The 115343-nt window shown below is 41.2% G+C and carries 100 protein-coding genes and 4 tRNA genes (1 of these 104 only partly in view); 14 read left to right on the top strand and 90 right to left on the bottom strand.

All coding sequences use genetic code 11. The annotated features are described in order from the left end of the window. On the bottom strand, positions 1 to 86 hold the 5' portion of the coding sequence (locus tag G610_RS0102370; protein WP_026523501.1) for a ribbon-helix-helix protein, CopG family. Its footprint begins 103 nt before the window's first position; 86 of the gene's 189 nt are visible here — the first part of the coding sequence; the start codon lies at positions 84 to 86; the stop codon falls past the left edge of the window. Positions 87 to 311: 225 nt separating this feature from the next. Between G610_RS0102370 and G610_RS0102365 the strand changes: the two genes are divergently transcribed. Further along, entirely contained in the window at positions 312 to 1922 is a 1611-nt protein-coding gene (locus G610_RS0102365) for a leucine-rich repeat protein (RefSeq protein ID WP_026523500.1), read from the top strand. A gap of 580 nt (positions 1923 to 2502) precedes the next feature. Here the strand turns inward: G610_RS0102365 and G610_RS0102360 are convergent. The 6 genes from G610_RS0102360 to G610_RS0102335 all read right to left on the bottom strand — a co-directional run bounded on the left by G610_RS0102360 (position 2503) and on the right by G610_RS0102335 (position 6163). After that, a tRNA-Gly gene (locus G610_RS0102360) sits at positions 2503 to 2573 on the bottom strand. A 25-nt stretch (positions 2574 to 2598) separates the two neighbouring features. Next, a tRNA-Pro gene (locus tag G610_RS0102355) sits at positions 2599 to 2672 on the bottom strand. Positions 2673 to 2838: 166 nt separating this feature from the next. Beyond that, entirely contained in the window at positions 2839 to 3330 is a 492-nt protein-coding gene (locus G610_RS0102350; RefSeq protein WP_026523499.1) for a metallophosphoesterase, read from the bottom strand. Then, positions 3323 to 3922 carry an XTP/dITP diphosphatase gene (locus tag G610_RS0102345; RefSeq protein WP_330367671.1) on the bottom strand — a complete coding sequence of 200 codons (600 nt, stop codon included), beginning with the start codon at positions 3920 to 3922 and terminating at the stop codon, positions 3323 to 3325. Before G610_RS0102345 ends, G610_RS0102350 begins: the two co-directional genes overlap by 8 nt. A 26-nt stretch (positions 3923 to 3948) precedes the next feature. Beyond that, the gene (locus tag G610_RS0102340) at positions 3949 to 5010 is read right to left on the bottom strand and encodes an N-acetylmuramoyl-L-alanine amidase (RefSeq protein WP_026523497.1); all 1062 of its coding nucleotides are present in this window, start codon (positions 5008 to 5010) and stop codon (positions 3949 to 3951) included. Then, on the bottom strand, positions 4994 to 6163 hold the full coding sequence (locus G610_RS0102335) for a THUMP domain-containing class I SAM-dependent RNA methyltransferase (protein ID WP_026523496.1): 1170 nt from the start codon (positions 6161 to 6163) through the stop codon (positions 4994 to 4996). Before G610_RS0102335 ends, G610_RS0102340 begins: the two co-directional genes overlap by 17 nt. 326 nt (positions 6164 to 6489) lie before the next feature. On the opposite strand from G610_RS0102335, the gene G610_RS0102330 reads away from it, so the two are divergent. Further along, positions 6490 to 6563: transfer RNA gene (locus G610_RS0102330), tRNA-Arg, on the top strand. A 288-nt stretch (positions 6564 to 6851) separates the two neighbouring features. Here G610_RS0102330 and G610_RS19420 read toward each other — a convergent pair. From G610_RS19420 to G610_RS0102270, 12 genes are all read right to left on the bottom strand, one after another. Then, a complete protein-coding gene (locus G610_RS19420; RefSeq protein ID WP_242829600.1) occupies positions 6852 to 8585 on the bottom strand; it encodes an ABC1 kinase family protein in 1734 nt (577 codons plus the stop codon). Between the two features lie 4 nt (positions 8586 to 8589). Continuing rightward, complete coding sequence (locus tag G610_RS0102320; protein WP_026523495.1) at positions 8590 to 8877, bottom strand: hypothetical protein; 288 nt, start codon at positions 8875 to 8877, stop codon at positions 8590 to 8592. 41 nt (positions 8878 to 8918) lie between these two features. Next, on the bottom strand, positions 8919 to 9299 hold the full coding sequence (locus G610_RS0102315) for a diacylglycerol kinase (protein ID WP_026523494.1): 381 nt from the start codon (positions 9297 to 9299) through the stop codon (positions 8919 to 8921). Between the two features lie 17 nt (positions 9300 to 9316). After that, entirely contained in the window at positions 9317 to 10459 is a 1143-nt protein-coding gene (locus G610_RS0102310; protein WP_026523493.1) for an HD domain-containing phosphohydrolase, read from the bottom strand. Positions 10460 to 10461: 2 nt separating this feature from the next. Continuing rightward, entirely contained in the window at positions 10462 to 12984 is a 2523-nt protein-coding gene (locus tag G610_RS0102305; RefSeq protein ID WP_026523492.1) for a DUF342 domain-containing protein, read from the bottom strand. Between the two features lie 225 nt (positions 12985 to 13209). Further along, the gene (gene mtnA / locus G610_RS0102300; protein ID WP_035793875.1) at positions 13210 to 14337 is read right to left on the bottom strand and encodes an S-methyl-5-thioribose-1-phosphate isomerase; all 1128 of its coding nucleotides are present in this window, start codon (positions 14335 to 14337) and stop codon (positions 13210 to 13212) included. A gap of 251 nt (positions 14338 to 14588) precedes the next feature. Then, entirely contained in the window at positions 14589 to 15635 is a 1047-nt protein-coding gene (locus tag G610_RS0102295) for an electron transfer flavoprotein subunit alpha/FixB family protein (protein ID WP_026523490.1), read from the bottom strand. Between the two features lie 43 nt (positions 15636 to 15678). Next, positions 15679 to 16470, bottom strand: coding sequence for an electron transfer flavoprotein subunit beta/FixA family protein (locus G610_RS0102290; RefSeq protein WP_022762769.1), 792 nt, complete (start codon positions 16468 to 16470; stop codon positions 15679 to 15681). Between the two features lie 113 nt (positions 16471 to 16583). Further along, positions 16584 to 17744, bottom strand: coding sequence for an acyl-CoA dehydrogenase (locus G610_RS0102285; RefSeq protein WP_026523489.1), 1161 nt, complete (start codon positions 17742 to 17744; stop codon positions 16584 to 16586). A 120-nt stretch (positions 17745 to 17864) separates the two neighbouring features. Continuing rightward, positions 17865 to 18740: a 3-hydroxyacyl-CoA dehydrogenase family protein gene (locus G610_RS0102280; RefSeq protein ID WP_026523488.1), complete on the bottom strand. Its 876-nt coding sequence runs from the start codon at positions 18738 to 18740 to the stop codon at positions 17865 to 17867. 58 nt (positions 18741 to 18798) lie between these two features. After that, a complete protein-coding gene (locus G610_RS0102275; RefSeq protein WP_026496733.1) occupies positions 18799 to 19593 on the bottom strand; it encodes an enoyl-CoA hydratase-related protein in 795 nt (264 codons plus the stop codon). A gap of 110 nt (positions 19594 to 19703) precedes the next feature. Continuing rightward, a complete protein-coding gene (locus G610_RS0102270) occupies positions 19704 to 20879 on the bottom strand; it encodes an acetyl-CoA C-acetyltransferase (RefSeq protein WP_026523487.1) in 1176 nt (391 codons plus the stop codon). A gap of 481 nt (positions 20880 to 21360) precedes the next feature. On the opposite strand from G610_RS0102270, the gene hpf reads away from it, so the two are divergent. Then, the gene (gene hpf / locus G610_RS0102265) at positions 21361 to 21891 is read left to right on the top strand and encodes a ribosome hibernation-promoting factor, HPF/YfiA family (RefSeq protein WP_026523486.1); all 531 of its coding nucleotides are present in this window, start codon (positions 21361 to 21363) and stop codon (positions 21889 to 21891) included. Positions 21892 to 22025: 134 nt separating this feature from the next. Here the strand turns inward: hpf and G610_RS0102260 are convergent, their stop codons facing one another. After that, positions 22026 to 23330 (bottom strand): NlpC/P60 family protein, encoded by a 1305-nt coding sequence (locus G610_RS0102260; RefSeq protein WP_026523485.1) that lies wholly within the window; start codon positions 23328 to 23330, stop codon positions 22026 to 22028. Positions 23331 to 23563: 233 nt separating this feature from the next. After that, positions 23564 to 24496 (bottom strand): thioredoxin-disulfide reductase, encoded by a 933-nt coding sequence (gene trxB / locus G610_RS0102255; RefSeq protein WP_026523484.1) that lies wholly within the window; start codon positions 24494 to 24496, stop codon positions 23564 to 23566. 146 nt (positions 24497 to 24642) lie between these two features. Between trxB and ymfI the strand changes: the two genes are divergently transcribed. After that, positions 24643 to 25392 carry an elongation factor P 5-aminopentanone reductase gene (ymfI, locus tag G610_RS0102250; RefSeq protein ID WP_026523483.1) on the top strand — a complete coding sequence of 250 codons (750 nt, stop codon included), beginning with the start codon at positions 24643 to 24645 and terminating at the stop codon, positions 25390 to 25392. 78 nt (positions 25393 to 25470) lie between these two features. Here ymfI and lgt read toward each other — a convergent pair whose 3' ends face one another. The 10 genes from lgt to G610_RS0102200 all read right to left on the bottom strand — a co-directional run bounded on the left by lgt (position 25471) and on the right by G610_RS0102200 (position 35269). Then, complete coding sequence (lgt, locus tag G610_RS19415) at positions 25471 to 26235, bottom strand: prolipoprotein diacylglyceryl transferase (RefSeq protein ID WP_035796653.1); 765 nt, start codon at positions 26233 to 26235, stop codon at positions 25471 to 25473. Between the two features lie 13 nt (positions 26236 to 26248). Then, positions 26249 to 26611 carry a response regulator gene (locus tag G610_RS0102240; RefSeq protein ID WP_026523482.1) on the bottom strand — a complete coding sequence of 121 codons (363 nt, stop codon included), beginning with the start codon at positions 26609 to 26611 and terminating at the stop codon, positions 26249 to 26251. Between the two features lie 11 nt (positions 26612 to 26622). Next, complete coding sequence (locus G610_RS21925) at positions 26623 to 27510, bottom strand: chemotaxis protein CheX (protein ID WP_051197488.1); 888 nt, start codon at positions 27508 to 27510, stop codon at positions 26623 to 26625. 94 nt (positions 27511 to 27604) lie between these two features. After that, entirely contained in the window at positions 27605 to 29026 is a 1422-nt protein-coding gene (locus G610_RS0102230; protein ID WP_026523481.1) for an SseB family protein, read from the bottom strand. An 85-nt stretch (positions 29027 to 29111) separates the two neighbouring features. Beyond that, positions 29112 to 30404 (bottom strand): M18 family aminopeptidase, encoded by a 1293-nt coding sequence (locus G610_RS0102225; protein WP_026523480.1) that lies wholly within the window; start codon positions 30402 to 30404, stop codon positions 29112 to 29114. Positions 30405 to 30408: 4 nt separating this feature from the next. Beyond that, a complete protein-coding gene (locus G610_RS0102220; protein ID WP_035796650.1) occupies positions 30409 to 31566 on the bottom strand; it encodes a GGDEF domain-containing protein in 1158 nt (385 codons plus the stop codon). 12 nt (positions 31567 to 31578) lie between these two features. Then, a complete protein-coding gene (locus G610_RS0102215) occupies positions 31579 to 32352 on the bottom strand; it encodes a putative ABC transporter permease (RefSeq protein WP_026523478.1) in 774 nt (257 codons plus the stop codon). A 24-nt stretch (positions 32353 to 32376) separates the two neighbouring features. Further along, on the bottom strand, positions 32377 to 33018 hold the full coding sequence (locus G610_RS0102210) for an endonuclease III domain-containing protein (protein ID WP_026523477.1): 642 nt from the start codon (positions 33016 to 33018) through the stop codon (positions 32377 to 32379). Positions 33019 to 33093: 75 nt separating this feature from the next. Continuing rightward, positions 33094 to 33564 (bottom strand): hypothetical protein, encoded by a 471-nt coding sequence (locus G610_RS22575; RefSeq protein ID WP_081667143.1) that lies wholly within the window; start codon positions 33562 to 33564, stop codon positions 33094 to 33096. After that, positions 33557 to 35269, bottom strand: a complete 1713-nt coding sequence (locus tag G610_RS0102200) for a hypothetical protein (protein WP_026523475.1) — start codon at positions 35267 to 35269, stop codon at positions 33557 to 33559. The genes G610_RS22575 and G610_RS0102200 overlap by 8 nt, the downstream gene beginning before the upstream one ends. Before the next feature lie 291 nt (positions 35270 to 35560). Between G610_RS0102200 and G610_RS21920 the strand changes: the two genes are divergently transcribed. Beyond that, positions 35561 to 36760 (top strand): alpha/beta hydrolase, encoded by a 1200-nt coding sequence (locus G610_RS21920; protein ID WP_026523474.1) that lies wholly within the window; start codon positions 35561 to 35563, stop codon positions 36758 to 36760. Here G610_RS21920 and G610_RS0102190 read toward each other — a convergent pair. From G610_RS0102190 to G610_RS21915, 12 genes are all read right to left on the bottom strand, one after another. Beyond that, positions 36757 to 38019, bottom strand: coding sequence for an MFS transporter (locus G610_RS0102190; protein ID WP_026523473.1), 1263 nt, complete (start codon positions 38017 to 38019; stop codon positions 36757 to 36759). The genes G610_RS21920 and G610_RS0102190 overlap by 4 nt on opposite strands. Before the next feature lie 416 nt (positions 38020 to 38435). After that, positions 38436 to 39665, bottom strand: a complete 1230-nt coding sequence (locus tag G610_RS0102185; RefSeq protein WP_026523472.1) for a hypothetical protein — start codon at positions 39663 to 39665, stop codon at positions 38436 to 38438. An 81-nt stretch (positions 39666 to 39746) separates the two neighbouring features. After that, positions 39747 to 40211: an RNA polymerase sigma factor gene (locus G610_RS0102180; RefSeq protein WP_026523471.1), complete on the bottom strand. Its 465-nt coding sequence runs from the start codon at positions 40209 to 40211 to the stop codon at positions 39747 to 39749. A gap of 188 nt (positions 40212 to 40399) precedes the next feature. After that, positions 40400 to 40888 carry a GNAT family N-acetyltransferase gene (locus G610_RS0102175; protein WP_196809795.1) on the bottom strand — a complete coding sequence of 163 codons (489 nt, stop codon included), beginning with the start codon at positions 40886 to 40888 and terminating at the stop codon, positions 40400 to 40402. A 33-nt stretch (positions 40889 to 40921) separates the two neighbouring features. After that, entirely contained in the window at positions 40922 to 42643 is a 1722-nt protein-coding gene (locus tag G610_RS0102170; protein WP_026523469.1) for an SPOR domain-containing protein, read from the bottom strand. Between the two features lie 397 nt (positions 42644 to 43040). Beyond that, positions 43041 to 43241 carry an acetolactate decarboxylase gene (locus tag G610_RS0102160; RefSeq protein ID WP_026523468.1) on the bottom strand — a complete coding sequence of 67 codons (201 nt, stop codon included), beginning with the start codon at positions 43239 to 43241 and terminating at the stop codon, positions 43041 to 43043. A gap of 176 nt (positions 43242 to 43417) precedes the next feature. Further along, positions 43418 to 44344, bottom strand: a complete 927-nt coding sequence (locus tag G610_RS23290) for a CPBP family intramembrane glutamic endopeptidase (protein WP_196809794.1) — start codon at positions 44342 to 44344, stop codon at positions 43418 to 43420. Positions 44345 to 44538: 194 nt separating this feature from the next. Next, a complete protein-coding gene (locus G610_RS22910; protein ID WP_155830935.1) occupies positions 44539 to 44853 on the bottom strand; it encodes a hypothetical protein in 315 nt (104 codons plus the stop codon). Continuing rightward, a complete protein-coding gene (locus G610_RS0102150) occupies positions 44834 to 45124 on the bottom strand; it encodes a nucleotidyltransferase domain-containing protein (RefSeq protein WP_026523466.1) in 291 nt (96 codons plus the stop codon). Before G610_RS0102150 ends, G610_RS22910 begins: the two co-directional genes overlap by 20 nt. Positions 45125 to 45288: 164 nt before the next feature. Continuing rightward, the gene (locus G610_RS0102145; RefSeq protein WP_026523465.1) at positions 45289 to 45543 is read right to left on the bottom strand and encodes a hypothetical protein; all 255 of its coding nucleotides are present in this window, start codon (positions 45541 to 45543) and stop codon (positions 45289 to 45291) included. A gap of 380 nt (positions 45544 to 45923) precedes the next feature. Next, positions 45924 to 46853: an Ig-like domain-containing protein gene (locus G610_RS0102140; protein ID WP_026523464.1), complete on the bottom strand. Its 930-nt coding sequence runs from the start codon at positions 46851 to 46853 to the stop codon at positions 45924 to 45926. A gap of 33 nt (positions 46854 to 46886) precedes the next feature. After that, positions 46887 to 47837: an Ig-like domain-containing protein gene (locus G610_RS21915; RefSeq protein ID WP_026523463.1), complete on the bottom strand. Its 951-nt coding sequence runs from the start codon at positions 47835 to 47837 to the stop codon at positions 46887 to 46889. 164 nt (positions 47838 to 48001) lie between these two features. Here G610_RS21915 and G610_RS0102130 point away from each other — a divergent pair, with 164 nt between their 5' ends. Then, complete coding sequence (locus G610_RS0102130; protein ID WP_022760911.1) at positions 48002 to 48343, top strand: helix-turn-helix domain-containing protein; 342 nt, start codon at positions 48002 to 48004, stop codon at positions 48341 to 48343. A gap of 417 nt (positions 48344 to 48760) precedes the next feature. Here the strand turns inward: G610_RS0102130 and G610_RS0102120 are convergent, their stop codons facing one another. From G610_RS0102120 to G610_RS0102105, 4 genes are all read right to left on the bottom strand, one after another. Next, positions 48761 to 49069, bottom strand: a complete 309-nt coding sequence (locus tag G610_RS0102120) for a hypothetical protein (RefSeq protein ID WP_026523462.1) — start codon at positions 49067 to 49069, stop codon at positions 48761 to 48763. Between the two features lie 4 nt (positions 49070 to 49073). After that, positions 49074 to 49643: a DUF3990 domain-containing protein gene (locus G610_RS0102115; protein ID WP_026523461.1), complete on the bottom strand. Its 570-nt coding sequence runs from the start codon at positions 49641 to 49643 to the stop codon at positions 49074 to 49076. Further along, complete coding sequence (locus tag G610_RS0102110; protein ID WP_026523460.1) at positions 49630 to 49866, bottom strand: hypothetical protein; 237 nt, start codon at positions 49864 to 49866, stop codon at positions 49630 to 49632. Before G610_RS0102110 ends, G610_RS0102115 begins: the two co-directional genes overlap by 14 nt. A 255-nt stretch (positions 49867 to 50121) precedes the next feature. Continuing rightward, a complete protein-coding gene (locus G610_RS0102105) occupies positions 50122 to 52842 on the bottom strand; it encodes an Ig-like domain-containing protein (protein WP_026523459.1) in 2721 nt (906 codons plus the stop codon). Between the two features lie 478 nt (positions 52843 to 53320). Here G610_RS0102105 and G610_RS0102095 point away from each other — a divergent pair, with 478 nt between their 5' ends. The 6 genes from G610_RS0102095 (at position 53321) to G610_RS0102065 (ending at position 60588) form a co-directional block, all read left to right on the top strand. After that, positions 53321 to 53758 carry an HTH domain-containing protein gene (locus G610_RS0102095; protein WP_035793641.1) on the top strand — a complete coding sequence of 146 codons (438 nt, stop codon included), beginning with the start codon at positions 53321 to 53323 and terminating at the stop codon, positions 53756 to 53758. Positions 53759 to 53760: 2 nt separating this feature from the next. Further along, positions 53761 to 54735, top strand: a complete 975-nt coding sequence (locus G610_RS19385; protein ID WP_051197486.1) for an IS3 family transposase — start codon at positions 53761 to 53763, stop codon at positions 54733 to 54735. 1067 nt (positions 54736 to 55802) lie between these two features. Continuing rightward, on the top strand, positions 55803 to 57203 hold the full coding sequence (locus G610_RS19380) for a hypothetical protein (RefSeq protein ID WP_051197484.1): 1401 nt from the start codon (positions 55803 to 55805) through the stop codon (positions 57201 to 57203). Positions 57204 to 57216: 13 nt separating this feature from the next. Further along, on the top strand, positions 57217 to 57828 hold the full coding sequence (locus G610_RS19375; protein WP_051197482.1) for a CHC2 zinc finger domain-containing protein: 612 nt from the start codon (positions 57217 to 57219) through the stop codon (positions 57826 to 57828). A gap of 61 nt (positions 57829 to 57889) precedes the next feature. Then, complete coding sequence (locus G610_RS0102070; RefSeq protein ID WP_051197504.1) at positions 57890 to 59185, top strand: VapE domain-containing protein; 1296 nt, start codon at positions 57890 to 57892, stop codon at positions 59183 to 59185. 137 nt (positions 59186 to 59322) lie between these two features. Beyond that, positions 59323 to 60588, top strand: a complete 1266-nt coding sequence (locus tag G610_RS0102065; protein ID WP_026523455.1) for a tyrosine-type recombinase/integrase — start codon at positions 59323 to 59325, stop codon at positions 60586 to 60588. A gap of 83 nt (positions 60589 to 60671) precedes the next feature. On the opposite strand, the gene G610_RS0102060 is transcribed toward G610_RS0102065, so the two are convergent. The 9 genes from G610_RS0102060 to G610_RS19365 all read right to left on the bottom strand — a co-directional run bounded on the left by G610_RS0102060 (position 60672) and on the right by G610_RS19365 (position 73909). Next, a tRNA-Thr gene (locus G610_RS0102060) sits at positions 60672 to 60744 on the bottom strand. A gap of 96 nt (positions 60745 to 60840) precedes the next feature. Next, entirely contained in the window at positions 60841 to 62460 is a 1620-nt protein-coding gene (locus G610_RS0102055; protein ID WP_026523454.1) for a sensor histidine kinase, read from the bottom strand. A gap of 33 nt (positions 62461 to 62493) precedes the next feature. Next, complete coding sequence (locus tag G610_RS0102050; RefSeq protein ID WP_026523453.1) at positions 62494 to 63009, bottom strand: DUF4364 family protein; 516 nt, start codon at positions 63007 to 63009, stop codon at positions 62494 to 62496. A 20-nt stretch (positions 63010 to 63029) separates the two neighbouring features. Then, positions 63030 to 64184: an NAD(P)-dependent malic enzyme gene (locus G610_RS0102045; RefSeq protein ID WP_026523452.1), complete on the bottom strand. Its 1155-nt coding sequence runs from the start codon at positions 64182 to 64184 to the stop codon at positions 63030 to 63032. Positions 64185 to 64237: 53 nt separating this feature from the next. Continuing rightward, positions 64238 to 66046 (bottom strand): DUF5722 domain-containing protein, encoded by a 1809-nt coding sequence (locus tag G610_RS19370; RefSeq protein ID WP_051197480.1) that lies wholly within the window; start codon positions 66044 to 66046, stop codon positions 64238 to 64240. 29 nt (positions 66047 to 66075) lie between these two features. After that, complete coding sequence (locus G610_RS0102035; RefSeq protein ID WP_026523451.1) at positions 66076 to 67413, bottom strand: replication-associated recombination protein A; 1338 nt, start codon at positions 67411 to 67413, stop codon at positions 66076 to 66078. Between the two features lie 43 nt (positions 67414 to 67456). Further along, entirely contained in the window at positions 67457 to 68326 is an 870-nt protein-coding gene (locus tag G610_RS0102030) for an ROK family protein (RefSeq protein WP_026523450.1), read from the bottom strand. A 227-nt stretch (positions 68327 to 68553) separates the two neighbouring features. Then, positions 68554 to 71703, bottom strand: a complete 3150-nt coding sequence (locus G610_RS0102025) for a hypothetical protein (protein WP_026523449.1) — start codon at positions 71701 to 71703, stop codon at positions 68554 to 68556. Between the two features lie 55 nt (positions 71704 to 71758). Beyond that, positions 71759 to 73909 carry an efflux RND transporter permease subunit gene (locus G610_RS19365; protein ID WP_051197479.1) on the bottom strand — a complete coding sequence of 717 codons (2151 nt, stop codon included), beginning with the start codon at positions 73907 to 73909 and terminating at the stop codon, positions 71759 to 71761. 181 nt (positions 73910 to 74090) lie between these two features. Here G610_RS19365 and G610_RS0102015 point away from each other — a divergent pair, with 181 nt between their 5' ends. Beyond that, on the top strand, positions 74091 to 74702 hold the full coding sequence (locus G610_RS0102015; RefSeq protein ID WP_026523448.1) for a TetR/AcrR family transcriptional regulator: 612 nt from the start codon (positions 74091 to 74093) through the stop codon (positions 74700 to 74702). Between the two features lie 292 nt (positions 74703 to 74994). On the opposite strand, the gene G610_RS23285 is transcribed toward G610_RS0102015, so the two are convergent. The 4 genes from G610_RS23285 to G610_RS0101995 form a co-directional block, all read right to left on the bottom strand. Next, positions 74995 to 75525, bottom strand: coding sequence for a hypothetical protein (locus G610_RS23285; RefSeq protein ID WP_051197476.1), 531 nt, complete (start codon positions 75523 to 75525; stop codon positions 74995 to 74997). A gap of 9 nt (positions 75526 to 75534) precedes the next feature. After that, positions 75535 to 76716 carry an acetyl-CoA C-acetyltransferase gene (locus tag G610_RS0102005; RefSeq protein ID WP_026523447.1) on the bottom strand — a complete coding sequence of 394 codons (1182 nt, stop codon included), beginning with the start codon at positions 76714 to 76716 and terminating at the stop codon, positions 75535 to 75537. Between the two features lie 62 nt (positions 76717 to 76778). Beyond that, the gene (locus G610_RS19355; RefSeq protein WP_051197474.1) at positions 76779 to 77477 is read right to left on the bottom strand and encodes an MgtC/SapB family protein; all 699 of its coding nucleotides are present in this window, start codon (positions 77475 to 77477) and stop codon (positions 76779 to 76781) included. A 167-nt stretch (positions 77478 to 77644) separates the two neighbouring features. Next, positions 77645 to 79954, bottom strand: coding sequence for a glycogen/starch/alpha-glucan phosphorylase (locus G610_RS0101995; RefSeq protein WP_196809793.1), 2310 nt, complete (start codon positions 79952 to 79954; stop codon positions 77645 to 77647). 234 nt (positions 79955 to 80188) lie between these two features. Here G610_RS0101995 and G610_RS0101990 point away from each other — a divergent pair, with 234 nt between their 5' ends. Continuing rightward, positions 80189 to 81061, top strand: coding sequence for a methyltransferase domain-containing protein (locus tag G610_RS0101990; protein ID WP_026523444.1), 873 nt, complete (start codon positions 80189 to 80191; stop codon positions 81059 to 81061). Between the two features lie 140 nt (positions 81062 to 81201). On the opposite strand, the gene G610_RS0101985 is transcribed toward G610_RS0101990, so the two are convergent. From G610_RS0101985 to G610_RS0101840, 30 genes are all read right to left on the bottom strand, one after another. Continuing rightward, positions 81202 to 81972 carry an SDR family NAD(P)-dependent oxidoreductase gene (locus tag G610_RS0101985; RefSeq protein ID WP_026523443.1) on the bottom strand — a complete coding sequence of 257 codons (771 nt, stop codon included), beginning with the start codon at positions 81970 to 81972 and terminating at the stop codon, positions 81202 to 81204. A gap of 74 nt (positions 81973 to 82046) precedes the next feature. Next, positions 82047 to 83330 (bottom strand): ATP-grasp domain-containing protein, encoded by a 1284-nt coding sequence (locus G610_RS19350; RefSeq protein WP_051197472.1) that lies wholly within the window; start codon positions 83328 to 83330, stop codon positions 82047 to 82049. Positions 83331 to 83398: 68 nt separating this feature from the next. Next, positions 83399 to 84397: an N-acetylneuraminate synthase gene (gene neuB / locus G610_RS0101975; protein WP_026523442.1), complete on the bottom strand. Its 999-nt coding sequence runs from the start codon at positions 84395 to 84397 to the stop codon at positions 83399 to 83401. Between the two features lie 52 nt (positions 84398 to 84449). Then, positions 84450 to 85295, bottom strand: coding sequence for a Uma2 family endonuclease (locus G610_RS0101970; protein WP_026523441.1), 846 nt, complete (start codon positions 85293 to 85295; stop codon positions 84450 to 84452). Positions 85296 to 85422: 127 nt separating this feature from the next. Continuing rightward, complete coding sequence (locus G610_RS0101965) at positions 85423 to 86067, bottom strand: acetyltransferase (protein WP_026523440.1); 645 nt, start codon at positions 86065 to 86067, stop codon at positions 85423 to 85425. A 152-nt stretch (positions 86068 to 86219) separates the two neighbouring features. Beyond that, positions 86220 to 87650: a flagellin N-terminal helical domain-containing protein gene (locus G610_RS0101960; protein WP_026523439.1), complete on the bottom strand. Its 1431-nt coding sequence runs from the start codon at positions 87648 to 87650 to the stop codon at positions 86220 to 86222. A gap of 284 nt (positions 87651 to 87934) precedes the next feature. Then, positions 87935 to 89686, bottom strand: a complete 1752-nt coding sequence (locus tag G610_RS0101955; RefSeq protein ID WP_026523438.1) for a glycosyltransferase — start codon at positions 89684 to 89686, stop codon at positions 87935 to 87937. Positions 89687 to 89706: 20 nt separating this feature from the next. Beyond that, a complete protein-coding gene (locus G610_RS0101950) occupies positions 89707 to 91485 on the bottom strand; it encodes a motility associated factor glycosyltransferase family protein (protein ID WP_026523437.1) in 1779 nt (592 codons plus the stop codon). Between the two features lie 18 nt (positions 91486 to 91503). Further along, positions 91504 to 93372 carry a motility associated factor glycosyltransferase family protein gene (locus G610_RS0101945; protein WP_026523436.1) on the bottom strand — a complete coding sequence of 623 codons (1869 nt, stop codon included), beginning with the start codon at positions 93370 to 93372 and terminating at the stop codon, positions 91504 to 91506. An 11-nt stretch (positions 93373 to 93383) separates the two neighbouring features. Further along, positions 93384 to 95210, bottom strand: a complete 1827-nt coding sequence (locus tag G610_RS0101940) for a motility associated factor glycosyltransferase family protein (RefSeq protein WP_026523435.1) — start codon at positions 95208 to 95210, stop codon at positions 93384 to 93386. Between the two features lie 18 nt (positions 95211 to 95228). Then, positions 95229 to 95534, bottom strand: coding sequence for a hypothetical protein (locus G610_RS0101935; RefSeq protein WP_026523434.1), 306 nt, complete (start codon positions 95532 to 95534; stop codon positions 95229 to 95231). A 151-nt stretch (positions 95535 to 95685) separates the two neighbouring features. After that, a complete protein-coding gene (locus G610_RS0101930) occupies positions 95686 to 97071 on the bottom strand; it encodes a flagellin N-terminal helical domain-containing protein (protein WP_026523433.1) in 1386 nt (461 codons plus the stop codon). 284 nt (positions 97072 to 97355) lie between these two features. After that, positions 97356 to 98039 carry an acylneuraminate cytidylyltransferase family protein gene (locus G610_RS0101925; protein ID WP_026523432.1) on the bottom strand — a complete coding sequence of 228 codons (684 nt, stop codon included), beginning with the start codon at positions 98037 to 98039 and terminating at the stop codon, positions 97356 to 97358. Positions 98040 to 98061: 22 nt separating this feature from the next. Beyond that, on the bottom strand, positions 98062 to 98724 hold the full coding sequence (locus tag G610_RS0101920) for a PIG-L deacetylase family protein (protein ID WP_026523431.1): 663 nt from the start codon (positions 98722 to 98724) through the stop codon (positions 98062 to 98064). Continuing rightward, positions 98721 to 99611, bottom strand: a complete 891-nt coding sequence (locus G610_RS0101915; RefSeq protein WP_026523430.1) for a formyltransferase family protein — start codon at positions 99609 to 99611, stop codon at positions 98721 to 98723. Before G610_RS0101915 ends, G610_RS0101920 begins: the two co-directional genes overlap by 4 nt. Continuing rightward, complete coding sequence (gene neuC, locus G610_RS0101910; RefSeq protein WP_330368083.1) at positions 99608 to 100789, bottom strand: UDP-N-acetylglucosamine 2-epimerase; 1182 nt, start codon at positions 100787 to 100789, stop codon at positions 99608 to 99610. The genes G610_RS0101915 and neuC overlap by 4 nt, the downstream gene beginning before the upstream one ends. Before the next feature lie 14 nt (positions 100790 to 100803). After that, positions 100804 to 102018, bottom strand: coding sequence for a polysaccharide biosynthesis protein (locus G610_RS0101905; RefSeq protein WP_026523428.1), 1215 nt, complete (start codon positions 102016 to 102018; stop codon positions 100804 to 100806). Next, complete coding sequence (locus G610_RS0101900) at positions 102018 to 103100, bottom strand: nucleotidyltransferase family protein (RefSeq protein WP_026523427.1); 1083 nt, start codon at positions 103098 to 103100, stop codon at positions 102018 to 102020. The genes G610_RS0101905 and G610_RS0101900 overlap by 1 nt, the downstream gene beginning before the upstream one ends. A gap of 14 nt (positions 103101 to 103114) precedes the next feature. Beyond that, positions 103115 to 103570 carry a flagellar assembly protein FliW gene (gene fliW, locus G610_RS0101895; RefSeq protein ID WP_026523426.1) on the bottom strand — a complete coding sequence of 152 codons (456 nt, stop codon included), beginning with the start codon at positions 103568 to 103570 and terminating at the stop codon, positions 103115 to 103117. 46 nt (positions 103571 to 103616) lie between these two features. After that, positions 103617 to 104615 (bottom strand): hypothetical protein, encoded by a 999-nt coding sequence (locus tag G610_RS0101890; protein ID WP_026523425.1) that lies wholly within the window; start codon positions 104613 to 104615, stop codon positions 103617 to 103619. A gap of 60 nt (positions 104616 to 104675) precedes the next feature. Further along, positions 104676 to 105155, bottom strand: a complete 480-nt coding sequence (locus tag G610_RS0101885; protein ID WP_026523424.1) for a hypothetical protein — start codon at positions 105153 to 105155, stop codon at positions 104676 to 104678. A gap of 38 nt (positions 105156 to 105193) precedes the next feature. Continuing rightward, positions 105194 to 105628: a flagellar export chaperone FliS gene (gene fliS, locus G610_RS19345; RefSeq protein WP_242829599.1), complete on the bottom strand. Its 435-nt coding sequence runs from the start codon at positions 105626 to 105628 to the stop codon at positions 105194 to 105196. Positions 105629 to 105681: 53 nt separating this feature from the next. Beyond that, complete coding sequence (gene fliD / locus G610_RS0101875) at positions 105682 to 107337, bottom strand: flagellar filament capping protein FliD (protein WP_026523423.1); 1656 nt, start codon at positions 107335 to 107337, stop codon at positions 105682 to 105684. 88 nt (positions 107338 to 107425) lie between these two features. Beyond that, entirely contained in the window at positions 107426 to 107890 is a 465-nt protein-coding gene (locus G610_RS0101870; protein WP_051197470.1) for a flagellar protein FlaG, read from the bottom strand. Positions 107891 to 108132: 242 nt separating this feature from the next. Continuing rightward, positions 108133 to 108351, bottom strand: coding sequence for a carbon storage regulator CsrA (gene csrA, locus G610_RS0101865; protein WP_026497347.1), 219 nt, complete (start codon positions 108349 to 108351; stop codon positions 108133 to 108135). Between the two features lie 53 nt (positions 108352 to 108404). Beyond that, on the bottom strand, positions 108405 to 108866 hold the full coding sequence (gene fliW, locus G610_RS0101860) for a flagellar assembly protein FliW (protein WP_026523421.1): 462 nt from the start codon (positions 108864 to 108866) through the stop codon (positions 108405 to 108407). An 82-nt stretch (positions 108867 to 108948) separates the two neighbouring features. Beyond that, positions 108949 to 111054 (bottom strand): flagellin N-terminal helical domain-containing protein, encoded by a 2106-nt coding sequence (locus tag G610_RS21905; RefSeq protein WP_051197468.1) that lies wholly within the window; start codon positions 111052 to 111054, stop codon positions 108949 to 108951. A 95-nt stretch (positions 111055 to 111149) separates the two neighbouring features. Next, positions 111150 to 113006, bottom strand: coding sequence for a flagellar hook-associated protein FlgK (gene flgK, locus G610_RS0101850; protein WP_026523420.1), 1857 nt, complete (start codon positions 113004 to 113006; stop codon positions 111150 to 111152). A 25-nt stretch (positions 113007 to 113031) separates the two neighbouring features. After that, the gene (gene flgK / locus G610_RS0101845; RefSeq protein ID WP_026523419.1) at positions 113032 to 114717 is read right to left on the bottom strand and encodes a flagellar hook-associated protein FlgK; all 1686 of its coding nucleotides are present in this window, start codon (positions 114715 to 114717) and stop codon (positions 113032 to 113034) included. A gap of 93 nt (positions 114718 to 114810) precedes the next feature. Further along, a complete protein-coding gene (locus G610_RS0101840; RefSeq protein ID WP_026523418.1) occupies positions 114811 to 115332 on the bottom strand; it encodes a flagellar protein FlgN in 522 nt (173 codons plus the stop codon). Between the last annotated feature and the right edge of the window lie 11 nt (positions 115333 to 115343).

The following is a 115343-nucleotide window of genomic DNA, read 5'->3' as shown; positions in this document are numbered from 1 at the left end:
ATCTCATTAGGAACTCTGATACTGAAATTCTTGAAGCCTTCTTCTCCGGCTCTTTTTCTTATTACTAATTTTGATTCTGAATTCATGCGATTATACCTATTTTCAACACCTTTCAAATATATTTTATGACCACATTTGAATATGTTGTATGATAGAAATATGCCATAAATGCAACTACGATATTGCATAGCCAGAAACGATAATATATTAGAATTATATTGCATATATAGCATCAATATGTTATTGTGATTTTGGTTTGAAGAAAGAGTTGGTGTAACTATCACTATTTTCATATCATGAGGGAATATAAAATGAACAAGAACAGCAAAAACAACAGAATAAGGAACAGGCTTTTAGCCTTTAGCCTTGCCTTTGCACTTTGCATGGGAGCATTCGCAGGGTTTTCTATTACATCCCATGCATCGGCAGACGCCTATAACCAGCTTAAGGCTGGACTTGAAACTATAAAAAGAAAAGACAGCTATGATACTGAAGATGTACAGTATGTATGGTTTGACAGCTACCTTGTTAACCATCCGTATGAATTATATTGTCTCCTGGAACAGCTTACCGAGGATGAGTACAACCAGCTTGCTAAGGATATGGAGTATAATGCACTATTTCATTACTCCAATGACACTTACAAATGGTCAGACAAACCGGAAGATAAGAAGAGCAACCTATATGAGGAGTATGGAACATACAGTGAATGCATGAAGTATGTTGGCGAGCAAAAAAAGAAGCTCGAAGAAGAGGAAAAGGCACGTCAAGATGCTATATCTAAGGCTATAAGTCAAACAGATGAGGCAATTCCTGGCTATCAAAATAATTCTAACAATAATTCTAATGCAGCTAATAATCAGTCAACATCCAGTTATCGCGAAGGTTCACCAAAATCTATACTCGGAACACCAAACTGGGCAGATGCGGACAGCAAGGAAGCTATGTTTGGAATGATACGTGGCGAAAGCTGGGATTGGACTGCAAAAGAACTTGAAGAAGATGGATGGCTTGCACCTGTCGGAACACAGTTTTGGGAAAAAGGAGATATGATCCATTATCGCGTGACCAAAGCCGGAACAGGAAGCACCTTCGGTGAAGTGCAAATTATCGGATATGAATCATGGGACATACCCAGTGATCTAGAATGGGAAGACGCGAGTGCTTTTAATCTTTGGGCGTTTTCAGGGCCACAAAGAGGTATTGCGTCTAACTCAACAGCGTTCAGCGTTTATGCAATCTCAGATTATATCGATGACAGACGTATGGATAATAGTCGGGCGGGCGGCGGAATGGTCTGGCTGAACGATCCCAGTAACAGATATACGTCTCTTGAAAATAACAAACTTGCAGAGTTTGATTTCAGAATGTTCGCATACTGCCGTTACAACCATGAATGGTTTATTGTAACCAGTATCGCACCCGGAGCTTTCAAGAACAGAAGCGATATACATTATGCGTATATTCCCGATTCTGTAAAGGAAATTCCTACTGACTGTTTCAAAAACTGTAAGAATCTTAAAGTCGTTGCATGGGGATCCAATGCGCTCAAAGCTTATGAAAAAGATGATATCTTCAAAAGAAGCTGCCCCATCACCTCAAAGACCAAGAAACGCATAAGTAAAGGTGCCTTCTCCGGATGTACAAAACTGAAAGAGTTCCAGCTTTACGGAGCTTATGCTGAAATCAAAATCGACAAGAACGCTTTTAAGAAAGACAAAAAGCAGATTACAGTAAAGACTTACGAACAAGGATCTTATGCCAAGAAATTCATCAAGAATATTTCAGCTAAAGGCAAAGCTAAAAAGAAAGCTAAGACCAAATGGGGTGTTCCGATTAGTGAAGGTTGGGATACGGCTACACATGCGGACCCCCTCAAAGGGAAATCTGATAAATCTAAGAAGTCTTCAAAGAAAAAGTAATTCTTACAGAGACAAGGAAACGCTCACCGTTTCCTTGTCTTTTTCTTTACTGAACGACTATTTTTAAGTAAACATGTGAAGCTACAAAAACCTTGAGTGTACTATAAATATAGGCTTTTTCGACTTTAAGTGTGATATAAGTACCCCCGGAGAGTATCACATGATTCGGAGTATTATATAATGATTATCTAAAGAAGGGCAGATAGTAGCTGATGCACCAGTTTCTATCTGCTTTTCTCTTTGAAGGTATCTGATATTAGAATGTAAGGGGAAACAGTATTTTCTTGATGTTTTATATTTTGCAATATTGAGTGTGATCAATTGATGTGAGACTTAATAACTACGATAATGGGAGACTAAAAGCAGGGTTCAGCCACCATTCACATTGGTCAACGCATAAAAAATGCCCTCAAATCCGCATGGATTCTGGGCAAACAAAAAGCGGGTGATGGGGCGCTAGAGGTCCGGGGGACCTCTGTTCAGCGCCGACCGGAGCGAAGCGGAGACTCGAACCTTGGGTTCGAGGTCTCCCCCGCTTACAAAAATACTCCTCAGGATAAATCCTGAGGAGTATTTTGTAAGCGGGTGATGGGAATCGAACCCACGTATCCAGCTTGGAAGGCTGGTGTTCTACCATTGAACTACACCCGCATGTATTTAATTCTGCGTTACTCAATCGGGGTGACAGGATTCGAACCTGCGACCTCCTGGTCCCAAACCAGGCGCTCTACCAAGCTAAGCCACACCCCGTCTTGGAAGCGTTCTGTTTACTACCGGACCCGCAACGCAAGAAGAATTATATAATGGATTTCCATACATTGTCAACACTATTTCCAAAAAAAATTTACATTTTTTTCAAATACTTCGAACATCCAGTAACCATGCGGCTTTCCGACTATGAAATCCTGTTGATTTTTCAGAACAGCTCCAAATATTTTATCTCGTAGGTAAGCTCTCCCTCATCATCAATAGTAAGAATCAGATAGGATGGCTTCCTGCCCTCCTGCCTGGGATAAGAAAGGCTTCCGGGATTAAATACATAGATTCCGTCAACCTCAGCCGCTACTGGCTTGTGCGTATGCCCGTAGATCACCACATCAGCGCCGCGGACCAAGGCCTCGCGTCTGATATCTGTACTGCCCATATTCACAAGATATCTGTGCCCATGGGTTACAAAAAATCTATGGGGCCATACTTCAAACTCCTGCTCATCGGGAAGGTTGCTGAAAAAGTCATTATTCCCTTTTACTATCCTCATAGGAGCCGTGCTTAGCTGCTGCATCTGGGTCTCAGAGCCTTCTGTATCGCCGCAGTGAATTATCAGATTAACATCTTTTTCTATATCTATTACTCTGTAAAAATTCTCGTCCTTGCGATGTGTATCGCTTACTACCAATATCTTATGCATTAAAAGTTTCCTTCAGCTTTTCTTCCATCATTCTAAGAGCCTTGCCTCTGTGGCTAACCGCATTTTTCTCCTCAGGAAGGAGCTGAGCAGATGTTTTGCCATATTCAGGCAGGAAAAAGATAGGATCATATCCAAATCCGTTCTCTCCAGCTATCTCATAACCGATTCTGCCCTCCATGGTACCTCTTACGATAATCTCCTTACCACCGGGAAGGCATGCAGCTATAGCGCACACGAATCTTGCTGAGCGCTTTTCATCGGGAACATCCTTAAGCTTTTCCAAAATGATGCCATTTTTCTCAGGATAAGGTGTCTCTCTTCCAAGATAGCGGGCAGAATAGATTCCCGGCTCTTTGTTAAGAAAATCAATCTCTAAGCCTGAATCATCGGCAAGAACAATTGCATCCTCACAATACTCATGCACAGCCCTTGCTTTTATCATGGCATTTTCTTCAAATGTGGTGCCATCCTCGACGATATCAATATCGATCCCCGCATCCTTCATGGATACGATATCCTCAGTGAATCCGCCAAGGATCTGGCGAATCTCACGCATTTTATCATTATTACCTGTAGCAAATACTATTCTCATAATCTCCTCCATACAAAGCCAGCGGCTTAATTACCGTTAATAATCCCCTGCAAAGCATCTGTAGACTCTTCTTCAGCCACGGGATTGATTATCTGGAAAGATGCTTTTATGCCGTTTACAATTCCGGCAGCACAATTCTCTATATAAAAATCCTGTCCAAATCTCTTGCTGTCTCCGGGGCTGTTAATATTGCCTATAGACACAAATGCCGATGGGATAACAGAATTCATGATTACCTCATTGTCACGGGACACTTCTTCAAGACCAAGAGCATTGGTTGAAGCAGCTTCCGCCGTACACCTCTCAAGCATGTCTGAGAACTTGATATTTCCAAACTCTCTTATAAAAAATACGCCGTTATAAAATGTACGAATACCCTCATCAGCTGCATCTGTATCCTGTGTACCTATCTGAACATACAGATCTGCCTCTGAATCTGCTATAAGAGCCTCCACTTTTTCAGTAGATGTCTCCTCTTTTGACTGCCTTGTGTAGAAAACCTTGATAGTATCATCATTGTCCATAATCTTCTTAATATATGGCACAAGCTTTAGTCCGATATCATCCACAGGATCGATTACTACAACATTCTCATATAATCCCTCTGGCACATTAAAAGAAACTGTTATCTCAGAATCACCAAGCTCTGTTTCGTTTTCATAAAGTCCGTCAAGACTGAACTCCAGGCAAACATTACCCTTGTCATTTAATGGTTTGCATGTAGCACCCGTTATCATTGCAAGATCAGAGAAAACCTTGTTCTGATGATAAAAATCAGGATTCCTTCCGTTTATAAAAAGAAGGAACTTATGCTCTGAATGCTTTTCTTCAAATGTTATAAGATCTGAGCTGACGCCTGCTTCAAGAGGAATAACAAGTGTTCCCTCTCCTTTTCCGCCCACAGGAGCACTGATATCCAAGTCGAAGGATTCAGTACTTACCGCTGACTGCGCCTGTTCCTGAGTGGCTTCAGCAATAAGAATGCTCTTGGTGGCCGCTCTGTAAAACATGATTCCAAATGATATGACTGCAAAAATAGCCGTATAAATAGCAGTCTTTTTTAATCTGTTCTCAATCAATTCTGTCACCCTTATTCTCGTTTCTTCTGGGAGGCTTAGGTCCCATGTATTGATAAAAATATGTCTTGATCATACCGTTATATATCTTACGGTTTTTATCTGCTTTTCTTCCGATATCGCGCTCTGCCTTCTCATAGGCTGTAATAAGATACATAGACCATGAATCCAAGGCCTTATAGCGCTCTCCAAGGGTCTTATAAAGCGCAGGAAGTTCAGCCTCCTCACCGATTCTCTCACCATAGGGCGGATTGGTAATGATGAAGCCGTACTTTTTCCTATGGCTAAGATCTGCAACATCCCTTGCCTGGAAATGGATAAGCTTGTCAACGCCTGCCTTTTGGGCATTTATCCTGGCTATTTCAATAACATCCGGATCTATATCGTAGCCCTGAATATCGGTCTCAATATCCATATTGATTTCTTCAGCGCACTCCTCGCGGACATCGCGCCAGTTATCAGGTGTTATTATATGTGTCCAATTTTCAGCTGTGAAATGTCTGTGCATACCGGGTGCTATTCCTGCAGCAATCATAGCAGCCTCTATAGGAAATGTTCCGCTTCCGCAAAAAGGATCAATCAGAATCCTGTCTGCTCTCCAGGGAGTCAGCATTAAAAGCGCCGCAGCAAGGTTCTCAGCAATAGGCGCCTTGGCTTCCAGCTTACGGTATCCTCTCTTATGAAGAGAATCGCCTGTGGTATCAAGTGCTACCGTAACCTCATCCTTAAGCAAAAACACTCTTACAGGAAAGCTTTCACCGCTTTCTTCAAAACGCCTGATATGATAAATGTCTGAAAGTCTGTCAACCATGGCTTTTTTCATAATTGACTGAATGTCGGAAGGGCTAAAAAGCTTACTCTTTACGCTGCTGGCTTTCTTTACCCAGAATTTTCCATCCTTTGGAATAAACTCTTCCCAGGGAAGTGCCTTGGTCCCCTGAAAAAGCTCTTCAAAAGTAGTAGCACGGAAAGAACCCACTTTAATAAGAACTCTCTCTGCGGTTCTAAGTCCGATGTTGGCTCTGACAACAGCATCGGGATCACCTGCGAAGGTTACTCTTCCGTCTGAAACCTCTACTATTTCATAACCAAGGTTTATAATTTCTTTTTTTAAGACTGCCTCCAAACCAAAATGGCATGGCGCAATAAGGTCAAATCTCTGCATTATTAATCTCTTTCATAAAAAACACATGGAAATATATACAATCCGTAATATGATACAATAAAAATCCTTTGCTTGTCCAATTTGAAAAAAAATTAAAATCTTGAAAATCTGCTCTAAAGTTTTTCAGGGTGCTGACGATATAAATAATGTAAAAAAGAAGGACAATCTCCTTTTCTTAATGACCGGTATGGCGTCCCCACCCATGCCGGTCTCCTCCCATTAATAGGGGATTTTTTATTAATTTTTGTGATATAATAATTTAGTGTTGACAATTCTTATTTTGATGTTATAATTATTTTCGTTGCACAGCTAATAAGTGCATATATGTGTGTGTAGCTCAGCTGGATAGAGCGTCTGGCTACGGACCAGAAGGTCGAGGGTTCGAATCCTTTCACACACGCTAATAAAAAAGCAGCTATGGCAAATGCCATGGCTGCTTTTTTGTTCGAGTCTATCGGACTCGAACGGGTTCGATCTCCACTTCGTTTCGGTCAGCGCAAAGCCGAGGTCCCCCGGACCTCGTGCGCCCTTTCACACACGTCGATTGGGGTTCGATCTCCGCTTCGCTACGGTCGTTGCTAAGCGTTCGTCCACTGGACGAACAGCAACCTTTCACACACGCTGTAAGGATGGCTGCTTTTTTGTTTGCGTGTGTGAAAGAAAACTTGATGATCTCCGCTTCGCGTTTTTATTTTCTCTTATGTCTGTGGCGACGTCTTGCCGCTATTTTCAAGGCTATATTCCTTATTACCAGGAAGCTGCTGACAGCCATGGCAAAGGAGAAGCCAAGGGCTCCAAGGAGAGGAATTCCGAATATCTGGGGCTTCATCTGCGTCAGGCACATTATGCTTGAGGAAATCAAAAGTGCCGCTACTCCAAGGCCTATTACCACGTTTCTAATGGATGAATATATGAGCTCGTCCAGTTCCCTGGAGGAATTCAGAGTGAGATTCACCTTACTTTGACCCGCCAGATATTCCTTCATGGCCTGGGCTGTGAGAGATGGAAGCTCGATGCTCTTATCGGCGGCGCGATATAACGCTCTGCCATACTTCATCAGTTCTTCCCTAAGATCCATATTCTCTATGAATTCATCTGTTATACGGGATGTGGCTATCTGCATCATATTTATGTCGGGGCTGATTGTAGCCAGAACGCCTTGCACATGAGCCAGTCCTCTGCACAGCATCGTCATTCCGTGAGGAAGTGATATGCCGTTTTCCTTCATTATATCCATCAGGCACTGAAGTGCTGCTGCCAAATCGAGACTTCCAAAGGATACTGAACCATACTGATCTATGAAAGCTTTTAAATCCTCATACAGCTTAGCTCTGTCAGGTGTCCCGCTTACTGCACCCAGATCCAGAACCGCATTTTCTACAGCCTGAATATCATGAAGAGCAATTCCTCTGACACCTCGTACCATAAGGCGTCTGTCCTTTTCAGATAGTCTGCCCATCATTCCCATATCAATCCAGATGATCTTTCCATCACGGATCTTGACATTTCCCGGATGTGGATCAGCATGGAAAAAGCCGTCATTCATGACCTGTTTTATAAAGTTATTAACAAACTTTTCACCTATCTCATTAAGGTCATAACCATGTGCCGTAAGGTATTCCACATCATCAATTGAGCATCCATGAACATATTCCATAACAAGGACTTTATCGGTGGAGTACTCGGGAAACATCTTAGGACATCCCACATAACGGATATCCTTGTTGTTACGGGCAAATTCTGCCATATTGCAGGCTTCACGGAAGAAATCCATCTCCTCTCTTGCAACTGCCCACATCTCATCAAGTACCATATCCAGGTCCACAATATTTTTCAGATCACCCACAGGCGGCATAAGCTTTACAAGACGATGAAGAAGACTGATGTCTCTTGACATTATTTCGTAGACACCTCGCCTTTGAACTTTGATTATTACATCATCTATGCCTTCTTTTTCGTCGCTGTTTCTTAGCTTTGCCCTGTGAACCTGAGCAATAGAAGCTGATCCAAGAGTTTCCTCTTCAATCCACTCATAGATGTCCGTATAAGGGCATCCGTAGGACTCCTCGATAACTTCGATCACTTCACTAAATGGCATTGGCTGAACATCAAAATTCAGCTTTGCCAGCTCATCACAATAGCGCTTCGGCAAAATGTCCGAATGCATCGACATTATCTGCCCAAGCTTAATATAAGTCGGCCCCAGCTCCTCAAGGATTATCCTTAATTTTTCCGGAGATATGCCCCTTGTTATTTTATTCCTTGCAAGAACAGCGCGGATTTCTTTGAACCTCGCGCTGTCTTCTGCATTTTTCTCTTTACTATTTTCTTCGGAATCTGCGTGTTTTAATGCCTCTGCTTTATCTGCCTGTGCATCGGCAATCTGTCGCATTTTTCCTACCAGATCCGTTAAGTCTGCCATCTGCTCACTCTTTATTCTCAGCAGCTGCTATAAGCTCTTTTAGCTTTGCAAGCTCATCTGCTGAAAGTCCCTCAACAACCTTGGAGAGGTCTTTTTTATCCTCTTCCTTTTTCTCTGTAGTCTCCTTTACCGTGCGCTTAAGCTCCTTATTAAGAGCCTTTCCCTGCTCAACGGTAATCTCTCCTTTTTCAACCATTTCACCAAGAATTTCACTTGCTTTTTCTGCTGAAAGAGCAACAGCTCCAACGCTTGCAAGCAGAATTTTCTTAAGTCCGTCTGTAAGAATGTCCATGTTCTTGTCCTCCTTTATATAGCTTCCCGAAAAAGTGGTAATTAAAAAATCAGCACCCACAATTTAGGAAAGAATATTATGCCGCCTATTATTGCGGCCATAATAGCACTCATCAAAACAGCTCCCGCCGCAGCATCCTTGGCTTTCTTGGCCAGTGGCTTGCGCTCCTGTGTCACAAGATCAACCACCGCTTCAAGGGCCGTATTTACAAGCTCAAGGCTCAATACCAATCCAAAAAGCACTATGCAGAAAAGCCATTCTACAAGGGAAATATGAAGAAAAAACCCAAATATCACCACAAGTACAGTGACTGTGCAGTGAATCTGCATGTTTCTCTCATGCAAAATGGTATTTCCGATGCCCTCAAATGCATACCCAAAGCTTTTATATAACTTATTTTTCTTTGATGTATTATTTTCCATGTCCATATTTTCAGTAATCACTGGCTCATCATACCTGCGCCGCCTGCTGCCGCATTGGCTTCTTCCTCAGCCTTGGTTCTTGCAACCATTGCTTCCATCTCAGGTCTTGCAATATCAAAGCAGGCCAGCATCTTAGTTGAAAAGATTCCACTTTCGCCGTTCTTTATCATTTCGTATGCTTTGCTGGGAGTAAATGCCGACTTGTAAACTCGGTCACTTACCAGCGCATCATAAACGTCCGCCAGGGATGTGAGCTGTGCTGCGATAGAGATTTCCTCTCCCTTAAGGCCGTCCGGATATCCCTTGCCGTCATATTTTTCATGATGATGCCTGCAGATATCGTAGCTGACTTCCAGGTATTCCTTGTCCTGAAGATCTGCCAGCATCTTAACAATCTCACAGCCTCTGGTGGTATGGGATTTCATGATATCAAACTCATCAGCCGTCAATCTTCCGGGCTTTAAAAGGATTGAATCAGGAACTGTGATCTTACCAATATCATGCATTGCACTGGCAGTTGTAATTACTTCTATCCTGTGAGGAGTAAGCCCAAACTCGGGATAATTCCTCATGGCCGTGTTCGCCAGTATCTGTACAAATCCTTTAATCCTCTTTAGATGATATCCTGATTCCAAATTACGGAATTCTACGATGGTACAGATAGTATCGATAATTCTGGCATTGGTCTCGCGAAGCCTTTCTTCCTGCTTCTTAAGAACCATGAACTGCTTTTTCAGGACTCTTGTCTGATCGTTTACCTTCTGCTCAAGCCCGCGTCTGCTCTCATAAAGCTCAATAGCTCTCAAAACTCTGTGCTTTACAACCATTGGATCGAAAGGTTTATGGATAACATCAGCGGCACCTTTTTCATAGCATTTTCTCTCAGCGTCAGTACTGCCGTCTGCCGTTATCATCAAAACCGGAATCCTTGCGGGAATCTTGTGTTCGGAAAGCTTCTCAAGGAGCCTGTAGCCGTCCATTTCAGGCATTACAATATCCAGAAGGATTGCAGATATCTTATCCTTCTTGGTTGCTATTATCTCAAGCGCTTTTCTACCGTTTTCGGCTTCAAGAACATCATACTCTTCCTTGAAGATCTCGCTGAGAATCCCTCTGTTTATTTCCGCATCATCTACAATAAGTATGCTCTTATCTGCCACTTTTAACTCCTTGCTACAACTTTCTCGCCATCAAGCATTAATACTGCACCTTCTGTAGCTTTGAAGGTAAATCCTTTTGTCGATTCATAAGTGTCATTTAGCTTCAGCATCCTGCTGCCCATCATGATCACTGTGCCGTCAAATACAAGCCTTGCCACAAGTACTTTGGAGTCCTTAACGGCCGCCATCTCATCTTCAATTTCTTTCTTACGCTTATTCAGCCTCTCAAGTTCCGCTTCTTTTATCGCCGATTCTGCATTTATCTTGATCTTTACCTGAAGTGCCTGTTTATTGGTCGTATCATTAAAGGATGCCAGCTTGGCTCTCTGACTCTCGTATACCTTTATCTCCTGATAGGTTCTGGAAAGGTTCCTCATGAGATTTTTATACTCATAATCAAGATCTTCAGTGATACCGGTTCTTATAACCGTTTCTTTAACAGTTTTGCTGCCAAGAACCGCAGTCTCAATTCCCTTAAGAGAAGTAACCTTACCACCGTTTACAAGTCCTCTGTCACCAAGCATCAGTACCTTGCCGCCTGCCGATACATTGCAGTTTCGGCAGTCATTGGATATAAGATCCTCTTTGCACTTAATATCTGCATTATCAAGATGTGCAGCTGCCACTATACCGTTTGCATTAATGCTTGTTCTCTCACTTAGATTCCCGACTATGCTCTTACGGACTACAATTCTTCCGCCTGCTGTAAGATCGGCGCAGGTCACACTTCCATCAACTACGATATCTCCCTTTGCCTGGACATAAGCGTTTTCTATATCACCTTTTACCCAGATCGTACCATCATAGTTTATCTTATCCCTTACATTTACAAGAGATTCATAGACCTTAGCCTTGTCTATCCATATTTCTCCGCTATGGATTCTTCCAACTCCTGCATAAGATGAAACATAGGTCTGCTTATCTGCAAGAAGCATGAAGCCGTGTCCCTTTAGGATAGGTTTTCCTCTGCCTGGTTTTGCCTTCAATATCTTGCCCGTAACGTCAAACCCATCAACCCCGGGCGTTGCGGGATGGTATATAGCCAGCTTGTCTCCAAGCTTAACCTCATCAAATATTTTTACCTTGGAAAAATCGGCGCCATCTGAACTTTCCATGTCGGGAAGTATACTCTCACCCAGCTGAAGGAGATATTCATAATAACCATCCTTGCCGTTTTCCGGCTCCCTTCCGGTGGCTACAAGAGTTTTTACACCGAACTTTTTATTTTCAATCATCTCCGTGAGAACCTTTTTGCTGATTCCCCGGCGAACCCTGGCCCTATACAGGAGCTTTGCAATATATTCAATTGTGAATTTCGCTGCCTTTGTTCCTACAGGTATCGTGAAATATACCTTCATCATATCTTCCGATATGTCTATGAGGCGGCCTTCCTCTGTCTGTAAAAACTGCCATGCCTTTACTTCTTCGTCGGCAGGCTTAGACATCTCTTCCTGAAGCTGGCCTGTGAAAAGCTTACTCAGGTTGCTTGGAAGGGCCTTGCCGTCTTCCATCCACTCACGCATGATTCGCATTTCCTGCGCGGGATGAACCATGCTGCTATATTTGCTGACATCCAGATTAGCTTCAAGACCAAGCCTTATCTCGCGCATCTGATCTGCACGGTAAAGAGGCTTAGCATAAACTGAAACATCCACCTGGTGTTCAAGTCCCAGCCTAAGCTCTTTCATCTGCTTCCAGCCATACTGTTCATCTGCATAAATGCTTACATCAAGATTCTGCTCAAGTCCAAGCAAAACCTCATGCATACATTCGCCACGCATGCCAAAAAGAAAATACCTGTCGATATCTTCAATTCCTGCCATTTTGGCTTTTCTTACCTGCTCAAGCTGTTCCGCATCAAAATTCTTTTTTATATATTCATCTATATCTATCTTATCTTTAAAGGCTATATGAATCTGTTCCAGCGTCGCTGCATCCTTGCGCCTTACAAGGCCTTCATCCAGCTCAAGGCCATCCTCAAGGCTCTCTCTTATAACGCGCATCTTCATATAAGGCATATCGACTCTTGCATAAGAAGATATGTCTGTGCCGTTCTCAAGACCTTTACGGATTTCTGCCATTTGAAGCCAGTTATAGCTGGCGTTTTGATAAAAAATAATGGGAATATTGGCTTCCAGTCCAAGCCTGATCTGACGCATCTGATCTGCGAAAAATTCCGTCCTTGCATACTCAGTTACATCAAGTCCCTTCTGAAGACCCTCACGAATCTCAGCAAGCTGCATGATGTCAAAACCGGCATCGCGATACATAGACATATCAATACCGGACTGCAGTTCAAGGCGGATTTCCTCCATTTCATTCCATGGAAGCTCAGGGTCCAGATACTCCAACACATCTGCCCCTGTTTCAAGACCTTTTCTAATCTCTGCAAGCTGATAGATATTAAAACGCTTACCTTCAAGCAGATTGATATCGAAACCATGCTTCTTTATAAGCAGCATCTCATTCGAAATCAGATCAGGTGCATATAAAGTTTTGTCCTCATCTGCAGCAACAACAGCCATTTACGAATCTCCATTACACCTTATCAGTGATAATATATTCCAACACGCAAAAGCCCATTAAAATCTACAATAACTCATATTTATTCTAACACTTTGAAATATCACCCTCAACGAAATAGCGAGAATTTATGGATATTTTATAAGTATATAGCTAAAATTCAGATAAGCTTAAACATAAAATTGCACATCCTGATATCTCTATCTTACAAGGGTGTGCACTGTGTTTTATTTATTTTCGTCGAATATCTTCTTTATACTCTCATCATACGGAGCTCGAAGAACTCCATATTCTGTAACTATACCTGTTATAAGTTCATGATCTGTAACATCAAAGGCTGGATTGTATACCTTAACTCCATCAGGAGCCATACGCTCACTGTACCACATCTCAGTCACTTCTTCAGGCTTTCTCTGCTCAATATTGATGTCATCACCTGTTTTGGTGTTCATATCGATAGTGGATGTAGGTGCGCATACATAGAAAGGAATTCCGTAATGCTTAGCTACAGTTGCCACAACGCTGGTACCGATCTTATTTGCAGCATCGCCGTTTGCCGCAACCCTGTCACAGCCTACGAATATTGCATCTATAGCCCCGGTCTTCATAAGGGAAGCTGACATGTTATCACAAAGAAGTGTTGTATCGATTCCTGCGCTGTGAAGCTCAAAGGCTGTAAGCCTTGCTCCTTGCAAAAGAGGTCTTGTCTCGTCACAATAAACTCTGATATTCATGCCCTTCTCGTGAGCCAGATACATGGGAGCTGTTGCCGTTCCGTACTTACAGGTTGCAAGCTGTCCCGCATTGCAGTGGGTAAGAAGTCCGTAGCCATCCTTTATAAGGGTAAGTCCGTTCTCACCGATTCGCCTGCAAACATCGATATCCTCAGCCTTTATCTTTTCTGATTCCTTTCGCATAGCTGTGATAAGGAGATCTCTGTCAAAAGCCTCTGCATTTGCTGTGGCTACCTCTCCGCTTTCGCTAAGCTCCATGGCTAATTCTTTTCTAGCAACGTCCTTCACATGCTCTTCCATACGTTTAAGTGCCCATGAAAGGTTAACTGCTGTAGGTCTTGAAGAGTTCAGGTAATCACTCTTTTCCTTAAGCTCCTTCATGAACTCATCATAGCTTTCAGCCTTAGAATGCTTCATGAGTACATAAAGCCCGAACCCTGCAGCCACGCCAATAGCCGGTGCGCCTCTTACCTGGAGAAGATAAATCGCATTCCAAATCTCCTCACCGGTGTGAAGTCTTATAATTTCAATTGTTCCCGGAAGCTTAGTCTGATCTATAATCTCTAAAGCGTCATCCTCATCTATAAGTGACACTGTTTCATAATCTAGTATGCTTTTCATTAGTTCCAAAATCTCCTTATAAATACACTCAAATTATATAGACTATATTTTATCATAGATTTCTGTCTTCTCGTAAAAAGCTTTATATGATCTTGATTTATGTAAATGCCATTTTCCTCTTCTGAATGTAACAGGGCAACCGCTAAAAATAAAAAGGTTGACTACATCAAATCGATGACGGTGCGTCAAAAAGCGTCACCCGAATGATTTGAAGTAGTCAACCCAATATTTTTAGCGGTTGCCCGTACTAATTATTTTGCTGCGAGAGCTGCCTCGAGCTTCTTTGTAAGTGCAGGAACGATCTTGTTAAGGTCGCCAACTACGCCGTAATCTGCTACGTCGAAGATAGGAGCGTTCTCATCCTTGTTGATAGCGATGATGAGATCTGACTCTTCCATACCTGCTACGTGCTGGATAGCTCCGCTGATACCGATTGCGAAGTAAACCTTAGGACGAACAGTCTTACCTGTCTGACCAACCTGGAGATCCTTCGGCTTCCAGCCTGAATCTACAACTGCACGTGAGCATGATACTGTTCCGTGAAGAACCTTTGCAAGGTCATCAAGAAGCTTGAAGTTCTCAGGGCTTCCAACACCACGTCCACCAGATACAAGAATCTTAGCTTCCTGGATATCCTCAACCTCTGAAACTGCCTTAACGATCTCAAGGATCTTTGTATAGCAAGCGTTCTCTTCGAATCCGGGGTTGAACTCAACAACCTCAGCCTTAGCGCCCTTTACAGGAGCGATCTTCTGCATAACGCCGGGACGAACTGTTGCCATCTGAGGACGGAAGTCAGGGCAAGCGATAGTAGCGATTGTGTTACCACCGAATGCAGGACGTGTCATAAGGAGCTGCTTATGCTTCTGCTCCTGGCCCTCAACTGCGTTAAGCGGGAAGTCACCGATATCAAGCTGTGTACAGTCAGCTGTAAGACCTGTGTGAACACGTGAAGATACGCGAGGACCAAGGTCACGGCCGATTGCTGTAGCACCAACCAGAAGGATTTCCGGCTTGTACTCATTGATAACTGATGCAAGTGCATGTGTGTAAGGCTCTGTACGATAATCCTTAAGCTCAGGATCATCAACAACGATTACACGGTCAGCGCCGTACTCAGCAAGTGTGTCTACCAGGTTACCAACCTTGTCACCAAGCAGAACTGCTGTAACTTTTTTCTCATCAAGATCATTTGCAAGATCTTTTGCTTTGCCCAGGAGCTCAAGTGCGATACCTGAGAGCTCATTGTCTACCTGCTGAGCAAATATAAATACACCCTTATATTCTTCTAAAGACATGTTTTGTTCTCCTTTATACTATATTGCTGCTTACGCAGGTTCATTAAATGACATGCTTCTCTTCAAGCTTACCGAACAGATAATCAACTGCCTCGTCAGCTGAATCAGCAACGATCTTCTCACCAGCGCCCTTCTTTACCTTATCAGAAGCCTTAGCGATCTGAGTAGGTGATCCCTTAAGACCAAGGTTAGAATCCTCAACATCCTTAAGGTCTGCTCTTCCCCAAACGGTTACTTCCTTCTCGAATGCATCGAAGATTCCGCCGGGTGTCATGTATCTGGGCTCGCCCAGCTCTGCAAGAGCTGTGATAAGGCAAGGCATCTTAGCCTCTACCATGTGATAACGATCCTCGAACTGACGCTTAACAACAACAGTCTTAGCCTTCTCGTCAACCTTGATCTCCTCAGCGTAAGAAATTACGGGAAGTCCAAGGTGCTCAGAGATCTGAGGACCAACCTGAGCTGTATCACCATCTATAGCCTGACGGCCTGTGATTACGAGATCATACTCAAGGTTTCTGAGTGCGCCTGCGATTGTAGAAGATGTTGCCCATGTGTCAGCACCACCAAGTACACGGTCTGTAACAAGAACTGCCTTGTCAGCACCCATAGCCATAGCCTCACGAAGAACTGCCTCAGCCTTGGGAAGACCCATGGTTACAACAGTAACTTCTGCGCCGTATTCATCTTTAAGACGAAGAGCTGCCTCAAGACCTGCTTTGTCATCAGGATTCATGATTGCAAGCATTGCTCCTCTGTCGAGTGTTCCATCGGGTTTAAACTTAACCCCGCCCTTTGTGTCGGGCACCTGCTTTATGCAAACTACTACTTTCATTTGTATTCTCCTTTTACAAAATGTAAATGATCATTTAGGAAGTTCTGCTAATTGTCTTTCGACCTTTGCAGAACGTGCTAATCCGCTAAGTTCAATAAATATTGCTAATAAGCTTAGCTTAATAAAGCACCAGAGATAACCATTCTCTGAACTTCAGATGTACCCTCGTAGATCTCTGTGATCTTAGCATCACGCATCATTCTCTCTACTTCGTACTCTCTGATGTAACCATAACCACCATGAAGCTGAACAGCCTTTGTTGTTACGTCCATAGCAACTTCTGCAGCGAAAAGCTTAGCCTTAGCTGCTTCTACAGAGTAACGATCCTTGTTCTTCTTAGCATCAGCTGCTGCATAAACAAGCATCTTAGCTGCCTCACACTGAGTAGCCATGTTAGCAAGCTGGAACTGTGTATTCTGGAACTGACCGATTGAACGACCGAACTGCTTTCTCTCCTTAACGTACTCAACTGTACGATCAAGAGCACCCTCAGCAATACCAAGAGCCTGTGCAGCGATACCGATACGTCCACCATCAAGTGTGTGCATAGCGATCGGGAAGCCCTTTCCTCTAGCGCCAAGAAGGTTCTCAGCAGGAATATGGCAATCCTGGAAAATGAGCTCGTATGTGGATGATCCACGGATACCCATCTTGTTTTCCTTAGTACCGAATGTGAATCCGGGTGTTCCCTTCTCAACGATAAATGCTGAGAACTTCTTTGTCTTTCTGCCTCTCTTATCCTCAACGATATCTGTGTAAGCAATGATGATATAAGTATCTGCTACCTCACCGTTTGTGATGAAGCACTTAGATCCGTTAAGAACCCACTCTTTACCATCTTCTGTGAGAACAGCCTTGGTCTGAACGCCCTGAGCATCTGTACCGGCCATGGGCTCTGTAAGACCGAAAGCACCGAGCTTCTCACCCTTTGCAAGGGGAACGAGGAACTTCTGCTTCTGCTCCTCTGTACCGTATGTAAGAATAGGATCACAGCAAAGTGATGTATGAGCGGAAACGATAACTGCTGTTGTGCCGCAAACCTTTGCAAGTTCCTCTACGCACATAGCATATGTAAGAGGATCACATCCCTGTCCGCCGTATTCCTTCGGAATCGGGATACCCATGAAGCCGTACTTCTGCATTTTCTTAACGGTTTCCATCGGGAATACCTCTGTCTCATCCACGTCAATTGCGTGGGGCTTAACTTCTTTTTCTGCGAACTCTTTGAAAAGAGCTCTCGCCATTTCATGTTGCTGATCTAACTGAAAATCCATGAAAAAAATCCTCCATTCGTATTCTTAATGCCCTCATCCGTCAGCTTCGCTGACACCTTCTCCCTCTGAGAGAAGGCTTTATCAGGCGATTTAATTCCTTAATAGGAATAAGTAAGCGTATTATTTCTTGTCAGTGGGTACCTTGCCACCGTCGCTGTAATCGTAGAAACCGATACCAGTCTTAACACCAAGCTTCTTACCACGAACCATCTTACGAAGAAGAGGGCAAGCACGATACTTGGAATCGCCTGTCTCCTTGTAAAGAACGTCCATGATTGCAAGAACGATATCAAGTCCGATGTAGTCACCGAGTTCAAGGGGTCCCATAGGATGGTTGCAGCCAAGCTTCATAGCTGTGTCTACACCCTGGATATCTGAAACGCCTTCTGAATATACGAAGATACCTTCGTTGATCATAGGAACAAGGATACGATTTACAACGAAACCAGCTGCCTCGTTAACCTGTACGGGAGTTTTTCCAAGGTCTTCAGAGATTTTCTTGATCTTCTCAACATCAGCCTCAGGTGTGTTTGCACCCTGGATAACCTCAACCAGCTTCATAACAGGAGCGGGATTGAAGAAATGCATGCCGATAACCGGCTTAGGAAGTCCTGCACCGATCTCTGTGATTGAAAGAGATGATGTGTTAGATGCAAAGATGCAATCAGGATTCTTTACGATGTTCTCTTCAAGCTCTTTGAAAAGGTTCTTCTTGATATCCATAACCTCAAGAGCTGCCTCAACTACGAGATCAGCATCTGAGCAGATATCGTTAAGACCTGTTGTGATCTTGCCGAGAATAGCGTCAGCCTTTGCCTGATCGATCTTTCCCTTTGTAACCATCTTGTCGATGCTCTTCTTGATCTTTGCAAAGCCGCCTTCTGCGAACTCTGTCTTAATGTCACACAGATAAACCTTGTCTACTGTGTCTGCCTGTGCAAATGTCTGCGCAATGCCTGCGCCCATTGTACCTGCGCCAATTACTGCTACCTTCATTTATATATCCTCCTAATCTTTATTTATCTAATCTTAATCTTCGAATGATGATCATGCATTATGCATTCTTAAAGTCTACTACTTTAACCTTCTTAGGATCATCTTTCTTGCGAAGGAAGTTAGCCATACCTTCACGCTGATCTTCTGTCTCGAAGCAATCGCCGAAGATCTTCTCCTCAAGCTCGATAGCCTTATCGATATCAAGCTGAAGTCCTTCATTTATAGCCTTCTTGCATGCACGAACTGCGATAGGAGCATTAGCTGCGATTGTGTTTGCCATCTTCTCAGCTGCAGGAAGAAGCTCTTCCTGAGTATAAACCGCATTTACAAGACCGATTCTGAAAGCTTCGTCAGCCTTGATGTTACGTGCTGTATAGATAAGCTGCTTAGCCATTCCAGCGCCTACGAGACGAGCAAGTCTCTGTGTGCCACCGAATCCGGGTGTGATACCAAGACCAACCTCAGGCTGACCAAACATAGCATTGTCTGAACAAATACGGATATCACAGCTCATAGAAATCTCACATCCGCCGCCAAGAGCGAATCCGTTTACGGCTGCGATCGTAGGAATAGGGAATGTCTCCAGCTTTCTGAAAACATCATTACCCTTCTTACCGAAAGCTTCGCCTTCTGCCTTTGTAAGGGTACTCATCTCTCCGATGTCAGCACCTGCTACAAAAGACTTCTCTCCTGCACCTGTAAGAACAAGAGCTCTTACTGTGTTAACATCAATGCTATCAAGAGCAGCGTTGAGGTCATCAAGTACTGCGCTGTTAAGAGCATTGAGTGCTTCAGGACGGTTGATTGTAAGGACAGCGATCTTATCCTTTACTTCAACATTAACAAATCCCATTTTCTTTTCCTCCTTTTTTACGTGTAATAAGCGCTGTGAGAAAATCCCTCACAGCGCTTAATTTATTTAATTGGTAGTTCTGTACTCGGACTCAAGCCCAAGTCAAATGCTTACCTCTCAACGATAGTTGCACAACCCATACCGCCACCGATGCAAAGAGTAGCAAGACCACGCTTCTTGTCAGATCTCTGCATCTCGTGAAGCAGTGTAACAAGAATACGGCATCCTGAAGCTCCTACAGGGTGTCCAAGTGCGATTGCACCACCGTTTACATTAAGTTTTGAAAGATCGAAGCCAAGATCCTTACCAACAGCTACTGACTGAGCTGCGAAAGCTTCGTTTGCTTCGTAGATATCGAAATCCTCAATCTTGAGGCCTGTACGATCAAGAACCTTCTTTGTAGCTGCAACAGGGCCAACACCCATGATAGAAGGATCAACACCGCCAAGAGCACCGCATACCCATGTAGCCATAGGTGTAACGCCGAGCTCCTTAGCCTTCTCTTCGCTCATAACAACGATAGCTGCAGCACCGTCATTGATACCTGATGCGTTACCAGCTGTTGTTACGCCGTCAGCGTTGATAGGACGAAGCTTTGCAAGACCTTCCATTGTAGAACCGGGACGAGGACCCTCGTCTGTATCAAACATAACTGTTTCCTTCTTAACCTTTACAGGAACGGGAACGATCTCATCCTTGAACTTGCCTGCCTTCTGAGCTGCCTCAGTCTTCTGCTGGCTCTTAAGTGCAAACTCATCAAGCTCTTCTCTTGTGAGCTTCCACTGCTCTGCTACGTTATCAGCAGTCTTGATCATGTGGTAATCGTTGAATGCATCCCAAAGAGCATCGTTTACCATACAATCCTTTAATACACCATTATTCATACGATAACCGAAACGTGCCTTGTCAAGTGCGAAAGGAGCCATTGACATGTTCTCCATACCACCTGCAACTACGATGTCAGCACTACCAGATAAAATCTTCTCAGCAGCCATGTTTACGCAGTTAAGACCTGAACCGCAAACAACGTTGATAGTAACAGCCGGTACCTCAACAGGAAGACCTGCTTTGATAGAAGCCTGACGAGCTACGTTCTGTCCAAGACCAGCCTGGATAACACATCCCATAAGAACCTCGTCAACCTGCTCCGGTTTAACTCCTGCTCTGTTAAGAGCTTCCTTGATAACAATTGAACCAAGATCTGCTGCCGGTGTGTTTGAAAGAGCGCCGCCCATCTTACCGATTGCAGTTCTGCAAGCACCTGCTAAAACTACCTTTTGTGCCATAGATGATACCTCCGTTTCGGGACTTTAAGTCCGCTATTTTATTATAGTTTTGTTGCTTGTTATTTTTTTGTCACAACGAATATATTATAGCATGTTGGCTTTTTTCTGCGCAAGAAAAAGGCACAGATAATATACTATTTTTTTATTAAATTTTCATAAAGCTGTCACAGATGCACATAAATTGAAAAGTCAACATAAAAAATTAATATTTTATAAAGAGATTTTTTAAAAGTTATCCACAATCTTAAAATTATAAATGCCTATTTTACGACTTATACACGAAGTTATCCACATTACCCACAATTATCCACCAAATACACTTGTTTTCTTGTCTCAAAAACAGAACATATTTTTTGTCTATTTTGCACGAAAACAGTGATATCTATGAAAGATTTCTAAACTTATCTCTTATGTTTGATTTAATCTGTCAGAAAATGATATAATTTGTTTATAAAAATATATGGGAAAAGGGGATGATTGCATGAATTTTACGATTATTGGAAAAAACATTGATGTAACACCCGGACTTAAATCCGCAGTAGAAGAAAAGATCGGCAAGCTCGAGAAGTATTTTACTCCGGAGACTAATGTCAACGTAACTCTTACAGCTGATAAGGATCGCCACAAAATAGAGGTGACCATTCCCGTTAAAGGTAAGATTATCAGATCTGAGCAGGTAAGCAGTGACATGTATGTATCTATCGATCTCGTTGAGGAGATCATAGAACGTCAGCTCAAGAAGTACAGAAGCAAGCTTGTTGACAAACACCAGACTGAGATCAGCAACTTCAAAAAAGAGTACATTGAGAATGAACTTGATGATGATGAAGAGATCAGAATCGAGCGTTATAAGAAGTTTGACCTCAAGCCGATGTATGTTGAAGACGCTGCCATTCAGATGGAGCTTCTCGGACACAACTTCTTCGTATTCATCAACGCTGATACAGATCAGCCGAATGTAGTTTATAAGAGAAAGGGTAATACCTACGGTTTGATTGAGCCGGAAGAATAAAACCTGAAACACTTAATGAGGTTATTGCGAATTTAGTGTTTCAGCGTTGTTCCGTCGAGCGAATGCGAGAGCGGAACTTCATTACAAGAATATAAAAAATCGGAAAGCTTACGCTTTCCGATTTTTTATTCTTATTAGAAGATCCTTCGAACTGCAAGTACCTGTCTGTAGCTTGCATCTGAAATCTTAATACCTGTCTTAGCTGTTGAAGCATGTACGATCTGTCCGCCACCGATGTAGATACCAACGTGACCTGAGTAACATACGATATCACCGGGCTGTGCATTTGCAAGACCGTCAACTGCTGCACCAACGCTTCTGTCAGCACCGCTTGAGTGAGGAAGGCTAACACCGAAGTTAGCATATACACTCATTACGAAACCTGAACAATCTGTTCCGTTTGTAAGACTGGAGCCACCATATACATAAGGGTTACCAACGAACTGAGTTGCAAAGGATGCAACAGCAGAACCGATGGAACTTGACTGTGTAGTATAGCTTCCTGCTGAATTGTAGCTCTTGGAACCTGATTTATCAGATGAATTCTTTGTACCCTTCTTAGCCTGAGCAAGAGCTGCGAGACGAGCCTCCTCTTCCTTCTTAAGACGAGCTTCCTCTTCTGCCTTGGACTCTGCTTCAACGAACTCTGTAGAAAGATCTACGAATTCTCTTGATACGTATCCTTCACCTTCTTCGATACTTACCTTAACCCATTCATCTAATTCTTCGGTTACGACAAGTTCATCTTCGATAGGTACGAGACCTAGCACTTCATCATCTGTGCTTGGGCCACTTCTTACTTTAAGTGTTGTGGTATTTACAGTAGCAATTCTCTTACCAACTTCCTTGGCAAGCTCTACTGCATCTTCACCGGTTACGCAATACTCGCCCTTTACATAACCTTCTACTGAACCAGATTTGATTTTGTACCATCCGTCAGTCTCTTCAATGAGAGTACCAACAGAATCGTCATAAAGCTTACCGATGACCTCGCCATCCTCTTCACTCGGGTTATCTCTTACATTTACATAATCATTAACCTGAGCGATAACAAGAGTCTTAAAACGCTCTTCCTCTTTCTCCTCATCAGTCATAGCCTGAAGCTTCTCTTCGTTGGCTTCATCATAATCTGCTATTGAAATGTTTGCACCTGTAGCCTTCTGAATATCATTAAGGATATTCTCCTGAAGTGTAGATGCAAGTGGTGTAGTCTCTGTAATGTCTGCATTGTCATTCTCAGCTACATCAGTGCTGTCAGAATCACCCTGTAAATTAGAAAGTGAAACAGAATCCTGAGTCTGAAGCGCATAGCTGATTCCTGCTGAAGGTAATACGCTTGTTACCTTTGAGGATGAAGCAGATGCATTTATTCCAGTTCCTCCAACTGTTAAAGCAGCAGCAACCCCCATTGCCACAAGCTGCATTCTAGTCTTTCGCAAAATGGACCTCCAAATAATTGTTACGATTTTGTTACATCTTTTACAATATACCCCTTTAATTAAATCTTGTCAACCTTTCGGGGCTTTTGGCGGTAAATTTACACCGCATAAACATCATATTTTTCATAATTGTACATTCTATTACATCATATTAAAAGCCAGTGTTTTTGCGGACACTGGCTATTTTTTAACAGTTTCCTTATTCTTTTTTTCGAATAATTTTATCTATGAAATCACTTGCCTACCAAAAAATCCTGAACAGCGGTAACGGCATTTGCACCATCAGCTACTGCTGTAACAATTTGGCGAAGTCTCTTTTTCCTGGAATCGCCTGCAACAAAGATTCCGGGCGTAGATGTGGCTCCATCCTCTCCTGCAATGATATATCCGGTCTCATCCATTTCAGCAAGCCCTGTAAAAGCCTCTGTAAGGGGATGAATTCCAATTGCTACGAAAAGTGCATCTGTTTCTATCTCTTTTTTTTCATCTGTCTTAACATTTTTAACGGTTATGGAAGAAACCTTGGCATCGCCCTTGACCTCTTCTACGATGCTGTCCCATACAAGCTCTACATTAGGAAGTGATAAAAGCTCATCCTGAAGGATCTTGGCAGCGCGAAGCTCATTTCTTCTGTGAACCAGGTAAACCTTGCTACAGCCTCTTGCAAGGAAAATTGCATCCTCAACGGCAACATCACCGCCGCCGTTTACAACAGCTACCTTATTTCTGAAAAATGCACCGTCACAGGTTGCGCAATAGGAAACGCCCTTACCAGTAAACTCTTCCTCGCCCTTGATTCCAAGCTTATTGTGTGAAGCTCCAGTTGCAAGGATTATGGTTTTTGTCTCGTACTCTCCATTATCTGTAATTACCTTGAATGTAGGCGCTTTGCTATCACTTCCGGGATCTACAGTCTCAATAGCAGTAACTGTTCCCTCAGCGAACTCTGCGCCAAGCTTATCAGCATGCTCACGGAACTTCATTCCCATATCAAAGCCGTTAATACCCGGAAGTCCAAGGTAATTATCTACTTCATAAGTAATAAGTATCTGTCCGCCGCTTACAGGATCCTTCTCAATGACAAGAACATCAAGTCCTGCTCTCTTTGCATAAACAGCTGCAGATAAGCCTGCAGGGCCGGAACCTATAATAATCAGATCACGCATATTATTTCCTCCTTTGAAATATATATCTAAAATTAGATTGTGTACAATTTGATATAAACAATATACTTCTTTCCCAATAAAATGTAAAGAGTTTTTTTGTGGTATGATAAATAAAATAATTATGAACTTTTTGGAGGTAGGGCTACATGCAGACAGATTCTGTAAAAACCTATGTTTTGATAACAGGAGCATCAAGAGGAATCGGAAAAGCTATCGCAAAGGCATTTGCAACAAACGGTTACTCACTGATTTTATGCTGCAAAAACCATATAAGCGCTTTAACAGACTTCGCCAGAGAGCTCGAAAACGAATATAAAATAAAGGCGAAAGCCTTTGAATGCAACGTTGGTGATGAAGCCTCCGTAAATGAATTATTCATGACTATCGAAAAGGAAGGTCTTATCCCAGGCATACTTATTAATAATGCAGGTATAGCTCACTACGGACTCCTTACCGATATGCCCGCAGAAGAATGGCACGAGCTTATGGCAGTAAATCTCGATTCTCTTTTCTATACATGTAAAAAAGCCGTTCCACTTATGCTTAGAAACGGATACGGTCGTATCATAAATATTTCTTCTGTATGGGGTAATGTAGGTGCATCCTGTGAGGTAGCCTACTCAGCATCAAAGGGCGGTGTCAATTCCTTTACAAAGGGCCTTGCAAAAGAGCTTGCCCCTAGTGGTATCCCGGTAAACGCCATCGCCTGCGGTATGGTAAATACGGAAATGAATTCATCCCACTTATCGCAGGAAGAGATTTCTGAAATCGCAGCTGACATTCCTGCGGACAGAATATGCGAACCGGAAGAAGTGGCAGACTTTGCAGTTAAGCTTGCCAAGTCGCCCACCTATCTTACAGGTCAGATTATAACAATAGACGGAGGCTGGATTTAAGCCTCCGTCTATTATTCTAAGGGCAACGCCCTTTTCTTCATTTCACATCTAAATCTCAAAGCCTGTCACATACAGGAATCATAAAAGCGCTTCCTCTTCTCCATGTCTGGTTGTTACCATATAAAGCAGAGCACCTATAGCAACTATTCCAAAGGAAATAATCTGGGAAGTAGAGAACACTCCAAGGCTTCCTCTGTGATCTGCTCTGAAAAACTCCAACAAAAATCTTCCTATTCCATAGAGGATCAGATACATTGCTGCACTTCTTCCTGGCACCTTATTTTTTCCTGAATAATATATAAGGAAGAAACCGATCAAAAAATCTCCCGCAGAAGACATTAACTGTGTCGGAATTAGGGGCACATTGTTAGGTGCAAACTGAGAATGAGTGAAAACAACGTGGAACCAGGAATCTGTCTCAGCACCATAACAGCAGCCGGCGCAAAAGCATCCAATTCTGCCAAAGCCCTGTGCTATTGCCACAGCAGGCATTACCATATCAAAATACGGAAAATACTTTTCTTTCCTTTTCAGCTTAACATATAGCATACTGGTGAGTATTCCGCCGATAATTCCGCCATACACAACATATCCGTTTTTAAAATCCCATAAAATTGAAGGATCTTTCATTATCTGCGGTATTTCTACTATATAAAATAGAAGCCTGCATCCAAGCAGGCCTCCAATAATAGCACAATAGAAAATTCCATAAATAGTATCTTCTGAAAGTCCCCGCTTTTTTCCTCTCCTTAGCACTATCATAAGTGCGCTTAAAAAACCTACAGCTATCATCAGCCCGTACATGTGGAATGTAAGCGGACCGATATGAATATCATTGAACATAAATCCCCATTTCTTATCGGTTTAAAACTTTCTCAATGGCCTCGATAACGACCTTTTCATCCAGAGGCTTTGTAACAAACTCTGCTGCGCCGTTCTCGACAGCTTCCTTAACCTTTTCATTCTGACCCGCTGCGGTTATCATAACAACCTTCGCATCAGGATAAGATCTGTGTATAAGCTTAAGTCCCTCTATGCCATCCATTACAGGCATTGTAATATCCATGGTAACTATATCAGGCTTAAGTTTAACGTAGCTGTCAAAAGCTTCCTGTCCGTTTGTAGCCTCGCCTATAACTTCATGTCCATGCCTCTCAAGCATGTCCTTTAAAACTCTGCGTGATGTTCTCGAATCATCTACCATCAATATGTTTGCCATATCCCGTCCCCTCACTTAATGTCAACTTCACTGTTTATAGAAACAATAAAATAAACTACTTCTTCGCCACTGTAAATAGGAATAACATGCATATCATCCCCGGACAGCTCTGAAAATCTGGTGATAAATGTCGGTGGCTCAAGCTCAATCTTAAGTGCGCTCTTACTCTTATCAGTAGCGTAAAGACCATTGATACAGTTAATAAGCTCGCACATTGCATCAAGTGCATCTTCCTGGGTCTCAATGAACTCTTCTCTCGTATAGCTCTTTGCCATCTTCTGAATTGCGCTTGCTGAACCTGCAAGAGCAACAGTAGCATTGATATCGCCTTTAAATCGCTGATAGCTTACACATTCTTCTTTAAGGTCATGCTTAGTACATGCCTTGTCAATACAGATGTGCGCATCCACAAGTCTGTACATATTCTTGATGCCGTACTTGAAAAGTGATACATACTCAGGCTCCAGCTCATCAAGGAAAATAGGAACTATCGCGTCAATGTCACCTCTTTTCAATGATTCCATCTGACTATCGTTAAGTCCCTTGTCATGCTGATAATCAGCAATAACCTGATTCACATCCTCAAGAGATAAATAGCCTCTCTCAACAATTGCGGATGTAAAGGTCAAGAATTCATCTCCCTGAAGAGAAAGAAGTCTTCCAACCTGAATATTGGAAAGGTATCCCCTTTCAATGGCAAGATCACCAAAACGCTTATCCATAGTAGCCTGAAGGGCATTAATCTCTTCTGCCTGCGCAACCGTCATAAGCTTTTCAGTAACTGCTATTACACCGAGCTTAGCTCTCTTTGATTCCTGAATCTGATACACGACTGATAACTGGTCTTTGGACAATCTACCCTTGCTTACAAGGTATCGTCCCATGATTCGATCAAACATAACCCCCTCCATATCCCGTGTGCCTTAGCACTGAAATTATATTAATTCTACTTCATAAATACACCCTTAACAAGATTGAATTACTTGCAACCAATTAATCCTCAGGGGCAAATTCAGATGTAGTATCGCTGTCTGCTCCACCTTCCATAAGCTCGATATTGCTATCATTATCTGCAGGAATATCGGTCATGGAGGAATCCTCTGTCAGCTCTACAAAGCTGTCCTTTTCATCAGGCTCGACCTTAGCTGCTATTCCTTTTCCCTTCATGGCTGACTGAATTGCTGCTTCTGTCTCGGTGAGCTTTTTCTTAGCGGGCTTTTTGCCTGCCTGCTTAGCAATAGCGACCTGCTGAGCAGCCATCTGAAGTGCCAGCATACGGTCCCTGGGAATCATTATCTTTTGTCCGCCTGGATTTATGATAACGCCGTCCTTCTCTCCTACAAACTTAAGGATGTCAGGGAAAGTAAACACAGCACCCTTGAATTCGGAATTGGCAAACATCTTGGTAAATTCCATTCCGTCAGTAAATATAGGAAGGAAGTGCTTTTCATCCTTGCTCTTTATCTCAGGGAAACGGATCTTGGTGTCCTTTGTAAACTTGAATCTGCCATCCTCCATTATGTCCACAGGGCCTTCATGTACCATAGGTACAATATAGGTTGCAGCCTGCGCTGCCTGAGCCATGCGTATTTCCTTTATTGTAAGAATCTCGTTTCTCTTTTCATATTTAACGGGCCATCTTGCCTCTCCAAGGAAATCAAGTATTGCAAAAACAAGTGCCGGGTTCTTGGGTGAGTTATCAGTTGTTCCACCCCAGTCACCGGGAGCAGCCACTATCTCATTTCTTCTGAAGTGTGCCCTGTAATATCCGTTTTCAATGATAAAGTTCTCAACACCAAGATAATACAGATAATCAAAGAAGCTTCTTCTGTCCTTTGCTGACTCTGCCTCGTTGTCTGCCTTGCAGGGGCGGGCAATGAGTCTTCTGTACTGGGTTTCAAATACCTTTACAGCTGCCTCCGCATGATCCTGATCAAGATAAATGTTGATGTATCCATGATCGATGAAAGGATAACCTGTCAGCTGATCATATAATACATAAAGCATCTTTGCGTCGCGGACTCTTCCAAGAATCTCGTTATAAATCTTTCTGTGGTTTGCTTCAAACCCCGGAAGAGCAGCTTTTTTCTGAAAATGCTCCTGTGCTGTGATAAGGAAAAGAAGCTCCTGAAGTGAAAGGAATCTAAGAGAATCCACACTGATCTCATCCTCGTAGAGAATCTCACCAATTTCTTCCTTGCGATCTTCTGTAAGAGGATCGTCTAAAATAGTGTCCTCTTTGCCTGCAACTCTTACAGGATTTATCTTTGAAGGAACAGGCCATCCAAGCTCCATGTGAATCTCTTTAAGCTCAGCCTTTTCCCGTTCTTTTCTTTCAAGCTCCTCCTGCTCCAAAAGAAGAGCTTCCTCTTCTTCACGTTTTTTCTTTCCACCCAAAAAATCAAATAATCCCATTTATACAACTCTCCTCTTTATTGCTAACATAATACGTCTTAATCCGGTCGGATACGCTCCTGCCAAACTAAGTTATAAAGGCATTTTACTCAATAGTGAAATCTGCCTCATAGAATGCCTTTGAAAAATCTATAAGGTAATCCACATCCTTGACACCTGCAGTCTCATAGGGTGAGTGCATTGCAAGCTGTGCCATTCCGATATCCACTGTGTTGATCGCAACCTGAGTACCGGAAATGTTTCCAAGGGTTGAACCACCTGCCACATCAGATCTGTTGGTAAAGGTCTGATAAGGAACCTTTGCTTTGTCACAAACCATTTTGCAAATTGCAGCTGAAACAGCATCTGTAGTGTACTTCTGATTGGCATTGTACTTAATAACGATGCCGCCATTCATCTTAGGTCTGTTTACAGGATCAGCTTTCTCAACATAGTTTGGATGAACCGCATGAGCATTGTCAGCTGATACCATAAAGCTCTCAGACAAGGATACCAGATACTCACTCGTGCTCTTTCCAAAGCCCTCGTTGATCCTAAGAAGCGTATCCTTTAAGAAGGTGGACGCAGCGCCCTGCTTGGTTGTGCTTCCAACCTCTTCATTATCAAATACTACATGCATGATGATATTCTTCTTATTGGTAGCCGCCATAAATCCCTGAAGTGATCCGTATCCGCATTCAAGGTCATCAAGTCTGCCTGCAGAAAAATACTCATTTGCTGCTCCCCATACTGTGGGCTTTACACGATTATACAAGAAAAGATCATGACTTACGATATCACTTTCCTTAACGCCTGCTGCCTTGGCAACCAGCTTCATAAATCCATCCTTACCTGACTCATCACTGAAAACAGGAAGCAGATCCTTTTGTACATTGTACTTATAACCGTCGTTGGCTTCACGATTCATATGAATTGCAAGTGAAGGTATCATCAGAAGATCTCTGTCGATATCAACAAGCCTGCTCTCAATGCCGATTCCTCTGCCGCTCTTTTTGACCATAAGTCTTCCTGCAACTGACAGCGGTCTGTCAAACCAGGGAGCGCAAAGCATTCCACCATATTTTTCCACATTGAGTGTTACATAAGCACCTGCTGCCTCAATTTCAGGGTTCTCCTTGATTTTAAAAGCAGGCGAATCGCTATGACTTGCTATTATTGAAAATCCCTTATAATTTGTTGTTGGAACTTTAAATGAAATGATTGATGATCCATTTCTTGTAACGAAGTATTTGCCACCCTTTTTTAGCTTCCATACTTCTTTTTCAGAGAGCTCCGTAAAGCCCTCTCCCAGCAGTTTTTCTCTAATAAGGTTTACAGCATGAAAAGCTGTAGGACTCCCTTCGATAAAATCTGCCAATCCTTTGATCTGTGTTTTCATGTCTTTATCTCTCCGACTTTCTTCTATCATTTAGGTGATGCTTCTGTTTTTCCTCATACATCAGCCTATCTATATTCTGCTGAAATTCCTCTGCTGACAGAGCCCTTTCAGGATCATAAATACTGTAACCGCAGCTCACGTCTATCATTTCAGGCCACCCATTGAGCTCTTTAATATCGCGCTTTATGGCTTCGTGAACCCTGTTAATTTTCTCTTCAACCTCTTCGGCTTCGGTCATGTTCGTAACAATGCAGAACTCATCACCACCGAATCTTCCGATATAGGCTTTGGATCCAAATGTATCAACCAAAACCCTTGCCACATCACGAATGGTGCCATCACCGGCACTGTGTCCGTAGTGATCATTTATCTCCTTGAAATGATCCACATCCATCATTATTGCGGAAAACCTGTTGCCCGATGAAATACTCTGCTTTACCTTTTCCTCAAGCCTGATATCCAGACCACGCCTGTTGAGTACACCCGTAAGATAATCCACATTTATATCCCTGCTCTGCAATGAGAAAAACAGGATCAGACATCCGATAGAGATACCTGCATAGGTAATATCCATATTTGCCAGGAAAATCTGCAGCACTGCGCCGAGGAATGAAAGTATCGGCAGCATAAGAATAGCATTCTGATATTCCTTATAGATATTTTTGCGGAACATAACCACATACACTGTAAGCAGCACAATAAAGATCATCATCAGCACTGCTCTCACCATGAAATAAGGTCCTCTGAAATACGTGCCATCTTCAAAGAAATAAAACAGCTTAAGATCCAGAACCTCTGAAATAGTGACCATCGCTACATTTACAAAGGCAAAAGCCTGAAATGAATAAGAAAAGATCGCTCTTTTACCAAGGTTCTCCTTATCCATCCAACAATCAATATAAGTAAGCGCAAAAAGAATATCAACAGGATCCAGCAAAAAGATCATGAAGTATCCTATCTGTGCAAGAAACAACAGGTTATCCGGGTACGCCTCACCGATTCTTCCAACAGTCTCGGAAGCCAACAGAACAAGCGTCATTATAAGAAGCGCCGAATAACGTCTACCTGATGTGATACTTGATGTACTGCGCTGAAAAATCAGTAACAATACAAGGAGTAGACCACAAAAGAAATTTAGTACTACCCAACCTTCAACTACCATAACATGCTCCTATTATTTTCCGGCTTTTATTTTTTCCTGAAGAGCCTTAAAAACCTCAAGCATTGCTTTCGTGTTAATTAGTTTTCCGCTTCGTAATACAGGTCTCTTGAACCTAAAGTTCTTAATACTTTTGAGCTGATATTTCTGTCTGAAGTCAAGCATTTCTGCCGTAGCATTTACCTTTTCTCTAGCTATCTGAACTGCACCTTCCATTTTCTCATCAAAGCCTCCCATGGTCTTTTCAACCATTGAAAGAAGATGATACAAGCTGGATACCGTAAGAACCAAATCCGCTGCGAGATATGCCATCAGTAAAAGCGCTATTACCTCTGCAACATAGGGATTAACTGTCTCGCAAAATCTAAATGAAAAGGGAAGTACAAATCTTGTAACAAGTATGCCCGCTACTCCAAATCCCAATGTGGCAGGGACACAAATTCTTCCGTTTATATTCAGCGGCATATCATTGTAATCCCACCATACCGCGTGGAATCTTTTTTCCAAAAAATATGAGGTTCCATATTCAAGGAAAATACTTCCAACTGAGCAAATAAGAAATATCTGCCACATGGGGATTTCATTTACAGGAACCCTGCTGAAAACCGGAACATATCCAAATATGATCAGCGTAAGTACGGTACCTGTTCCATAGATAGGGCAAATAGGGCCAAATAAAAATCCTCTGTTGGACCAATGTCCCTCCTTCACGGTGCAATATGTACATTCGTATATCCAGCCTATAAAGCTGAACAGCACAAATTCTATAAACAGCTTACTGATAAGCATTTTTTCATAATCTCCAGCTTATTTCTAAGATAAATTTTTCTTGCCAAATTTGCATATCTCTTTTAGGCAGCACTCGGCGCAATTAGGTCTTCTGGCAACACATACTGCTCTGCCATGGGTCACAAATCTGTGACAAAGCATATTTCCCTCCTCAGGCGGAATTATCTTCCAGAGAGCCTTTTCAACCTTGGCAGGTTCTTTAATATTATCCACAAGACCAATAAGGTTACTTAATCTGATACAGTGTGTATCCGTGACTATAGCAGGCTTTCCAAAGACATCGCCCATAATGAGATTGGCACTTTTTCTGCCAACACCGGGCAGAGCAAGAAGCTCTTCCATATTGTCCGGAACGTTACCGTCATATTTTTCCTGCAGCATCTTCATGCATGCGGAAATATCCCTTGCCTTGGAATTGCCAAGACCGCAGGGTCTTATTATCTCTTCAATCTCAGCCACATCCCCTTCAGCCAAAGCTTTAACCGAAGGAAACTTTGCATAAAGAAGAGGCGTAGTCTGATCAACTCTTGCATCTGTGCACTGAGCTGCAAGTCTCACACTTACAAGAAGCTGCCATGCATCCTTATAGTCGAGAGTGCACTTTGCATCAGGATATTCTTTTTTCAGTAATTCTATTACTTCTAGTGCAAGTTGTTTTTTTGTCATATCAAACTCATGTTGTAGTTAATTACCTAGAAAGTCCGAAGAGCATGAACACACACTCTTCGGACCCTGTCATCTTTACTCAGCGATATCGTCTTCCTGATCGCCCTGCTTAAGTGCAGTTCCCACAAGCTTAAGTAGCTCAAGAACACTGCGGAAATATACTTTCTTTTTCCTCTCAGCCCAAAGTACCTGACCCTGCCATGAAGTATTCTGTCTGAACTTCACGTGAATCAAAAAGGTCGCCTTCTCACCCCTGAATGATTTAAGAGTTCTGATAGGTTCTCTTTTTCTGATAGAATTCGGATTGTGATAATCCTTGGTCTTATCCTTTTTGCCAAATGTTCTGTAAGATGTGGTCCTCTGAGGGAAATCCCAATGATCATAAAGATCATCCATCTCCATTATAAGTTCGTATGCACTTCCAAAGCGGATAGCTTCCTCCTCATAGGGAGTCCACATCTCACCCTGAATGTCATCATTTTCAGTACTGTTTACGCAAACACATACAAGATTTTTGCCATAAATTCTAGCTTCTGAATCACTCATTTTTCTTCTTTTTTCCCCATATTATTGTAGTCAGCATCATACATGCTGCCATTACCAAAACTCTTCCATACCAATCGGCCGTAGAATCATCCGTTGCACTGTTTCTGGCTCCCGCTACTGCCTTAGCTATATCAGCGCCTCTTCTTGCACCAAGAACTTCTGCACCTGTATCGTTTGTAACCTCTGCTGAAGTATTATTTGATGCTGAAGTAGCTGCCGCAGAACCTGATGAATCACTTCCTGAATTATCACCTGACTCCTCAGATCCTGAGCTTCCCTGGTTATTATCAGGTTTCTTATCGGCTTCTTTTACTTTAAGCTTGCCAGGTACTACGGTTATATCGTAGTTACTCTCAAGGGTTCCTTCATTCATGACGTAGGTGAAATAATTGAAGCTCTCACCCACTTCCTTCTGCTGTCCGGTGAATTTGTATGTAACACCTTCACCTTCTGCAAAACCGTCACCTGAAACGGTAACCTCATGATTCTTAAGGGCTTTACCGTCATATTTCTTTTTATCGCTTGCAGACTTAAGTGTTACCTCTCTGGGATTGATGGTAAACTTACCTGCAAAATACTCAAACTGGAACTCATCTGTTACAACGGCGCCTGATGAATCTCTTACAACAGGTGCTCCCGATATATTAAGGAAATGTGTTCCTGCATCCTTAGCTGTCACAGAAGCGCTGATACCGCTTACGGTAAATGCAGCATCTCCTATGGTGAATCCTATGCTCTCATTAGGATCGCCGCTTGCTTCTATTCTGAACTCTGAGTAGCTTCTTCCATTTACAATGAATCCGCTAAGTGTCTGCTCACTTCCGGTATACTTGGTCTCTCCGCTTACACCTGTTATCGTGAGGATGTATTTAAGATCACCCTCTCTCTCAATAACTGTGAGATCGCCAAAACCAAGATCAACTTCATAATCATTCAGATCAGTGCCTTCCCAGGGTATTACCTCAAAGGTATTAAATGCATGTCCTGTGGTTATGCTGGTTGTAAATTTATAATCAGCGCCGTCACCTTCAAGCCATCCCTCTTCTACTTCAAGAGGCTCATTTCCATTCTCAAGGGGCTTACCATCATAAACCTTGGCAAGACTCTGGGATTTAAGTGTGAGCTTTGGCTTATCGGTGGGTGTACCTTGTGTGCCTTCTCCTGTGGTAGGATCTGCTGCATCATTAGTTAATGCAGGATCATCAGAAGGATTAGCATTCTCTTCAGGATTCTCTGTCGGTTCGTTCTTTGTTAATGCACCGGTGCCATCTTCAGGGCTTGCAGCATCATCGGAATTCTCATCATCTGAAGGTGTCTCACCCTCTGCCGGTTCTGCAGGTTGTGCAGGTGTTCCTTCATCATCAGGAGTCACTGTAATGTCATCCGAAGCAGGTGCTGCATCATCTGCCGGGGCACTTCCATCATCCGATGTGTTATCTCCGGCTTCCGGTTCTCCCTCATCCCCATTTGTAGCATCAGGATTCGCTATAGGCTCGCCCTCATCATCTGAAGGTGTACTGTCATCCTGTTCGCCTACCGCAGGAGCATCAGGCATCTCATCCGGATTCACATTATCTATATTCTCACCGGCCTCGGCCGTAACAACCAAAGTCGGCAGATTAAATGCAGTATTACTGCTGATCAAAGCTGCTGATAATGCTGCAGCTATTACAGCTTTTTTAATAAAAAACTTACTTCTAATCAAAATTAAAACCCTCGATACAAAAAAGACGTATTTCAACACTTTAATTTTAGCCTTTTTTGACATTAAAAGCAACTGAAAAAGGGGATTGGCTCCTTCTCTAATGAGCATCTCTAAATCCCGCGGAAACGCTCTGTTTTTTAATGCCTGTCCAAAAGCTATTTTTGTAATTATTCCCGCAATTATTGATTAGTAGCGCAGCGAAAATAATTCCATAATTTAAAAAGGCCAAAGGATGCGGCTTTGAGGCTTTATCCGACGGTATATTATATCATTTACAAATCGGAGAAATATATGAGAAGAAAAACACTATGGGGAATTATTATGATGACAGCATTACTTACTGCCTGTGGCACCACAGCAAAAAACACTGAAACAGCAGAAGTGGCAGCGGAGGAAGTCTCTGTAGCAGAATCAGCTGAAGCAGAAGAATCCACAGAAGAAACAGATAACGAGGCAGAATCAGCTGAGGCTGCAACTGAAGCTGAAGAAGCCAAGGAACCAGAAGAAAATCAGGATGAGTCTGCAGGTTCCATTGAAGACGCAATTGCACAAGAAACCTCTTATCAGGAAGAAGCCACCGAGTCTGATGAAACCGATTCTGAGGATGCAGCTGACGACGAAGGGCCAACCGCAGAAATAAGCGAGCATGTTCCGCCAAAGTACACTAACCTTCGCACTGAAGGTGCAGGTACAATCGAGCGCATTTCATACACAGCTCACGATTATGCAGGAGATGGAAGCGAGATAACAAAAGAAGCCAACGTATATCTTCCCGCAGATTACAGCGAGGATAAAAAATATAACGTTCTTTACCTTCTTCACGGAATCGGCGGCGATGAAGATGAATGGGGAATGAATAAGAATACTTCAAGAGTAAAGACAATAATGGATAACCTTGCATATTACGGTGACATTGACGGCTTCATCGTTGTAACACCTAACGGCAGAGCCGGTGCCGAATACAAAAAGGATAGCTCCATGATAGATGCCTTCTACCTTTTCGGTCAGGAGCTCAGAAACGATCTGATTCCCTATATGGAATCCCATTACAGCACCTATGCAGATTATCAGGAAGGTGGCTATGACATGGCTGCCACCAGAGCTCACAGAGCAATTGCAGGCCTCTCCATGGGCGGCATGCAGACCATCAACATCGGCCTTGATGAATGCACGGATCTCTTTGGATACTTTGGTGCTTTTTCCGCTGCTCCCACAAGTAACATCGCATCAAAGACTGCCAGCATTTTAGAAGACAGTGAATATGAGATTTACTACTTCTATAATATCTGCGGTCTTCAGGATAAGGTTGCTTATTCCAGCGCATCAGCAGCTGCTAAAACCCTTCCCGCCCTCAGCGATAAATTCACTGATGGCGAGAACTTCATGTGGCAGGAAATGTCCGGCGGACACGACTTCCACATCTGGTATCAGGGCTTTTACAATTTCGCTCAGATCGCCTTTAAGCACGATAGTGAAAACCTTGCGAATTAGGATGCTCGATTGTATATCTTTTTTACGTGTTTGCTGCTGCCACCGATTATAACGATGGCGGCAACAACACTTACCATTTCAAACACAAGCAGTACCGCTCTCTGATCCAGGTACAGTGTCATCACTCCCGCAAGGAGCTCTGCCACAAGTGAGCCTGACGTACTAAGCACCTGAAAGGCTCCGTTAAATCTTCCCTTTTTCTCATCGGGAACATAGCTCTGAGTAGCTGAAATTCTGATGGTGTAACTGGTCACACCGCCAACTCCCACTACAAAGGACATAAGCATCGCGAGTGGAATCGGAACATACAGATACAGTCCTTCAAACAGGCCGATAATTATGTACACTCCAATTGCCAGACAGTACTTGTATTTTACCGGTATCTTTTTCCTGTAATGGAACATTCCGCCCAGCGCTCTTCCTACAAAGGCAGTTCCAAACACAAGCTGAAACAAATACTCACCGTTTTGAAAATTACTCTTATAATAAGGCAGAGCGATTACGTTTGCTGCACCGCCTGCCATTGTGCTGAACAGGAAATAAAGCGCAATGGCAAGGAGTCCTTTTTCTGAAAAGAGATATTTAAAGCCCTCTTTGATATCTACGAGCATTCTTGATATCTGGCTCATGTTTTCGCCTTCGATGCTCTTTTTCTGCTTCTCGATGTACTTCTCTTCTGCGCCAATCCTGGTCTCAAGAGTAGCTGCAATTGCAAAGCACACTGAATCAAAGATCATAAGCGGTGCCATTCCAAACTTGTTATAAAGGAATGTTGCAACAGGGATCATGAACATGGACATGGTCTCAAGTACACTGGCTATGGAATAGGCCTTGGAATAATTCCCTTCAGTTATAAGAAGAGGATAAAAACTGTCATAGGCAACCATATAGATACTTGAAACTGTTCCGATTGTAAGTGAAAATAGCGCAAACAGCGGGAAACTGAACCAGCCGCTTAGCACAAATACCCCAACAATCAGATATAATGCACCCATGAAATAATCTAGTGTATATATCATCTTTTTCCTGGAAAATCTGTCCAGGATTGCGCCTGAAATAATAGGCATTATAAGCTGCGGTACAGTGTATGTCATAAGATAAATGGCATACATCATAGTGGATCCCGTGTAGTCAAGAACCATAAGGCTCATTGCAAATCCAGCCATGCTGTTACCAAACATAGACACAACGCTGCCCAGCGTTATTATCGTAAAGTCCCTTGTCCATAAGGGATTTTTAGTTTCTTTTACTTTTTCCATGATGTCCTCCTAAGTTGTCATTAAATCTTGTAAAACAAAAAATCCGCCTGCGTTACGCAGACGGATCCAATAATCTATTAATGCCGCAAATACAGAACTATTCTGCCGGCACTCAGCATATAAAGAGGCAGTACATAAGTTGAAAATATGTTACCGAAAATGCTCTAGATTGATATGATTCATCTTTCATAAGACTTCCTGTTTATGGATAACAAAACAGGCCTTACGAAATAACGTAACGCAGCTCAGCCGATATGGCTGTCAATATGCATTAGAATCAATATCAAAACTTCGTCATCTCCTTAACCTCCGCTTTTTTCAAAAACTACTATTTAGTTTTATCATCCTAACTAAATTACGTCAACTATTTTTAGCATAAGTTTTTGAAAAAATCAATTTGCAAAAACACCCTCAGTTTACAGTTCATAAAAATCAGCATTGATATACTTGGTGTCACTGGACTCTGATGCATCGGAACCGGGTCTTCCAAAAATTGAACCAAATACTCCCATTACGCCCCATGGACCGATAAAAGCAACATCCTGTGAAACCTCTGATATTACCGCTTTTTGCTGATCAGCGCAGGTTACCTTTGCACAGTCTTTTATCTTAAGTCTCTCACGGATAAGCTCTGTGGGTATATCATCACCTATGCTTACCAGAGCACAGTCCCTAAGCACCACACCTTCAGGATGATTCTCAAGCATCTCTCTGTCCAGTGATACCATTGCTCTGTCTTCAATTGCAAAGCCGTCAAGAACGACTACCTTTGCGCAGTTCACATTAAGCTGATTGAATCTCTCAAGGCAGGATCTATCGATTTTCACTGTACCGTCCACAGCTAGAGCTGAGAGTTTTTCAAGAGCGGACAGGCTGTCCTTCTTAATTGTCACATCTCCTGACACATAGATATTGTCACCTGCAGAAGAAATAAGTGCATCATCAAGATGGAAATCGTCACTGTTTACGATTCTGCATTCATCAGGTATTTCAACAATTTTTGCCTCGATGTTGATAAGCGGCAGAGCCTTTTCAAGATGGCTTTTCCTTATGTATACTTTGTCCGTGTAGAATTTCACGTTCTTTTCAGCAAGCCTGCCAAAGTCCGTTTCAGCATCAACATCAAATATGCAGGTGGATGCAAAATATCCGCTGTTCTCCGCTGCTCTCATGGGGAAATACTTATCAAGCTTATACTTGTTATCAAGCATTACATAATCATCAGGATATCCCTTGACCATGCCGTTAAGGGAAATGCTGTGCATGGGGAGTTTACCTGTGAGGCTCTTGGGACAAAGTATCACTCCGTTTATGCATATCTTCTCATACTTGTTCAATGTCTCTTCGCAGCCCGGCACGATTTTAAGAAAGCCGTTTACATTCAAAATCGTTCCTTCCTTAACCACTGTCTCAGGTCCGATCTCATATACTCCGTTGACATTCTGAACATCCTTCTGGGGTCTGTCCTCCTCATCACTTCTGATCTCATCGGCCTTGATATTAAAGGGAAGCTTACTGAGAATCTGCTTACTTCTCTCATCTACTATCACCTTGTCAGCGGATATTATGATCTCCTCATACTCCTTGTAGTTGTCTTCGTTAACTTTTCTTGTGTCACATACATCGCAGTTAATCTTAAGTCGCATACCCTAATCCCCTTTTCTTTTTATTTCAGTTCATAAATTCCTATAAACATTTCACTGCTTTTGTTTCAAACCAGTAGCGCTTTATTTTAGCAATTCTCTAAGGTGCATTTTCGCATCATGGAGCTTACTTCTGACGGTCCCTGCCGGCATCCCCAGCATCTCTCCGATCTGTCCCGAAGTAAAATCTTCAAGATATCTCAAAACAAAAACCTTGCCCTCATCCTTTGGAAGGGAGTTAATAAGCTGCATCCACTCAGTCTCCGTATATTCTCCTCGAAGGTCTCCGATATCAGGCATATCATCAAACAAATCTTCCCTCTTCTTTTTCCTTAAATCATCTATGAAAAGGTGCTTGATTGTCTGATACATCCAGGCTCTTTTCTTAAAAAAATCCATGGATTCCAAAGTCTCAAAGTGATTGATTGCCCTTAGGAACCCTTCCTGCACAAGCTCCTGGGCCTCATATCTGTCCCCTGTCATGGCGCTGCACCAGGATAATAATTCTGCATTCAGTTGTTCATATAATTCTGTTATGTCCCGGTACATTTAAGTCTCTGCTCCCCGTGCTAAGTATACCATTTAAGCGCTTCTGTACATATAACGGATGAGTCATCAAAAGTGTTGGAAATTTTTTTAATTTTTTGTGTAAAAAATGCGTACCGCCATTTATAAAGGCAATACGCATGCTTTTCTCTCGTTACATATAAACGATTTCCGCATCAAAAATGCTTCTATCATTTCAGCGACATTACATATATCTGGCAGGGATTCGCCTCATCCCACAAAAGAGGGAACATCTCGAACTCCTGAAAACCAAGGCTTATATAAAATCTGTTGGTTGCATCATAGTCATCGTAATGTCCCATCTCAACAGTTTTTACCTGCATGAAGGAATATCCCTTCTCCTGTGCAATTCGCTTTGCTTCCTTAAAAAGCTCACGGCCGATACCCTTTCTGTGATACTCTGCAAGAACTCCCATAACAGCAAGCTCAACGGTGGCATTACCTGTCTGCTTAAGGCACAAAAAGCCAACTGCCTTGCTACCCGGTTCACCATCTTTTGCAGGAATATCCTCATCTTCAGCCACAAGCATTATCTGGTCTGCACTCTCTCTAATGTACTGCTCCCTTGATTCCTCAATTCCAAACCAGTCAGGAAGTGCTTCCAAAATCTTTCTGACTACTCTTCTCTTTTCATCCTTATCTTCAAGTAAACGTACCATTATTTTTATCCCAATAATTTTATATTATAAAAACTAATCCCACCAATAACTTCCATAAAACCTGTCTATATGATCCCCTGTTATAGCCACATCGAATACACCCAAAAGCGCAGGACCGCCACTGGAATAGCTGTCAGCATCTTCCTTTGCCAGCTCGTCGTTTTTATTAAACCACTCAAGCACCGACTGACCTTTTTCATAATTTCCAAAAAAGCTCATATTACAGGAGGAATCAAAGGTCGTATCCTTATCAACGATAAGGGTCATCTCTTTTTCATCATCACCCATAAGTGAAGAAGTGCTTACACCACTGATGACAACTTTATCCTTTGAAAAATCCATAACATCATGGGAATACACTGTGTAGTAAATTCGATGCATCACCCTTTTGCCGGAAAACTTGATATATGCGCCGTCATAACCCGAGGTTTTTGCATTAACAAGAGCTGCTTCCGCGGAGGACTCCGTCTCAAATCTGTCGTAAGTCACACAGTAAAAGGGCTTCGCATTCAGATTCTCCCATTCCGGTGAGAAAACAACCGTTGCTACAGCTCCCTGATCCTCTATTTTCTGAGCAAGCTCTTTTGCTTCCTCAAGATCCTCATAAGCACCTATCCACACGCCATAAAAACCTTCGTCATAATAGTCACTTGGCAAAACATAGGCATCATAATTATAGTTGTCTGTCAGTACCTCTCTGACCTTATCTATTGTCACAAAAGGCACATCATCCTCATCTATTTTTTCGAGAACCATATGGCTTTCGCCATCTTCTAACAGAGAATTATCATATATGAAATCCAACTCTATGGTGTCATCTCCCACAAGGCTAAACATCGCCTCATACTCCATGGGCATACTGCCATTTCCCAAAACACTGTAGGTTCCGCATAGCCTGTCATCATCTATAAAATGATATTCGCCGCCTGCAAAGAACACCTCAGTGCCGGGAGTCTCCTGGTAAATCTTGAACATTCCTCTTTCACCGTATTGCACATAGTGCGGATTGTCAGAGCCTTTTTCTCTCCAGATACCAAGCATTTTTTCAGGCGGATTGCCTATGCCTGCTTCTTCACTGAACATATAGGGGAAAGCATCTTCCACCCTGTTATCATGCTCAAAAGATAGTGTCTCCTCTTTTCCGGAGAAAAATGCTCCTGTAAAATCTATGCCCTTATCCGTAAGCATCAGTCTGCAGGATTGCGGCGCACTTTGGTATTTACCCATATTTGACATAATGGAAAAGGCCAAAATATCACAGGTAAAAACATCATCATTCAGATTTTTGGCCACATCTTTATCATCAGGAATAAGCTCAGCGCCCCAGAAAGTATACGCGCCAAGATAATCGGAATTCTCATCATCTTCAGAGATCCCCACATGAGCATAGAGATTGTCAGCAAACTCATAGATATCAAGAATATAATATTCACCTTTGCTGCTTTTACAGCTGTATTTTCCGCAAAGGCGTTTAGCCAAAGAAAGCTTTACATCCGGCGCGGTACCATCAGGCTCGCCCGAATTCTCCGGCTTATCATCTGTAAAAACGTCATTCCCACCTTCAGATGCGGTCTCATCATCCGGCGAACCCTCCTGGGGCTTATCTGCCAAGGGCTCCTGCTCTGATGTATCCTCCACTACCTTTGAAGGCGCTGCGAAATCACCCTCAGTCCCTGCATTATAGGCAGACTTAGAGCATCCCGCCACAAGTATCAATGACGTCACAAGAAACGACAATAATGCTTTTCTCTTCATTAATCCCCCTACTCGAAAAATACCAGAAACTCCACCTCGATTATAACAGATATACTCTGTTAAAAGTAAAGATAAAAAATGCATTAAACCGGATATCATAAAAAACTTTAATTTTGATAGGAAGGCATAATGAACGAATTATTAAAGATTGATTTTGACAAGCAAACAATATCAGCCAGAGAACTTCATAGAAAGTTGAATATTGCTACAAGGTTTAATGACTGTTTCCCACGTATGTGTGATTCAACATGTCTTTTATGGATGCTTGTGAGTGAATATCCGGCGAAAAACTGACTAATAGGACCAGACGCGCTTTTGCTGTAGCTGATATCTCTACCTCTTCGCCGAGGTCGTTAGTTCCTTTTAAAACTCTGCCTGTATATCTGATGTTTTTACTTTACTCGACGGATTTTATCTCGCTTTCCAGATCCTCTTTAAGAGAATAGGTATCAAAAGCCGCTTCTTTTGGAAGATTTATGTGGATACTGGTAATCTTATCTACTCTGGCTGCTCCTTTGATTATACTTGCATCAAAAACATGCCCGCCTTTCGTTCTGTCCTCGGAAAGAAAATGAAGATGCCAGCCCGGTATCATCATGCTGAATTAGTTTGTCTACATTTATCACCGTCCGGCTGTACCCAAGAATTAGCGCCTGAAGTGTCGACACCTGATACATAGTATTTTCCATTTGGTATTTTTCCTCGTATGATCAGTTTTGTAGTCCTCCTATAGAGGCTACTGACTTATCATTTTTTGTTGTGTAGATATTGCTTTTAATTCCAGATTTCAGTTGGCTTTTTATTATTTTTGCTTCCCCATAGATAAACTATAATACAACTTACTATTAAAAGTGCTATAGCTACTATTGTAGCTTCAACACCAAATCCTACGTCATATGCAAAACTACCCCTGGCTGTAGATGCATCTAGTTTAAAGATTGAAACTGGCGATACGTTACCACTGTTTGGAAGTCCAAATATAATGTTCTGGGTGAAATTCCAGGCTGCGTGTGCTGCCATCGGCATCCATATTGAATCGCAATAATAAACCATAAGTGAATAGATAAGTCCAGCAAAAAGGATACTAAGAAGAGCAAGTGGAGACACTCCCGGATTAGCTGCATGCAGCAGTGAAAACAGCAGAGCATTTCCTACAACCGCTATAGCAGGATTTTTATATCCCCTTCTTAGTCTCTGATACAGAAAGCCCCTGCAAAGTAATTCTTCTGCACTGGACTGTATAAATACAACTATAAAAAGTGGTATTACCTTCGATAGATTTAATGAATCAAAAGAAATATAGATATCTTTATGCAGCAAAGCCACCATAATGCAAAATGCATTTTGGGCAAAACCAATTAAAAGACCTAAAAGCAGGTATTTCACTGTATTTCCTTTGCAAAAAGGTGTTAAAGCATTAATTATTGGTCTGTTTTTTTTGGTAAAGTAGCAATAAAGTAAAGCTATAATCCAAATTCCCGTGAAGGTGAAATATTGTTGAAATATTGTTAGAAAATCGACATTGTTATCGTTGATAATCGGTTTCATTAGAATTCCAGAGATTACGAGAACTCCCGTCTGCCCGACAAACATCATCACAATTGTCACTATAAGCGGAATAAGAAAGAAATCATTCCATTTATACTGATCCGTGTGCAGGTTCTTAAAAAAGTTTTTCTGTTCGTTGCTTCTTTCTGCCATATTAAGATCCTCTCTTCAAGTGAATCATTTCTACATATATAAATTGTAACACATAATACCGTTAAAAAATTAAATGTTTTTCCGCCTAGATAAGCGCGATTAAACTTTTAAGATTACTGTTCAGAGGTTAGCTTGAGATAAGAATACCGGTGATCTAGACTGAAATCAGCCAGACCACCGGACGCTCAGATTCCTCATCCACCATCTTTTGTACGCAGTATTCTAAAAAAGACTGGATCAAAAAGCTGGGTGAAGGAGTCTATGCGGAGGCGATAGTAGACAGATTTGCTTATACAACAACCTGGGTAGAAACAGGAAAGACAAACATGCGCAGATACTGCAGTAAACGCGAATAATCTGCCAAGTGGGGCTGAATTGCGAACCGGTGGTTCGCAATAAAAAAAACAATGGTGCTGAGCGATGCTCAGCACCGGTGCCCTTGGCACGAAATAATCAGCTTTAGCCTGATATAAAGAAAGCTCTGGGGAATTAATCATCTTTCCTGTCATAAAGAACCTCCCCATTATTTATATCGTTAATAAGAATACCAGTATAATCATTTCCTGTCTTAAAATAGAGCAAATCATAAGACTGATTAAAATCATCAAATGAATATAGTTCCTCAGCAAAACGTCTATATTCCTTTGAATTTAAACATTTATACTTGGTTTGATTACCGAATATTGCCAGGTCAATGTCAGAATCATAGGTACATCTATCTTCAATACTTGAACCAAAAAGGATTATTCTGTCGATAAAAGCACACTTTTTTTGCAGCATCAATAATATTACTGATATACTTTTGCTTTATATCAGCAACATGAATTGTTCTGTTATCTATGCGCATTTCTTTAACCTGACACATATTCATCAATCCTTCCATAGTTTTACTAATTGCTTATATTATACCATTTTTATCTGATTAAATGAGCAAAATACTTTTCTCATTTTATATAATCCGCAAAAAACTTTACATCAGCTTGAACAACTTCAAAGTCATCAGGTAAAAATGCATCTGGAATCATTTTCAAATTATGTATCATTTTAAAATACTGATCATCATTTCTGGCGGGCTGCTCTTTGTTATAATCATCATCCCTAAGTACTATTATGTGCTCTGGCATTACGATGTTTTCAGTCTTCCAATATGGCAGAGATGAAGCCTTGCATGGATCAGTAATATAGTCATTGGCATTCATATGTCGTCTCCTCAAAGTAATATGCTAAGATAATACCTTTTAAAAATCTATATCCATTTATTTGATATGTTCCCTAATTTAGCTTGGATTGATCATTTTATGATTACTTCAATTATTCTGCAAGTAAAATAATTAAGAGGGCTGGTAATCAGCCCTCTCAGAGTTTAAGCTTTCCCACTTATATGGCAGGGACTCTCCCGAGTTGAAACTTCTCCACTTATATGGCAGGAGCTCTCCCGAACGATCTTATTGTAACATTAGTAATCCATTTGTCAAAACGCATGTCTGCATGAGGTTATAAACCTCCTTTCAGACTTATTATTCTGAATTGAAATATATTATAATACGTGGGTGTGTTTGAAGCACCCACGTGCTATAATTTAATTATTATAATATGACTGAATTTCTATTGATGTGATAGACGCTCTATCATCCGCATAACACAGCTTACCATCTTTTATAATAAGTGATGGACTGTCTTCTGTATCCCAATAGCATTTTAAATCATCACCATGGTTTGCATCTGTGACGTAGATATAATTATTATTCACATTTGTAACAACAACTGCATGCCCTGCACTATCATCATCATTTCCCCAAGTATAAATAATTATATCCCCAGCTTTTAATTTTGATAGGTCTTGATGTTTTGCTATAGGAAATGACATTATACCATATAGTTCTTGCGCTATTAAGCTTGTATAAGCTGAACAAATACCTACTTTTGTACCTTCTGGATATTTCTTTTTGAGTTCAGCTAATTTGTTTTTAACTTCTGATTCTGTTAACCCTGCAGTTGCAGGATTAGTATATCCTGATGAATCATTGTTAGAATCACCTTCATCATCAGATTCTTCTTCATCTTCATCATCAATTATAGGAATTTCTTCATGTTCAGTCTCAAAGCCACATACTACGCAAACCTTACACTTTTCTCCACTCTTCCTGCTTGTGGCTTCTCTAATTATTTTCTCTTCAAATTGATGCTTATTGCAAATAACATTAACTACACACTTTAATGTCTTTTTACCAACTTTTGCTTTAACTATTGTCTTGCCAACTTTCTTAGCAGTAACAACACCTTTCTTAGAAACCTTAGCAATCTTTTTATCAACAGAAGACCACTTAACCTTATTGCTAGTTCTTTTGACTTTGAGTTTATAAGTTTTACCTACTTTAATCTCAATCTGTTTCTTATTCAGTTTTGGAGCTGCTGATACTTTCATCGGAGTCACAAAACTTATAAGCATCACAAATACTAATGCAAAGAATACACTTATAAAATTTATTCTTTTAAGACTATTCTGCATAAACTTTTCCTCTCCAATCATACATTATATGATTCAATCATGATACCTGAGAATCCATGTTGCTACTTGATACTTATTCTGGTCTGTAAACACCAAATATTTTTCCCCATTAGAATTATATATTTTAAATGTTGGATACCCTTCTTCATCCCAACATGCTACTTTGTAATCACCTTCCTTGTTAGCAACAACATATACATTATCACCATCAACTTTTGTAATCATATAATTTCTATGATAACCAGAGACATCCTGATACGTAAAATCTACACTGATTATATCACCAGCTTGTGCTGCAGATGGGTCCTCAATAACTGCTTTAGACCCTAAATCACTATCACCAAATAACATTCCCTTGGCAAAGTCAACATAATAAGCTCCTTTAGCACAGACAACCCCTTCCCAGTAAAATTCTTTTGTTTCCGGATAGTACATCTTAAGTTCTGCCAGTCTAGCCTTAATCTCTTGTTCAGTTAGTCCTTCAGTTCTAGGTACATAACCTGAAGGGTTGTATCTTATATACTCTTCACGCTTCTCATTCTGCCTAGTCAATTTTGGGATTTCTTCATGTTCAGTCTCAAAGCCACATACTTTGCATACTTTACATTTCTCACCAGCTCTCTTATATGTAGCTTTTTTAATTATCTTCTCTTCAAACTGATGGTGTCTACAAAGAACAGTGACTTTACATTTTAAGGTCTTTTTACCTACCTTAGCTTTAATTGTAGCCTTACCTGCTTTCTTTGCTGTGATAACACCATTCTTAGAAACTTTTGCAATTTTCTTATTAGAAGTTGACCACTTAACTTTACCACTTGCCCCTTTAACTTTTAGCTTACAGGTTTTCCCTATTTTTAACTCAACCTGTTTTTTGTTAAGTTTTGGTGCCGCTGATGCTTTGAGTGGTGTGAAACCAACCAGAATCATCATTGCGAGTGTAATTATAACACCCATAAAACTTGCTCTTTTGAAATTAATTCTCATAATCTTTTCTCCATTTTTGAACTTTTGTTTCAAATGTTAAGTCATGTATTATTTTTTCTAGCACAAATACTATATCGCGTTTTGTTGATTTTTCCAACAGTAAACGATTAAATTTTTATACGGAATTTCTTACGATATTATAAACATCAAGGAGGTCGCATTCTTTGCAAGACACAGATCTTTGTTTACAACAAATCGGAGAACGTATAATTGAACGTAGAAGGAAAATGGGATTGACGCAGGAAAAGCTTGCTGAAATATGCGGTGTCACCACTCAATTTGTATCTTACGCTGAATCTGGTAAACGTGCCATGAGACCGGAAAACCTATCTAAACTTGCTGAAGGTCTTGAAGTTAGTACAGATTACCTCCTCACTGGAAGTATTATTGACAAGGATCAATTATATTTGTCAAAGAAGCTCACCAGTTTAACACCTAATCAATTCCGACTTATAGAAAATATCATAGATGACTTCATTAAATTCAATAATAATGAATCAGAATAGCAAAATGGTTTTGAGCTTTCTTGGCTCAAAACCATTTTAATTATCTACACAAAATCAGATTTTGGAGTGTAACAGAACTTGCAAGAGCAACCGGAGGTGATCTTCAAACTGTCATGTACGCAGCTGGTCATGCAGACAAAAACACTACTCTACACTACATCAGAGCCGTTCAGCAGGATGCAAGACTTGACGAAATAAGGTCATGTTTTGGTTGATAAATAGGTTACGGCCACTTTACGACCACTATTTTAAAGCAATAAAAAGCCCTTAAACCCAGATAAATACTGGATTTAAGGGCGAGCTGGCAACGGGAATCGGATAATAGCCAGTTACGAAAACCCGCATGGAAAGGAGGTTTTCGGTGCTCTCTTTTATAAAAAAGACCACTTTACAGACCACTTCCAAACTAACTATCTCTCAAATCTTAGCAAGTTCTTTATTTAGACTCCTTACCTCTGAAATGTACTTTTTTATGTTTTCAGAAGTAATACTATTTCCTATAGCATTCCCAGACTCTCGTATATCTTTACCAACCTCGACCAAACTGGCCTGTGGGCTATCATGTAATGCACTGACATCTCCATCAACCATCAGCTGGTATGTGCGAGTATTCGTTATAATATCATAGCAATCAGAATAAGAGTAATCGGTAATTGCCATCATTATATCTATCATAATACTGAGTTTTTCCATAATTGCATTTTCTCTTTCTGTGAACTTGCCCATTCTCTTACTCTCCTTTCACTATTTTTGTATACTTTATTTCCCTTGAGTTAGGAATACGTTTTGTAAACATAATCCTGTGTATTTTCAATGAATCCAATAATTCTTGTTTCTTAATACAAAACTGATTTCTGTGATCAAACAATCTCAAATTTGCTCTGACAGTTGCGGCATCTGCTATTCCCATTACATAATCATTCGTATATTTGATTATCCTGCTGCTGTCATGATCCAGCATATAACCATAAATCGCATCGTATTTACATAGATCCGGTATTGTATCTTCTAATCCTACTCTGCAAAGACAAAAAGTTTCAATGAATTCATCAGAATATGTTGTATATCTTTTGATATTCATCAAACTTGGATTTATTGATATTTCATAAACAGCTCCTGAACCGACATTTCCTTTTAAAGACCACTGTTTAGCCTGTTCTTCATCAGTAGTGAAATATATTCCCTTCCCGAAATCAAGCTCATTTCTAGAATAATCTATATTAAACTTCGTTATATTCTGACACGGCGAGCCATGATATAGTTTTATCATTGAATTCTTAGATGTATCAATGAATTGCATCGTCGATTAACTCCTTTAAAATCTTATATTGACTACTTGTAGATGCATTATTATTTATATTATATAATTCAGCATATTTGCTCTCTATACCTGCATCCCTAAATATCTTAACCAGACTATCGACAGATACTTCATTTTTTTCAGAAACATATTTTATCAGCTCAGTATATGCCTCTGCATAAGACATAGTCCTAGCATTTAGATTTGTTTTCTGCCCTGCCATTGAACCACTTCTCCTTTTGCATTCTTCTAGTCTCTAACTATCTATAATTATTATATCGTATTTCATGTTTTATTGCTCCAAACATTTTCCCATAGAAAAACCAAAAAGACTATCTCAATGCAAAACATATAATTTCTTTATTGCAACAGTAAACACAACTCTATCATAAATTATAGCCCCCAAACATTCTAATCAAAAAAATGTCTAGGGGCTTTTACCTTACATAAAATCTGTACTGATGTTACTGCTTAATACTTAATCTGTTACTGTCACTTTAACTTTCTTTGCCAAACCGTTCCTTGAATATACATATACATCGCAGGTACCTGCGGCCACGCCTTTGATTTTGCCATTCTTATCAACAGTTGCCACATTTTTATTTGTAGATCTGTAACGAAACTTTGCTGCATGGCTATCAGACAGGTCTTTCTTTTTTCCTTCCTCCATTTTTACAGAGACTTTTATCTTTGAGGTTTTGCCTATACCTAACGTTATTGCCTTTGTGGAAAGCTTTAAACTCTTTGGGTTCTTAAATTTCTTGCTATCTTTTCCTGCAAAGTGAGCGGATACGGTTTTACCTATTTCCTTCCCCGAAGCATCATAAGCGGCCACATATATCTTAAAATTCTTTGTGAAATCTATCTTCTTTCCTTTTATCTTTTTGATCGTTACAGAAGTTGATTTTGTAGTTTTTACAGGCTTATTCTGGTATTTATTACCACAGTAGGTCGCAAACACTGCATATTTTGCCACACCTTCTCCCTTATCCCAGGACACTATTATCTTTCCTTTCTTCTGGGAAATCTTAAGTCCTGAATAAAAGCCTGGGGTCTCATCTATAGCAGTGTCATCTTCATAAGCAAGAACAAAGGTTGAGAATTCTCCTACGGTTATAGGAATTGTTATATTAGTTGTCTCTGCAAGTTTTTTCGCAACTCCATTATGGATATGGAAAATGAAGAACTTCCTGGTAACACCTGCAGGTGCGCGAAGATTCTCAGGTACCTCAAACTTTACCGTAAGCTGTTTTCCACCTGTTTCTGAAATTTGTCTTGCATAGTCTGATCCGATCTTAAGCCATAGTGATAGATCAAGGTACATTCCGACCTTTCCGTTTTTACTTGAACTTCCAAGCGTTTTTTCGGTAAGGGACTTATCTTCCTGAGAAACAGCGCTGTCAATATTTGTCATCTCCAGAGTGAGTGTGGCTTTTTCTCCAGACTGAACTTTTTTCTCTTCCTCATCGTTCATGAGATCTGAAGCTAGTTCTTCGTCAAGACCTTCTACCGCTGCTTTCGGTGTATTTTCTTTCTGTTCTACTACTGCTTTGATATCTTCAATGACAACTTTTATGCATACCGGAACGGAATCCGTATGACTATCGTCTCCTACTGCTTTATACCATACATGATAAGTTCCGGCGTCGGTAGCTTTGGGGATGGCTGTGGTATAAAGGTTATCAGCAGGGGATGTGGTCGCATTTTCGCCAAGAGCGTAGTACATGGTGCCGCCTTCGGCTGTGCCCGCCGTTAAAAGTTCCTGCGCTGAACCGTTATAGGTCAGCGTCTTGGCTGTCGGAGCTTTTGTAACGATTGCTGCCTGCTTCTCTGTAAAAGTATAAGTGAATGTAGTCGCTCCTGTAATCGAAGTATCTGCCGGATTTGTATCCCAAGCTCCGCCCGTGTAACCGGAAGCAGCTTTCATACCAGTAGGTACACTTGCAGGCTTCGAGCCGCTCTGTACAGGCTCCGTCTTGTCTGCCGTGCTATCATCCGACCATGTTCCGTTGACCACCTTATAGGTCACAGTGTAGGTCGGGAGTGCTGTAAAGGAATAAGTGAATGTCGTTGCTCCTGTGATGGTTGCCTCTGCCGGGTTTGTGTCCCAGGCTCCGCCTGTGTAGCCGGAAGCTGCCTTCATTCCGGTGGGCACACTGGCAGGTGTTGAGCCGCTTTGTACAGTCTCCGTCCTATCTGTCGTAGTGTCATCCGACCATGTTCCGTTGACCACTTTGTAGGTTACTTCGTAGGTCGGAGCCGTATACCCAGCAATTGACAGTTCCTGATTGCCAGATGCATTAGTTGTATCTGTTGCCTTATAACGCACATAGTAGGTTCCGGGAACGAGACCTGTGATGTCGCTTCCTGTTCCAGCAATCCAATCCGTAGCATCCGACTTATTATATTCCATGGCGGTTGTAACACCGGTGAGCTTTCCGTCATTGTTATCTGCAGTCGTGCAGTCAACTGCTGCCACTGTCGTAGGCGCATCCGGTTTTGTCTTTGCCGTGGGCGCATTCAGCGAGATCAAAGCATCAGCGGTCGGCGTTCCGGAAACAGTGATCTGCGTGTAGCTGTTACGTGTCACGGAGATTCCGTTGACAGTTGCAACGCTATAATCTGTCGGGAAATAATAGCCATCATTTGCTGTGTAAACCACGTCTGTAATTGTACCAGACAAATCTGACTGAGATGCAGCTCCGGAGTCCGTGGTCTTGGTCATGTTGTTGCCTGGCGTGATGGTCACACTATAGGCTGTAGGAGCATTATAAAAAACTTCGATTGATGAACAAGCGTAATTCTTATCCGAAACTTTCTTCGATAATGTAACACTCGATGAATTGACATTCGTAACGGTGCATGTATCACCATTAAACGTTATAGTCCCAGGAGAAACCGTAACATAGGAACTAGTAAAATTGGAAGCATAAATAGAACCTTTGTGCATTATAATCTTTGTTATAGTTATTCCTGAACTTGCACTAATTATACAACTAGCATTTTTACCGATAACAAGGAGATCATCCGCCATAATCGTAAAGCCACTTGATGATATCACTCCCGATGAAGTAGCACTTTTGGTGAGTGTTACACTCTGTTCCGTTGCATACGCCGTCAGACTCATCCCAGGCATCAACCCCAGCACCAACACTAGGGTGAGCAGGATGCCTAAAAATCTTTTCATCTTCATTCTCATAAGCTGTTTCTCCTTTTTGCTTTATTCGCAGCTGTTATGGCCGCCGCATTACGATGTTGTACAACGCAAAAAACGCCGAACCAGACAGGGCATAATCCCCCATCAAGTCCGACGGTTATCTATCATTATCATATTCTGTTTTACGCGAAAAAGAAGCGCAGCTATCTACTTGTGCTGTGCTGTGCTGTGCTGTGCTGTGCTGTGCTGTGCTGTGCTGTGCTGTGCTGTGCTGTGCTGTGCTGTGCTGTGCCAGCATAGGCCTATTTCGTCTTGCTGTCAAGTACATTTTAAAATGTACCCATAAAAATGGACACATGACCTTTCTGAAATCTCACTTTTCGGACACCATCTTTCATCCTTTTGGAAGTGGCATCCCCGTAAAGTGGACACGGTTTTTATGGAAAACCCCGTTTTCTGGACACAGCATCTCACGTTTGTGTCCAGATGTTGTAAAATACAATCAATTGGAGGTTATATCATGCTAAGCAATCACAAAAAATCCACATTCACTCCAGAACAGATTGAGACTTTGGCTGCCAATCAGTTTACTGCAAAAGTAAACGCCCGCCAGATCATCTTTACTCTGGAATTTAAAAACATTTTCCTGTCACGCTATGAGCAGGGCGATACCAGTATCGAAATATTCGAGTCCTGTGGATACGACACGGAAATTCTTGGTCGTACCCGTATCTACGGCTTTGCCAGAAGGCTCCGAGAACTGGTAGAATCCGGCAGACCTCTTACAGAGGACTACTCCAATGCTAAAGCAAAAGCACCCGAGAACACAGACTACAACACCATGCCTTCGCAGCTTTCCATTTCTGCTATGCAGCGTGAGCTCGTTTATCTTCGCCAGCAGGTTGATTTTCTAAAAAAAATTACCGAGCTGGGCAACGACAAAAAGCCGAGGAATTGATTATGGATAAACCAAGTGCTAAATACGAGGTCATCCATGAAATCATATCCATGGAGGGCAATCTCCAAAATATCAAGGAACTCTGTGCCATCGCAGGCGTTTCACGCTCCGGCTACTACAATTGGGTTGCTTCTGCTGACAAACGTGCCGAGAAGGAAGCTGCGGACAGAGCCGATTTTGAACTTATCCTTCAAGCCTATCAGTTCAGAGGATACGATAAAGGCATCAGAAGCATTCATATGCGACTTCTTCATATGGATCCACCGGTTCTTATGAACCTCAAGAAGATCCAGCGACTAATGCACAAATACGGGCTCAAATGCCCCATCCGTAAAGCGAACCCTTACCGCCGTATGGCTAAAGCGCTTAAAACGGATGCTGTGGCTGATAACCTCCTTAAAAGGGAGTTTAAGGAACATGGCCCTCGCAAGGTACTACTAACAGATATCACTTACATCCCTTGCTGCGGTGTGTTCTTCTATCTTTCAGTAATCAAGGATGCCTATACTATGCAAATCCTCGCTTATGTACTGAGTGAATCCCTCGAGCTTGACTTTGTTCTTGAAACTGTCAACATCCTGATTGATAGCCACGGAGCCACTCTGGATGACGAAACCCTTATCCATAGTGATCAAGGCTGTCACTATACCAGCAAAAAGTTCCGTGAAATTGTAAAGGATTCTAATCTTCGCCAATCCATGTCCCGTCGTGGTAACTGCTGGGACAATGCTCCTCAGGAAAGCTTCTTCGGTCACATGAAAGATGAGATCATGGATAAGATAGCCCTTGCCGAATCCTTTAACGATGCCAAAACCATCATCGATGACTACATGGATTACTACAACAATGATCGTGGCCAATGGCAACTATCTAAGCTGTCACCTAACGAATACTATGAGTACTGTATAACTGGTAAATACCCTCTTATCACTTACTCATCCATTGATGACAATGGTCATCTTCCAAGAGACAAATAACTATGCTTTTATGCTTTTAAATTTGTCCTTGACAAAGGGTACACTTTATTTTAATCCCCTTTGAGAAACATATTATATTTATAATTTATAGTACTTTCAGTTTATCATTTTTAATTACCTCTTTTTACAAAATAGATGTTATTTCATAAAGATTTAATATATTTGCTAATAAAAATACCATTAGAATTTTTGGCTTTTAAAAATCATGTATACCATTTGTATACCTTCTGTATATTTCTATCTCATAAAAGGGATGCTATTATTATCATGGACATAAGGGATTGATAAGGATTTGATAAGGAAATTTTAATGATTTGTCATGAAAAGATAAGGAACTGCTAATTCACACCAGAAATTTCATGTGATAATATCATAATGTGTTCTCTCGGATATAACATCTGATATTACACTAGGTTTACACTGTTAGACCCCTTTTTTACACTAGGTTTACACTCCCAGATACTTTTCACCGTTTTTTCAGGGTGATATTATTATACTTGCTGAAGCAACCATGATTCGTTTTTGGTTGCTTTTTTGTTTTATGATAAATGAATTTGAATTACACTATTTGACACCAAGATTACACTAATTGACACTGAGATTACACGAGTTGGCACTTCCTGTCTATTTTCATTTATTTTATGGGATGATATTATTATACTTGCAAAAGCAATCGGGATTTACTTTCCGGTTGCTTTTTCTGTTTATACAACTGCATATGGAACGGCTTAGCTGGAACGAAGAAAAGAGGATTATCTCGCTGATCAGAAATGGTCAGGGAACTGATCCTTTTTTCTTTGCTCCGGAGCAGAGTGCAAAGTTCTTTGCGCTCTGGTGAAAATGAGTGCACACATTTTCACAAAAGGGGTCAAGGGGAGCAGCGCTCCCTTTGTCAGGCCGAGGGTGAAACCCCGCCCAGTCATGTGGTCGCTTGCGACACATGGTACTGGGTATTATTTGTCTCTTGGGCCTTTCTAGCCCTTGAAGACGACGCCCGCCGCCTGCCACGTTTTTGCAAAAACAAATCGATTAACATCAATAATTTTATGAAAAGGAGAAATTTGTTTATGCGAGTATCGCGACATAATGGCCGTTGTGGAAAGAACGGCAGCTATAACTCAAAGCATAATGACAGAGAATTTGATGTCAGCAATGCTGAGAATATCAAGGAAGATTTGACACCCTACAACGTCTACTGGAACTGCATTGACAGGGTTCCGGTCTTTGACAAGGACAGGGATGAAAACTGTCACACTTTTACTGAGGCTGAGAAAGAATTCTATGATCTCTGCTATACGGATTACATTGATGGTCAGAACGAAAGAAATAAGGAAGCAAGACATCTTGAGAGATGCAGGACGACCGACGATCTTCGGACTGATAAACGTACCTGTCCGGAAGAAACCATCTATCAGATCGGAAGTGTTGAAGAGACGATTGAGCATGGTGTCCTTCTGGAGATAGTCTCCGAGTTCATGACAACCATGCAGGAGCGTTACGGTTCCAACGTTCATATTCTCGACTGGGCTCTTCATATTGATGAGAGCACGCCGCACATCCATGAGAGACATGTCTTTGATGTTACAAACAAATATGGCGAACGTCAGCCCAAACAGGAGAAAGCTCTAAAGCAGCTGGGGTTCGAACTCCCCGATCCGTCAAAACCTCAGGGCAGATACAATAACCGGAAGATGTCCTATGATGCAGAATGCAGAAAGCTCCTGATCGACATCTGCAAGAAGCATGGGCTTGAGATCATCGAAGAACCTATGTATGGCGGAAAGAAATATCAGGAGAAGCAGGAATATATCATCACCAAGATCAATGGTGAATTATCAGAACTCAGAGATAAATTGTCTTCTGTTCAGATGCTGTATGATGAAGCTCTTGTACTTAACGAGAATCTGTCAGAAAAAAATGGCAGACTGTCCGCTGAGAATGAAAAGCTCACCTTAAACAATGATGATCTTGCTACTGAAAACAAAAAGCTTTTAGAAGATAAATCACGACTTGAAGCAGAGCTTGAAAAGAAGCAGGTTGAAATATCAGACATTGATACTTTTGCCAGTACTGTAGCCAGTCATGCATATGACAAAGCATGTGAAAAGCTCGTTGGTGAAATTGCTTCCTGTGTTACTGATGAGGAATCAAAGGAACTTGACCGCTTCAAGAGTAAGATTCAGGAATCCACAAATCCGGTAACGAAAGTTGTAAACAGATTTGCTCTGGAACAGCTCACCATTTTTCAGAATGGGCTCACAAAAATAAAGGATCGTGTAATAAAAACTGTCAGAAAGACATTTGCATCACCTTCAAAAAAGACAAAGCTTCAGATAGAGATTGCTGAGGGCATCAAGCCAAGCCTTTTGAAAGATCTCCATGTTACTGTCCGTGGTATCAGGGAAAATAAGGAAGCAGATTCCATCTCGCATCCTAAGAAACCACGAACCGCAGAACAGAGTCTGTGACGGAGGTGACAGCATGAGTGTATTTTCAGAAGTAAAGCAAAGGGTGAGTGCCCTTGATGCTTTCAGACATTATGGGATAGGTGTCGGCAGTAAAGGGATGTGCTGCTGTCCTTTCCATAATGACAGAAATCCCAGTATGAAGGTCGATAGCAGGTATCACTGCTTTGCATGTGGAGCAGATGGAGATGCCATAGATTTTGTAGCCAACTACTATGGTCTGTCACTACTTGATGCAACAAGGAAGCTTAACGATGACTTCTTTCTTGGAATTTCGTTTGGTTATAACAGTTATTCAAGGCCTAAGTCAAAAGAACAGATATTGCAGGAAAAGGAATTAGCCCGTAAGCGAGAAGCGGAAAAGGCATTTGACATCATAAGGCGAGATGCAATAAATGTCCTGTCAGACTATCACAGACAGTTGTGGGAATGGAAAAAAGAATATGCACCAAAGGATATAAACGAAGAGGATGCCGACTGGCATCCTTTTTTCGTTGAGGCGCTTGATAGGCTCGACTTTATTAATGAGTTGCTTGACGCTCTGACTTTTGGTGACAGAAATGAACAGCATGAAATTATGAAAACATATGAGAAGGAGATAAAAAATATTGAAAAGCGTAAAAGATGATGATATCGGGATAAGAAAGACTCAGATGGAGATTGAAAAGAAAAGAGTAATAAGAGAGACAATGTGTGTAAGAAAGCTCTTAAATAAGGACGAGCAGGGCAAGTTAAGACAGAATAATGATAATTGCAGGATCGTCATAAAGGAAGATCCCACTTTAAAGGATGCCATCAGATACAATGAGCTCACAGAACGCATTGACATCATCAGGGACATGCCATGGAGAAGGGTTGGCGAACCCATGACCGACATAGATATGGCGAACATCATTACTTATGTTGAAACATATTATGGCCTAAAGAAGGACAACATGATTGAGAGAGCTGTCAAAACAGTATCCTTTGATAATCCGTATCATCCGTTGAAGGAATACTGGGAATCCCTCGAATGGGATGGCGTAGAGCGTGTAAGACATGCCCTTCACCATTTTCTTGGCGCAGAAGAAACGGAACTCAACTACGAAGCTTTGAAGCTGTTCATGCTAGGAACAATCTCAAGAGTGTATGATCCCGGTCATAAATTTGATTATATGCTCTGCCTTGTAGGTGGTCAGGGTGCCGGCAAGTCAACATTCTTAAGATTTCTTGCAACAAAGGACAGATATTTTACTGATGATGTGAAGAAACTTGACGGAGACGATGTTTTCGAGAAGCTTCAGGGGCACGTCATCATTGAGATGGCAGAGATGCTTGCGGCTATGAAGGCAGCAAATGCAGAGGAAGTGAAATCCTTCATCACAAGACAGGTGGATGTCTACCGCATACGTTATGACAAGATTTCTACAGACCATCCGAGAAAGTGTGTTTTTGCAGGAACATCAAACAAAAGACAGTTCCTGCCACCTGATAAATCCGGCAACAGAAGATTTATTCCGGTTGAATGTAACGCTTCCAGAGCAGATGTTCATATCCTTGAAGACGAAGAAGCCTCAAGGGCATACATTGAACAGATGTGGGCAGAAATGATGGTGATCTATAAGTCCGGAGACTTCTCCCTTACTCTTTCAAAAGAGATGCAGGAAGAACTTGAAGCCCTTCAGGAGGATTTCAAGCCCGAGGATCCGATGGAAACTTCCATAAGGGATTTCCTTGATGCCACCAAGGAAGACTATGTCTGCGTGAGCATGCTTTACTACGAAGCTTTGAATAACAACAAGCTGTTTGATAAACCGAAGAAATCCGAAGCCATGCAGATAGCACAGATCATGGATAACATCCAGGGTTGGAAGCGCGGAACCACTCACAACTTCTTCGACTATGGCACGCAGAAGACATGGATCCGTGAAGGAATAAAGCCTGCAAAGGAAGATCCTGATGGTTTTATTCCTGTTCCGAAGCAGATGGAGATTCCCTTCGAGTAATCCATTTTTAAACTATTAAACTATAAACCATCTAAAAAAGAGAAAAAATAAAAGAAATAAATAAGTTTTAGGAGTCAGTTTAGGGAAGTTGGTTTAAATCTTCTTCCCTGAAGGGCTCTTTTTTCATGGGGAAAAGTATGGAAAGAACAGATAACATAATACAGATGACTCCTAGACAGGGGGTAAGCTGCAATGCTACACTTTTTGGTAAAGAGAGTGCCGAAATTGACGATATGAAGAAACAATTATTGGCAAAACAACACATATTAAAGGTGAAAGGAGCATTTTTACCCTACATAAGGGAAAACAGTAAGATTGTCACATATGACAAAGCTAATGGCAGGTACAAGATCAGGATTCCTGTCGCACTGAGGACAGATGAAAGAGACAAAGTAACCGCCAACACGGAGCAGGAAGCCTACGATAAGGCTTATGTATATCTCTTTGGTGATGATACACATACCGTAAGGATATTGTTTGAACAGCTTATCAGTCAGAAAGAACAGGATCCTGATATATCTTCCCTCACCACAGACAGATACAGGCAGGTGTGGAACAAGCATTATGACAGTGATCCTATTGCGGATATGCCAATCACTGATATCAAGGCATCCTACCTGAAGCTGTTTTTCAAACGTCTGACTGGTGGCAGAGTCATGAGCAGAAAAACTTTCAACAATCTGAAAAGCATCATGAATGCCGTCTATGACCTTGCTATCGAGATGGATATAGTGACGGATAACCTTAGCCGTTCCCTAAACTGCAAGGATCTCAAGTTCAAGGCCGTTGATAACAGCAACATCCGTTACACAAATGAGGACCGTGAAGCGATCCTGAAAGTCCTGTCTGAAAAGAAGGATAAAAGTGGCTACGACTACGGAATTGAGCTTATGTTCTGTCTCTGTGTGCGTATCGGTGAACTAAAAGCCCTTCGTTGGAGCGATATTGATTTCAGAAATAAAACAATATCCGTTTCCCGTGAGGTTGTGCTCAGAAAGGATGAGAACGGCATTAACCATCATGTTGAGCTCGCGCACACAAAAGGTGGTGAAAAAGGTTCCCGTATCCTTCCGCTATCTGACAGAGCCATTGACGTCTTTAAAAGCCTTGGAATGCCGGATGACTTATCTGATCACATTGTTGTTACAAGTCATGGCAATCCACTCAATACAGGGCATTTTAACGATCATCTGAAGGCTATCACGACGGAAGCAGGTGTTCCCTATCTCTCATCACACAAGATAAGGTTCTGGAGCGTAACGGAACTAGCCAGAGCGACGGGCGGAGATTTACAGACTGTCATGTATGCAGCAGGTCATGTGGACAAAAACACTACTCTACACTACATCAGAGCCGTTCAGGCAGATGCACAGTTAGACGCAATTCGGTCATGTTTTGCATGATATTACGAAAAAGACCACTTGCAGACCACTTTTTTGAAACAAAAAATACCCTTAAACCCAGATATATACTGGATTTAAGGGCAAGCTGGCAACGGGAATCGGACCCGTGACCTCCGCACTACCAATGCGACGCACTACCGACTGTGCTATGCCAGCAATCCGTGACTTCATCAGTCACAACGAATATAATACCAAGCACTTAAGCGCTTGTCAATCACTGATTTTATATTATGTAAATATTCTGCAGGTTATCTAAAATACTATCTCAAACATAGTAGAATGGCCGCTTTCAGCCTTATCCATCAATCTGATCGTACCGCCGTGAGATTCCACTATTATTCTTGCTATAGAAGATCCAATCGCAGCTCTGTTTTTGCCGTAAAATGGCGTATTGCCACCGGCATATGGTTCGAAAAGATATTTGGTCGCTTCCTCAGGGATGCCTTCTCCATCATCTCCAATATGGATCACGACCTTATTTGAGCTGGATGATATATCAGCATATAACTTAGTGCCACGCGGATTGAGACTGAGAGAATTTGAAATCAGGTTCTCAAACACACGCTTTATCTGAACTCTATCGAAGGATTTATACATACTCTCATCCGGCACATTTACATCCATGAAAAATCCAAGAAGCTCTACCTCTTCTTTCTTTGGCAGGAAGTAATTTCTGAAAAATTCGAATATATCATCATTGGACTTATCCAGCTTAAACTCTGCTTCCTCCAGGTCTGCATAATCACCAAGATCATCAATGAACTCTGTCAGATCGTCTGTATGAAGAGCTATAGCTTCGATGTACTTTCTTCTATTTTCCTCCGTTGCATTTCTATCAAGAGCAAAATTGGTGTAGCCCTTAATAGCTGTAATAGGTATGTTCAGATCATACGAAAGGTATGTAAGCATCTTCTGACGCTCATTTTCAAGATGCTCCCGAGCTTTCTCTGTCTCATGAAGCTTATCTGCCATATCATTAAAAGCATCTACGATCTGTACGAATTCCTTGGGTCCTGAGTAGGAAGAAATAGCCACATCTTTCTTTCCTTCCGTAAGATCATCCATGGAATTCTTAAGCATATCCATAGGACGTTTAACCGATATGATAATTCTCAATACAAATATTAAGAGAAGGACCGCGAATATACCAAGAAAAACAAATAATCCCGTCGTATAAATCTTTTTCTCTTCTTCGTCATTAGATATTGCATAGGCTGAATGAAGCAGCATTACTCTCTCTTCACCGTCCGCCGTCATAAAAGAAAATCTCTGCAAATATGTCCCATCTGCTGTATTTTCCATGGCGTAGGCCAGTTCGTTCTCAGACAGATAGCTGCGTTCCTCATCATAATTGCTATATATAATATTTCTGTCCTTATCAAGGATCGCGGTCTCAGTAGCTCCATAAAAGGCTCCATCCCTACTCCCATCGCCATCCTTAACGTAGTTGTATTTTTGAAGTATATATCCGTCTACAACATTATCCTTATAAATCTTTCCGACATAATAATATGAACTGCCTGAAACAGGTGGAATAAATGAAAGCTCATCCATGTTGTACACATTCGACACACCGGATTTGCTTATAAATATTACATTAGCTTTATTGTCAAGAATCTCGAAGTAACCGTCTTTACCTATTACCTTTTCAAGATTCAGCCTATAGTATCGTTCATTCTCTAAATCCGTCATCTGGCTGGTTATGACTTCACTGCTACTAAAAAAATCCACACCATACATGGCTTTTTGCGTAAAATACTTTACACCGTATGCAAGCAGCAATACTGCAATTGCAAACAGCACATAATATTTTGAGACAAGGGAATAAATACTGCCTTTTTCCCTCCTCATGCTGTCTAAGAACTTAGCCATTTATACGCCCCTCAAAATGTGCATCAAAATTCATTACATAAGCTCTTTTATCAGATACTGATAAATACTTTGATTCTTCTTTTTCCAATTCTCACAGATGGACTCCGCCATTGATTCTGTCCATACAGGAATAGACATCTCGATAAGAGAACTGTTTCCTTCAGAAGCTGAAAGATATGCAACATATTCATTCTCACCGGTCTTCTTGAAATGAGCATTTATCGCAGAATCATCCCGGATCTTCATGCCATTTTCCTTGAAGTATTCATCTATCTGCGTTCTGATATCGGGATTGATCCTATTCTCGAAAAATCCCAGGGCTTCATCTCCCTCTTTAGTCATTCTCAGATAGGTCCTGCTGCCCTCATTGGACTCGGTTATAAGCCCGGATTCTGCAAGTTCACTGAAAACTTCCTGTAACGTAAGGAAATTGGTGTATTCATTTTCCAAAATAAAATCATAGATCTGAGCCTTACTGAGTCTGTCACCGGACTTCTTCAGCATGTACAGCACGATCATCTTATATAAAGTAAGATACTGTGAACTCATAAAACTTCCACCGTTTATCTTTATTTATTCGCAAATCTCTTAACCGCTTCCGAAACTGCCTCTGCGCATCTGGGATCAAATGCTGCAGGAAGAATATTCTCATCTGACAGCTCATCATCAGAGATAAGGTCAGCCAGTGCATTTGCAGCAGCAAGCTTCATATCCTCTGTAATCTGAGGGACTCTAGCCTCTAAAGCACCTTTGAAAATACCGGGGAAAACAAGAACGTTATTAACCTGGTTAGGGAAATCCGAACGTCCTGTTCCAACAACCCTTGCTCCTGCTTCCTTGGCAAGATCAGGCATGATCTCAGGTGTAGGATTAGCCATTGCAAAAAGGATTGCATCCTTGTTCATGCTTCTGACCATATCCTGACTGACAATGCCCGGTGCTGATACTCCTACAAAAATATCTGCTCCAACCAGCGCATCTGCAAGCTTTCCGGATACGTCCTTTTTATTTGTCTGCTCAAGCATCTTCTTCTGCATCCAGTTAAGATTGGGATAGCTGCTGCAGATAATTCCTTCCTTATCACACATTGTAACGTCTGTAAAGCCATATCTGAGAAGGAGCTTTGTGATGGCAATTCCGGCACTTCCCGCACCATTTACAACTACCTTGCATTCTTCCTTCTTCTTGCCTGTTACCTTAAGGGCATTTATAACACCTGCAAGTACTACTATCGCAGTTCCGTGCTGATCATCATGAAAAACAGGAATATCAAGAGTCTCTTTAAGTCTCTCTTCGATTTCAAAGCATCTGGGAGCAGCAATATCTTCAAGGTTGATTCCGCCATAGTTGGGCGCAAGATATGTAACTGCCTTTATTATCTCTTCCGTATCCTGAGTATCAAGACAGATCGGAATAGCATTAACTCCCGCAAACTCCTTGAAAAGAACTGCTTTACCCTCCATAACAGGCATACCTGCTGCAGCTCCGATATTGCCAAGTCCCAAAACCGCACTTCCATCTGAAATAACAGCTATAGTATTGGCTTTCATAGTATATTTGTAAGCAAGTTCTTTATCCTCTGCAATCTTCTTACAGGGCTCTGCAACACCGGGGGTATATGCAAGAGCCAGATCTTCTCTGGACTTTACTTTTGCCTTGGAAGATATCTCCAGTTTACCGTTCCATTTCTCGTGAAGCTCAAGTGCTTTTTCTGCATTAGTCATAATATTTTACTCCTCCTCTGTAAACTGCAGTTTATACCTCACCGGGTGATCACTTAAAAATTGACACCTACAATCGACCTTGCAAAGGAAATATATTCTTCCCTCTGTGGTGTGTCCATGTATTTGAAAACATTATACGAATATTTATGTCCGCCACCTGCATCACAAAGTCCCATGGCAAGACCGTCGTGGGCAATCTCTTCAGCAGCATCCGTCTGCCTTGAAAACATTATGGCATGAATACTTCCGTTAGCTGCAACCTTACTGTATGCATAGGCAATCGCTGCTGCCTGTAATGTATCTCCGTTGGTTGAAGTATAACCCACTTCACTTAATATGATTGATCTGACTCCGCCATTATACAGCATCGCCTCGCTATTCATGTAGCTCGTCAGAACATTAATATTTTTCATGGTTATAAAAGAAGTATCTGCGGAATCCGTAACAAGCTTATTGCCATTCCAAAATGCCGTCTCATAAAGAGGTACTGTATAAGGATGATGAGCAAGTCCCCATCCTAAATCACCATAGTTTCTAAGGGAAGTTGCAAAAGCATCAAGCATATCCCTTCCGTCATAGTCGGGATTTCCCTTAAGATTCCTATCCCACTGCTGATCCAGAGATATATAAACATTGGCTCCTGCATTGGTACTCTTTATAGCATTGTAGAATACTCTGAATGCTCTTGTGTAAGCAGCAGTATAGGTCGCAAGATCTGTCTGCTGCATATAATTCCATTCTTTTCTGGCATTGACTTCGTTTCCGAAGATCCACATAGCCACATTTCCATGTCCTGCGCCTGAGTATCTGCCTGCAAGGAATGAACCGATGGCGGCAACCGCATTAACACCGCTCTCATCAGATGCATTGAACATATAATATGGAGCTGTTGATCCGCCCCTTGCGCTTGGATGAGTCACTTCAGGGAAAGTTGAAGGTGATACGTCATTCAAAACAATCGCTGCAACATCAATTCCCTTAGCATTAAGCGTAGTAAAAAGATAATCGTATTCCTGAAGAATCCTTCCATTGAAATGATAGGTCACTCCGTTATAGGAATATGATACAGAGCCCTCTGCACTTGGCGAAAGAAGTCTGTTAAGCGGAATATTGTAGGTTGCATAATTCACTCCAAGATCCACTGCATCATTAAGTCTTGAAGGATCGATCAAAAGTCCCTTCTTGGAACTCTGCTGCATTCCGCCGTAATTATATGAAGCAACCGCTTCAGGATTTGTCACATAGCTTGCATGAGAAACAGGGATGAAAACACCATCCTTCTTAACAGCTACTGTGAACTTCCTGTAAAGTCTTGACCCCGGTGCTCCTTTATTAAGAGATGCATCAAGTCGTATCTCTTTATCCTTATAGACCTTGGATATTGGTTCTGCTTCACTGTTGAAATCGTCTTCATAAGTGGCAGCATCAAACAGATAATAATATTTATCATCGGAAGTGGGGATCGCTTCTGCAAGTCCCTTTACCTCAACTGCACCGCTTTCCACTATAGTGCAGCTGTCTATTTTTACATACTCTGATAGCTGTTCTGCCGGAACATCCACCGTAGCAGGTCTTGCATCAAGCGCATTTTTTACCTGTTCACCTGAACCTGTGATAGTTTTTAATATGTCAGGATCAAGGTAACTCTTTTCCTTCTCTGTCTCCTTAACTTCAAAAACAGGCTCTTCCTCTACTACTTCTTCCGGCTCTTCCTTTTTATCAAAAGCTCCTGAAATACCTGCCACAGTCATAACAAGTGCCATTATGGCCACAAGACTGCATACAATACTTATTCCTTTAATCTTGTCAGACAGCTCCCTGTCCATTTTTTCAAAAAACTTACCGGGTAAGAGTTTCTTCAAAATCCTATCCTCTTGCCTTTCTAACTTATTTATTCTTCTGATTCTTTAGCATTTTCCTTAAGGAACTTCATGTGCTCCTTGATCTTAACCTCATAGCCGTTACCGGAAGGACTGTAAAACTCCTTACCATTCAGCTCATAAGGAAGGTACTGCTGCTTCACATAATTATTGGGATAATCATGAGCATATTTGTAACCGATTCCGTGGCCCAGCTTAGCTGCTGACTTATAATGAGCATCCTGAAGATGTGTGGGAATCGGAAGATTTCCTGTGTTTTTAACTGTATCCATAGCCTGAAAAATCGCCTCCACCGCTGCGTTACTCTTAGGTGCTGTTGCTATGTAACTTGCTGCCTGGGACAAATTGATCTGACACTCAGGCATACCAATCCTCTCTGTCGCAAGGAATGCTGCTACTGCTACCTGCAACGCCTGCGGATCTGCATTACCTACATCCTCGGATGCACAGATGACCATACGCCTTGCAATAAATTTAGGATCCTCTCCTGCATTGAGCATTCTCGCCAGATAATAAACCGCAGCATCAGGGTCTGATCCTCTCATGCTTTTAATAAATGCAGAAATCGTATCATAGTGATTGTCGCCATCCTTATCGTATCTGGCAACTCTCTTCTGAATACACTCCTGCGCCACCTCTCTTGTAATATGTATCTTACCGTCCTCACTTCTCTCGGTGGTAAGAATACCAAGCTCTATGGCATTAAGCGCATGCCTTGCATCTCCTCCCGCTATGTCCGCAAGAAAATCTGCAGCATCAGGTTCAAGAACAGCATTATAAGAGCCCATACCGTTTATGCTGTCGGTAACGGCTCTCTCCATCAGTATCCTGATATCATCTTCAGAAAGGGGCTGCAGTTCGAAAATAACTGACCTTGAAATAAGAGCCCCGTTCACCTCAAAATAAGGATTCTCAGTGGTAGCTCCTATCAGGATGACCGTCCCATCCTCCACAAATGGAAGCAGATAGTCCTGCTGTCCCTTATTGAAGCGATGTATCTCATCTATAAAAAGAATAGTCTTTCTGCCAAATCCTCCAAGATTCTGCTTGGCTTTGGCAACCACCTCCTCCATATCCTTTTTACCGGATACGGTGGCATTAAGCTGCATAAACTCTGCCTTGGTTGTATTGGCTATTACCTTGGCCAGTGTGGTTTTACCGGTTCCCGGCGGGCCATACAAAATGATAGAGCTTATCTTATCTGCCTTTATTGCACGATAAAGGAGCTTATCCTTGCCGATTATATGCTGCTGTCCTACCACTTCATCCAAAGTCTTCGGACGCATTCTTGCAGCAAGGGGAGACTCCTTTTTCATGCTGTTTTCTCTTGCGTACTCAAATAAATCCATAATTCTCTCTTAATACAAAATCTTAAACCTGCTAAAGTAAATCTCACTTGCAGGCATCAATTGCGAGCTTTACAGCTCCCATAATACCCTGATCATCATTAAGACTTGCAGGAACAATGTAATTATCAAGATCATCCATCTCTTTAGTCACAATATAACCATTTACAAGTTCCTTGAACTTTTTCCTGATAAGAGGGAAAAGCTGTTCCTGATGCATAACACCGCCACCAAGAATTATCTTCTGGGGGCTTAAGATAAGAGCATAGCTCATAAGAGCAGTAGCAATGTATTCACTCTCGATCTCCCATACTTCTGCTCTGTCTGCCAGCTGATCAGCGCTGACACCCCAGCGTGCCTTGATTGACGGACCTGCCGCAAGACCTTCAAGGCAGTTGTCATGGAAGGGGCATACACTCTTACCCGGATCTCCCTCTACTCGTGGAAGTCTGATATGACCAACCTCCGGGTGCAGCATTCCGTGAAGAAGTTTACCATTTGAGATAACTCCGCCGCCTACACCTGTTCCAATAGTGAGATAGATGGCATCGCTTACTCCCCTGGCACATCCCCATGTCGCCTCGCCAAGCATGGATCCGTTAACGTCTGTGTCAAAACCTACAGGAATTCCCAGCGCCTTCTTTGTCTCTTCTACGATATTATAACCGGACCAACCCTTTTTGGGGGTAGAAGTGATACTTCCGTATGTCTTGGAATCCTTGTTTAAATCTATAGGTCCAAAACATGCAATACCTATAGCTGCTATACCCTTATCTTTGAAAAAATCAAAAATCGGGGGCATAGTTTCCTCAGGAGTAGTAGTAGGAATTTTTGTCCTCTCAAGAATCTTACCGTTTTCATCCCCAATAGCACAAACCATCTTGGTTCCGCCTGCTTCTAACGCTCCATACAACATAGCTTAAACCTCCTCAAATATTATGTTATTTATTGTCACGATTTTGACCTGATACCTATTTGCCTTACATTATCTTCTGCTTAAACCGCAATATAGTAATTATAGACCAAAAACACCAAAGATTAAAATAGATTTTCGCGCAGAAATAATGACAAAATGGCCACCGCTAAATCTGCGGTGGCCAAATCTACATGTATAATAATTATATTTAAAATACTTTATCTCCCTTAGTCCTCATCAGTGCTGATTCCGGCTGTACGAATAATGAACTGTACTGAGCTGGGTTCATCTTCATTTGCACCGGAGAATGATGTATAACTCTGTGAAGCTTCATCAACTGCTCTGAGTCTGTCCTTTACTGAAAGAAGATCCTCATCAACTGTGCTTGTAAGCTTCTGGATTCCATCCTCATCAAACTCTACCATTCCGTCTGCAAGCTTCTTAGCACCATCATTAAGATCTACAGCGCCATCCTTTAATTCGTTGGCACCATCATTAAGCTTACCTGCGCCGTCATCAAGCTCAATAACACCATCATTTAGCTCTCCTACGCCGTTATCAAGTTTGATTGTTCCATCTGAAAGCTCTGTAGCACCGCTTGCAAGCTTGCCTGCTCCTTCAGAGAGCTGGTATGCGCCGTTCTTAAGCTCATCTCCCTTGCTGCTAAGAAGTGCTGCACCTGATGAAAGCTTCTTGCTTCCATCCTTGAGAGACTTGATGCCCTTATTGAACTTTGTACCGCCCTTATCAAGCTTCTTAAGACCGATATATAAATCATCTGTTCCCTTAGCAAGTGTCTCAGCGCCGGTCTTGATATCCTTAAGTCCGCCTGCTCCTACTCCGTTGTAGAGCTGATCAAGCATGGTCTTTGATGTTGAAAGTGAGCTGTACGCCATGTAAATTGTCATAGCATACTGTGTTGCATTCTGTGCAGGAGTAACAACATTCTGTGAAAGTAAAGTCAGGGCCTGTGTATAGCATGTCTTAGCCTCAGTGGCTTTCTGCTCTGCTAATTCCTTCTTTGCCTGAAATGTATCATATTGTTCTGCGGCTAATGCCTGCTTTGCTTCCTCACCAGCTATATATGCTGCCTCCTTAGCTGCTTTTCCCTGAGTTATAAGGGTGCCGGCAGCTTCAAGAAGATTACCAAGCTGTGTAACCTGCTCATCGCTTCCGCTTGCAGCCTTGGCCGTAATTACTGCCTGATACATAGCATCCCATTTTGCTTTAGGAATCTTTGTGAGGCTTTCTACTGCTGCCCAGCCGGCATCATTTGCATACTCTACAGTTCCGTCTACTGTTTCCTCTGAAGATGCATCAAGACTTACTGCCTCAGGGCTCTCTACTGATTCCTCTGTGCTCTCGGCAGAAGAATCACTTACCTCTTCGGTATTCTGAGAAGCCTCTTCATTACTTCCATTATCATCTGATGAGCTGTTATCAGCAGCTTCTGTACTAGAACTATTATCCTCTGTGCTCTCAGCACTCTGGGCGCCATTGTCTGATGCGTTGTTTTCATCTGAAGCAGTGTCAGGCTGTGTGTTCTGCTCATCAGTGGCGTTCTTTGCATCCTGGTTATCATTCTGAGAACTGTCCTGACTGTTCTCATCTGATGCACTATCGGAATCGTCTGCTGCATCTGAAGAAGGTGTATCTTCATCATTTATCTCATTCAGAGCCTTTTCAGCATCATTTGCACGAGTCTCTGCTTCTTCTGCTCTGTTCTCTGCCTGCTCAGCGCGATTCTCAGCTGCCTGCGCTCTTGCAGCTTCAATATCTGCTTCTATTGCATATACGTCAGCCAGTTGATCTGTAATACTTGATATAAGAGCACTTACATCTGTACCGTTTGAATTGGTAGTAGCCACTGTAGGAGAGGATGCTGATGTATCTTGATGTGCAACTTCATCTATTACAGCTTTGTAAGCGGAATAGAAAGTACTCTCTGCCAAAGTAACAGCTGTAAGATTTGTATTAACCGTTTCAGCTAATGTACCAATTCCCTTACTAAGCTGATTGGCACCTGTTGAAAGCTGTCCTGCTCCATCCTTTGCTGAAGTGATTCCACCTGTAAGGTCCTTTGAACCCTTAGCAAGAGTAGCAACACCATCTTTAAGGTCTGATGCACCGCTTGCTACTGTGCCTACGCCATCTGTGTATGCCTTTACACCTGCACTTAAGGTGTTCGTTCCGTCAGCCAGTGTACCTGCACCTGATGCAAGTGTTCCTGCACCATCACGAAGCTGTGTTGTTCCATCCTTAAGCTCTGTAGTTCCATCCTTAAGCTTCTTTGTTCCATCCTTAAGATCTGATGTACCGTTTGCAAGCTCTGTTGTACCATCCTGGAATTTGCCTGTGCCGTCTGCAAGCTCGCCTGTTCCGTCGCGAAGCTCTGTAGAAGCATCAGAGAGCTTATCCATATCATCATTAAGAGTATCTACTTTATCTGAGTTATAAATCTTATCAAGGCCAAGGTCTGATACTACGTTTGCACTTGCCATAGAAATTGTCATGGGAAGTTCAAAATCATTTACATCAGCTGTAATTTCCACATAATCGGGAATACTAACATCCTCTTCATCGATGTCGTTTTCTTTAAGCTTTTCATCATCGATCTTGAGTGATTCCTTGAGACCAGGCATAGCAACACCAACCACTACGTAATTGTTGGCATCTGATATAACCTTACCGTTCGAAACCTTTACGTTGGCGAACTTATCGCTGTCAAGCATTGTTCCGGAAATCATTGTAAAAGGAACATCAATGTTTTCTTCCTGACCATCGATATTTACTTCCTTTTTGAGAGTGTTTGTATAATCAAAACGGATCTTCACACTTCCGCTCTGACCTGCGATCTCATCGGCAGTCATCTCTTTTCCGTTAAGTGTATAGGTAACTTTTACACCGATGGGAACTTCCTCTGTAGGTGTTCCCTGATAGTAAATATCTGAACCCTCTGCGTCCCATGTAACTGTGCCATCGGAATTCTCAGTGTAGGTCTCTTCACCCTTTACATTTACAATATCTTTAAGATTGGTCTTATCTGTAAGTGTCTTACTGCCATCCTTGTTCTTAAGCCAGTTGCTTACAACAACATCATCAACGTTACCACTGGCATCTGTCATTACATATACAGTCTCTTCTTTTCCACTCTCGGCATTTTCGGATGAACCTGTGTAGGCTGTCTTGGTCATTGTATCTACAAGCTCATCTGCCTCTGCGTTTTCTACTGTATCTTCTCCTGTCTCTGCCTGACTCTCTACTGCAACTGTATCTTCTTTTTTATTAAGGCCGCATCCAGACATTGCCATTGTAGAGCACGCAAGAGCAAATGCTGTGAATACTGATGTGGCTTTGAGTAAATTCTTCTTATACATAACATAACCTCTTTTCTATGATTATCTCTATAAACCCGAACGTTACTTTATTAGCTTAAACAGCTTTAAAATGGACAAGCTTATGTTTCTGATCGTTGTCCTGTTTCTTATCCTGATTCTTCCTGTCTTTATCCATCCTGATACATTCGCGCATTCCCCATGTTGAACGAATGATAAGTCCATCAAAGATCATATACATTGAAGGAAGAACAAGTATAACAACTGCCATTGAGATAAGGGCACCTCTTGCCATCAGGAAGCAAAGGGATCCGATCATATCAACGCTTGATACAAGTCCTACGCCGAATGTCGCAGCGAAGAAGCTAAGTGCGCTGACAATAACTGACTTCATGCTGGTGGAAAGAGCAATTCGTGTAGCCTGTTTCTTACTCTGACCATCCTTTCTCTCTTTGCAATAACGTGTGGTCATCAGGATAGCATAGTCGACTGTAGCTCCCAGCTGGATGGTACCGATTACAACCGATGAAATGAACGGTATTACTGTACCTGTAAATCCGGGAATACCCATATTGATGAAAATCGCAAACTCGATTACCGCTACAAGTATAAACGGAAGTGATATTGACTTCATAACAAGAGCGATTATAAGGAATACACATCCTATGGATACTATGCTGACAGTCTGGAAATCCTTTGCTGTGATATTGATAAGATCCTTTGTACAAGGAGCTTCACCAACTACCATCGCGCCGCTGTCATATCTTTTTACTATTTCATTTATTGATTCTATCTGTGCATTGACTTCATCTGATGCTGTCTTATATTTACTTGTAACCATCAGCATCTGGTAGTCATCGCTTGTAAGCTCCTCTCGAAGCTTCGCAGGGATCATTTCTTTAGGAAAAGTAGGTCCTATTAGTGCTTCAACACCAAGAACTCCGTCAACGCCCTTTACTTTCCTTAATTCTCCGATCATGCCCTGCATGGTTGCAGTATCTATATCGGCATCTGCGAGAATCATATAAGTCGTATTTGTCTCAAAGTTTTTCTCAAGCTCTATCATCGCCTGTCTGCTTGAAAGATTCTCAGGCAATGTCTCTGAAAGGTCATAATAAACTGCTGTGTGCTTGTATCCCCATATTGCGGGAGGAAGCAGGCACAGGAAGATAAGTCCGAATATAAGTGCATGCTTGGAAATCCATCTGGGAGTCTTAACAAACTCCTGAACAACCGGCTTATGCTTGGTCTTTTCAATAATCCTGTCAAATACGAGGATCATTGAAGGAAGGACTGTTACACAGCTTATAACGCCGAAGATAACACCCTTTGCCATAACAATTCCAAGATCCAGACCGATTGTGAAGCTCATAAAGCAAAGAGCTACGAAACCGGCTATTGTCGTAATGGAAGATCCAAGTACTGACTGGAAGGTTGCTGTGATGGCATTCGCCATGGCTTCCTTCTTATTTTCTTCTCCCTTTTCAAGCTCTTCCTGGTAGCTGTGCCAGAGGAAAATCGAATAATCCAGTGTAACACCCAGCTGAAGAACCGCACTTAAGGACTTTGTAAGGAAGGATATCTGCCCAAGGAAGATATTCGTTCCCATATTAAACATTATAGCAATACCGATACTTGTGAGAAAGAAAAACGGTATTAAATATGAATCCATTGTCAGTGAAAGAACTATTGTGGCAAGGAGTACTGCCATACCTACATATATAGGAGTTTCTTTCTCTGTAAGGTTCTTGGTATCAAGGACTATTGCTGCCATTCCGGAAAGGAAACATTTCTCATTGGCTATCTTCCTTATATTAGTGATGGCTTCCATGGTACCGTCACTTGAAGTCGTATCATCAAATATGATGAACATCAGCTGCGTATCGCCTTTTCCAAGAGCTTCCTGTATCTCATCGGGAAGCATTTCCTTAGGTACTGTGTAATCCATGAAGGTGTCATACCAGATGACCTTCTTTACATGCTCAACCTTTTCAACTTCCGCCTTCAAGGCTGCGATGTCTTTATCAGCCATTCCCTCAACCACAAAAAGGGAATAGGCTCCGGTTCCGAACTGATCCATCAGGATGTCCTGACCCTTCATAGTCTCAATCTCTCCCGGCAGATATGAGAGTATGTCGTAATTAACTCTTGTAGCTGCCATACCTGCAAAGCAGGGAATCATGAGTGCTATGCTGGCAATCAGTATTATGAACCTTGATTTTACTATTGCCTTAGACAAATACTTCATAACAATCACCTCATTAAAAAATAATTATGACCGGTAGTCATTTTTTACACTTTATGTTATACTCTAAAAATGACCGGTAGTCAATATTTACAAATGAGAAAAGTGAAATAATTTATAAAACAGGACGAATGCTTGCATGTATGATATATGTAAATGAATGCAGTTGTGATAGGATAAAGCTATGGGAAAATGGGATGCGAATAAGAAATTAAAAAGAGATTCTTTGTTAAACACCTCCTTTGAGTTGTTTACTTCACAGGGAATCAATCAGACTTCAATATCTGATATTGTAAAAAAAGCCGGTGTGGCAAAGGGCACCTTCTATCTGTACTTCAAGGACAAGTATGATATAAGGAACAGACTTATTGCCAAAAAGTCAAACCAGCTTTTTAGTGCTGCCTATGATGATCTGTTAAAAGAAGACCTTCATACTGCCGAGGATAAGATCATTTTTATGATGAAGCATATCCTTATTGAGCTTGCTGAAAATCATATGCTTCTCACTCTTATATATAAGGATCTTAGCTGGGCACTGTTTAAGGAAGCTATGACCACTGACAGCGAGGATGCCGAAACAGATATCCTTCATATAATGACAGTGATGTTTGAGGAATCCGAGGTTAAGTATCATAATCCGGAGCTCATGATGTTCATGATAGTTGAAATGGTAAGCTCTGCAGGATACAGCTCCATCATTCACAAGCAGCCTCTTCCTCTGGACGAACTTTTGCCCGAGCTCGAACAGTCAGTTCGAGGTATTATGCACGCCCACGAAATTCAAAGTAAAAACTAAAGTAAAGCAAGAATAAGCTTCCGCTTGCGAAATCAATATTGTGAAAAGAAAACCCGCGTTGGCAAGACGCGGGTTTTTCAGGTAGGAGATTTCTTATGACTATATATGTCATTTATTAACAGCATAACCTTCATCTCGGTTAGCTACTGCTAACATGGTTATATTAGCATAGGCTAACATATTGTGCAAGCTCTTTTTTACATTTTTTTGATGAAAATCATAAAAGAAACGCTACAAGCAGCATGATTACTGCTTGTAGCGCACAAAAAAAATTTTAATATTTTGGTTGAAGCTATCTCAGATTACCGAAAAAAGTATCTCCGGAACTACCGTTTCTGTCATCATCATCCGGATCATCATCGTCCCCTTCAAAGTCATCATCTTCTTCAAAGTCTTCGTCATCTTCTTCGTAATCGAACTCATCATCCTCGTCGTCGAAGTCTTCATCAGGGTCTTCTTCGTCTTCGAATTCGTCATCATACTCATCTTCGAAGTCCTCATCATAATCCCCAAGAAGTCCCTCTTCTTCAAGGCGTTCTCTGACATCATGATCAAAATCCAGATCGAACTGATTCGGATCCACTCCGGCTTCTTCCAGCATTTCGCGGCGACCTTCTACATCCTCTGCAAGAAACTGATTAAAATCAAGACCTGCATTACAAACAGTCTCAACAAGCTCAGCATCTACATAGACCATGTAATCAGAATCATCGCCTTCAAAGTCATCATTCATATATGGAAGATTCTCAGGAAAAAGAGAGAAAAATCTTCCATTCTCGTCAAAATCAAGGGGTCCAAAACCTCGTCCAAGATTAACCTTCATAAAACCTCTTTAATCACGCTCAACAATTGCAGCAGCACCCATTCCGCCGCCTACACAAAGTGTAGCAAGTCCCTTCTTAGCATCGCGTCTTTGCATCTCATACAGAAGAGTTACAAGGATACGACATCCGGAACATCCAACAGGGTGACCAAGAGCGATTGCTCCACCATTTACGTTGAGCTTACTAAGATCAAAGCCCAACTCCTTACCTACAGCAACTGACTGTGCAGCAAATGCTTCATTTGCCTCGATCAGATCAAAGTCAGAAATCTGATATCCCGCTTTAGCCATGGTCTTCTTAGTAGCTGCTACAGGTCCGATACCCATTATGCGAGGTTCAACACCTGCAAGCTCACCTGCAATCCATGTAGCCATAGGCTTAACACCAAGCTCCTTGGCTTTCTCCTCACTCATTACAACTATAGCTGCAGCACCATCATTGATACCTGAAGAGTTAGCAGCAGTAACCATTCCATCAGGCTTGAAAGCAGGGCGAAGCTTGGAGATACTCTCCTTGGTAACACCTGCTCTTGGGCCTTCATCCTTAGCAAAAAGAACGGTTTCCTTCTTTACTTTTATCTCAACAGGGACAATCTCTTCATCAAACTTGCCTTCAGCCTGAGCTTTTTCACATTTCTGCTGTGAATTTGCAGCAAACTCATCAAGTTCTTCTCTTGTAAGTCCCCACTGATCACAGATATTTTCAGCAGTGATTCCCATGTGGAAACCGCCAAAAGCATCAGTAAGAGCGTCTTTGATCATTGTATCGATAAGCTCGCCGTTGTTCATGCGATATCCAAATCTCGCATTCTGAAGTGCATAAGGAGCTCTGGACATATTCTCTGTGCCGCCTGCAACGATAATATCAGCATCACCCATAGAAATGAGCTTAGCTGCAAGATTGACACAATGAAGACCTGATCCGCAAAGAACGTTAATGGTTGTAGCCGGAACTTCAACCGGAATACCTGCATTTACCGCAGCCTGACGAGCAACATTCTGTCCTGTGCCTGCCTGTATTACGCAGCCCATGTATACTTCGTCTACCTGCTCAGGCTTAACACCTGAACGTCTTAATGCTTCTTTAATAACAATTGTACCAAGATCCGGAGCCGGGATGTCCTTAAGAGCACCTCCCATAACACCAATTGCTGTTCTGCATGCTCCAGCTAAAACTACTTTTCGTGCCATGAACTTCTTCCTCCTTAAGAAAATTGTGATTTTAAACGTATTTTAATTATATCATAATTTGATCAGACCTCTTCAACATAAGTGACATAATCAAGCTTATTAAAAAGCTTTAAAATCTCATGATGAGATGCCGAGCTATCCAGTTTTAAATTGATGATAAGCCCTGTATCCGACGGAAGTATGGTCTTATCCTTACTCTTATTCATACTCATTACCACAAATCCCTTTTCGGAAATAAACCTGTGAAGCTCAGTGACACCGCGTTCCTTACTTACTTCTATATAAATGCTCAGGTACTGACTATGGGATTCAACACTGTTACTTAGATGAAGAAGGACTATATTTGTAAAGACAATAAGTATAAATGCTGTGATTCCAACTGCCAGGTATCCGGCACCTATTGCCATGCCCATGCAGGCTGTTACCCAGAGCGTCGCAGCGGTAGAAAGTCCCTTTATCTGTTTCCTTCCTGTTACCAGAATCGTGCCTGCGCCGAGGAAACCAATTCCATTTACTACTCCTGCAGAAATTCTGGCCGCATCAGAAGATAGCCCGGGCATCATCGCAAGATAGATATTTAAAGCCGTTGCAACAGCAGAACCAAGGCTCACCAGTGAAAAAGTCTTTATTCCCGCACTGTGATGAGTAGCTATTCTTTCCCACCCGACAAGGCTTCCGAGAACAGTAGCAAGAATAAGCCTAAGAGCTACCGCAATATCACTTGTTCCCTGCAGATAGTTAAAAACATCTCCCACGCTCATAAGAAACCTCCATTCCTACGGCAAATTATAAAATCATCTACCGTTAACAATACTGTTTCTTACTTATATTATAATGCACATGGCCGCATTTCTCTTATGAATTTACTATAAACAAATAGCCCGCAAACCATTATTCAAAATGATTTGCGGGCATATAGATCAAATAATTATCTGAGCTTCCAGATATCTCTGTTGTACTCTTCAATTGTTCTGTCTGATGAGAAGAATCCTGCCTTAGCAATATTCTTGAGCATCATCTTCTTCCACTTCTCACGGTTTTCATAATCAGCAAAAATAAGATCCTTCTCTCTGATATAATCCTCCAGATCGATAAGTGTCATGAACCAGTCCTTATTAAGAAGCTCGTCCTGAAGACGCTTTAAGTTCTCCTTATGGCCAACTGCAAGACACTGCTTGGAAGTAATGAAGTCTACTGCTTCCTTAACAACCTTGCTCTTCTTGTAGTAATCCTTTGATACATAGTCAGCCTTCTTATAGTGTTCGATAACTTCATCTGCACTGATACCGAAGATGTAAATGTTCTCATCGCCGACAAGATCATGGATTTCCACATTAGCACCGTCATCTGTACCAAGAGTAACAGCACCGTTAAGCATAAACTTCATGTTACTTGTTCCTGAAGCTTCCTTAGATGCCAAGGAAATCTGCTCTGATACATCACAAGCAGGAATAAGCTTCTCAGCATAGCTAACATTATAGTTCTCAACCATGATGACCTTCATGTAAGGAGATACATCAGGATCATTATTTACGATCTCCTGCAGGCAAAGAAGCAGGTGGATGATGTCCTTAGCGATTACATAAGCAGGTGCAGCCTTTGCTCCGAAAATAAATGTGATAGGACGAACAGGCTTTTTACCACCCTTGATCTCAAGGTACTTATGAATGATGTAAAGAGCGTTCATCTGCTGACGCTTATACTCATGAAGTCTCTTAACCTGAATATCGAAAATGGAGTTAGGGTCAACTTCTACATTCTCTTTTTTCTTAAGATAAGCTGCAAGCTCTTCCTTTTTCTGGAACTTGATATCAGCGATCTTATCAAGTACTTCCTGATTATCCATGAACTTCAGGAGATCTTCAAGCTTATTGGCATCCTTCTTAAAGCCATCACCGATTTTTTCAGAAATGAAATCTGCAAGAGGATGGTTACAGGAAAGAAGCCATCTACGGAAGGTTACGCCGTTTGTCTTGTTATTGAACTTTTCAGGATAAAGCTTGTAAAAATCATTAAGCTCAGAGTTCTTAAGAATCTCTGTATGGATAGCAGCAACACCATTTACTGAGAAGCCATAGTGGATATCAATAAATGCCATGTGTACTTTCTTATCCTTGTCGATGATCTGTACATCCGGATTCTTAACCTTTGCACGGATTCTCTTATCGAGCTCCTTGATATAAGGAACAAGCTGAGGAACAACCTTCTCAAGATACTTAAGAGGCCATGTCTCAAGCGCTTCTGCAAGGATTGTGTGGTTTGTGTAAGCACAGGTCTTAGATACTACATCGATAGCATCATCCATTGAGAATGCCTTCTCTTCAACAAGGATTCTGATAAGCTCAGGGATGATCATTGTAGGATGTGTATCATTGATCTGAATAACTGCGTGCTTATAAAGCTCGTGAAGGTCATACTGACGTTCCTTCTGCTCCCTCAAAATGAGCTGTGCTGCGTTGCAAACAAGGAAATACTCCTGATAGATTCTAAGGAGGTTACCTGCCTCATCAGAGTCATCGGGATAAAGGAAAAGAGTAAGGTTCTTCTCGATTTCCTTCTTATCAAAAGTGATGCCCTTCTCAACAAGGCTCTCGTCAACTGACTCAACATCGAAAAGTCTGAGCTTATTTACACCTGTGTCGTAACCCACAACGTTCATATTGTAAAGTCTTGAGGTAACCTTCTTTTTACCAAAGCAAACATCAAAGGTTGTGTCTGTCTTCTCAAGCCAGGACTCATCCTCGATCCATGAATCCTTCTCAGCTGTCTGAAGGTTATCCTTAAATACCTGGCGGAAAAGTCCGAAGTGATAATTAAGTCCGATACCCTCTCCTGCAAGTCCAAGTGTTGCAATAGAATCAAGGAAGCATGCTGCAAGTCTTCCAAGACCACCGTTACCAAGTGAAGGTTCCGGCTCGCACTCTTCGATCTGTGCAAGATTCTTACCGTTCTTTTCAAGAATCTCATTCACCTTGTCATATACTCTAAGGTTAATAAGGTTATTGGAAAGAAGCTTACCAATAAGAAACTCCATTGAAATATAATAAATCTTCTTCTCACCTGCTTCGATAGGTGCAACCTTCATAAGACGGCTTGTATACTCAAGAAGAACATAATAGGTCTCCTTATCTGTTAAATCTTTAAGACCCTTTCCATATTTCTGATTTGAAATCTCAGAAATAGCTTCTTCCATGTTAGTAACAAGTACATCCTGCTGTAAATTTGTATGCTGACTCATACTTTCTCCTTTTCTGCCATAATCATCACTGATATGGTCTTCTAAATAATTCCTATTTGCCAACCCTGCATAAAAAAATGCAGAAAACGTTTTCTCTGCGATATGAAAAATCATAGCACAAGAAAACGTTTTCCGCAATCCCTAATTTTCCACGACCTGCTATCGCACTGCTCCTAATATGATAAAATTATGTAGTAAACAGAATGAAAATCTTATGTGGGAGGGATATTCATAATGATCTGTTATGTGTGCGGACGCAAAATGTTTCCATTATGTTCCAAGGAATTCCAAACCAGGAATCTAAAGGTCTGCGAGTACGTAAAATGTCCTGATTGCGGCCTGGTTCTGGCAAAAACAATCTATGATATGCCCCCGTCACAGTATTCAGACTTAAATGCCGAAATACATATTCCCAAGCAGGGAATTGATGAGGATTCCGATGACCCTCACTGGATAAAAAGAATTAATGCACAAAAAGATATGCTGGTAAGCATTTTCAGATCCGGTCTTTTTAGCATGGATAAAAAGTGTGTGGATTATGGGTGCGGCGATGGCCGACTTGCAGATTATGTTAACCGTGAGCTGTCCGGGGATATTACTTCAGAAACGTCCTTATCTGACAATGATAATTCTACATCTCTTGCTATTCTAAAAAAGTACGACAAATACCTGGATCTAGACAGGCCCGATTACCTGACAGATGCAGAAATGTCTGCAACAAAATTTGACCTTGTACTTTCTTCCGCAGTTCTTGAGCATCTCCGGGGCAAAGGCGAGCTGCTTGAAGTGCTCTCTTTTCTAAATGAAGATGGAATCTTTGCGTTTCATACTCTCATCTGCGAAGAAGTTCCTCATGATCCCGAATGGTTCTATTATCTTTCAACTCATTGCACCTTTTATTCAAATGAGGCAATGTCCAGGCTTTATAACGAATTTGGTTTCAATGGCTGCATTTACAACGTAGATGCCCAAATGTGGTTTTGCTTCCGCAACAGATCACTTTATGAGCAGTTTCGCCAAAAAAAATCATCTTTATCCGGAACTTTGGTGTTTGGCGATGGCTTTGTAGACTATTGGAAAAACTATCCAAGCCGAAATAATCCCTAATCCAGACACCTACTTTGTAATTATTACTGATCCTGCCACATCCGCTATTGGAACATAAGAAATACCATGACTATCACAATATTCCTGCACCGCCTCCCATGTCGCCAATATTCATGGTACATACATAATATTTTTCATCATTAAATATACTCCCCTGCTGTGATTCTGAATTCACTGCCTGTCATCATACTTGATGCATCAGATAACATATAGATTATTGCGTCAAGATAATCTGTTCGCTCAAGCATACGGCCCATTGGAAGTATGCCAGCTGCCTGCTGCCTCAGTTCAGCCTCAGTCATTCCCTGGCTTTTCCTAAGTGCAACCTCTCCCTCTGTCGGAGTCCAGCCAAGAGTCAGGTAGTTACATCTGATCTGCTCCGAGGCATAATTGTGCGCAATGTGTGACATTAGAGTAAGAAGTGCGCCTTTCGAACATGCATAAGCAGCTCTGTCCTTCTGGCCGCCCCAGGCATGGGCCGATCCCACAAGTATGATGGACCCGCCGCCGTTTTCTCTCATACACTCAACCGCTGCCTGACAACAGAAAAACGCCGCCCTGAAATTGACATCAAAGACATGATTAAATGTTTCTTCCGTGCATGTATCAAGGGGTGATACCGGCGTAACACCTGCATAGTTCAAAAAGCCGTCCACCTTACCATATTTTTTCATGGCTTCTTCAAACAGTTTCCTGCAGTCTTCTGTTTTTTCAAGCTCCGTATAAACAAATATAGCTTCACTGCCAAAAGCCTTAATGGTTCGAATAGTCTTTTTGGCAGCTACTTTATCACGTCCTCCGATGACCACTTTGGCGCCACATCTTCCGCACTGTTCAGCTGCAGCACGGCCGACGCCCTTGGTTCCTCCGGATATAACAATTACTTTGTCATCCAGTCTAAGCTCTGACATATATCCCCTCATTGTTCTGACTAATTATTCCCTGGTACCTGACTGCTGATACATTCAGTTTACCCGGCTTTTAATTATAACTGCAGCGCTTTATCCACATCAAAGCCCTTAAGCAGCATATTATTACCATTTATATCGGTTACTTTTACTGTATCCTGATAGTACTTTATTTTCTCGGCAAGCTCTTCCTTGCTGTTACAAACAAGATATAATCTGGCAAGAACCTGTCTCTCTGTGCCAATCCACTCAGGCAATACCTCATCGCCCTCGTTGAATCTTTTGCCTATTGCAACTACAACCTCATCCTCTTTTTCGGGAAGTCCTTCGATTTTACCTATGGTTCCTTCCTTAAGAAGATACCAGATGGTTGCAGCCCATTTTCCGCCATACCTTGGATCATCAACCTTCTGAAGATCAACGTCTCCCATTTTTCCTGTAAGGGCAAAATCTATAAGCATTTTCCTCTGGTCGTATCCATGTATAGCATTAAGTAAAAGATGCGGTGCCTCTCCCTGAAGTCTGAAGCCGGTATCATAGACATAAAACTCACCATCTTTATAGAAAGCAGACAGCATAAGGATTCCGTCCCTGATTCCGATTCCATGGAACATCCTCACCGCATTGTCGTGCATGCGCTGATAGTATTCATCTATATGCTTGGAAGGATAGGTTCCGCCAAGACAGACTCTCGATACTCCGGCCTGCTCGGTGCTGGCATAGCGGTCGTAAACACATGATGCACTGCAATATCCATCCTTGAAGGTGTAATAAATACCCATATCATCGCAGTCCATATATCTTTCCACAATAAATCTTTTACTCTTGGAAAAAGATAATGCATACTCAACAGCACTTTTTAGCTCAGCCTCAGATTCCACCTTAACTATTCCTTTGCCGCTGGAGCTGTCCACAGGCTTCACCATTACGGGATACTTTATCCTGTCCAGATCCTCTCTTTTAAAGGACTCATCAAGATAGTAATCAGGAATTCCGTGTATGCCATATTCTTCGCAGGTAGTCTTGAAAATATCTTTATATGAAAAAACATCCACGATGGACTGAGTTGCATAGCAGGGAAGTCCAAGGGCATCACAAACCTTGCAATAGTATGGAACCAGGGTATCAGCAACACCCACAAGCACGCCATCAACCTTCTCTTCATTGGCAAATGCAATGAGAGCAGGTGCATCCATTCCATCAACATCAGCTGCCTTCCATGCGATTTTCTTGGAAGGCTCATCCAGTACATTGCTGGTAACAATGGTTTTTATGCCAAGGTTATTGGCACATTCTACAAGCTGCATGGTCTCAAAGTTACCACCAAGTATAAGCAGCTTTTTGTTTTCATAAGTTTTCATACACATCTACTCCTGTCATTGTAAATGTATTATCAGGCCTCGCAAAACGCATACCTGCAAAATAAAAATCATATTTCTATAAGCTCATCCTCTGCAAAATCCCGGATCGCACTTGTACCTGTTACTTCATTCCATTTCATGGGAGATATTCCATTCCCGGGTCTTTTGGTGGTGAGATTTTCTTCTGTTAAGAGTTCACCTTTTTTAATATCTCTTGCAGCGATTATGCTTTTTCTGGCAACCAGTCTGTTTTTGAGTTCGGCCTCTGTCGGCTCTTTTATTCCGGTTCCAAGAGCCATTTCAATATTTCTCACAGCCCGTACCATCTCCCGAAGTTCATCGGGTTCGAGGCTTGCTTTATGGTCAGGTCCTTCCATATTTCTATCCAGCGTAAAGTGCTTCTCGAGAACTGTTGCTCCAAGCGCAGCCGCAGCTATGGGAACTTCTATACCTCTTGTATGATCCGAGTAACCCACATCACATCCAAAGCGTTCCTTAAGCGTAAGCATAGCCTTTAAATTCACATCCTCCATGGGAGTGGGATAATTGGTAGTACAATGCAGGATCGTAATCTTACCCGAACTATTATCTTTTAATACTTTAACCGCATCCTCCACTTCCTGCATGGTGCACATTCCCGTGGAAAGGATTATGTCTTTGCCCGTCTTTGCTATTTTTACAAGATAAGGATAATTGGTAATTTCACCGGATGGAATCTTCCAAATATCAAGTAAAGAATCCAGAAATTCTATACTTTCTACATCAAAAGGCGTTGATAAAAACTTAATTCCGGTTGTCTTACAGTAATCGGATAACAACTTATAATCATCAAAAGGAAGAAGGAGTTTTGACAACATATCCTTCTGTGATTCTTCTTTTCCAATATTCTTTTTCTGGTACTCAGCCATTGGTGCACTTTTTGAAACCAGACTGGATAGTTTTGCAGTCTGGAATTTCACTATGTCTGCGCCGCATTCTTTGGCGGTATCAATAAGCTTTTTTGCAATTTCGAGAGATCCGTTATGATTGACTCCCGCTTCCGCAATTATAAGAATTCTGTCAGCCATCCAAACCTCCAAAGTTATATTTATTCATGGAAAATCCACTGCCCGCCCTGCTTTATTTTGAGAATCTTTCTATAATCTGATTCACCTCTTCCAAATCTATCCTGAGTTTGCCATCATAGATATTCATTGGATAATCTCCTTCAAGTGGCATAATCTCAGGTGTAACGTCTTCATCCTTAAAGTTGTATACAATCAAAACCCTCTTCTTAGGATCTATCATCCAATACTCCTTCACACCGGCATTACAATATTTCTCAGATTTGATGAACATATCTTTTCTACGCGTAGATGGTGATAATATCTCCAAAACAAAATCCGGCGCACCATAGATTACTTTATCCCTAATCTTATCTTCATCACAAACAATTACCACATCCGGTTGAACCATGGTCCTGTCATCACAATCCAGCTGTACGTCAATTGGGGAATACAGTGGTATGCAATCGCTCTTATTGGATCGTATGAAGTTATATATTGTATTAAACACAGCACTGCTAATTATCTGATGAACTGGTCTCGGTGCTGTCATGTCATAGAAAACACCATCTATCAGTTCAACCCACTGATCTTCTGGTAGCGCATAATAATCTTCCACAGTATATTCACCATTTTTCTTACTCCCATAAGATGGTGAGCTCTCCGCCAGTTCTGATGACTTCTCTCCCCTATCGGAAAAAACAACGCTACTTTGCTCATAGGAATATGCTTTGCCAAAATATTTGGATTCATCTCCCTCAAGCACCTTCTCAATTGCATCAAGTGTAGCCTTCCTGGGATTTTTGGTATTGCCGGAAAAAATTCTCTGCAGTGTAACCACCGGGACCCCGGTGTAATCCGAAAGTTGGGTAAAACTATATCCCCTTGAATCCTTGATCCTGTTCATCTCTTCGATAGTCATGGAAGCCTCCTGCATCTGCTATAAAAACTGATAGACAAATGATAATGATTTGTATCGCTGCATATCAATGCCAATCATTATGTATATCTTAATATCATATTATATCATTAAATATCATTCGTCAATATCAGTTCCAGCCCCTTAGAATTCTGGCAGGCATTCCAACTGCAGTGCACTGGGTCCCTACATCCTTTAGAACAACTGCACCTGCGCCGATGATCGCATCGCTTCCAACCTTAACACCCTGAAGAATAGTGGCACCTGCCCCTACTAAAGTATTGGCGCCTACATTGCATTCTCCACAAACCTTTGTCCCCACAGCTACGTGAGCAAAATCACCGATCACACTGTCATGCTCAACTATGGCACCGGTGTTGATTATCACGTTATCGCCTACAGTTGCACCTGCATTTATCACTGCATTCTTTCCAACAAATATGCCTGTTCCAAGCTTTGCATTGGCAGACACCACCGCTGAAGGATCAATAATATTGGGAAAAGAAAATCCCATATCTTTAGCAAGATAGAACAGTTTACTTCTAAGACCGCTGGGCTTTACAAATCCAACCGTAATAAAGGCCTTGGTGGTTCCCTCCTCAAAAAGCTTTGGAAGAACATCATCTGTGCCCACAACCTCGCATCCAAAGATTTCATCTCCGGGCTTAAGGTTTACATCCGTTATGAAAATTTTTCCAAATCTCTTTGACCGTAGCGCCGCATCTATCACCGATTTACAATGACCACCGCCGCCGATCATAACTATGTTTTCCATATCGATTCCTCTGTAAAAAAATCTATATACTACATTTAATTATAAACGGAATTACGATTTATTGAAACAAATAGAATCTCCTATGAAAAGAAGAGGCACCCTCCTTTTGGAAGGTGCCCCTGAGGTTTTGATTTTGATTTTCAGTTTTATTATTAGCCTTGAAGGAGTGACATAACACCCTGTGTACTCTGGTTTGCCTGAGCCAGCATCGACTGTCCTGCCTGTGCGAGGATGTTGTTCTTGCTGTAAGTAACCATCTCGTCTGCCATGTCTGTATCGCGAAGTCTGGATTCTGCTGCTGTTGTATTCTCTACTACGTTGTCCAGGTTCTTGATTGTGTGCTCTAATCTGTTCTGGATAGCACCAAGTTCTGATCTCTGTTCTGATACTACCTTGAGAGCGTCTTCGATGGCATCGATTGCGTATGTAGCTGAAATTCCAAGGCTGTCAGTTACTGTAAGGTTCTGGATACCAAGGTTAGCCGCGTTCATAACCTGTACGTTCATAAGGATCTTGTTTGTCATGTCTGCGTCAGATCCTACATGAAGCTGAAGACCGAGATCCTTAGCAACCTTAGCTGTTCCCTTTGAGATTGAGAAAGTATACTTTTTTTCATCATTGGTTGCGCCGCTGATTGATGTACCTGCGAAGTCTCTGCAGGATACCTTAACCATATTAACCTTATCGCTGTCTACTCCGATGAGGTTAGCCTGTTTAAGAGATTCGTCAATCTTTCTAATGGCTGTTGATACCAGGATATTCTTATCAAGATTAGCATCTGCTGCAATTCTGGTACTTCCGGTTGTAGGTGTTCTAACCTGTGCTCCATCTACTACCATTGCCTGAATCTGTTCAAGTGAGTACTCCTGATCGCCAACTTTGAATACCTGTGTTGTGCTATCGTATGTACTTGTTGCTCTTACATAAGTTGTTCCATTTATAGTAACGGATCCCTGACTTGCTGTATTAAGAGCTACTGAAATATCACCCTGGATCTTACCGATTGTATCGGTATCCTTATCATACATGTGATAATTCTTTCCGGCTATCTTGATGTCATCACTGGACTTAAGGTAGCAGGTGAATGTTCCGTAATTGCCAAGATCTGCTGTTGTACCTTCAAGACCGGCATCATGTATGTTCATATATTTGTTATAGTTTCCGGTGCCTCCCTTAAGAAGGTAGGTCTCGTTAAACTTTGTTGTCTCTGCTACACGATCAATTTCAGTTGTAAGCTGTGAAATTTCGTTCTGGATGGCATCACGGTCAATTTTACTATTTGTTCCGTTAGCTGCCTGAACTGCCAGTTCGTTCATTCTCTGAAGCATATCGTGCACTTCTGTGAGTGCACCTTCAGCTGTCTGTACTGCGCTTACACCATCGTCAGCGTTTGTTGATGCTCTATCGAGGCCTCGCATCTGCTTTCTCATCTTCTCACTGATTGATAAGCCTGCTGCATCGTCTGCTGCTCTATTGATTTTATAACCTGAGGAAAGTTTTTCTGAAGATTTTGCCTGGGTTCCTGTTGTAATGCCAAGCATTCTGTTAGAATTCATCGCCGTCAAATTATGCTGGATAACCATATTATACCTCCATGTGGGTGCAGTCTCTCCCTCTAATCCGTAGAGCCCGAGCCTGCTGCTTGATACTTTGTTTCAAAATAATAGTTACTTATTAAGTTGAGTGCGCTCCCACATCGATCATCCTTGACGATGTTTTTTTGTTTTACACTCTATATATCGTTCCAATTTTTATTTACTTAACCCTTTTTTGAAAATTTTTTTGTATTTTTATTTCATTTTGCTCTAAATAGCAATAAAAAAAGCGAAGAAACGCAGTGTTTATGCGCATCTTCGCTTTTCATCCTTTATGTAATTTTTTTATTTGCTAATTCCCGTAAATAGTATGCTTCAATATTATCCTCCATTAGTTTCCTTAAATCATCATTCCCTATATACTCAATCACCTTCGTATCATCAATAATTTCTTTTTGCGTATTTAATACTATTTCGCACGTTTCTTCCCAACTGTGCTTTTCAAGCATTATTTCCGGGTAAAAAGAGTATCCTATTCTCAATAATCTATATACATTCGCAAACGTATTTAAAATGCAAAATGCAAGATCCGAAGGTTCTAGTTCCAAGTCAATCAATACTGCCGTTTCATTTCTAATACTTATCATCCTATTTTCCGGGAAAATATATTTGAGTCTGAACTCCCCATTATCTAAATATAAGCTTTCCTCCTCTGCTTCGTCCTCAAATAAAGGCATTCCGGAAAAGGCATATTCACTATTTTTAACCAGATAAGCTGCTAATACACAATGTGTATAGTCGTCGTACATTTTATTATCTGCATTTTCATGATATTTCTTTTTTATTTTTTCCAATAAACCGTTTTTGCGAATATTATCCATATTGAAACATAATCCGGTAATATAATTGGAGCCGCATGCAAGAGCAACTTTCTCCATCGTCTTGGTATGTACAATGCTCTTATCACACCTATAATAAATTACTTTACTTATAGGAGATATAGTTTCAAAAGTCATTACTCCTACGTTATTATTACTATTATTGTAAATATACTGAATTGCATCATCAAAATTTTCAGTTATCATGTGATCCTGATCCGAAGAGAAAATGGCATACTTACCACTTGGAAGACCGATCACATTTTCAAAACTATCCCTATAACAAGTTGATGGCAGCTCTTTATAAACAATTCGCTTATCCAAACTTGCTAATTCATTTATCTTTTCATAGTAATCCGTCTGTTTAGTTGAGCTATTATTACATAATACTATTTCTATCTCTTCGTCATACATCAGTTGTTGTAGGTTTTTGACCGTTTCCAATGCTTCTTTCCCGCGATTCCATGAGGGAATACAAATTGACAAAAAAACATTATCTCCCTTTCGAGTACTGCTAACTCTTTCATTATGTATATCTGTCATCAATTGAGTATATTCATCAAGTTCTTCGCTTTTTATTCTCCTGGGTATATACGCTCCGCTTTCTCGAATATACTTTTCAAATGTATATTTATCGTCAAATATATCTACATTCAATTCGCAAAGAATTTTCCCCATTCCCGGAATAGTTAAGTATGAAAAAAATTGTTTCAGCATGCGATCATTTTTCAGAACCATATATATCCTCATATTTCTGGATGATTCTGCATCATGCAAAATAAGCCTCATATCAGAATATCCATCTATCAACATAGGCGAAAACACTCTGTTAGAGACATCATCTAACTTATTCTCATCAATAATTACTGGCTGCTTTCCTTCGAATCTACTCTCTTCATCGTTCCATACATAAAACCTTGAATCTGAAGCAGGAATCATTTTCAAAGATAACATGCCATATTCAGGAATGGTATCAAGATGTAGTTTTCCTTTTTCTAACAGGAACTTGGTATTATCCTCGTAAGCCTTCTTGAACTCATTTTCATTAGGTGCAATAAAGCTTTCATTGATGACTTGAAAAATGTCATCTTTCTGTTGCGGATCATCGCTGGCCTGATGCGCAGCCATAAAAGCCATCACGGCTTCATCATATTCATTCGCATCAAATTTATCGAAGGCATATTTCAAAATATCATTTACTGACATAGTCCCCCCCTATTCAGCCATCAAAAATATTTGGTCATCTCATCGCTAAGTGTCCTGCAATCTTTAGACAGACCGGCATAATAATCTCTAACTTCTCTACATGTTTCCAACACACTGCCATCCTGCAAAACAAGCAATCTATCCGGAATGGAATACATATCCTCAATCCAATACTCTTCAAGCAAAGAATACATTTTCATTCCATACATGGATTCTCTTAATTTACCAATCTTCTGAATATGATCATTCTCATTTGTAACTTCATTCTTTTTGTTCTCACCGACGCTAATTAGTTCATCCAATAGTCTTACTATTTCAAGCGAAACATCTCTTATATTACTGAGTTCATCTAACCATGCTTTCAGTACATTTTCTATATTTCCATTTAGTACCCCAGATGTTTTATATGCCTGATCAGAAATTATGCCTGAAAAATCATAGCTTTTTTCTTCAATATCTTTGGCCACATCTTTCAGTTTTTTTATATCGCATCCTTTAATAAGTACTCCGCCCTCTGTTGCATCAATCACCTTTATCCCAGGGTTCTGTACTATCTGTCTCTCAAAGAAATTTCTATAACTTATCCACATCCTGTTACTGACAACCATTTTGCCATCAATTCCCGGTACCTCAACATCATTTGAAATTTCCTGCATTCCTTCATCTATATTATCCGCATGATGCTTCCCATTTTTATATGACAGGTTCTGACCAACAAGGATGATCGTCTTTGCTCCAAGAAGCTTAAGTACTACAAATGCTCCTCCCGCTACATTTCCTCCCATATCTAATCCGGATCCAAAATTTGCCTTATCTCCAAAAAGTGCACGTTCATAGCTAATAGCATCAAAATAGATAAGATTTCCGCCAGCCTTCTTTTGAGCATCAATATTGAGCTGATATGAGCATATTATGGGTATGTCTTTTTCATAAGCATACTCCAGGTATTCCGGACTTTTAATAGCATCAACCGATATGGCGGCATCAGGTACTATGTCATGTTCCTTTAAAACACTAAGGGATCTGTCAGTTGCAAGAATAAAAGCATGTCCCTTTATTTTTTTCAGATCTTCAACATTTTCGTTAAGAGATGGTCCGGCAGACACTATAACCCCGGGACACCCCTTAGGATAAACCTCCTTTAAATCAGATAAGAAGCGACATCCCTCCATGTGGTTCCATGCGTAAATTCTGCACCTTAAGGCATTTCTTCCACGACTTTTTTTAAAATTGCGAACAGATACACTTAGCTTTCCTATCTCATCACATATGTTCCTAAAGCGGTTATCCTCTGCATAAAACGGAGTTGTGATCCCCATTACTTCCGATCTGCCAAGTAGTATATCGTTATATACCAAATCCACCATTCTGTTTTTCTGTTCATCTGTAATGAACATATATACACGGTTATTCAAGATCAGATTAGAAATATCAATATGGCCGCACACATAGTAAAATAACTCTTCTTGTGGTTCATATAAGAAGAAAATAGTATCAGGTCTATAAGTGCTTAGCATTTCTCTAAGGAAAACACCCGTTGAAAAGCCGCAAACCAAAACTGTGGTCCTTCTTCCGGGTATATCTCTCCCCTTTATCCAGGACCTTGCCTCATAAGCAGGGCTATAGAGGCTGTTTAGGCGAAGCTTTTTGCCATTAGAATCTATAGTCACATTTAATACAGCATCCCCGTCCTTTGAGAAGTCGAGCGCATAGAGACTATCTTCACTATTAAGTTCCGGAATTACAATCCCATACCTTCTTAGAAAGGCATCTCTGTTTTTGTTATAAATGTCAGTCATAACTTTGCCCGATGATATTTAATCTATCTTTTCGCCTCTTTTTTCCTTCTCGTAATCCTCTTTTCCCTTCGCAATTGCTTCCTGCAGTTCTTTTTTCAGGCTCATGCAATCTTCTGGATATTTTCCATAAAACTTCATAGCGCTTTCAAATACAGGGATCGCTTCCTCATTATTTCTGACCATAAAGGTATAGTCCGGAATAGAATATAAATCCTCTATCCAGAATTCTTCCATAAGAGTATTTATTCTGGTCTCATATATTTCTAATCGAAGCTTATCCATTTTATTCAGCTTTTTAGTTGCTGCCGCATCATCAATGCTTTGATATTTACTGATTCTAAGAAGTTGCCTGCTTAGGACCTCAAGCTCTTTAGAGTTTTCAGCTATCATATCAAGTTGCTCAAGCCATTGTTCCTCACGTTCAAGCATCTCCTCATATTCTTTATCGCTTTGAGCATTGGGGAGATCATCAAATATCTTTTGAAGGTCATACTCTTTTGTGCATACTTTATCTGCAACCTCTGCAAGAGTCATTATCTCTGTTCCCTCAATAAGAGCACCTCCCTCTGTAGCATCTATAACTCTCATATCAGGATTTGCAGCTATCCTTCTTTCGAAGAAATCTCTAAAGCCTATCCACATATCATTACTTAGAACCATTTCTCCATTAATTCCCTTTATTTCCTTTGCTGCAGTAAGAGGCACTCCGTCATTTCTTCCATCTGCATGATGCTTACCATTTAGGAATGCCAGATCCTGACCAATAAGTATCACAGTCTTTATCCCCAAAAATTCACATACAGTGAAAGCTCCTCCTGAAACATTTCCTCCCTGATCAAGACCATTTTGGGCTTCTACCTTGGGACCTATAAGGTCATATTCATATCCAAGGGCATGATAAAATATTCTTCTGCCATAAAAAAGCTTCTGGCTTTCAGAATTAAGCTGATATGAACATATTACAGGTATATTCTGTGCGACTTTAACATTCATAAAATCCGGGCTCTTCTCGGCATCAAGGGATATTACGGCATCCGGTGTAATATCATATTCATCCAGAACCATAAGCGCCCTGTCTGTTGATAGAATGAATGCATGACCTTTTATTCTTTTTAACACTTCAGCATTTTTTCTAAGAGACGGTCCTGCGGATACTATAATAAGCGGAATATCCTTAGGTATTCTGTCACGAAGATCCGCAAGAATGTGCGCATTTCTCATATGGTTCCAGGCAAACATTCTGCATCTTAAGGCATTTCTTCCCCTGTCCTGCTGGTAGCATGCGGTGGTTCCCATAACATTTTCCATTTCATGACATAGCTTATTAAACGCTTCATTTTCTGAATAGAAAGGGGTAATAATTCCTTTAGACTCCGGTCTAAAAGTCGCAAGATCATGTATCATATCGTTTGATATGTTTTTACGCTGGTTTTCTGTAACATACAATCTGATTCTGGGTTCCGTGATAATGTCACTCAAATCAGCAAAAGCGCAAACAAATGAGAATAAATTCTCTAAGGGCTCATATACAAAAAATACGGAATCAGGCCTTAATTTTTTAAACAAAGCTCTTACAAAAACACTCGTGGAAAAACCAAGAATAACTAATGTAGTTCTCCTGTTAAGAATTTCCTGCTTTTCTGCCCATCTGGCAGCTTCATAAGAAGGATTATATATACTGTTAAGACGAAGATCCTGCCCCGGAGTAACATCCCTAATATACAGAACTATTTCTCCATCCTCAGCTTCTTCCATCCTGTATTTCTCATCTTCGTCAGGGTCTATCGTGAGTTCTGCACCGTATCTTTGTTTGAAAAGTTCAAAATTCTTTTCTCTTATTTTTTCGTTTTTTACAAGTCCAGTTCTCTGCATATTATCTGCTGCCATATCATTTCCTCTTAAGCTAATTTATTTACTGAATCAATAAGTTCCTGTTTTAAACTTCTGCAATCCTCCGGAAGCTTTGAATAGAATTCTTTGGCATTCTCCAGTACAGGCAATGCTTCCTCATTATTTCTTATAAATAAAACCAGTTCCGGAATAGCATACATATCCTTAATCCACAAATGTTCCATAAGCTCATACACATGTTTCTTATGAATCATCAATTTATATTCTCCAAGTTGTTTCCTCTTTTTTGAATATGCTGCATCATTTATGTCATGATATTTACAGGCTTTTATCAACTGCCCACATATTTCTTCAAGTTTCTTTGAAATGTCTGCTATTATTTCAAGGTCACTTATCCATTGTTTTATTATTTCTACTGTTTTTTCTTTTTCCTTGGAAGTCTGGGCATATTCCAAATTCTCAAAAAGCTTACCGGAATCAAATTCCTGTCCACTTAATTCATTAGCAACTTCATTAAGGTTCTTTACCTTAGCACCATGTATTTTTGCGCCGCCTTCAGTGGCATCGATAACTGAAATATCCAGATTCATGGCTATCTGCCTCTCGAAAAAATCTCTGAAAGCAATCCACATCTCATTTGTTTCAACTTTTTCTTCAATACTTCCTTCAACAAATCTCTTTACTATATCAGGGTTTCCTTCATCTCTACTATCTGCATGGTGCCTTCCTCCGGTAAAGGCCAAATCCTGTCCAACGAATATTATCTTCTTTATTCCCAAATCCCTACACACAACAAATGCCGCACCTGCAACATTTCCTCCATGGTCAAAAGCCTGCTCACCGACTTTATCCCCAATCAGTTCCTGTTCATATTTAAGAGCATGGAAAAATATACACCTTCCCTCAAATAGTTTCTGTGTCTCCGTGTTTGTTTGGTATGAAGCCAAAAGATATGTGTCCTTATATGCATCAAGATTTAAATATTCAGAACTCTTTTCTGCATCCATAGTTATCAATATATCCGGCTTAATATCATGCTCTGCCAGCACGCTTGCTGCTCTGTCCGTGCAAATAATAACCGCATGTCCCTTTATTTTGCTTAAGTCATCTACATTTTTATTAAGAGATGGGCCTGCAGAAACGATGACAGCAGCCGTTCCGGGTTTCACTTTCTCTTTTAACTGAGGCAGAACATATGACTTATCCATATGATTCCAGGCATATATCCTGCATTTAAGAGCCTCTCTTGCAGTACCTTCCTGAAAATCTTTACTGGTCACCATAGATGCCTCAAGCTGATGGCAGGCATTCGAATAAAATTCATCTTCACCATAAAAGGGCGTTACTATTTTCTGAGCTTCGGATCTATAAGTTATTGCTTCACTTAGAAGCTCATTTGTTAAATTTTTTATCTGATATTCTGTTATAAACAGATTTATTCTTATATGCGAAATAATGTCTGTGAAATCCGCAAATGCGCAGACATAAGAAAAAAGAGCTTCGTTTGGCTCATAAACAAAAAAGGTAGTATCAGGGCGGTATCTATCCAAAAGCATTCTCAAATATATGCCTGAAGAAAAGCCCATTAAAAAAACCAAAGACCTTCGATTGGGGGTAATTATATATTGTGCCCACCTTGAAGCTTCATATGAAGGTGAGTAAGAACTGTTTAACCTTAAGTCTCTGCCCGATAGTGCACCATTAATAAACAGTACCGGCTGTCCATCATTAGATGTTTCAATCCGGTACATTTTATCTTCGTTTTGATTCACCTTAGGCCTTACATTATATCTTTTTTCGAATGCATCAAAATTTCTATTTCTAAGGTTCTCATCCTTATGTAATTCGTTTATTACTCTCCCCTCAAAAGTCATAAACAATTTTCCCGTATTTTACTTTTTAATCCACTCCTCAATCTCTCGATTAAGATCATGATGAAGAATATCTGCTACAAGAATATAATCACCTTGCTGGTTTGCTTCGGCAAGTCTTGTAAAGTCAGTCTGCCACTCCTGCATCTGATCTGCATGATCTGCATCTGCTTTACCACTCTGAACCAGAAGCTCAGTAAATGTAACAAGCAACTTCATAACCGGAGCAACCATCTCGATGCCTCCCGGTTTCCTCTGATAAATCATATCTGCAGCCTTATCATTGTTGGCAATTACCTGTCTTCCCATATCCTGTAACTGACTCATAAATCCCCCTGACAATAATCGTACAATATATTAATATATTGATAATTATATCATGTAAACCCGATAAAGTCATATATGGAAAGAACTCTCCCTTGCGGGAGAGCCCTTTCTATGGTTGTACTTAAAGTACTCTAGTATTTCGCTAACGTGATTAGCCGAGGAGTGAAAGAACACCCTGGTTGGACTGGTTAGCCTGAGCAAGCATTGACTGGCCTGCCTGTGCAAGAATGTTATTCTTGCTGTAGGTAACCATCTCATTAGCCATGTCTGTATCACGGATACGGGACTCAGCTGCTGTGGTATTCTCTACTACGTTATCAACGTTCTTAATTGTGTGCTCTAATCTGTTCTGTACAGCACCGAGTGCAGATCTCTGCTCAGATACTTTCTTGATAGCATCTTCAATTGCATCGATTGCATAGGTTGCAGCAACACCGGATCCATCAACTACGTTGAGGTTCTGGATACCAAGATTTGCAGCGCTCATTACTTCTACACCAACAGTGATCTTGTTACTCATGTCAGCATCTGCACCAACGTGGAGCTGGAGGCCAAGATCCTTAGCAACATGTGCTGTCTGCTTTGTGATAGAGAATGTGTACAGTGTACCGTTACTTGTGGTTACACCATTATTAACGTTTACTGCTACACTACCCTGCTTCTTAGCGTCAACACCAATCTTGTTTGCCTGGAGAAGAGCATCCTTCATCTTAGATGTAGCCTGAGATACAGAAATGTTCTTATCAAGTTTCCAGTCAACAGCTGTACGAGTTGTGCCACCTGCAACAGCAACCTTAGCACCGTCAACTACCATTGCCTTAACTTCATCAATAGAATACTCATCATCCCCATACTTGAAGATAGGTGTAGCATTGTCAAGAGAACTTGTTCCTCTAACATAAGTTGTTCCATTGATTGTTACAGAAGCTGCGTTTGTGATAGAAGCCTGCTTTGTGCTGATAGCATCAGAAGCTGCACCGATGTGGTACTCTTTACCAGCGATAGTCTTATCTGTATCTGCCGTTACATAAGCTGTGAACACGCCCTTCTTACCTGTGTCAGCAAGAGTTCCTTCAAGACCTGCATCATGAGCTGCCATGTACTTATCTTTGAAGCCCTGGCCACCCTTAAGCAGATATGTCTCGTTGAACTTTGTTGTCTCAGCAACACGGTCAATCTCAGTTGTCAGCTGATTGATCTCATCCTGTATGGATGAACGGTCCTGTGTACTATTTGTTCCGTTAGCAGCCTGAACTGCAAGTTCGTTCATTCTCTGCAGCATATCGTGTACTTCTGTGAGTGCACCTTCTGCTGTCTGAACTGCGCTTACACCATCATCTGCGTTGGTGGATGCGCGATCAAGACCTCTGATCTGCTTTCTCATCTTTTCGGAAATTGAAAGACCTGCTGCATCATCTGCTGCACGGTTAATCTGATAACCTGAAGAGAGCTTCTCTGCTGACTTGGACTGCTGACCAGTTGTTACTCCGAGCATTCTGTTAGCGTTCATCGCTGTTAAATTGTGTTGTACTACCATAATATACCTCCTTGTTTGTGTACGCCGCAAATCCTTTTGCGGTAATTAAAATTTGATTGTGTTTCGATTCGGATATCCGGCGAGCGGAGTTCCTAGGCTGCTCTCTCCCTGCTATCCTACTATATGCACATGTACATTATTGCCGTGTTCCGTGCCACAGAATTAATGCACATTGTGTTTCCTACATTCATTATATCGGACCTACTATCATAAAGTTAACCCCTTTTCTCAAAAAAAATATAAATTATTTATAAACTTATGACAGCAGTCTAAAAAGTCCCATTTTATGCGTCTTTCAGCAAAAACTCGGCGTATTTAAAATCAAATATCGTATCTATATCCACGCTGTTTCGCTTATCCATAATGCAGGCATAGCAGCCTTTCCTATATAAAAACCGTTCTTCTCTAAAACTCTTAATATTCACAAGATAGATTGCCCCGTTTAATCTGTATGTAACAGCTTGCTTCTGTCTCTGATTCATAGAATCCTGGGATATAAATCCATCCATACTCAAATCTTCACTGAGCTGTCCGCACCAGGACAATGGATGCTCCAGTTCACATACAGACACAACCGCATTAGCATCTTTTTTCTTATAAGTCTCATATGCTCTTATTATGTCATCCGAATTTCTAAGAGGTGAAGTGGGCTGAAGAAGGCAAAAGGTCTCAAACTCTTTCCCCATCGTTTCAAATTTCTCTAAAACTTCTTCCACGACATCCCAGGAGCTGGATGAATCCATTGCATTCTTATCGCTTCTAAGGAATGGTACACTTGCACCACAATTTTTTGCAATATCGGCATATTTTTCGGAGTCAGTAGAGACAAAAACCTCATCAAAAAGCCCACTTTTATTTGCAGCTTCTATCGAATACGCTATCAGAGGCTTACCACAAAGTTCTCTGATATTCTTATCAGGGAGTCCCTTAGATCCACTCCTCGCTGGAATGATCGCTATATTTTTCATTTTGCATCTCCTATACAAGACTTTAATCAATACGACTCTTTATCAGATAAAAAGCTTCACTATATTTCTGATAAGCAGTCGCACCTCTAAAAGCTGCCATGCCACGGATAGCGTTTTCGTTTCTAGGAAATGGTGCTTCATCAATCTCACTCTTGTATATCCTCATTACATCTATCTTCTTATCAATGTACTCTGATATATCCACAAAAACATTTGGAGAAAAAACATTTTCTACCTGAGCCTGATCTGTTTCTGACAATATCTCCATACTCATTACCGTTTTCAGATATGGCGCCCTAAATGCCTTCGTGCATGAGTATACCGCTTCAAATATGATTCTGTGGTCAGAATGGACATCGAATCTATAAGGAATTATCAGTATCTCCGGCTGCACTTCATCTAGTATCTTTTTGAACCCAGCAACCAATTCTCCTTTTTCATACTTATCCACCCCCGCTGGTTCCATTTCCAAATTCCACATTTTCTCAAATCCGTAAGCTCTATCAACCTCTTCTATTTCTTTATTTCGCTCATTTACACGTTCTGCAGAATAGCCATATTCAGTCTTCATATTTGTAACAATTATCCAGAAAAGCCTGTGCCCGGAATCCTTAAATTTTAACAAAGTGCCTCCCGCTCCCAGCGTCTCATCATCAGGATGCGGTGAAATGACAAGTACATTCATCTAAGATATTCCCCTTCCTTTAATATTATATTATCGCAATCCAAGACATGAACAATGCCGTCATATGCTTTTACTTCAAATTCAGTTTCTGAATAAACCTTAAGAATCTTACCCGGTTCCAGATTTTTATAGTCATCACATTTATACACATTACACTTCCATACTTTTACCTCCACATCAGCCATCATAAAATGCGCTCCAACGTATGGATGAGTAAGTGCTCTGACCAGATTATATATTCCTTCACAGGACATCCTAAAATCAATCTGCCCATCTAACCTGCCACGTTTTCTCCATGTATTCCCTACATTTTTGTCCTGAGGTAACCTTACCAACGAATCCATGCTTATTTTATCGGTAAATTCTATAACCTGATTCTTGGCTGTGTTAAGAACCTTATCATACAAGGTCTGTGCGTCGTCATCATAACCTATGATTACATCTTTCTGACTTATGATATCGCCAGTATCAGCTCCTTCATCCATCACAAAAAAAGTAGATGCAGTCTTATCCAACCCCAACACCAACGCCCATATAAGCGGATGTCTTCCCCGGTTCATGGGAATTGCTGCCGGATGAAAGCCTATAACCCCATAAGGCGGTAATGCTAATAATTCCTTGCCTATAAGGCGTGACCATCCAAAACAATATATGACATCCGGTTTCTTGTTCTTGATAAACTCTAGCGTTTCTTCATCATTTATATTCTTTGTACATATGACATCAATCCCATACTCTTTGGCAAGTGGCACTAAAGAATGAAAATCAGAATTAATGGGAGAATCATCCATGGTCACCACGCCGGATACAATATATCCCTTTTGTAGCATATGCTTAAGTATTATATATGAACTCTCTACGCATCCAATAAATACTGTTTTCTTCATCCATTCACCTCTATGTCGTAAAAGTCCTTTTTTATATTTATTTTGCCGGACTTTTCAAAGGTCTCTCGTATTATCTCAGTAATCCTAGCGGAGGTGTTACCATCTCCAAATGGATTTGTCATAGCCTTAACCTTTTCCCTGAAATCATCACTAATTGCCTGCTTTATCGTATTAACAATAGACTCTTTATCAGGCTCACAGCAAAGGACACTTTCCGGCATTAGTCTTCCTTTTTGTCTGTCCCCGATATTTACTGTAGGGATATGAAGGCATGGCGCTTCAATAATGCCGCTGGAAGAATTCCCGATAACAACTGTGCTCTCTTTTACAGCACTCAAATATCTTCTTACCCCAAGCGAGGTAACCGCTATAACATTGCTGCGAATATCAGCATATTCATCTATTTTCTGATTAATATGTCTTCCACCTGCATCAGCATTAGCCTTTGTGATGACAAATGACATCTCCGGAAATTCGTCCAATGCACACATCAGTTGATCGAATTGTTCGACTCCGCTGTTTGCTTCAAGCGTAACAGGATGAAATGTAACAACCGCGTAATCTCTGGAAAGATCAATCCCAATATCCTTTCCAAGTTCTTCCTTGGAAATATAATACGTATTCCTAATATTCTCTACTGCCAGAGCCCCTACATTAAATACCCTGCAGGGATTCTCTCCCATCTGTATAACTCTGTTTCTATAAACCTCAGTACACACAAAATGTAGCTGACTCATCTTTGTTATTGAATGCCTTATAGCCTCATCTATCAAGCCCTGCGTAATCTCCCCGCCATGAATATGAGCAATAGGAATCTCAGCATTCATAGCAGCAATACAGACCGACAAAGCCTCATATCGGTCTCCAAGGACTATAAGCAAGTCTAAATAATTATCAGCAAAATATTTTCCAAAACCAGTCAAAGCCATAGCCATATTATTTGAAATGTCTGCTTGACTATCACCTTCAGAAACACACTCTATTTCTGCAGCTATCGGAATTCCTGCCTCTTCTATTTCCTTATATGTATTACCAAATGCAGCCGTTAGATGAGCGCCTGTTACCAGGACTTTTACATCACAAAAGTCCGCCTTCATAAGGCTTATAATAAGCGGTTTTAGAAGTCCAAACTCAGCTCTTGTCGCAGTCAATACCCCAATTTGCTTTTTCATGTCCATATTCCCTGCCTCTATTACATTTTAGAATCAAGAGATTTACCTGTTTCAATATGCTCAAAATTAGGCAGATACTTGGATATTCTTTCAACAATCTGCGTCTTATCCGCATTCCCCGACTCGAAAATCCTATCCAAATCTTCAATAAGTTTAGAAACCGCCTCTTTATCGCACATTTTTTTACCTGTTATAACAGAAAGTGATTCAAACCTGTCACTATCTACTGTTTCATCATCTGTATAGAATTCCTCAAAAGGCTTTTCACCCGATGTGTCGGATTTAGAAAAATGAACAGGATACTTCCTGCAGTCAGGATCTTTTTTCAGCTCCAACGCGGCATCAATTGCTTCCTCATCACTATCACACTTTAGCACTTCATAACCCTGTTCTTTTAAAAGCTCCTCTGCGATCTTATCAAAGGTCATCATCTGAGCTTCTTTAAGCTTTGGGAAAAATATCTCTCGGTTTTCACCGAGCATACATGAAAGCATGCATATCTGTCCGCTCTCCTGTGGCGAAACAAAGTATCTCTTTACATCAAGAGGTGCTCCCAAGGGTTGAAATTTCTGGATTCTGGATAGGAATCCTGCCGGCAATGAACCGTTTGAAAAAGCCACATTAGCAAATCTCGCAGTCTTAACCGGGAATCTGTCGGAATATGAAAAGATAAGGTCCTCCATTATCCTTTTGGATGCTCCCATTATATTTACAGGATTTGCTGCCTTATCTGTGGATACGCAAAAATACACTTCCGGCGGATATTCACTCATAAGGTCCAGAAGCTTTTTGGCATTTATTACGTTATTCCTAATAAGAGCTTCTACAGAGTAAATATCCTTTTCTGATCTAACATGCTTGTGGGCGGAAAAATTCGCCACCACATCAAAGCCCTTATGTGCCCTGAACATGCGGGCAAAAACATCGGATGCATAATCCATAGGATAGGAAAGATATGTATCCGGCATTTTGATTTCTTTGGTTGATCTTAAATCTCTTGTCTGCTCCGCAAGAGCATTTTCATTTAAATCTGCAACTACAAGCTCTGCCGGTAAAAAAGCAAGCACTGCCTTTACGAAGCTACTTCCGATACTTCCTGCTCCGCCAATGACAAGAATACTCTTGCCTTTGATCTTAGCGCTGAGCGCCTGTCTGTTTTTATCTATATCAGCAAGAAACATGCTCTTATCACGCATTGTTACATGCTTGCTTATAAACCTTTCAAGTTCAAACATTACAGCACCTCGTTTATACGATCTTCCATTCTCTTCATTTCCTGGAATTCACCCATATCAAGGAATGACATCTCGCTGATCGGATACATTCCGACTCTTCCGCCTTTTTTCATATAATCTTCTGCAAGATCCGTCATATGATACATGGTATCATCGGGAATAATTTTAAACAGTTCGGGATTTACCACATACATTCCCGTATTAACAAAATATGAAAGATGCGGTTTCTCTCTAATAGCGGATACCAGTCCCTCTTTTTCTGCTTCAAGAACGCCGTAAGGTATGGAAAAATTCTTAAGAGAAGAAACGATGGTAAGGCCGTTTTCAGCAGCCACATGATGACGCAGTATGCTGTCATAGTCTGCATCGATAAGAATATCACAGTTGGTGACGATAACAGGGCGACTAAATTTCTCTTTAATGAGCTTCAGGCTTCCTGCTGTACCAAGGGGCTTGTCCTCTTCCACATACTTAATGTCGTAAGGAAGCTTTTGCTCCGCAAAATAGGACTTTATCATCTCCTTCTTATAATTTACGGTAAGATAAATTTCCTTAGCACCATACTCATAGAAGCGGTTCATTATTCTCTCAAGAATAGGTACATCTCCTATGGGGATAAGGGGCTTTGGCAAAATTTTGGTATAGGGATAAAGCCTTGTTCCCTTACCTCCCGCCATGATAATAATAGGCGTATCCGTAAGTGCAAGATCTGTGGCCTCCATATAGGAAAGGTCATTCTTATCCCTAAAGATAATATCTACTATTCTATTTTCATCATCTAAAATTGGGATAGATTTAAGAAGGGCACTATCCATAAGGAAAGTGCTTTTATCGATTTCGTTCTTATGTAGACTTCTTGTTTTGGTGAATGTTGCGTTAATTACAGGCGCATTAAGATCTCCTGATTTCAATATCCATCTTCTGATATCTCCATCAGTAAGACTGCCAAAAAGCGTCCCGTCATCTTCTATAATATACAGGATGTTTTTGGCATTCTTATCGATTTTCTGCATCGCCTCAAGAACAGTGATATCCTTTGTGGCGATAAACTTTTCCAGACTCTGAATATTCTCGCCCAGCATAGTCCCCCCCAGGCTTACCCTCTGACTTTCTTTAAATAATCATAGATAGGATACTTTGTAATATACTCTTCTTTGCCCCATACAATCTCAATCTGAGCACCCTTACCGGTATCCACATTGATAAGGATTGGAGCATTGAGGTTTGCTGTCATGTTTGTAATGTCCTCAGGCACCGTTATGGTAACTAGGATAAGCAGATTCTTGTTGGTAAGAGGTTCAATAATCTCAATGTCATCCTCACTTATCTGGGGATTGTAATCCTTTTTGATGGTAAGCGGATCTATAACAGGAAGCGCAACATCAGGATCATCCATGGACTGAAGATACCAAAGAGCACCAATAGGCTTGTCCTTGTCGTGAATCAGTGCGAATTTCTGAAGATCAGGAAATCCCACAAGTCCAAAGGGCATTGTTATGATCTTCTCATCCTCAATGTCAACTTCGCCAAATATCCTGGTATTTACTTTCATTGCTATACTCTCCCTCTATTTTGAGAATCAGCCCCATTGCTGAAACTTAGATCTTCTCACCCTGTTGGATACGAAAACGTATCTGCCAGAATCTCTTCTCCTCTATCATCCTTCTGTATTCGAGGATATTTTCTCTGATCAGCTGTATATCATCCTTAGGTGCTATCTCATGTCCCGGTATCACAGGAACAATTCCGGATGCTAAAGATGCTGTAATGGAATGATCTCCACAGCTGATGATATATTCCGGTCTCATTTCTCTAATAGTAGATAGTATTACTTTAAGTGGTCTTTCCGAAGGCATATCGCCACAGCATTGGAAAAACGGAACTGATAACCCCCTAATGAAAACGTTGTTGGAGTCATCCAAAAATTGTAATGAATTATGTCCTTCTATTCCAAAGAGCGGAACCACATTACTCACAGGAAGAAGGTCGTTTGTATTAATTATCATAACATTCTGACACATACTTACAAGGATTTCCTGAGCAATAAGATTTGTCATATGCGTTTCCCTGTGAGTATCGGTCAGATACTGCTGCGTCAAAATAACAACCTGTCCACAGTTTCTGTCTTTTAGCTTTATAAAATCGCCAACATCACCAACAAGATCAGCATAATATCTCCTGCTTCTTAAGTAGATATTATGGAACATCCTGTCGGACTCAGCTGATATGATCTGCGGCTTAAGATATGAAATATACCTTGTCTGCATTAAAAGGAAAAACCTGTATCTTTCCTCGATACGGATTCCCTCTATATAATGCAAAAGCTGCATAAAATATTCTCTGCTCTCAGTAAGTCTAACCATCAGATGCAGATATGCCACATGTCTTAGCATATCTGCCATCGTCTCTCTCGGAAAGAAATACATGTTCCTGCGAAGTCTCTCTGCCAGCTCCTTTTTGCCTTCGGGAGAAAGTGCACCGCTTATTATCCTTGCACCTATCTGCAACATTTCATCAAAATATTCAGTGATATCTTCGCTTGAGAGAATATCCAGTATTCTGTTTTCATATTCCCTTACAATCGGAAGTTCATTCACTTAAAAACCTCACTCTAGTGAAGTTATCCCGTGATCTTCAGGGCTTTCAAACACACTTCACTAGTTCTTAGTGTCGTAGAACTGAGGCGGTGTAATCTTGGACTTGTTCATTGTCAGGTAATAATCAAGTGCAGCCTTGGAGGATTTGCGTTTGGTATTTATCTGGTCTCTTGTCTTATTTACATGAGTAGCAACAAGATTCCTGTTTCGCAATTCTCCAACTTCTATAGAGTTAGACAGGTCAGTTATCCTTCTGATCTTGTCCTGGTAAATATGGATTCTGTCCTTATACTTTTCTCTATTATTATCAAGTTCTTCTTTTACTCTGGCAAATACAGTCTCAAAGCCATCATTCAGGCTTTCAACGCGCTTAATCAGTTCACTTTTACGGTTGAGTGTCTCATCAAAACTTTCTTCATCAAACCCCTCTTCGTTCTCAAGTATGTCCTTCTGAACCAAATTCTCTTTCTCTATCTCTTCGAGAACCTGAATTTTCTGATCCAGACTTTCTTCAAGCATGTCAAGATAAGACTCTGTCATCTCTCTTTCCCCCACTACCTTTTCTTAATATTTTTACCTTAGGCCGGTGCAGCCCCCTGCGGCACCGGTGCCGGCATCTGTCCCCTTGCGATCTTCATGGCGTCAACCCAGGTATCTCTCATGGTATGAAGATGCTTGTTAACTTCATTCATGATTTCCATGGACTCATCCCTGTGAAGATCTGCCTCTACTAGTCTCTTCATAAGATAGTTATATACGTTTTCAAAATCCTTTGCTACAGGATATTTCATATCCAGTGTATTGTTGAGATAATCAACGATATTCTCCACCTTAAGAAGATATGTGGTAAATTTTCTCTCATCATCAGCCTCTAGTCCCATTATAGCAATATTGCAGAATTTAATGGCACCATCATAGAGCATAAGTGTGAGCTCTTCCGGCTTAGCCATCTGGATCTTTGTATTCTGGTATTGATTCATCTGCTTAGCGTATGGATTTCTGGCAATAGGCATAGAATTAACCTCCGTGGTATGTGCTTAATAACCTTTTCTTACATCTGACAGCATCAGCCTGTTCCTAGCATTCCCGAAAGGGAACTTGTCTGCTCATTAAGCTTTGTCATAGCTTTTTCCATCTGAGCAAACTTGTCATAATATTTATCTTCCATCTTACCCAGTTTATCCTGAGCATCCTTAAGCTGAGTCTTGTATGTATCAACCTGTTTCTTCATCTGCTTATCTTCATACAAAGTGTAAGCGCTTGAGAAATCCGTTGACTTCATAAGATCGCCAAGTTTGGAATACATATCAGATGAAATGGTTTTAAAGAATTTGCGAACAAGTTCAGGATCCTTTTCGATCTTAGCTTTCAACTTATCCTCTTTACTGCTGGAAAAATCATCATCCTCATCACCATATATATGCCACTTCATTCTGTCAGCTTCTTCGCCTTCAAAATATCCGGGAGTAGCTATATGGAATGACCAGAAAGAAGTCTTTACCTCAACCCATTCATCCTTTTCCTTATTGTAGTCAAGCTCCCCCCAATCAAAGGATTGCATCATGATATTCTTCATCTCGGTCATAGCTCTGAAAATAGTAGGATCTTTTGCAAGAAGACCTTCATCTATCTTCTTGTTCCAATCCTCTATCTCATCATCAGTCATCTCATCCTTCTGCTCTTTGGTGAGTATAGCGTAATCCTTGGCATCATCCGCATTATAAAGCGTGTACATTTCACCGATAAGGTCGTTATATTCTTTCAGGAAATTCTTTACCATATCGTAAATGCCACTGGTGTCATCTTTTGTCTGAAGCGTTATGTCAGATGCAACCTGCTTTGCGGTAATGGTAAGCCCATTTACATCAAAAGTATTGCTGTTTGATGTATAAACTGCTCCATTTAATGTTATCTGAGCATCTTCTCCTTCAGTATGAATCGCATCTTCGTTGGTATCATAATCAAGCCCCAGTGCACTTACAACTCTCATGTCACTATGGTCAAAATCAATCGAAAAGCTTTCATCTTCTCCTTCTGCAGTAGAAGTTACATAAACTCTTCCCTGCCCCGCATCCAGACTGGCGTTTATACCATATCCGCTGGCAGATTTAGCCTGCTTAAGCTCTGCAAGGGCTTCAGTAATAGATTTATCCGGATCTATTTTAACATCCACATATTCTCTGGTATCTTCTTCACCCTCTGCCGGAGCCTTGCCAAACTTAATTCTTATTGTTCCCCTGTAATCTTCATCGGTTACAGCAGGTTTAACTACATTACCTTCTTCATCGAGCTCTGCTTCTTTATGAATCCCTGGGGTTCCGGGATAACCTGAAAGATTAGTAATGGAAGTGGTAGCTTTAAGTTCTCCTGTCTTAGAAGATATCTTCCCGCCTGTCAGGTAAGCACTGTTTGCAAGTTTATCCACAGATAGTTTCTGACTGCTGTTCATAGCAGTTCCGTCAGTTGAAACTGTAACTGCACTTTCATTGGACACACTTGTTGTCTTTTTGATATATGATGAATCAAAACGGAGATTACTAAGTGTCTTGTTGTAGAAGCTCACAACTTTCTTGTTGAGTTCCTTCCACTTATCCATCTTCATATCATGCTTTTTCTGATCACTTTTTATCTTATCAACTTTATTGGACTGTACTTTCGTCAGCTCTGTAATGATACTTTCTGTATCCAGGCCGGAAGCAAGTCCGGTTATTCTCATGGTCATAAGTTGCTCCTTTCCATGGGGCCTTTGCCTGATTTAAGCGCAAAATACCCCTTGCACTAAAAAAACGTACTTTCAGAAAAGCTTGTTATTAACCTCTTTCGTCGACCATAAGGCCTGCAAGTTCCCAGGCTTTTGCTATCATATCGAGAGTCTTTTCAGGCGGCAGCTCCTTAATAGTCTTCTTTGTGGTCTTATCCACGATCTTGATAGTGATACGGTTTGTATCCTCGTGGATACCAAAGACTGCTTCAGAGTTGTTGAACATCTTCTTGTTCATCTCGCTGATAGCTTCCTTGACACGCTTATTCTCCGCATCAATCTGTTCCTTGGTTCTTTCCTGCCTCGTAGGAGTAAAGCTGAATCCATTGTCTTCACTCTGCTGTGTGTCAGGTTTTGACTGCTGAACGTTCTGAGCAGGCTGTGTTCCCACAGTCAGATCGGGGCGTTCCTGTCCCTGTGCACCGGTATCAGCGGGCTGTATAGCTCTCTCCTGCTTTTGGATTTCGGGGATCTGTGATACAGCTCCCACATTGCTAATAGCTTCCATAGCCATCTCTTTCACCTCCTTGTGTCATCTTAAAGCGGCTATCCTTATCCGCACTTCTTTTGTTCAAGCTATGCATAATTGCGCATAGTTGTAGTCTCTTCTATCAATTATATCGGATATGGATTACGGATATTTAGCATGTTATGAAAATTTAATAAAATGTTTATCCTAAGTAAATATTTGATGGTATAAAAAAGAGCTTTGAGAAAAACTTCCCCAAAGCTCCTGTAAGCAATTTTGTATTAAGTTTATTTAAGAAGATCGGCAAGTGCGGAGATTCCATCCACATTGGTAGCTGCCTCATTCTCAGCCTGAATCTGGAGATAAACCTCCTTACGATAGATCGGAACTTCTTTAGGTGCGGCAATTCCGATTTTTACCTGGTCTCCCCTGATATCCAGTATAGTGATCTCTATATTGTTATTAACGATGATTGACTCGTTCTTTTTTCTAGATAATGCTAACATATTAACCCTCTTTTCTTATTTTTTCTACCTTTTCCCCTCGCAGATACAATGTCTTATTTACCGGCCTGTTCTTTCTGCTTCTGTAGATAATCATATATAGGGTATTTTACTGGATAATCATCATCGTCAATAATTACCTGAGCAGCAACTCGGCTGTCTGAATTGATAATAATAGGTCCCTTTAAATTAACAGTCATCTTGGTGAGATCCTGCGGTACTGTAACAGTTACAAGTACAAGCATATCCTCATCAGCCATGGGAAGAAGATCCTGAATGACCTCCTCGCTTACTCCCGGATTGAAATCAGGCTTTACATAAAGCGGATCCATAACAGGCATTGCAAAAACCGGATCATCCAATGACTGCAACCATCTGATGGCGTTTGAATCTTTGTCCTTATCATGCATAAGAGCAAACAGAGTCATATCGGGGAAACCGATAATACCCTTCGGAAATGTAATGATCTTGTCGTCTTCAATCTCAATTGCTCCGAAAATTCTGGTTATTAATTTCATTTTGATACCCCTCCATATCGAAATGTGAGCAGTAAAAACACCTACTATTTATTGTAGTAAAATTAGCGATTTTTAGCAAGGATTAAATATAGTTCATCAGTGAATCCTTGCTGATTTTTCCTGTTGCCATAAGCGCTGCCTGATAGGTCAGCTGAGCGGTTGCAAGCTTGGTTGCCGTCTCTGCAAGATCCGCATCCTCGTTGTCTGACTGAAGTGTCTTGAAGGTTGTTGTCTGATCCTGAAGTCTTGTATCTATAAGCTCAAGTCTCTTACTTCTTGCACCGTTGTCTGTTACTGCAACGTTTGCTATATCAAGAGCTTTCTGGATGCTGGATATCTTGTGCTCAAACTCCTCCTGAATATTCTGTCTGAGATAATCATAGGATTTCTGGCAGGCATCTATCTCGTTCTGAACCGCCCTTCTCTCCTTTGCATCGGTGATAGTTTCAAGCTTTTCCTTAAGCGTCTTCATCGTAGTGTTAACGACTTTAATGTTTGACGCCATCTGAGTAAGATCGTACACATCTCTCTTCATTGTGGTTGTAAAAACTGATGTCGCCGTGGTATTTATTGTGATCTTCTGAGCATATCCGACATCATACTGGATCTCATGATCACTTGAACCGCCATTGTAAATGACGCCGTTGCTATCTACACAAGCAAACAGGTTCTGAGGTCTGATATCACCTTCAAGCCATTCCTTTTTGTCATATACCACATCTATGGAATTGGCATTTTTGATGAAAGGAAGTGAAGCGAGCTTTTCTTTTAACTGATCATTAAGAAGGACTTCTCCTGTCTTGGCATTCAGATATACAACGGTTCCTGTATCATCATTTGTAAGATCCTTGTAAGCTGCATCTATCTCATCTTCTGTTGATGTGCTGTAGATTATATGCTTGGAATCTATCTCAATGGTGGTCTCTGTATATGAGGAATGCATACTGCCGTTGCCGGTTACCTGAAGAACTGTCCTGGTGCGGTTACCGTTTTCATCATCATCTGTATCCTTGGTGACTGTGTAGGTTCCATCACCGTTTACCGTAACCATAAATCCATGGTCTGTTTCAACCTTGTACTGCTGACCAACAGGTCCAAGAAGAGGTACTGTAACAGATGTATTTTCTCCGTCTGAAAAAGCCAGGGTTGAGATACTTGTTGAAGGCATTGATACTATAGCCTGCTGAATACCTTCGGGAACATCTACATTGCCATCTCCGTCATCATCTGTGAGAACTCCGTCCTTACTTACTTCAAACTGATAAATATCATAGGTCCTGTTATCAGTTACATTCAGAATATAGCCCCTCTCAGGATGTCTTTTGCTGGCATATTCTGCTGTGTATGTATAGTCCCCGATTGTAACTGTATATTCGTTGGAAAGAGGAATATATGCCTTCTGTTCCTCACCATCTGCATTAACAAAAGTGAGATCAAAATATGTAAGATCTGTATCTGTTATTGATGATGTTGCGGTCTGAGTGAGATTTTCTCTGAACTTAAGCTGCGCTGTATGTCCGTCACCAACTGTATAATCAAGGTTGTCATAGGAAAGTCTTACTCGTCCCACCTCTATCTGGTGGATGTCATTTTCAGTGTTTGAATTTGTATAAAGTCCCTCGTAAGGAGTTTCAAGAACATTTCCTGCATCAAGATACTGAAGATTCAGTGTTCTTATGGACTTATTGATGTCCTCTGCATTGAACTCATCGTTGATGTCTGAGAAAGTCTCGGTTGTGGGACCATCATAGGAGAGTGTGGTATCTGTGCGATATCCTGTGAAAATATATCTTCCTGCGAAATCCACATTACCGGTAGAATAATACTCCTTGGAAAGAGCATTAAGCTGAGTGATTATGGTCTCAAGATCGTCCATTGTAAGATCCTTGTTGGCTCCCCTTGTGGCCTGCTGAATGGCATCAGTAAGTACCTCCGTAACTGTTGAAAGTGCATCCTCAGTTACGTCCATCCAGCTCTTTGCATCCTTTGAATTTTTCTGATAATACTGATCAAGCTGAGTGACTGTTGATCTCAGTCTCAAAGACCTTATTGCAATAACAGGATCATCTGAAGGACGATTTATCTTTTTGCCTGTAGCCATCTGAGTATTTACTTCATCCTCAGCCACCTTGTTATTGTTGATGTTGTAAAGGGAGTTGTTGCTCATGATCTTGTTGGTGATTCTCATGGTTTTTCCTCTTGTGCGAATGAATCACGAATCCTTTCCGATCTGTCCGCATAAGCTATTACCTGACGCTCCCTGTCCGGCATTTAGTTATTACTTTATACTCCTGTTTCCAGGATCAGTCTGTCGTAGACTTTTGTAAGAGTGTTAATCATCTTCGAGTTAAGTGTGTATGAATGCTCAAACTGAACAAGTGCTGATGCTTCTTCGTCTGAGTCAACGCCCATAACCGAAAGTCTCTGATTCTGGATAGTATTCTCCAGTGCTGTATAAGTCTCTTCCAAGGTTGTGGAATTACTTGTATTAAGAGCCACATCTCCGAGAACCTTATCAAGGAACTCTCCGCTTGTTGCTCCTCTGAACATCTCTTCTTTTGTAAGGTACTCATACAAATGCTTGATGTTCAGATATTCTGATTCGCCTTCCGTTACATCCATCTTGGTTGCAAGAAGAGAGGCGTTTGCTTTTACTTCTCTTGCTACTACAAAATTACCTGCTGTAATCTCGTAATATCCCTTGTTGTTGGAAAGGGTTGTAAGGGATTCATAGGAAAACTGTGCACTTGAATCCATGTTGCTGGTACCTGTCAGAATGTACTGACCTTCCAGCGAATCAGAGGTATAACCCTTTGTCATAATGTCATTAACACTTGCAGAAAATCTTCTGATCCAGTCGTTCATCTGCTGCATGTAATATGGGATGCCCTGATAATCAAATGCTCCGCCTACCTGTGCGGTCCTTCCTGTGGGAGGGATGGTTGATCTGGTAGACTCAGGTGTCAGCTTGAATGTATAGGTATCTCCGCCGTCATAAGCCCATTCCTCGTAGGAATAGATCTTACTTGCAACCTCCAGCTTACCTGCAGCGGGAAGTGTACACTTATTCATATCCATCAGATCAGGATCCGTTACCTTGATTGTTACTGTTGTAACACCGGTCCGATCATCCTTTATGGCTTTAACAACTTCGCCATTGAAGTAGAAGTTGTTATTACCCTCTCTCATATCGATAAGCCCCTGAAGCTCTCCTCCAATGAGTTTATTGTCGAGATCGAATACATCAAACTTGGATGTATTATCGCCGTCTTTGTAATTTGATGGTGCCCATTTAATATCATAAAGACCTACAAGATCACTTTGATTTACATTCTCATTTGCTTCTCTGGCTTCGCATATAAGCTTTCTGTATGCATTTGTATCAAGAAGCTGCTGTCCGCCTGCGATCGTTACGCGAAGTCTTGTCGCACCGGTTTCTCTTTCAGGCTGATTCACGTCTACGACCTTTGTCTCAGACACATCGATTTCTACAATCTTGGAGAGCTTATCAAGAAGCTCATCTCTTTGATCTCTAAGCTCATTTGCTTTTGATCCCTGCATCTCGATGACATTGATCTGTTCGTTAAGTGAACATATCTGAGCTGCGTATGAGTTTATGGTATCGCAGTTCATCTTTATCTCCTGGTTTATATCATTCTGAAGATTCTGAAGAGATGTGGACATATGATTAAAATAATCTGTAATCTGAGCAACTGATGAAACAAAAGTCGCCTTTGATTCTGCGGTTCCGGATGCCTTCATAACATCCTGAAGTGCTGATTCCATTTTAGAGAACAGACTTGAGAATCCTGTAGTTCCATCATCCTTTAAATATTGCTCGGTAAGCTGATTAAAGTAATTTCTCTGGCTTACTCTTCCAAGAAGGGATTCATTATCTCTGTACTTATTGTCATAGAACTCATCTCTGACTCTCTCTATGGCGATGGTATCTACTCCGGCACCTGCTGTTCCGTAAGTGGTAAAAACTCTCAGCGCATCGGATGCCTGCTGATCTACCTTCTGACGGGAATAGCTATCCGTATTTGCATTTGCAATATTATTGGCAGTGGTATTAAGTGCTGCATTAGCTGCTCTTAGTCCCGATGCTGCAATGTTTAATCCAAAAAAAGTTGAAGGCATAGACTATTCCTTTCTTAGGAAGGTTTTATGAACCAAGTGCTGTTACGACATGCTCAAGCATTTCGCTTACTACATTTATGTATCTGCTGGATGCATTAAATGCGTTTTGGAATTCAATCATGAATTCAAGCTCTTCATCACTTGATACTCCAACGATCTGCTCCCTGGCATTTTCAACTGCATCAACTGTAAGTTCCTGATTTTCTCTGATTCCCTTGTAAACATCACCTGAGTTTGCAACCTGGCTCACCAGCATGTTGTAATATCCAAGGAAATCTGTTTTTGTTGCTACATTTGGATTTATTAAGTAATCGGCCGTTGTGAATGCTTTCTTTAGCTTTTCAACGGTATCATTATCCTCGCTTCCATCCTCTAAAATGAATTTCATGGATGTGGGCTCTTCCATATACATGGGATTTACGCCCAAATTGGTGATTATATATCCCTTACGGTTTTCTCCTGCCAGATGATTTTCATCTATGTCGTAGTTGAGACAATCTTCTTCATTAAGTACTTTGAAAAGATCATAATCTGAAGCGTTGCCTTCCACCTGTCCAAGGTTTACGGGATTACTTCCTGCTTCTTCGTATATCTTATTTATGGCCTGACAGATGTTCTTTACCATCTGATCGAATTCTGCTTCCACATTCATGATCACTGACTGAGCAATGTTCTTGTTGTAGAATGATCCGGTTGAGTCATCTGATATATCATGGTATGTTGCGTGATGATCGCCTCTTGCAAGGAGTGTTGATCTAAGCTTTCCTATATCTGTATTCATGGAAGTTGCGATTGTCTGTGTAAGGTCGTAAACCTTAGCACCTCTTATATCTGTAACTTCCCACTCACCTTTGACTGTGTTGAATTCCTTCTTTGCTGCAAATTCCCAATAAGGAGTATTGTAATTTACAGGGCTTCCGCCTTTGTCAGCGGTAAGTACGTTATCGCAAGCCATGTGATTTACATGGTCTGTTGTTACAAACTGAGTGCCTTCAAACTGTACAAGAACGTTTCCGAAAACATCCTCGTAATAACTTATGCGGCCCATCTCACCCAGCTTATCGAGAAGAAGATTTCTCTCATCTCTAAGGTCGTTGGCATGTTCCTGATGTCCTGACTCTATCTCAACAATCTGAAGATTCAGATCCTTTATTCTGTCGCCGATCTTGTTAATCTCTTCCACCAGATCAGGAATAGTCTTATCCATGTTGTCCTGATAATTGGTAAGGCCTTCATATACGCTCTGAGCTCTTGTGATGAACTCATTTGCTCTTGTTACCATCATGCTCTGATTTACAGCGGAGGTAGGATCCTTACTAAGCTCCTGTACAGCAACCCACAGATCATTAAGAGATTCTGCAAACTCGTTGCCGTTCATCTCCTGGAGCTGATCTTCAATTTCTTCAAGGGTAGTAACTGAGACATCATAGAAAGATTCTCTTCCTGTTTCCTGCCTGTAGCTCTGATCCAGGAAATAGCTTCTGACCTGCTTACAGTTATTGTAAACAACACCAAGGCCTGTCTGTTTCCAGGCGATGACTCTGTGATCCTTCTCGGTGGTAATATAGGGTCTTGTGCCCTGTGATACCTGCTGTCTTGTATAACCTTCGGTATCTATATTTGCCATATTATGCGCTGTGGTATTAAGAGCAGACTGTGATGTCTGTATTCCGGATGCGCCTATGTATAAACTTCCCATTAAAGATGCCATAAAAATACCTCCGACTAATATTTATATCGGAGGTTTTAGAAGTTTCTTTATGCTTTTGTAAATGGTTTTTTGCCTATTTTTCAAGGTTTTTACTTACTGTTTTGCGTCAAAACGCCCTGTCATGGCAACACCTATCCTGTCGCCTCTTGTTCCTGCAAATCTTGTATAATTTGCAGTTTCCGGTGCTCTCCTTGCGGACTGGATGATATTCATCTCATACTGAACCATCTCCAGTGAACTCTGAAGCAGCATCTGATTCTGATCATTTACCCTCTGAACGTTGGTTGCAACTTCCTTAAGCCTGTCTCTTTTTGAAGCCAGAGCTTTCTGTTCATTAGGTCTTGAATTAAGCATTCTGACAAGATCTGTGAGCTTTAGGTCATTACCCTTTTCACCGATCACATCAGCTATGCTGTCCATAGCACTCTCGCGTTCCTTATCAACAGCATTTATAAAGGACACAACAACCTGTTCATCCTCTGTGATCTTGGCAAGAGTCTTAAGATCTCTTTGAATGATGATTGGAGTTTTTCTGGATGAAAGTTCCAGAAGCTTTTCATATAGCGCACATTCTCTGTCTAGTACTTCCACTAAATTCTCTAACAAACTGGACACTATAAAGCCCT

This window comes from Butyrivibrio sp. MB2005, from assembly GCF_000424285.1.
Taxonomy (GTDB): domain Bacteria; phylum Bacillota; class Clostridia; order Lachnospirales; family Lachnospiraceae; genus Butyrivibrio.
The sequence above is the reverse complement of the archived record's forward strand: the minus strand, read 5'-3'. Positions and strand labels throughout refer to the sequence as shown.

Excerpts from the sequence above, each read along its gene's own strand:
- G610_RS0102365 (WP_026523500.1), top strand. The coding sequence starts at position 312 with ATGAACAAGAACAGCAAAAACAACAGAATAAGGAACAGGCTTTTAGCC.
- G610_RS0102350 (WP_026523499.1), bottom strand. The coding sequence starts at position 3,330 with ATGCATAAGATATTGGTAGTAAGCGATACACATCGCAAGGACGAGAAT.
- G610_RS0102345 (WP_330367671.1), bottom strand. The coding sequence starts at position 3,922 with ATGAGAATAGTATTTGCTACAGGTAATAATGATAAAATGCGTGAGATT.
- G610_RS0102335 (WP_026523496.1), bottom strand. The coding sequence starts at position 6,163 with ATGCAGAGATTTGACCTTATTGCGCCATGCCATTTTGGTTTGGAGGCA.
- G610_RS19420 (WP_242829600.1), bottom strand. The coding sequence starts at position 8,585 with ATGGCAGACTTAACGGATCTGGTAGGAAAAATGCGACAGATTGCCGAT.
- G610_RS0102320 (WP_026523495.1), bottom strand. The coding sequence starts at position 8,877 with ATGGACATTCTTACAGACGGACTTAAGAAAATTCTGCTTGCAAGCGTT.
- G610_RS0102315 (WP_026523494.1), bottom strand. The coding sequence starts at position 9,299 with ATGGAAAATAATACATCAAAGAAAAATAAGTTATATAAAAGCTTTGGG.
- G610_RS0102305 (WP_026523492.1), bottom strand. The coding sequence starts at position 12,984 with ATGGCTGTTGTTGCTGCAGATGAGGACAAAACTTTATATGCACCTGAT.
- mtnA (WP_035793875.1), bottom strand. The coding sequence starts at position 14,337 with ATGAAAAGCATACTAGATTATGAAACAGTGTCACTTATAGATGAGGAT.
- G610_RS0102295 (WP_026523490.1), bottom strand. The coding sequence starts at position 15,635 with ATGTCTTTAGAAGAATATAAGGGTGTATTTATATTTGCTCAGCAGGTA.
- G610_RS0102290 (WP_022762769.1), bottom strand. The coding sequence starts at position 16,470 with ATGAAAGTAGTAGTTTGCATAAAGCAGGTGCCCGACACAAAGGGCGGG.
- G610_RS0102285 (WP_026523489.1), bottom strand. The coding sequence starts at position 17,744 with ATGGATTTTCAGTTAGATCAGCAACATGAAATGGCGAGAGCTCTTTTC.
- G610_RS0102280 (WP_026523488.1), bottom strand. The coding sequence starts at position 18,740 with ATGAAGGTAGCAGTAATTGGCGCAGGTACAATGGGCGCAGGCATTGCG.
- G610_RS0102275 (WP_026496733.1), bottom strand. The coding sequence starts at position 19,593 with ATGGGATTTGTTAATGTTGAAGTAAAGGATAAGATCGCTGTCCTTACA.
- G610_RS0102270 (WP_026523487.1), bottom strand. The coding sequence starts at position 20,879 with ATGGCACAAAAGGTAGTTTTAGCAGGTGCTTGCAGAACTGCAATCGGT.
- hpf (WP_026523486.1), top strand. The coding sequence starts at position 21,361 with ATGAATTTTACGATTATTGGAAAAAACATTGATGTAACACCCGGACTT.
- trxB (WP_026523484.1), bottom strand. The coding sequence starts at position 24,496 with ATGCGTGATCTGATTATTATAGGTTCCGGCCCTGCAGGCTTATCTGCA.
- ymfI (WP_026523483.1), top strand. The coding sequence starts at position 24,643 with ATGCAGACAGATTCTGTAAAAACCTATGTTTTGATAACAGGAGCATCA.
- lgt (WP_035796653.1), bottom strand. The coding sequence starts at position 26,235 with ATGTTCAATGATATTCATATCGGTCCGCTTACATTCCACATGTACGGG.
- G610_RS0102240 (WP_026523482.1), bottom strand. The coding sequence starts at position 26,611 with ATGGCAAACATATTGATGGTAGATGATTCGAGAACATCACGCAGAGTT.
- G610_RS21925 (WP_051197488.1), bottom strand. The coding sequence starts at position 27,510 with ATGTTTGATCGAATCATGGGACGATACCTTGTAAGCAAGGGTAGATTG.
- G610_RS0102230 (WP_026523481.1), bottom strand. The coding sequence starts at position 29,026 with ATGGGATTATTTGATTTTTTGGGTGGAAAGAAAAAACGTGAAGAAGAG.
- G610_RS0102225 (WP_026523480.1), bottom strand. The coding sequence starts at position 30,404 with ATGAAAACACAGATCAAAGGATTGGCAGATTTTATCGAAGGGAGTCCT.
- G610_RS0102220 (WP_035796650.1), bottom strand. The coding sequence starts at position 31,566 with ATGGTAGTTGAAGGTTGGGTAGTACTAAATTTCTTTTGTGGTCTACTC.
- G610_RS0102215 (WP_026523478.1), bottom strand. The coding sequence starts at position 32,352 with ATGCTTATCAGTAAGCTGTTTATAGAATTTGTGCTGTTCAGCTTTATA.
- G610_RS0102210 (WP_026523477.1), bottom strand. The coding sequence starts at position 33,018 with ATGACAAAAAAACAACTTGCACTAGAAGTAATAGAATTACTGAAAAAA.
- G610_RS22575 (WP_081667143.1), bottom strand. The coding sequence starts at position 33,564 with ATGAGTGATTCAGAAGCTAGAATTTATGGCAAAAATCTTGTATGTGTT.
- G610_RS21920 (WP_026523474.1), top strand. The coding sequence starts at position 35,561 with ATGAGAAGAAAAACACTATGGGGAATTATTATGATGACAGCATTACTT.
- G610_RS0102190 (WP_026523473.1), bottom strand. The coding sequence starts at position 38,019 with ATGGAAAAAGTAAAAGAAACTAAAAATCCCTTATGGACAAGGGACTTT.
- G610_RS0102185 (WP_026523472.1), bottom strand. The coding sequence starts at position 39,665 with ATGCGACTTAAGATTAACTGCGATGTATGTGACACAAGAAAAGTTAAC.
- G610_RS0102180 (WP_026523471.1), bottom strand. The coding sequence starts at position 40,211 with ATGTACCGGGACATAACAGAATTATATGAACAACTGAATGCAGAATTA.
- G610_RS0102175 (WP_196809795.1), bottom strand. The coding sequence starts at position 40,888 with ATGGTACGTTTACTTGAAGATAAGGATGAAAAGAGAAGAGTAGTCAGA.
- G610_RS0102170 (WP_026523469.1), bottom strand. The coding sequence starts at position 42,643 with ATGAAGAGAAAAGCATTATTGTCGTTTCTTGTGACGTCATTGATACTT.
- G610_RS0102160 (WP_026523468.1), bottom strand. The coding sequence starts at position 43,241 with ATGATGATACCGGGCTGGCATCTTCATTTTCTTTCCGAGGACAGAACG.
- G610_RS23290 (WP_196809794.1), bottom strand. The coding sequence starts at position 44,344 with ATGGCAGAAAGAAGCAACGAACAGAAAAACTTTTTTAAGAACCTGCAC.
- G610_RS22910 (WP_155830935.1), bottom strand. The coding sequence starts at position 44,853 with ATGACAGGAAAGATGATTAATTCCCCAGAGCTTTCTTTATATCAGGCT.
- G610_RS0102150 (WP_026523466.1), bottom strand. The coding sequence starts at position 45,124 with ATGCTGCAAAAAAAGTGTGCTTTTATCGACAGAATAATCCTTTTTGGT.
- G610_RS0102145 (WP_026523465.1), bottom strand. The coding sequence starts at position 45,543 with ATGAATGCCAATGACTATATTACTGATCCATGCAAGGCTTCATCTCTG.
- G610_RS0102140 (WP_026523464.1), bottom strand. The coding sequence starts at position 46,853 with ATGCAGAATAGTCTTAAAAGAATAAATTTTATAAGTGTATTCTTTGCA.
- G610_RS21915 (WP_026523463.1), bottom strand. The coding sequence starts at position 47,837 with ATGAGAATTAATTTCAAAAGAGCAAGTTTTATGGGTGTTATAATTACA.
- G610_RS0102120 (WP_026523462.1), bottom strand. The coding sequence starts at position 49,069 with ATGGGCAAGTTCACAGAAAGAGAAAATGCAATTATGGAAAAACTCAGT.
- G610_RS0102115 (WP_026523461.1), bottom strand. The coding sequence starts at position 49,643 with ATGCAATTCATTGATACATCTAAGAATTCAATGATAAAACTATATCAT.
- G610_RS0102110 (WP_026523460.1), bottom strand. The coding sequence starts at position 49,866 with ATGGCAGGGCAGAAAACAAATCTAAATGCTAGGACTATGTCTTATGCA.
- G610_RS0102105 (WP_026523459.1), bottom strand. The coding sequence starts at position 52,842 with ATGAGAATGAAGATGAAAAGATTTTTAGGCATCCTGCTCACCCTAGTG.
- G610_RS0102095 (WP_035793641.1), top strand. The coding sequence starts at position 53,321 with ATGCTAAGCAATCACAAAAAATCCACATTCACTCCAGAACAGATTGAG.
- G610_RS19385 (WP_051197486.1), top strand. The coding sequence starts at position 53,761 with ATGGATAAACCAAGTGCTAAATACGAGGTCATCCATGAAATCATATCC.
- G610_RS19380 (WP_051197484.1), top strand. The coding sequence starts at position 55,803 with ATGCGAGTATCGCGACATAATGGCCGTTGTGGAAAGAACGGCAGCTAT.
- G610_RS19375 (WP_051197482.1), top strand. The coding sequence starts at position 57,217 with ATGAGTGTATTTTCAGAAGTAAAGCAAAGGGTGAGTGCCCTTGATGCT.
- G610_RS0102070 (WP_051197504.1), top strand. The coding sequence starts at position 57,890 with ATGTGTGTAAGAAAGCTCTTAAATAAGGACGAGCAGGGCAAGTTAAGA.
- G610_RS0102065 (WP_026523455.1), top strand. The coding sequence starts at position 59,323 with ATGGAAAGAACAGATAACATAATACAGATGACTCCTAGACAGGGGGTA.
- G610_RS0102055 (WP_026523454.1), bottom strand. The coding sequence starts at position 62,460 with ATGGCTAAGTTCTTAGACAGCATGAGGAGGGAAAAAGGCAGTATTTAT.
- G610_RS0102050 (WP_026523453.1), bottom strand. The coding sequence starts at position 63,009 with ATGAGTTCACAGTATCTTACTTTATATAAGATGATCGTGCTGTACATG.
- G610_RS0102045 (WP_026523452.1), bottom strand. The coding sequence starts at position 64,184 with ATGACTAATGCAGAAAAAGCACTTGAGCTTCACGAGAAATGGAACGGT.
- G610_RS0102035 (WP_026523451.1), bottom strand. The coding sequence starts at position 67,413 with ATGGATTTATTTGAGTACGCAAGAGAAAACAGCATGAAAAAGGAGTCT.
- G610_RS0102030 (WP_026523450.1), bottom strand. The coding sequence starts at position 68,326 with ATGTTGTATGGAGCGTTAGAAGCAGGCGGAACCAAGATGGTTTGTGCT.
- G610_RS0102025 (WP_026523449.1), bottom strand. The coding sequence starts at position 71,703 with ATGTATAAGAAGAATTTACTCAAAGCCACATCAGTATTCACAGCATTT.
- G610_RS19365 (WP_051197479.1), bottom strand. The coding sequence starts at position 73,909 with ATGAAGTATTTGTCTAAGGCAATAGTAAAATCAAGGTTCATAATACTG.
- G610_RS0102015 (WP_026523448.1), top strand. The coding sequence starts at position 74,091 with ATGGGAAAATGGGATGCGAATAAGAAATTAAAAAGAGATTCTTTGTTA.
- G610_RS23285 (WP_051197476.1), bottom strand. The coding sequence starts at position 75,525 with ATGAAGGTTAATCTTGGACGAGGTTTTGGACCCCTTGATTTTGACGAG.
- G610_RS0102005 (WP_026523447.1), bottom strand. The coding sequence starts at position 76,716 with ATGGCACGAAAAGTAGTTTTAGCTGGAGCATGCAGAACAGCAATTGGT.
- G610_RS19355 (WP_051197474.1), bottom strand. The coding sequence starts at position 77,477 with ATGAGCGTGGGAGATGTTTTTAACTATCTGCAGGGAACAAGTGATATT.
- G610_RS0101995 (WP_196809793.1), bottom strand. The coding sequence starts at position 79,954 with ATGAGTCAGCATACAAATTTACAGCAGGATGTACTTGTTACTAACATG.
- G610_RS0101990 (WP_026523444.1), top strand. The coding sequence starts at position 80,189 with ATGATCTGTTATGTGTGCGGACGCAAAATGTTTCCATTATGTTCCAAG.
- G610_RS0101985 (WP_026523443.1), bottom strand. The coding sequence starts at position 81,972 with ATGTCAGAGCTTAGACTGGATGACAAAGTAATTGTTATATCCGGAGGA.
- G610_RS19350 (WP_051197472.1), bottom strand. The coding sequence starts at position 83,330 with ATGAAAACTTATGAAAACAAAAAGCTGCTTATACTTGGTGGTAACTTT.
- neuB (WP_026523442.1), bottom strand. The coding sequence starts at position 84,397 with ATGGCTGACAGAATTCTTATAATTGCGGAAGCGGGAGTCAATCATAAC.
- G610_RS0101970 (WP_026523441.1), bottom strand. The coding sequence starts at position 85,295 with ATGACTATCGAAGAGATGAACAGGATCAAGGATTCAAGGGGATATAGT.
- G610_RS0101965 (WP_026523440.1), bottom strand. The coding sequence starts at position 86,067 with ATGGAAAACATAGTTATGATCGGCGGCGGTGGTCATTGTAAATCGGTG.
- G610_RS0101960 (WP_026523439.1), bottom strand. The coding sequence starts at position 87,650 with ATGGTTATCCAGCATAATTTGACGGCGATGAATTCTAACAGAATGCTT.
- G610_RS0101955 (WP_026523438.1), bottom strand. The coding sequence starts at position 89,686 with ATGTCAGTAAATGATATTTTGAAATATGCCTTCGATAAATTTGATGCG.
- G610_RS0101950 (WP_026523437.1), bottom strand. The coding sequence starts at position 91,485 with ATGACTGACATTTATAACAAAAACAGAGATGCCTTTCTAAGAAGGTAT.
- G610_RS0101945 (WP_026523436.1), bottom strand. The coding sequence starts at position 93,372 with ATGGCAGCAGATAATATGCAGAGAACTGGACTTGTAAAAAACGAAAAA.
- G610_RS0101940 (WP_026523435.1), bottom strand. The coding sequence starts at position 95,210 with ATGACTTTTGAGGGGAGAGTAATAAACGAATTACATAAGGATGAGAAC.
- G610_RS0101935 (WP_026523434.1), bottom strand. The coding sequence starts at position 95,534 with ATGAGTCAGTTACAGGATATGGGAAGACAGGTAATTGCCAACAATGAT.
- G610_RS0101930 (WP_026523433.1), bottom strand. The coding sequence starts at position 97,071 with ATGGTAGTACAACACAATTTAACAGCGATGAACGCTAACAGAATGCTC.
- G610_RS0101925 (WP_026523432.1), bottom strand. The coding sequence starts at position 98,039 with ATGAAAAATATAGCGATCATTCCAGCGAGGAGTGGATCTAAGGGACTC.
- G610_RS0101920 (WP_026523431.1), bottom strand. The coding sequence starts at position 98,724 with ATGAATGTACTTGTCATTTCACCGCATCCTGATGATGAGACGCTGGGA.
- G610_RS0101915 (WP_026523430.1), bottom strand. The coding sequence starts at position 99,611 with ATGAAGAAAACAGTATTTATTGGATGCGTAGAGAGTTCATATATAATA.
- neuC (WP_330368083.1), bottom strand. The coding sequence starts at position 100,789 with ATGGACATGAAAAAGCAAATTGGGGTATTGACTGCGACAAGAGCTGAG.
- G610_RS0101905 (WP_026523428.1), bottom strand. The coding sequence starts at position 102,018 with ATGTTTGAACTTGAAAGGTTTATAAGCAAGCATGTAACAATGCGTGAT.
- G610_RS0101900 (WP_026523427.1), bottom strand. The coding sequence starts at position 103,100 with ATGCTGGGCGAGAATATTCAGAGTCTGGAAAAGTTTATCGCCACAAAG.
- fliW (WP_026523426.1), bottom strand. The coding sequence starts at position 103,570 with ATGAAAGTAAATACCAGGATATTTGGCGAAGTTGACATTGAGGATGAG.
- G610_RS0101885 (WP_026523424.1), bottom strand. The coding sequence starts at position 105,155 with ATGACAGAGTCTTATCTTGACATGCTTGAAGAAAGTCTGGATCAGAAA.
- fliS (WP_242829599.1), bottom strand. The coding sequence starts at position 105,628 with ATGCCTATTGCCAGAAATCCATACGCTAAGCAGATGAATCAATACCAG.
- fliD (WP_026523423.1), bottom strand. The coding sequence starts at position 107,337 with ATGACCATGAGAATAACCGGACTTGCTTCCGGCCTGGATACAGAAAGT.
- G610_RS0101870 (WP_051197470.1), bottom strand. The coding sequence starts at position 107,890 with ATGGCTATGGAAGCTATTAGCAATGTGGGAGCTGTATCACAGATCCCC.
- csrA (WP_026497347.1), bottom strand. The coding sequence starts at position 108,351 with ATGTTAGCATTATCTAGAAAAAAGAACGAGTCAATCATCGTTAATAAC.
- fliW (WP_026523421.1), bottom strand. The coding sequence starts at position 108,866 with ATGAAATTAATAACCAGAATTTTCGGAGCAATTGAGATTGAAGACGAC.
- G610_RS21905 (WP_051197468.1), bottom strand. The coding sequence starts at position 111,054 with ATGAGAATCACCAACAAGATCATGAGCAACAACTCCCTTTACAACATC.
- flgK (WP_026523420.1), bottom strand. The coding sequence starts at position 113,006 with ATGCCTTCAACTTTTTTTGGATTAAACATTGCAGCATCGGGACTAAGA.
- flgK (WP_026523419.1), bottom strand. The coding sequence starts at position 114,717 with ATGGCATCTTTAATGGGAAGTTTATACATAGGCGCATCCGGAATACAG.